The following is a 115343-nucleotide window of genomic DNA, read 5'->3' as shown; positions in this document are numbered from 1 at the left end:
TGGCCGCATTATTGATGCGGCCATTGCGGGTAGCGGCGATGGCATCGGCCAGCGGCACTGTCACCACACGAATATCCTCACCCTCTTCAGGCAAGCCATGGATACCGCCCATACCGCGGCTATCCACCCATGCACAATAAAGGCCGACCTGCTCATTGGTGCCACCGGGACTGACAAAATAATCCAGCATATGCATCACGCCCTGGATGTCGGCACCGGCTTCTTCTACCGCTTCGCGGCGCGCCACTTCTCGGTCGGACTCGCCCTCCTCCACCATGCCCGCCACCAGTTCGTACTGCCAGGCCTCGGCCTTGATACCCATGAAGGCGCCGGTGCGAAACTGCTCAATCAGCACCACCGTGTCGCGTACAGGATCATAAAGCAGCACGCAGACAGCACGGCCACGGTCAAACAGCTCACGGGTGATGGTGATGGACTCACCATTGAAGCAGCGATGGCGCAGTGTCAGCGTACGGAGTCTGAAGAAACCTTTGAACGAGAGTTCGTCCTTGAGAAGGGTGACGGCATCATCATGCTCGCCGGAAAAGCTGGGAATCAGAGCAGTCCCTGACATAGTGCGTCCTCAGTGTTACGCAGATACGACAGGTCCGGAGTGGCAGCCGTCTGCTTTTCAGAGCGTCCTCACGACCATCGCCGACAGGGCCAGACAAGGCTTCTTTTACCTTGCGGCCAGCGCATTGCGCATCGTGAACAGGCTCTCAGGAAAGCAGGCAGTATAGCCCCTCAGGCACGAAGTTGATAATGCGGGGGCAGGTGAATGCGGGACTCATGGATACAGCTCTGCTGCAGTGCCTTGGCCTCATGTTTGGCCTCGGCCGCCAGCTCGGCCACATCATGGTAGTTGGCGCAGACCATGGGATCGGGGTGAATCACCGCGATGGCGATGCCAAGCAAACCGAAGAAACTGTGGCTGCCATCCCGTCCCCGGCCGGGGATACCGCCTGCAGCGATATCCTGGGTGTCATAGAAATGGCCAATGCTGGTCTGGAATTCATCCAGCGCCTTCTGCAGTCGCCGCCGCCAGTCATTCTCCCTGAAGATAATAATGAAGTCGTCGCCGCCGATGTGGCCGACCAGATTGCTGCGACCGGCACAGTGGCGCACCATCAGCTCACCAACGAACTGGATGACCTGATCCCCCCGGGCAAAGCCGTAGTAGTCGTTGAAGGGTTTGAAGTTGTTGAGATCACAGTAGGCCACACGAAAGTCGGCCCCTGTCCTGAGAAGCCCGTCCACCTCCTGGTTCAGCACCACGTTGCCTGGCAATTGTGTCAGGGGGTTGGCATAACGGGCATGCTGAACCTGTAGCTCCGTCATCTTTCTCAACACATCACGGACACTTCCCAGTCCTGCATAGTAACCATCCTCGGTAATGATGAAACTGTCACCAATATCGACCTGTTCGGCCTCCGTCAGCGCCTGACTGACCTGCTCCAGCGGCAGGGTGGCATCCACAATCAGTGGCTGACGGTCCATAAAACGGCGCACCGGCTTATTCTCGTACAGGGCACGGCCATACTGCGTGGAGAAGGTCTCCAGCAGTGCCGCCCGCTTGACGATGCCCACCGGCATCCCTCTTTCTACCACTGGCAGAGCGGTCAGCTCGGGAGCGTCCTGAAACAGCTGGGCCACACTGCCCAGCAGCACATCCGGCAACACCGGCTGTATTGCCCGGCGTACGCCACCGGCCCGCTCACCACTGCGCATCACAGCCTGACGCTGCTGGCCGTCATAACGAATATGTTCGATCGCCAGCTGCAGCTCCGGCACCTGTTGCGGACGGCCAAACAGGAAGCCCTGCCCTACGGCGATCCCCATCTGCTGGATGGTACGCAGCTCATCCAGGGTTTCGATGCCCTCGGCAATCAGTTTGGAACCGACTCCCTCGGCGATACTGACGATGGCCTTGACGAATTCACGCTTGAGCGGATTGCGCTCCAGCTGATGGATGAAATGCTTGTCGAGCTTGACATAATCCGGGGTCATCTCCAGCCACAGACGCAGACCGGAATAGCCGCTGCCGATATCATCCAGTGCCACCTTGAAACCCATTCGGCGGTAATGATTGACCACCTGACGGGTCAGCGCGTAGTCGTGGAAGGGTTGCTGTTCAGACAGCTCGATTACGATGGACTCCGGCGCCAGCCCGAGTTTGTTGACCAGTGCCAGCGTCGTGCCACTGGGATAATCCGGGTTCAGCAGCAGATCGGCACTGACGTTCAGAAACAGGCGAGCATCGAGCTGCAGCTCAGCAAAGCGCTGAATCGACAGGTAGCGGCAGCACAGCTCCAGCTCCTGCAGCCGCCCACAGGCACGTGCAGTGGCGAACAGACGGTCAGGAAAAGCCAGCGGACTGTCCGATGGTCCACGGATCAGCGCCTCATAGCCATAGATTTCGCCTCTTTCCAGATCAACCAGAGGCTGGAAGTGAGGATAGAGCAGGCAGCCTTTCAGCAGCCTGTCCAGTTCCTCAGGTAACGCGTCATCAGTCATCTGTCACTTCTACTTTGGATGGCAATAGACCGGCAAGTGTATGAAAGCCAGATGACAACCAGATGACGTTTGTAACGTTGAGTTGTTAACAGAGTTTTTCCGCTGCCCATGAGTGCTGCCTGCCCTCCGGCGCCACTCAGAACAGTTATGCCCCATGCTCAGGCGCTCAGGCGCTCAGGCGCTCAGGCGCTCAGGCGCTCAGGCGCTCAGCAAGCAGTCTCGCCTGCTCGATACAGTCAGCCACCGCAATACCGTCACGCCAGTTGCTGCGACAATGCAGGCCCGGCAGGGCAGCCAGTGCCGTGTCTATCTGCTGCAGGCGCTGCAGATGACCCAGTTCATACTGGGGGATGGCCGCTGGCCAGCGTGTGACCCAGCACTTCTCCGCCTCCCCGCTGATACCCAGCAAGGGGCGAATATCCGCCAGCACCTGTGCTGCGATCTCATCATCGCGGCGTTGTGCGACCACCGGGTTCAGACGCCCGCCGATAAAAGACGTCAGCAATACCTTACCGGCCGGTGCCCGCTGCTCGAACAGACTGGAGGGAAACAGGGTGCCCAGGGTGTCGATGCCTTCACAACGGGGCATCAGCATGCCAAAGCCATCCAGCGGATGGGCAATCTGTGTCGCATCAAACCCCATGGAGACCGACACCACCTGGGGATAAACCATCTGCGCCAGCGCCTCACTGGCCGCCGGTGCCAGTGGCGCCAGCAGACGTGCGCTGACCGGAGCCGGCGTGGCGAGAATCACCTGCTGCGCCTGCCAGTGGCGTTCACCGGCAATGACCTGCCAGCCCTGCTCATCACGGCGCAGCAGATCGACCTGCACTCCGCAGTGCAGGCGGTTGCCCAGCGCACCAGCCAGTGCCTCAGTCAGCTGCTGCATGCCATGGCGAAAACTGACCATGGTGCCGCTGGGGCCGGTCTCCAGCTGGCGACTTTTACGTGCCTTCATCAGGGCGATGCCGCCTTTGATCAGAGAGCCATGCCGGGCTTCCAGTGCATATACTTTCGCCGTCGCCGCCTGCACCGACAGGCGCTCGGGATCACCGGCATAGACACCGGAAACAAAGGGATTGATGGCATAGTCGAGAAACTCCCGACCGAGGCGGCGGCGAACAAAGCTGGCGATACTTTCTTCATTCTTCGCCCTGCCGATAAAAGGCTCGGCACAGAGGCGCAGCTTGGCAGGCCAGCTGAACAGAGCGGTGGAAAGAAAAGCAGTGGGGCTGCCCGGCAGCGCCTGCAACTGACCATCGCGCACCACAAAGCGGCGTCGGGCCAGTGCACTGGGGGCAACCCGCTCGGTTTGCAGGCCAAGGCCTTCGATCAGCTGGCCGAGGCCCGGGGAACTGTCCAGGGTCGAATTCGGCCCGGCTTCGACCAGATAGCCCTCTTCACGCAGCGTGCGCAGATTGCCCCCGGCCCGCTCCCCGGCTTCCAGCACATGGACATCATGGCCCTGTTGTTGCATAAACCACGCCGCAGACAGACCGGAAATACCGCCGCCAATCACTAAAATACGTTGTGCAGGTTGTACCATTTATCCCTTGCTCCGTATGATTAGCAGGTTTTTGCAGGACCGTCCCAGACGTATCCGCGTCGGGGCAACAGACAGATGCCGGACGCTGCAGTATTCTGCCCATCAGAACGCATTCAGGATCCCCATGACCTGCGCCATATCAAGGGCAGGACGGATAGTGAATCATCAAACGTTTCTGCGGGCGACATTATAGGCCAGTACATCTTTACTGGGACAAGCCGGAGCACATCTTGAAAGAAAGCCTTCCCATTATTCTCGACATCGAAGCCTCCGGATTCGGCTCCGGCAGCTACCCTATTGAGGTGGGACTGGCCCTGGCGGATGGCAGCTGCGAAAGCGTGCTGATTCATCCTGAGCCGGAGTGGACCCACTGGAGCGAAGAGGCTGCCAGCATCCACCGGATCAAGCGCGAGATGTTACTGCGTGAAGGGCTGCCCGCCCGGGTTGTAGCACAACATCTCAACGCCCTGCTGGCCGGACAGACGGTCTATTCAGACGCCTGGGGCTTTGACAGCACCTGGCTATCACTGCTGTTCTACCATGCAGGCGTCAACCAGCACTTCAAACTCGACTCCCTGCGCCGGCTGCTGACAGAAAAGCAGGCCACCTACTGGGGCGCCATCAAGGATCAGGTCGTTCGCACCTTCAAACTGACCCGTCACCGTGCTGGTGATGATGCGCGGCTGCTGCAGCTGGCATTACGTCAGGTCAGCCAGCTCTGAACAGGCTCTGCCCCTACCCTCTGACGGCCTTTCTTCCTTCATTGCTCTTCCTGACTGTCTGACAACAGCCTGTCGCGCCCATCTGGATGGCCAATGGGCGCCTGCCAGTCTATCCTTGCCCGCCACATGCCCTGAACGACGCTGCGCTGATAACCCCGGCGGGCGGACAAGTACATAACAACAACACAAGGAAACCCTATGGATACCCTCAGCTATTGGCTGTTGCTGGTGGTGGTCGGCCTGATCGCCGGTGTGATCAACACCCTGGCCGGTGGTGGCTCCAACCTGACCCTTCCCGCCCTGATGGTGCTGGGCATGCCGCCGGAGGTGGCCAATGCCACCAACCGCGTGGGTGTCGCCCTGCAGTGTCTGGTCGGTAGTCTTGGCTTCAAGCGGCACAATCAGCTGCCGGTGGAAGAAATTCGTCCCATCCTCTGGCCCACCATCAGCGGGGGCCTGCTCGGCAGTATCATTGCCTCCTATGCGCCCAGCAGCTGGCTGAAGCCGATGCTGCTCGGCACCATGCTGACCATGGCCATCGTCATGCTGATCCGGCCGTCGGTCATCGCGCCGCCACCGGGTACACCGGCACGTACCATGAAGCAGACTCCCAGTGCCTGGTGGGTGTTGTTTCTGGCCGGTATCTACGGCGGCTTTGTGCAGGCAGGTGTCGGCTTTATCCTGATTGCAGCCCTGGCTGGCAGCCTGCGTTACGATCTGGTGCGCGCCAATGCAATGAAACTGGTGTGCAGCCTGGCCTTCACGCTGGTAGCACTGGTGGTGTTCGTTGTGCGCGGACAGGTGGACTGGGTACCGGGGCTGATCCTCGGTCTGGGCACCATGACGGGCGCTCATCTGGCCGTAAAAATGGCGATCAAAGCGCCCGCTTCAGTACTCAAGTGGTTCCTGTTTGTGATGACCCTGTGCGGCTGTGCCGCGGCTCTGTGGCTGTAGTAACCCGCCTCAGTTGCCATTGTGGAGATCAGTCGAGCCTGCACTGATCTCCACCCCGTTGCTCCTGATCGGCCCGCCTCCGGGGCCAGCCCGTGCTGTTACCTTTGACCACATAGCCTTTTGCATGGATAGCACCCCGCCGCGGATTCTGCTACGTTTTGAAACCTCTGGATCCAAGGTGTCCGTCCATGGCATCACCTGTCATACGTCGTCTGCTGCCTTTTCTCTGCCTGCTGGGTTGCCTGCTGCTGGCCGCTCAGAGTTTTGCTGCGCCCCTGACCAAGGTGCGTTTTCAGATGTCGTGGAAACACCAGTTTGAGTTTGCTGGTTACTATGCGGCCAGAGAACAGGGCTATTACGCCGATGAAGGGCTGGATGTCGACATCCGTGAACTGGAGTCCGGCGAGACCCCACTGCAGGAAGTGCTGAGCGGTCGTGCCCAGTTTGGCCATATCAACTCGGAGATCGTACTTAACCGTCTGCAGGGTGAACCGGTGGTGCTGGTCGCCAACTTCTTCAAGGTCTCCCCACTGGTGCTGGTCACCAGCCCCGATATCCTCAGCCCCAATGACCTGCGCGGCAAACGGGTGATGGCCTCAGCCAATGAGCTGCAGTCCGCCCCCTTCCTCGCCATGTTCAGCTATTTCAATGTCTCGCCACGGGATTTTCAGGTGGTGCCGCACAGCTGGAGCATCGACGATTTCAAGCAGGGCAAGGTGGATGCGGTGTCGGTGTTCTCCTCCAACGAGATGTACTTCCTGCGCCGTGACAAGGTGCCGCACAACGTGCTCAACCCGGCCAGTTACGGCGCTAATGCCTACGATTCCAACATTTTCACCAGCGAACAGGTGATGGCGGCCGACCCCACCCTCAGCGCCCGCTTCGTGCGTGCCTCCATCAAGGGCTGGCAGTACGCCTTTGCCCATAAGGAGGAAATGGTTGATCTGATTCTGAATCACTATTCCAAACGCAAATCCCGCGATGCCCTGCTGTTTGAGGCCAACGAGCTGGAACGACTGACCCTGCATGATGTCTTCCCCCTCGGTTCAGTAGATCCGCGCCGTATCGACAACCTCGCCGACCTTTACATCAGCAGCGGTCAGGCACCGGCCAACGCCAAGGACCGCCTGCTGGGTTTTGTGCAGACGCCTTTCAGCAATATCAGCCTGTCCGCCGAAGAGCAGCGCTATCTGCAGCAACATCCGGTGTTGCGCGTGGGCTACAGCACCCGTGCACCGTTCAGTATGTTCGGCAGCGGAGAAGCCCAGGGCTTTGATATTGACTACGTACAGCTGCTGGCCAAGGAGCTGGGCAGTCACCTGCAGTTCAGCGAGTTTGCCCCGGAAGACCTCAATCAGGCGCTGCAACAGCAGCGTATCGATATCGCCCTCAACAGTGGCCGGCTGCCGGAAGATGGCTCGCTGCAGCAACTGCCTGCCTACGCGTCCTTTACGCTGGGGCTGGTCACCCGCGCCAATATGGATCCCGTCAGCTCACTGGAGGCGCTGCAAAACAAACGTCTGGCCCTGCTCGACAGCGTTTACGATGCCGAACGTCTGGGTCGTTACTTCCCCGCCATCCACTTTGTCAGTTGCACTGATGTCAGCCACTGCCTGCAGCTGGTGTCTCGCGGTCAGGCCGATGCCGCACTGGGCGCCATGCCGATTCTGCAGTACGCCACCCAGCTGCATCTCTATCCCAATCTCAGCGCCGCCATCAGCCTGCACAGCCCGCTGCTGGAAGTGGAAAACGAGCAGCTGAGCCTTAAAAGTGATGCCGGTGTGCTGGCCAGCCTGCTGCAGAAGGCCGCCGACAACCTGATTCCGCAACAGCTGAACCAGCTGCAGAAGCGCTGGATCAGCAATCTCGGCAGCATCGACAAGGCCCTGTTTACCGACGCCGACCGTCAGTACATCCAGCAGCATAACCGGGTCAGCTACTGCTCACGCAGTGACTGGGCCCCCTACGACAGCCAGAACAATGGCAGTCATCAGGGCGTCAGTGCCGACTTACTGGCACTGTTCAGCAGCCGCCTGCATCTGGATTTTCAGTTCTACCCCACTGCCAGCTGGAGCGCGGCGCTGGCAGCCCTGCAGGATGGCAAGTGTGATCTGCTGCTGTCAGCCATCGATGATCCGGCCATGCAGGCCAGCGGCCTCAGGCTCACCGCCCCTTATCTGTCCATTCCGGTAGTGATTGCCACCCGCACCGAACAGCACTTTGTCGACAACCTCAGCAGTGTCGGCAATCAGCCTCTGGCCGTGCTGCGCAACAGCCCGACCATGCAGGCGCTGAGTCGCAGCCAGCCACAGTTGCGACTGTTCCCGGTCAGCTCCATGCAGGAAGGTCTGCGACTGGTGGAGAACAAGGAAGTGTTCGGTATGCTCGGTGGCACACTGGCCATTGCCCGCGCCATCCAGCAGGGCAATTTCGTCAATCTGAAAATTGCCGGGAGCAGCGATCAGCGTCTTGATCTGCACTTTGCCGTACGCAGTGGTGAAGACGCCCTGCTGGGTCTGCTGCAACGGGCCATTACCAGCCTCGACAGTGACAGCGGCCAGCAGGCCCGCAACCGTATTATTTCCAGCTGGAATCAGGTCCGTTTTGATCAGCGTATCGACTACCGGCGGGTCTGGCAGGTACTGGCGATCTTCACCCTGATTGCCCTGCTGCTGGCCTGGCGTCAGCACAGTCTGCACCGCAGTAATCGCCTGTTGCAGCAGGCGCACGATGAGCTGCGTCAGGCTAATGCCTCCATCGCGGTACAGAACCAGCGGCTGGAGCAGCTGTCCAGCACTGACGCCCTGACCGGTCTGTTCAACCGTATGAAGACTGACCAGCTGGCCAGCAGCGAAGCGCAGCTGGCAGAACTGAGCCAGCAGCCGCTGTCGGTGATTCTGCTGGATGTGGATCACTTCAAGATGGTCAATGACCGCTTTGGCCACCCCATGGGCGACAAGGTACTGAAGGAAATCGCCTCGGTCCTGCGCCGGCACAGCCGCGACGATGATCTGGTCGGGCGCTGGGGCGGAGAAGAATTTATCGTGCTGTGCCCGCACACCAGCGCAGAACACGCCATCGCACTGGCCGAGCGCCTGTGTCAGCTGATCGCCGCCCACAGCTATCCTCACCGGCAGCCGCAGACGGCCAGTTTCGGCATTGCCACCCGTCAGCCCGGCGAAGCCGTGACCACCACGCTGGCGCGGGCCGATCAGGCGTTGTATCAGGCCAAATCCCACGGTCGCAACCGGGTGGAATTTGCCACCCCGCCCTTTGCCCCCCAACCAGCGGTTTGACCTCTCCGCCTTACCGGTCGGGATTCCAGCCTGTCTGCGATCTGCTACGCGTCGGCCAGACGGCGTTGGCAAACAAGGCAGGCTCTGGTGAAGAGACCGCCTCGATATGGCGCTTCGGACTGACTGAACTATGCTCTTACTGGTCATATAAGAACGCATTCCGAAATGCACTCTCAGCCACTCGCAAGGAAGGACGCCATGCCCACCCGCATTCCCGTACTGATCGATACCGACGTCGATTTTGATGATTACATGGCCATGCTCTATTTACTGATGCATCCCGGCGTCAGCGTGCAGGGCATTACCGTGACCGGCAGCGGCGATGTGCACCTGAGCCACGGTGTACGCAACGTCAACGATATGCTGCTACTGCTGGATGACCCGGCCGTTCACGCGATCCCGGTGGCCGCCGGTGCCCGCGCGCCGATGATCTACAGCAATACCTTCCCCTACGATGCCCGCAAGGCCGCCGATGAGCACTACGAAGCCGAGTTCCCCGGCAGTAATCCCAAACCGGTAATCAGGGATGCGGTGAGCTTTCTCAAGGACTATCTGCGCACCTGCCGTCAGCCCGTTACCGTGCTCTGCATTGGCGGTGGCAGCAACTGGGGCAGGCTGTTTCAGCAGGCGGGCACCGACCCGGAGCTACGTCGCTGCTGCCAGCAGAAAATCAGCCGTATCGTGATGATGGGCGGCAACCTGCTCCCCCGCTATGTCGGCGAGGAGCGCGGGGCCGAGGGCAATATCCAGCCCACGCTGGGCGACCAGCCCTACTACACCAACAAAGTGGCGGAGTGGAATATCTTTATTGATCCGCTTGGCGCCCAGTACATCTTCGACAGTGGCATCCCCATCACGCTGGTTGCACTCAATGCCACTCAGCAGGTGCCCATTACCCAGGCACTGGTGGAACAACTGGCTGCCATCGACAACGCTCCCGCCCGCTTTCTGACACAGGTACTGAACAGCAGCACCATTGCCCCGGGTATCGGTAAGTATCTGGACTTCTGGGATCCACTGGCAGCAGAAGTGCTGGTCGATCCGGGCCTGGTGCAGAGCGAGCGCTTTACGCTGCGGGTCGAACAGCAGCTGGATGAAGAAGACGATCACTCCGGTGAGCTGATTCCTGATACCGATGGCGCCGTGATCGAGGTGGCCATGAGTGCCGACCGTGAACGGGTCTACGCCGAGTTTCTCAGGGTCATCAGCCAGTACACGGCATAACGGGAGATCACTATGCGGCCCACTCTCACTCCATCACGCTGGCTGTTGCTGACACTCAGCCTGAGCAGCCTACTCTGTCAGGCGGATAACAGCGCCGAACAACTGGCCTACCGCAATGCCGTCACACCACCACCGGCAGGCTGGAACGGGCCGGTGTTCCAGCTCAGCGACGCCTACCCGACCACGCCGCCGGCAACCTGTGACAGCCAGCACTGCCCCTGGCTGGGCTACCCGGCCAGCCTGTTCCAGACCCGTTTCGGCAAGGAAGGCGTGCCGCAATGGGATGCCACCTGGAACAGCTACATTCAGAGCATTCTCAGCTACGTCCGCGAAGGGCAGAGTGATGACCTCAACAATGCCCAGGGCTTCAACACTCAGGTGGATGGCAAGACCCGCTGGTACAGCGTGCCCTGGATGGCCTATGACCCGACCTCTGGCCGCGAGTTTATCCACGGTCTGACCAATGAACGCACCGCCGTACTCAGTGACTTCCACGGCAGCCGCCGCAATCTGCATGGCCTTGGCACCAGCCCGCATACGCTGGTCGGGGCCACTGACCCCCAGGCCCAGTTTGAGACCTGGGCGGTGGCCTACTACAACGATGTCGGTGCCTACTCGCTGGGGCAGGCCTGGGACCAGCAGGGCAACCCGCGCTTTGGCGACTATCAGGGGGTAGCTGCGCAGAGTGGTATGCCTTTCGCCACCGGCACGGTGGTGGTGAAGCTGCTGTTTTCCTCCGCCTCCCCCAAGGATGTGCCCTATCTGCACGGCAGCCCGCAGTGGCAGGCAGACCGCCATGTGGAGAAAGACAACCAGTTCTACTGTGAGCGCCAGCCACAGCTGGTGCATCTGGTGCAGATGGATGTCGCCGTGGTCAATCCGCAGTCTCCCACCCGCTGGGTGTTTGGCACCTTTGCCTATAACGGGGATCTGGGCGGCAAGAATGTCTGGGAAAATCTGAGCCCGGTCGGCCTGCAGTGGGGGATGGACCCCTGGACCTTCCCGGCCGTGCCCAAATCCGCCAGCATCCGCGCCCGGCAGAGTGTGCTGAACCGCGACAATCTCAATGTGCGGGCCGAGCATTTCGGCTGTGAAGGCAGGTTGGCGGGCCCGGTGGATAACAAGCTCAGCTCCTGTCTGTCCTGTCATGGCGGCGCCTATGCCAACAAGGCCGGCAACTCGTTCTTTGCCGGCGCCTTCAGCCCGCCCATCTTTGGCTTCGACGGGCTGTGCGAGCAGTACAGTCAGGACAACAGCAACTACTTCCAGACCCTGACCTTCCCCATGCAACCGGCAGGCGGCGAATACGGCCAGCTGCTCAATCTGGATACCTCATTGCAGTTGCAGATCGCTCTGCAGCAGTGGTCTTACTTCCAGCGTGACAAGGTTCCTCAGGCCTGCGTTGATCCCTCTTCCTAACAGGCCGTTGAAAAACGTGATCGAGGCCACCGAGACAAGGAAATACCCCGAGGGCACAAAAAACAGGCGAAAAAGCGGAGTTTAGTGAACTAAATGAGCATTTGACTCGCTCCGCTCGCCCCTCTGGGGCCGTGCTAAAGCACGTTCAGCCTTTGGCTGTGAGCCTGTTTTTGACGCGGTATTCGGCAACGCAGATCGTTTTTCAACAGCCTGCTAAACCTCAGCCCACGGTGCCTGCCATACGCAGGCACCGTGTTCAGAACATGCTTTCAGATCGTGAACAGGCTCTCAGCTCAGGCGGCTGCGCAGTCCATCCATCTCCTGATCGAACAGCGCATACAGGCGCTCCAGCACCTGCGTCGCCTGCTGAAAGTAATCCTTGGGACTGATACTGACCCGCTCGACCAGCAGCTGCTCATCAATCAACCGCAGAAAGGCCTGCACCTGAGCACGGTCATCCCCACTGGCGTTGACATGCTGGAGGCTCGACTCCAGTGCCAGCTGGATACGACCACGGAGGTAACTCAGCCGGATACGGGCAACGCTGCTGCAGCGACCCGCGGCGGCCACACCGGTGCCCAGTGCCCGGGCCTGCCCGATATTTTCAGCGGCCTGCAGCAGATCACGCCAGATGCGCCGCATCTGTTCACTATCAACCTGTGCCAGAGTGGTCAGACCAAACCACTCACCGGTGTCTTCCATCAGGTACAGCAGGTTGGTGATCAGCCGGTTGTGCTGCAGCAGGTTCTGCTCGGCTTCGAGCTGCCGGTAGCTGCCCTGCAACCGCTGCCAGTGATCGGCCATGCCCTGCCAGCGCTCATTGCCGGTCAGCCAGCTATCAATGGCGAGCAGCTCCTGAATATCGCGACGGATCGCCCCCTGCAGCTTTTCCAGCTCCCCCGCCAGCGACAGATCGCCATTGAGCAGCCCGGTACTGAAACCACGATGCTGCTGGAAGTGAGCCAGCAGCGTGCGCATCGCCTGAATCAGACGGACACCCGTCAGCAATTCCTGTTGCTGCTGACGTCGTTGTTGCCGCCAGAACCAGACCGCCAGGGCACTCAGCAGCCCCAGACCGATGCCGATCATTGCCCAGGTTGTCCAGCTCATGGTGGCGCGTTCCTCCCCGCAAGGTGTGTGAAATGGTGGATGTAAAGGTCACTGCTGTGATAGCGGCTGGCGCCCGCTGGCACCGGTCAGCTGATAGAGATGATGGGTAATCCGTGAGGTCTGTTCAGCCATGTCGCTATTGGCCGTGGACACGCTGGCCACCTCTTCGATATGGCGGGAAATGTCGCGGGTCGCGGCGCTTTGCTGCTCAAAGGCCACCACCACCGTATGAATCTGATCGGCAATGCTGTCGCTTTGCTCACGGATACGCAGCAGAGCCGATTCGGCCTCACTGGCCGACAGGACACAGCTGTCGCCACTGGCCAGGACCTGCTGCATTTGCTCGCGCACCCGCAGCATCTGCGTCTGTACCTGATCAATGCTGCTGGTGATGTGATTGGCACATTCGTGGCTGCGTTGTGCCAGTTGCCGAACCTCATCGGCGACGACCGCGAAACCCCGGCCCATTTCCCCGGCCCGGGCGGCTTCGATGGCGGCATTGAGCGCCAGCAGATTGGTCTGGGCGGCTATATCACGAATGGCCGCCGACAGCTCAGCCACGGTCGCCGTCTGCTGTTCCAGACTGCCCACTTCACCGGCGGCCTGACGGGCCAGGGTGGTGACCTGCTCCACTGCCTGCCGCGAAGCACCCAGCGCATTCATACCGGCCGCGGTCAGGCTGCGGGAAGCTTCGGACGCATCACGGGTATGGCTGATACGCTGATTGATGTCCTCGATGCTGTGGCTGATTTGCGTTACCGCCGCCGCACTGGAAGACGTGGCCTGCGACTGACGCTGAGTGTTATCGGCCAGCTGACTGGCGGCGCGGGACAGCTCCTGGGTGGAATAGCTGATCTCCGCCACACGTTCATGAGCCTCCTGCTGTCGCCGCTGCATCTCGCGCATGGCACTGCCCAGTGGCTGGGCCAGCGGTTGCAGTACGCCCTGCAGCAGCGGGGTCAGCCCGTCCTGCCGGGGTGCGGCGTCACTGGCCATCCGCCCGGCCCAGTGCTGCAACTGATCAAGATCACAGCTCAGGCTGTAGAGTCCGGCCAGCAGCAGTATCATGGCCAGCCCGATCAGGATCAGCCCGGGCCATACCTGCATCATCAGTATCAGGCCGATACCGGCCACCAGCAGCAGGATCGATACCATCAGCCCGATCCTGCCTCCCCTGCTCAGGCAGCTTTTTGACAACGGCACTCCTCCCTCACAGCGTGTTTACAGTCAGCTAAGCGTCAGCAAAGTCCATACCACGCCCCCTCTCAGCCGCCAGCACAGGAAAACCGCCTGAAAACGCCCCGCAGCTGCACCAACACTGGCGGGTTATCACGACTCATCAGGCTCATTTCTGCACACCAGCAGGCCGCGCGACGCACCACGACAGCGCACCCGACAGCACTCACCACAGGCCCGTGTTCTGCTCCCATAACCACAATTACACCCTGCATGACGTCAGCCCCGCCGCGCAGGTGGACGAATATCGCCCCCCTTCCTAAGCTTGCTAGACGCTACCCTTGAGAGGAGAACAGCCATGCTGGCTGCGCTTGTCAGACTGGCCGGGGGAATGCTGATCGCAGCGACCCTGCAGATCAGCCAGGCCGCGCCGACTCATACGCTGGTGGTTATCCCCAAACTGGTAGGCATCGGCTATTACGATGCGGTGAAACAGGGTATCGACCAGGCTGCTGCCGAACTGCCAGACCTGAAGGTGATCTGGGCCGGCCCCACGTTGGACCGGGTGGAGAAACAGATCGAACTGGTCGAGCACTACATTCCCAGTCACCCTGATGTGATCGCCGTGGCTGCTAACGATCCGGTCGCCATTGTACCTGTGCTGCAACAGGCGCAGGCGGCAGGCATTCATGTGATGAGCTGGGACGGAGATACGGATCTGCGCGAGTTTTTCGTCAATCTGGTCGACTATCAGGCCTTCGGCACCGCCATGGTCGATGCACTGGTAGAGCAGATGGGCCACAGCGGCGAAGTGGCCATTATCACCACCACCTTCTACGCCCCCAACCAGTCCAACTGGATTGCGGCTATCAAAAGCCACCTTTATGCCCACGACCCCGGGCTGAAAATTGTCGATATCCGCCCGGCAGGAGAAAGTTCGGAGGAGTCTTATCGCGTCACCCGCGACCTGCTCAATACCAACCCCCAGCTGAGGGGGCTGATCGCCCTTGGCTCACCGAATCTGCCCGGCGCTGCGCGGGCACTGGAAGAAGCGGGGCTGGCAGGCAAGGTCGCGCTGGTGGGCAACTCCACACCCAATCAGATGCGCCCTTATCTAAAACGCGGCGTAGTGCATAAGGTGTTGTTATGGAACGCGCCTGATCACGGCTACCTCACCGTATACAGTGCCTACAATCTGCTGCAGGGCAAGCTGCATGCCGGTCAGCCCTTTGCTGCCGGCCACCTTGGCCTGATGACCCCGCGCGCCGATGACACCAGCCTGCAGGTCAATCTGCCGGTATTGATATTTACCAGAGACAATGTCGATCAGTATGACTTCTGATGTATTGAAGCAGCGGCCGTCTGCAGGCGGATGCTGACCATGAAAATCATGACCCGTCTGAGTCTGCTGTCCCTGCTGATGGTGCTGCTGATGACCACCGCCGTGGTGATCGCGGGCAGCACCATGATCGACCGGCTGGTGCTGCACTTTCAGCAGCAGCTGCAGACGCTGGAGCTGCAGAATGCCAGTCAGGCCATTCTGCAGGACCTTAACCGCTCTGGTCTGCGTGCCGCCGTGCGACAGGCACAGCAGCAGCAGGCCAGGCTGCAGGGTCTGGAACACTTCAGCACAGCACAGCTGTTTATCGTCGACGGCGTCGGTCAGCGCGTGGTTTACCACCCTGCGCTGGACAGCGGTGCCGCACTGGAATCAGCACCGGTCAATACCATGTTCACTCAGCGCAGTGGGGTCTGGGTACATACATCGTCACTGCAGGATGATCAGGACCATGAAGAACAGTTCACGGCCTTTCAGCGCATCCCCACCCTCAACTGGCTGATTGGCATTTCCATCGACATGGCCGAACTGCGGCAGGTGAAATACACCTTTCTGCAGCTGGTCGGGCTGATCACGTTCGCCGTGCTGATCTCCAGCTTTATCGTCTTTCAGGTGTTTGGCCGCCAGTATTTAGGGCGAATTGGTCAGACGCTGGAAGGCATGCAGCAGATCGAGGCCGGCACCCTGTTTCAGCTGCCCGCCGCCAGCGCACAGGATGAGCTGGGCCTGCTGCAGCAGGGCATCAATCAGATGAGTGAGCGCATCCAGCAGCGCACCCGGGCACTGCAGGCCACCGCAGCGGCACTGCGTGAGCGTGAGGAGCGGCTGCGCTGGATCATCGACAGCAACATCATCGGGATATTCTTCTGGGAGCTTGACGGCAGCATCAGCGATGCCAACGATAACTTCCTCACCACCCTCGGCTACAGTCGTGCGGAATTACAGAACCATCAACTGAACTGGATGCAGCTGACACCGCCGGAATGCGACGGTGTCGACCAGCAGGCTCTGGAGGAATTCAGACAGCATGGCTACTGCCAGCCCTACCGCAAGCTGTTCTATCACTCCAGCGGAGAGACCGTTCCGGTGTTGATCGGCGGTGCCTTTCTGCATAACACCCAGCATCGTGGCTGGGCTTTTGTGGTCAACCTGTCTGAACAGCAACGGGCCGATGAAGAATCCCGCGCCCGCCGGCAGGCGGAAGCCGCCAGTGAAGCCAAGAGCCGCTTTCTTGCCAACATGAATCACGAGCTGCGCACACCACTGAATGCCATCCTCGGCTATGCGCAGATTCTGAAAAGCAGCACCTCCGCCGAGCAGCTCAGTCAGGGGCTGGATAACATCCTGTTCAGCGGTGAATATCTGCTGACGCTGATCAGCGATGCGCTGGATCTGTCCAAGGCCGAAGCGGGCAAACTCAACCTGATGCCCCGCACCATTAACCTGCCGCAGCTACTGAGCAAGGTGACGGAGCTGATCCGCGTCCGCATTGAACACAAGGATATTGATCTGCAGTGCGTCGTTGGTGACATTCCCAACCACGTCGCCGTCGATGATATTCGTCTGCAGCAGGTGCTGCTCAACCTGCTTGGCAATGCCATCAAGTTCACTGACCGTGGTTACGTCTGTCTGCGCGTCAGCCGCAGCCGCCCCGACCATGTGCGTTTTGAAGTCGCCGACTCCGGCATCGGTATTGCCGCAGAACATCTGCCGTTGCTGTTCAACGACTTCGAGCAGGTAGGCAACCAGCAGCAGCGCGGCGGCACTGGCCTCGGTCTGGCTATCAGCCGCCAGCTGGTGCAATTGATGGGGGGAGATATCGAGGTACAGAGCCAGGCTGGCCAGGGCAGTCTGTTCAGCTTTGAGTTACTGCTGCCGGACGTGCGCGCCACCGAAGTGCCTGCTCTCAGTCAGCAGACCGTGGTCGGCTATCTGGGTCTGCGGCGGCATATTCTGGTGGTGGACGATGTAGTGACCAATCGCGCCATCCTCACCCATATGCTGCACGCCATCGGCTTTACCACCAGTCAGGCCGCCGATGGGCTGGAAGCCATTCACCGGGCGGAACAGCACCGCCCGGATGCCATCCTGATGGACATCAGCATGCCGGTGCTGAATGGTCTGGAAGCCACCCAGCGGCTGCGTCAGCACCCTACCCTGTCAACGGTACCGGTGCTGATTGTCTCGGCTCATTCAGAGGAAGAGGCCAGCTGTCTGGCGGCAGGCGCCGTACGCCTGCTGGCCAAGCCGATCCGCCAGCGCACCCTGTGTCAGGCCCTCGGCGAAGTGCTGCAACTGCAGTGGATTTATCAGGACAAAGTCACCGCCGTCGCCAGCGGGGTGCCAGAGCAGAACCAGCCTGCGCCACCACCAGAACACACTGCCTAGCAGGCTGTTGAAAAACGTCATCGAGGCAGCCGAGACAAGGAAATACCCCGAGGGCACAAGAAACAGGAGAAAAAGCGGAGTTTAGTGAACTAAATGAGCATTTGACTCGCTCCGCTCGCCCCTCTGGGGCCGTGCTAAAGCACGTTCAGCCTTTGGCTGTGAGCCTGTTTTTGACGCGGTATTCGGCAACGCAGATAGATTTTCAACGACCTGCCAGGCTTAGCGATCAGAGCTTCAGGAATCTGCTAGCGCGTTAAAGCATCAGGCTCATCAGCAGGGCATCTTCCACCCCTTCACCTTCCTCTGCCGGGTAATAGCCCTTGCGACGGCCATCGAGCACAAAACCCAGTGACTCGTAGAGCGGAATGGCCGCCTGATTGCCTGCCCGCACCTCCAGCAACAGCCGCACCACCCCTTGCTGGCGCAGCTGCTCTATCCCCTGCTGCAGTAACTGACGGGCCAGTCCACGGCGCTGCCACTGCGGGTAAATAGCCATAGTCTGCAGTTCAGCTTCATCCAGCACCTGAGAAAACAGTGCATGCCCCGCCAGCTGCTGGTCGACTTCAATACCCAGCAGGCAATGCCCGCTACTGAGACTGTCGGCAAAGGCTGCGACAGACCAGGGATGGCGAAACGTCTGCGCCGCACCGGCAGCCACCTGTGGCAGAGCGAGGGCATCCAGTGCACGGATAACAATAGACATGGTGTTTGCTCTGACGTCAGTGAGTAGCGGTAAGCACATTCTGGGTGGCGAGATGCTGACGCAGCGCCTGCACGTGCTGCCAGGTTTCGGCCTTAAGCGAAGGAATATTGAGCAGAGCATGCAAGCCATGGCTGACAGCCACAGCGTCCCAGCCCTGTGCCGTATGCAGCTGACGCCAGTCACAGTGTTCAGGGTCCAGCTGCAGACAGTGACGGATCGCCTGCTCGCCCAGCACCAGCAGTGCCGGTTGCTGCTCCGGTCGGAGTTTATCCAGCCAGCGCTGCAGGGTGAGCTGGGCCACCGCTGCAGACTGATCTACCCCACGGGTACGGATCATCGGCCAGCGGAAGTAACTGATCTTGCCAAGGGTTTCGCGACGGCCCGACACCGCCGTCAGCAGATTCACCAGCAGCGTCAAGTGCTGCTCGCCCAGTGCGCGCATCTTCAGCGGCAACTCGGTCAGCACCACCCCGGCAGAGAACACCATGCAGGCCAGATGAAACTCCGGCACTTCAGCAGTATCGGTACTGGCCAGCGCGCGCTCCCGTACCGGGCTGGCGGGTGCAGGCTGTACAGCCTTAGCAACAGGTGCCGGTGCGGCAGTGGCAGGCACCAGTTCGGCACGCGCTGATTCTCTGCTCATTACCGGAGCCGGCGCACTCTCTTCCATCGGAGCCACGCCGGGCACGGCTGCCGGTGGCGGGGCCACCCCCTCTGCCATCGACGCGGCGGAACCGTCCCAGTCCCACGCGAAGTAGCATGAGGGCGCAGCGCCGGGCAGCACCGTACGCGGCACCCAGCTCTCAATGCCCATAGCCTCCAGATACGCCTGGCGCTGGCTTTCATCGATTGTGGGTTGCGGACGCATGGGGGCGGTCGTTGCCGTTTCCACTGTTGGCTTCTCTTCCATCTCTTGGGGCTGCTGTTCTGATGAACACAGGCAAAACGTGCTCACCAGAGGTGAACACGTCCTTACTTCATGACGCGCTACGCGTTCCTCATACCTGAGGGTGCGCTTTCTCGCGATTGGACAGCATGATGTTCAGCGCGTTGATATAGGCCCGGGCCGAGGCAATGACGATGTCGGTATCGGCACCGTTGCCGTTGATGATGCGTCCGCCTTTCTCCAGTCGTACCGTCACTTCACCCTGCGAGTCGGTGCCGGAGGTGATGGCATTGACGGAGTAAAGCTCCAGCGTGGCGCCTGACTCGGCAATATTCTCGATGGCCTTGAAGGTCGCATCCACCGGGCCTGAACCTTCGGCCGTGCTCTTCACTTCTTCGCCACTGGCAGTCATCAGGGCGACGGTGGCCACCGGCACCTCACCGGTTTGCGAGGTGACGCTCATGTAGGTCAGGCGGAAGGCTTCGTCCATGTCTTCAGCCGCACGCTGCTCGCTGACCAGCGCCTGCAGGTCTTCATCGAAAATATCGTGTTTCTTGTCAGCCAGCTCTTTGAAACGGCGGAAGGCTTCATTCAGCTCGGCATCGGTCGCGAAGCTGATGCCCAGCTCCTCAAGGCGTGAGCGGAAGGCATTGCGGCCGGAGTGCTTGCCCAGCACCATGCGGTTGGTGTGCCAGCCGACGCTCTGGGCCGTCATGATTTCATAGGTTTCACGGTGTTTGAGCACGCCATCCTGGTGAATGCCGGACTCATGGGCAAAGGCATTGGCACCCACAATGGCCTTGTTGGGCTGCACCGGGAAACCGGTAATGGTGGAAACCAGACGTGAAGCAGGGACGATCTGCTCGGTGACAATGCCCGTGGTCAGCTGCATGGCATCGTGACGGGTGCGCAGCGCCATGACGAATTCTTCCAGCGCCGCATTACCGGCCCGCTCGCCCAGACCATTGATGGTGCATTCCACCTGACGGGCGCCGTTGGCCACCGCAGAGATGGAGTTGGAGACAGCCAGACCCAGATCATTGTGACAGTGCACAGAGATGATGGCCTGATCACTGTTGGGCACGTTTTCAATCAGGCGGCGAATGGTATGGCCAAATTCTTCCGGCAGGGCATAGCCCACGGTATCAGGGATATTGATGGTGCGGGCACCTGCGGCAATGGCTGCCTCGACGATCCGGCACATGAAATCAAACTCGGTACGGCTGGCGTCCTCCAGCGAGAACTCCACATCGTCCATCAGGTTGCGCGCACGGCGGATGGCACGTACGGCGTTTTCCACCACCTGATCCGGCTCCATCTTCAGCTTGTATTTCATGTGGATGGGCGAGGTGGCGATGAAGGTGTGAATACGTCCGGCACTGGCGCCACGCAGGGCCTCACCGGCACGGTCAATGTCGGCATCCAGCGCACGGGCCAGCGAGCAGATCCGGCTTTCCCTGACCGCATCGGCCACGGCTTTCACGGCTTCAAAATCGCCCACGCTGGCCATGGCAAAGCCTGCTTCGATCACGTCTACCTGCATCTTTTCCAGCTGCTTGGCGATACGGACCTTCTCATCACGGGTCATGGAGGCACCCGGGCTCTGCTCCCCATCACGCAGGGTGGTATCGAAAATAATTACGCGGTTGGAATCGGTCATCACGGTATCTCCACCAGTACATGCAGGGCTGTCAGGCGCGGGCCATGCGTGCAGTCTTATTGTCTGTATGAGCGTGTTTATGCAGCTGTTGCCACCACTCCCGCAAGGGGCTGCCATTATGCCTCAAACCGCAGGCAGATGCTGGCTTTAAAGCCGGCGGAGGCTACTCCGGCTCACTGACCACCAGCGGCTGCCCGGGCAGAATCTCATGGCACGGCAGCTGCGGCCGGGTCAGCGGATTCTGGGTGCAGTGACGTGCCTCGGCCCGGTCGATCAGGCGCCACAGCAGGTGTTCATCACGCCCCGGCGGAATCCCCAGACGCACGCTCTGCAACAGTGCCACCGGCGTATATCCCACATCCTCCACCCGCAGCCGCTGCGGATGCTGAGCCTGCTGATCCCACTCCCTGACGGTCAGCCCCAGTGATTTACACACCAGTGTCTGCCCTTTGCACAACCGCGCCAGAGGACGCGGCAACCCCTTGCTGTCAGGGTTAAGCACCTGCATCTGCTGCAGACTGCTGGCCGGGCTCAGGCTGTCACTCCACGGCAGTGCTGACTTGATCAGCACACCGTTGCCCTCCCCTTCGGCACTGAAGTTGAGTGAGTCTTTCCCGCGGGCGTAATAGAGATAGAGCGTGCCCGGCGCCATAAACAGCGCCTTGCGTTTTTCGGTATAGCCGAGTGAAGCATGACTGCCACGGTCACGGCGGTCATAGGCTTCGGTCTCGATAATGCGCGCCGCTAACCATTGATCACCGACACGGTGGCGAATGATTTTGCCGATCAGCGCACGCGCCAGCAGGAGCGGGGGTTGGGCGAAAAAGGAGGCTGGGAGTATCATCAGTCACAGGTAACAAGAGACAGGGAAAAGAAAATGCACAGGTTCGACAAACCGGTTAACCGCCAGGGTACTTTCAGTTCCAAATGGGACAAATACCACGGCAGTGATGTATTACCGATGTGGGTCGCCGATACCGATTTTGTGGTGCCAGGCGCCATTATCGATGCCCTCAAGCAACGTGTCGACCACGGTGTTTTTGGCTATACCCAGCCACCCACGACCCTGACCGCACTGATCGTCGAGCGCATGCAGCGTCTGTATGACTGGCAGATCGACCCGGCATGGATCGTCTATCTGCCCGGGCTGGTACCGGGGCTGCATCTGGCCTGCCGCAGTCTGGTCGGACCGGGTGGCAATGTCTTCAGCCCCAGCCCGATCTATCCTCCTTTCGTCACCGCCCCGCTGTTGTCTGAACGCCAGCTGACCAAGGTCCCCATGCAGCTGCAGGAGCAGCGCTGGGTACTGGACTTTGCCCAGCTGGAAACCGAGCTGCAGCAAGCCGGCCCCGGTGCCCTGCTGCTGTTCTGCAACCCGCACAATCCCGGCGGCACGGTGTATACCCATGAGGAACTGCTGCAACTGGGCGATATCTGTGAGCGCTACGACTGCTACATCTGCAGCGATGAGATCCACTGTGATCTGCTGCTGGAACCCGGCCTGCAGCACATACCGCTGGCCAGTCTGAATGACACCATCGCCAGACGCACCATTACGCTGATGGCGCCCAGCAAGACCTTCAATATCGCCGGTCTCGGCTGCTCCTTTGCCATCATCAGTGATGATGCCCTGCGGCAGAAATTTAACCGCGCCCGCAAAGGCATCGTCCCCGATGTCAGCCTGCTGGCCTACACCGCAGCCGCAGCGGCCTATCAGGACGGTGATGACTGGCTGCACAGCCAGCTGGGCTACCTGCGCAAGAACCGTGACTATTGTGTCGAACGCATCAACGCTATCCCCGGCCTGACGCTGCAACCCATCGAAGCCACCTACCTGGCCTGGATCGATGCCAGTGGTCTCGGGGTCGAAAACCCACAGCAGTTCTTTGAACAGCACGGCGTGGGCATGTCACCCGGTGCGGACTTCGGCAACAAGCAGTTTGTCCGCCTGAACTTTGGCTGCACCATGCATGTGCTCAAGCAGGCACTGGATCGTATCGAGCAGGCAGTCAGCCAGCGATAACACGCGGCTGGCAGGTGGCTTGAATAAGCGACCTGCCAGCCACAAGCACAACCAGTCACTGCCATCATTCATTAGCCGGCTCAGTTAAGGACAACACTTATGAAGTTTCGCCTGCCCGCCATCGCCTCCCTGCTCTGCTCGTTGCTGTTCGGAACCGCCAGCACTGCAGTGCAGGCCGAGGGCGACCCCGTCTACGCGGCCAGCATGGTCAAGCGCGGCGCGCTGGTGGTGGATGTTCGCAGCGCCGAAGAATACGCACAGGGCCATGTGCCAGAGGCCAGCCATATTCCCTACGAAGAGGTCGTCGCCCGCTTTGCCGAACAGGGCATCAGCAAAGAGCAGACAGTAGTGCTTTACTGTGCATCAGGTCGTCGTGCAGAGATTGCCCGTCAGGCACTGGAACAGGCGGGCTATCTGCATGTCATAAACGGTGGCGGATTCCGCGAATTGCGACCACGCATTCCCAGTCGCTGACATCATTCCCGTTCGCTACCCAAGGGTATCGGGCGCTCTGAGAGGAAGGTACAGACGTGAGCAGAACAATAGCGGCAGTGGTGTTCACCAGCCTGCTGACGGGGCTGTGGATAACCACCCCGGTGCTAGCCTCGAACGCCACTGGGGATAACAGCGCCATGGCCGGCAACCGCCTGACCGGTCTGCAGCTGGCCAGCAGTGACAGCGCTAAAAGCAAGTATGACCACGACCGTGCCAAACGTGAGCACCGCCGTTGTCTGGTGATTCTCGAAGGCAACACAGCAGCCAGTGTGATCGCCAGTTACCAGGATCTGGTGGCGCAGATGCAGCAACAGGGCATTGATGCCGACAGCAGTGGCAAATACTACTGCGCCAGTGACGACTATGCCGGGGACGTCGCCCGGGATCTGGCCAACGCCGACTACATCCATATTGATTACGGCGGTAACTATCAGACACTGCATCAGCAGTCAGATAGCAGCGAGCCCTGATTCGTTTGCGCCGGGCACACTGATTCAGAATTCGCGCTGCTCCAGCTCCTTGCTGCGCAGCAGTTTGACACTGCGCAGAATATGTTCAGCTCTGGCCCGCCCGGCACGGTTGTACAGGTAACCATTGAGGCCATGGGGAAACGGCGGATGGTCATCATCACCTTCCTCCAGCGCCACACAACGTACCCTGATCTGCTCCAGCTCCGGGTCATAGTGAATGGGATAGCCGAGGAACAGCTCCCACTCCTCCCGCCGGGTGTAGCCATCCACCACGCCCTGTAGTAACGCTTCCACCTTCGCCCGCGAGGGTCGGTAAGAAGGCACGCCCATATGGGTGAAGACCCACAGACACAGCAGGATAACGATCAGGGTCAGACCAAACATGGCAATAAATGGCATAGTGCTGCTCGCTCCCGCTGCCCGGCTCAGGTGGTCCAGCGCTGCGCCTGCAGATGGCTGACCGCACGCTGAATAGGCTCCTGCAGCTCGGCTTCCATCTCATCCATGGCCTTCCAGTGCACCCGGCGCTTTTTCAGCTCCAGCCGCTTGAACGCCTCCTTGCGTGGAATATGTTCCGTGCGCTGCCATACCGTCTCCAGTACCTGCAGATCAGGATGCTGCAGCAATTCAGGGAAGGTATTGTCGAGCAGTCCCTTGAGTCGCAAGCAACCTTCTGTCAGCTCACATTGCCCGTCACGCATCGCCGAGGTGATCACCCGCACGCTCTCGATAACATAGGCGCGCTGCTCTTCCACCTGCTTCAGCAGCGCCTGTTCAGCTTCCTTCTGTGCCGCCACCCGCTGGCGGTCATCACGCCAGAGTTTGAGCACCACTGGCAGCAGTACCACGATCAGTACCAGCCCCAGCACGGTCAGAATTGTCGTTAACGTCATACTTACCTCAATGCTCCGTTCACGCCTGCTGCGCCAGCAGCCACTGCCGGCTGGCTTCAGCATCGTCCTGATGGGTGCCCCGACGCCCCGCCAGATAGTGCACGTTGAATACATGGAAATAGTGCGCCAGTACTTCAGCTGCGGGCTCGCCGGCCAGCTTCAGTAATTCGATGCCCACTTCCGCAGTACACAGATGGCTTTCCTCTGCTGCTTCACGCAGGCCGTAACCTGAGCTGCGCTCGGGAGTAAAACTGATCAGCGGCAGCGACTGCAGCCACTTGCTGTGACGAAACATCCTCCGCGCCTGACGCCAGGTGCCATCCAGCAGAATGAATACCGGTGTTTTCTCTGCCTGACGCTGGAACGGCAGCAGTCGTGCCTGATCCTCAGGTTCGTCAGCAGGAAACACCAGATAGGGTTGATAACGCTCATCCGCCAGACGTTCAAGCAATGCGGCCGGCGGATCAATACGGCTCCACTCGAATACTTCGGTGGTGGGCAGGACGTCAGCAATCAGTCGCCCGGTATTGGAAGGTTTGAACAGCTCATCATGATGCATGATCAGCCAGAACTCGCAGTCAGCCGCCACAGCGGCTTTATATGCACAAATACAGCCTTGCTCTGGCAACTGGCACGCCTGACAGCGACGCACATTGGCACCACGGGCATTAAAAGGCTTACGGGGCACATCGGCAGGCACCGATGCCGCAGGATGGTATTTGAGCATGATGGATAAGGTCGTCGGCAAACAAAGCCGCCTATGATAGTCGTGGCCGCCGACGGGGGCAATTTACGCCTCGGTCAGCGTCCCTGCGCCACGCTCATTCCGCCACAAGCACGTCCTGAGTTGCCCGTTGTGCCCTGGCAATGGCAGCCTCGACCGCCCCTCGCGCCTGCGGGCTGTTTTTCCAGCATGAGCTGCCCAGCATCGCAGCGACCTGTTCCAGTATCTGCTGGCTGTCACACCCGGCCAGCTGAGCCAGCGACGCGATCCCCAGCGCCTCAAAGCGCTGTATCACCGTGCCACCGACACCTTTAACCGCCAGCAGTACCTGCCGTTCTTCTGCACTGAAAGGCATTTCCTTCTCCTCGGTAGAGTCTGGTGCAGACTAGCCCAGACAAGCCCTGATATCTTCCGCCAGCTTGTGTGCCTGCGGTTCATCCAGTGTTGCAATGGTCAGACGTAACCCTGCCACGGCCTCATCCAGACAGAACGGTTCGCTGTTACGCACCAGCCAGCCCCGACGTGCCAGGGCATGAGCCAGAGGCTGCGCCTCTTGCTGCAAAGGTAACCACAGATTCAGCCCATCACAGCTGGCAGGCACCTGCAAACCGTGCTGCTGCAATGCCTGACGCAGCCACTGCTGCCTTTGCGCGTAATCGGCTTTTGCCCTGCTGATCTGCGGCTCAAACAGCGGTGAAGTCAGACTGGCCAGCACCACATCCTGTAAGAGATGGCTGATCCAGTTGGTACCACTGACCAGCCGCAGACGCAGTCTTCGCGAGGTCTGGGCATCGCTGCACACCAGCGCCAGCCGCATGTCCGGCCCCAGCACCTTGGACACCGAGCGAATCAGGGCCCAGCGCTCTGCCGAAGCAGGAATGACCGAGTGATAGGGCTGGCTGGATAACAGCGCAAAATGATCATCGACGATGATCAGTACATGGGGGTACTGCGCCAGCAAAGCCTGCAACTGTGCCGCCCGCCCGGCACTGAGGCTGCAGCCTGTCGGATTGTGTGCCCGTGGTGTCAGCACTACCGCCTGCGCGCCGGCTTCCAGCGCAGCAGCCAGCCCCGCAGGGCACATCCCTTCACTGTCGACAGCCACCCCCACAGGCACCAGCCCCACGACCCGCAACGTATTGATGCTGCTGAGAAAACAGGGGCTTTCCACCACCACCTTGTCACCGCCAACCAGCTCCGCCGCCAGCAACCGCTCGACCGCATCGACCGCCCCGTGAGTCAGATTGATCTCGCCTGCGGCTGGGCAATCCGGTTCCATCCAGCGGCGGCCGTACGCTTCCAGCTCGGCATTTACCGTGGGCTCACCGTACAGCCGGGGGCGGTATGGTCGCTGCGCCAGAGCGGCGGCCACATCCGGCAACCACTGGGGGTTGGGGTTGCCGCTGGCAACATCCATCAGGGGTGACCCCTGCACCCCGCCCTCGCGCTCCACCATGTTTTCCGTGTGACGAATCAGCGTCCCCAGCCGCCCCTGACTAACAGCAATGCCTGCCGCAACCAGACGCTTGTAGGCGGCAGCGACGGTATTGCGGTTGACCTCAAGCGCAACAGCCAGATCGCGGACGGGAGGGAGTGCGTCGCCCGGCTGTAAAGCCTTTGAACGCGTCATGAGCCGAATGCAGTCAAAGATTTCGGCAGCGGTTTTTCCAGCTATTTTCATTTTGTCCTATGACAATATATACTTCGCACTGTGACAAAACGCAGCATAGTGCGTTTACCTCTATCACGCCACTCCACAGCAAAGGGACTGAACGGTGAGTGAATCAAATATCGCTGAAGTTCTGGATACGCAGCCACAGCATGACCTGCACGGCCGCTATCCCAAGGCCCACAGCGTTGCCGACTTCCAACACAATCTGGCTACCGTGCAACAACGTATCGCCAGCGCCTGTGCCCGGGTTGGCCGCTCGCCGCAGGAAGTCAGGCTGCTGCCCGTCAGCAAGACCATGGACGAAGCCAGTATACGCCTCGCCTATGCCGCAGGATGTCGGCAATTAGGGGAAAACAAACCACAGGAAGCCCATCGTAAATGGCAGAACCTCTCTGAGCTGACTGACGTGCAGTGGTCTGTCATCGGCCATCTGCAGACTAACAAAGCCAAGCTGGTTGCCCGCTTTGCCAGCGAATTTCAGGCTCTCGACAGCCTGCGTCTGGCCGAAGCGCTGGACCGCCGCCTGCAGCTCGAAGGCCGCCAGCTGGATGTATTCGTACAGGTCAACACCTCGGGCGAAGCCAGTAAATATGGTCTGGCACCGGATGAGGTAGCCGACTTTCTTCAGGCACTGCCGCAGTTTTCCCATCTCAGAGTCAGAGGACTGATGACGCTGGCACTGCTGTCAGCAGAAGGCGAGCGCGTCAGAACCTGCTTCCGCCTGCTACATACCCTGCGTGACCAGCTGCAAGCAGATACCCCGCCCGGCGTAAGCCTTAACGAGCTGTCGATGGGCATGTCCGGCGACTTTGAAATTGCCATTGAAGAAGGCGCCACCGTGGTACGGGTAGGCCAAGCCATTTTCGGTGCCCGCGCGCTGCCAGACAGCTATTACTGGCCGGGAGGTGAGCAGTAAAACAGGGTCATGATCCGCTGGCTTTAAATCGTTACACCAACTGAGCACATAACTAAAACGAACGATTCAACTCCCCGTATCGCCGTCTTATTCAGGAGCGAGACGACCGCTACGACGGAATTGACCACCGCGCCTTGCCCGCCAACGCGCGTCAATTACAGCTAACAGGATGAACAACATGGAACAGTTCAGCATTTCTCAGGAAGATGCCGTGCAAAAGATGCTGCAGAAGCTGACCACCCTCTGGCGCACCCGTGCAGCGGTCAATCAGGATATTCCGGTCTATGCCGAGCTGGCATTCGATGCCAGCAAGCGTGATTTCAGTGAATCCCTGCTCCCCTTTCGTGATCATGATGCCTGGCTTCAAGCTCCTGAAGCCATCCGGTCTGCGTGCCTGTCCTATGCCTGGGGCATTTATAACCTCAAGACCATCTACATCGAATGTGATGTGGTGACACCGGCCTGCGAAGACATCATCAAGACGCCGCCCGCCAGCAACAACCGCGCCCTGTTGCAGGATGTCATGTCTGAGGCATTGCTGGATGAAGCGTTGCACACACGCATGTCCGTCATGGCCTGTAATTACATCTATGACCACCGCCAGCTGGTACCGCTGGATTTCACCGACTTCAATCTGGTGCAGTGGCGGCGCCAGCAACTGACGTCCTGCGGCGCCGAGTGGGAACGTCGCCTGACCCGTTTTGCCATCGCCTGCGCCAGTGAAACGCTGATCACCGACTATCTGAAAACCATGGCGGAAGATACCTCCATCCAGCCCATCTGCCATGAGGTCACCCGTACCCATGCAGTGGATGAGTGGAGCCACTCCAGCGTCTTCAGCTTCTCCGCGATGGACATTATTCGCGGCCTGAGCGAGAAGGAGCGGGAGTACTTCCGCCGCACGGTGCGTAAGACCGTAGAGATGTTTGCCAACAATGAGCTGGGCGCCTGGCAGGCAGTGTTTAACCTGATTGGCATGCCGCATGGCGCAGACATTCTCCACGACACCGGCGACAGCAATGAGGTCGGTGTGTATACCGACTCGGTTGAGCGTCTGATTGACCGTATCGGCCTGTCCGGTGCCGCCAGCACCCTGTCGCTCCCGAGCCATACAGCGGCGACTGGCCGACATGGCAAGGGGATGACGCTGTGATGCCGACCGTTCAAGCACGCTGCGAAAGCTCATCCCTGAAAACCGACGATGTCAGGCTGTTCAGGCTGAAGCTGGAGAACTCGCCAGTGCGGCAGGCGATATCGGCAGGTCAGCACATCACCCTCGTCTACCCGGATCTGCAGGGCCGTCCGCAACGGCGCCTGTATTCTGTGATCCGTACCACAGGAACAGACACGATAGAGATTGCCGTCCAGCGGACGGGCAAGCAGGGCCTGTCCGACAGCCTGCATGCCACCCTCAGGGCGGGGTCTGTACTGGCGGTAGAAGGCGTCAGCGGCAGCATCACCGTCGACCGCATCAAGGATGCACGTCAGGTACTGATGGTGGCCGCCGGGATCGGTATTACGCTGCCAATGGCCCTGCTCAATGCTCTGGCTGAGCGTGACGATGCCGGCCTGCCCGTCCCTGCTATCAGACTGATACTGTGCGCGCCCTATGTGGTGAGCATTCCCTTCCTGCATGAGTTGCTGCAGCTGAGCCTGACTCGTCGCTGGTTTCACTTCGATGCCTACATCACCCGCGAGCCGATCCTCAGCCACAGCCAGTTTCACTCTGGCCGGCCAACTGCGGCAGCGTTCGAGCTGGAACAGGCACCCGAGACGGTGATCGCCTGCGGCGGCTTTGCCTTTGCTCACGCCATCCGTGAGCACATCAGCCAGCGTTATCCCGACAGCCAGTTACTGCTGGAGGCCTTTACTGCGCCGACGCGCGATGAACCGTCCGCGCAGAGTGCTAAGGACAGCGGGATCACCCTGCAACTGACCCGCTCCGAGCAGCATGTCAGCGCCGACCCAAGCCTGTCGTTACTCGACAACCTGCAACTCCACGGCATCCCGATCAAAAACCAGTGCCGCTCCGGGATCTGTGGCAGCTGCCGGGTCCACGTCAGCGGCGAGGTGCATCGCGAGCCGGATTTCTGTCTGGACGAGCAGGACAAGGCACAGGGGTACGCTCTGGCCTGCTGCACCTTTCCGCGTGCCGGGCACATCATCGTTGATCCGGGCATCAGCCATTAATCAGCCATGCCACGGCCAATCGCCGTGGCTCAATACAGCCATACATTAGGGATTGATCTATGAAGTCTGTCGTTGCGTTGCGCCATCTGCAGTTTGAAGACCTCGGTACTCTGGAACCCCTGCTGCAGGAGCAGGGCTATCAGGTGACCTATGTGGACGCCACTCAGGCCAATCTGGCCCGTCTGGATGCCATCGGCCCCGACCTGCTGGTCATCCTCGGTGGGCCGGTGGGTGCCTTTGACGATGATACCTACCCCTTCATTGCCGAGGAGGCAGCACTGGTCAAGACCCGTCTGCAAAGCCGCCGGCCACTGCTGGGCATCTGTCTGGGTGCACAACTGATCGCACGGGTACTGGGCGCGACGGTCTCTCCCATGGGTTACAAGGAAATCGGCTTTGCTCCACTCAGCCTCACGACAGCCGGTCTCAACAGCCCGCTGGCGGCACTGGGCGACATCCCGGTACTGCACTGGCATGGCGATCAGTTTGAAATTCCGCAGGGGGCGACACGTCTGGCAGGCACTGAGTGTTGTCCCAATCAGGCCTTTGCCTATGGCCGCAACGTGCTGGGTTTGCAGTTCCATCTGGAAGCCGATCCCAGCCGCATCGAACAGTGGCTGGTCGGTCATGCCAACGAAATCGGTCAGGTGGGTATCGATCCACGCCAGCTGCGAGCCCAGGCACAGCCGTTGAAAGGCGCACTGGAGCGGGTAGCGCGTGAAGCCATGTCCGCCTGGCTGGAGCACACCGTCATTGACGCTCCCGAAGCGGTGCTGTGATGGCGACCTCTCCACACGCGACTGACACCGCCAGCAGGAGTGCCAGACCGCTGCCGCTGGATGTGGTGTCGGTACAGTCGCAGGTGGTCTACGGGCGCGTTGGCAACAACGTCGCCCTGCCCACCCTGCACAGCCACGGGCTGAACGCGACCAGTGTGCCGACGGTGCTGTTCAGCAACACCCCGCACTATCCCAGCGTGCATGGCGGCGCCGTCGCCAGCGACTGGTTCAACGGCTTTCTGCGCGACCTGATCGCCCGCGACGCCCTCGGTCAGCTGCAGGCAGTGCTCTGTGGCTATCTGGGCAGCCCGGCTCAGGCAACCCTGCTGGCCCGCTGGCTGGCAGACATTCGCCTGCTGCGACCTCAGGCTCTGGTCGTCATAGACCCGGTGCTGGGTGATCACGACTGCGGCAATTACGTCGCCCCCGGCATGGTCGAGGCCTACCGCCAGCATGTGCTGCAACAGGCCACCGGACTGACCCCCAACGGCTATGAACTGGCCTGTCTGACCGGGCTGCCCACCGCCACCTGGCCGCAGGTACAGACGGCCGCAAGACAGCTGCTGCAGACCAGTGGTGCACAGTGGATCGTGGTGACCAGTGCGGCTCCCGAGGAGTGGCAACCCGGCGAAATGTGGGTAGCCATCGTCACCCCGGACCGTGCCGAGGTGATCCGTCACCCGCGTCTCGACTGCTATCCCAAAGGCACGGGTGATCTGTTCTGCGCCAGCCTGACGGCGCGTCTGCTGCATCAGGTGCCGCTGCACGAAGCCGTCAGCCGGGCCTGCGATATCGTGCTTGGCGCCCTGCAGCTGACCGCCAGCCAGCAGTCTGCCGAATTACTTCTTCCCACCTACCCGTTATCAGGATGACAACATGAGCGTCTACCGCCTGGTGATTCACCGTCATGGCAAACTGCTGGGCCACTTCGAGTCCGGCACCCCCTGGGCAGAACAGGCCATCATGGAAGTGGCCGCACTGTTTCCCGACGCTGCCGGATTTCAGCTCAGCGCGCAGAAATCCATCGAGGAGCGCCGGCTGCTGGCCAGTGGCCCGGAAGGCGTGCAGATAATCCATGCCGAACATACCTTTACCCCGCTGGAGCTTGCTGCAGGGTCACCGACATGAGCCACTCTCATCTGATGCCTGCCTATGCCCGGCAGGCCGTTACCTTCTCCCACGGCGAGGGCGCCTGGCTGTGGGATGAACAGGGCAAGCGTTATCTGGATGCGGTGGCAGGCATCGCCGTCACCAATCTGGGCCACAGTCATCCGGCGATCACCGCTGCCATCAGCGAGCAGGCCGGGCAGTTGCTGCACTGTTCCAACCTCTATGGCATCCGCTGGCAGGAGCGGCTGGGCGAGCGGTTGTGTCAGCTCGCCGGCATGGACAGCGTGTTCTTCTGCAACTCAGGTTCAGAAGCCAATGAAACGGCGCTGAAACTGGCCCGCCTGCATGCCACCCGCAAACAGGTCAGAGCACCGCAGATTCTGGTCATGGAGAACAGTTTCCATGGCCGTACCCTGGCTACCCTCGCCGCCACCGGCAACCCTGCCGTACATCATGGTTTCTTCCCGCTGATGCCGGGTTTTATCCGTGTGCCCTATGACGATATCGCGGCCGTGCAGGCGGCAGCGCAGGAGCATCCCGGCATCGTTGCCGTGCTGGTCGAGCCGGTACAGGGGGAAGGCGGTGTGCGGGTGGCAGGCAGTGACTATCTGCAGGCACTGCGCACCCTTGCCGATGAGCAGGACTGGCTGCTGATGATCGATGAAGTACAGACCGGTATGGGCCGCACTGGCCGGTGGTTTGGTTTTCAGCACGCAGGCATCCAGCCCGATGTCATCACGCTGGCCAAGGGCCTGGGCAATGGCTTTCCCATCGGAGCCTGTCTGGCCAGTGGCAAGGCGCATGGTCTGATGATGCCCGGCCACCACGGTTCCACCTTCGGTGGTAATCCCCTGGCCTGCCGGGTGGGATGTAAAGTGGTGGAGCTGATGGAGCAGGACAGCATCATCCCTCAGGCGGAGCGCAGTGGTCAGCGGCTACTTGACACCCTGCAGGAGGTACTGATGGAGCTGCCCGGTGTGGTTGCAGTCAGAGGCCACGGGCTGCTGGTCGGCATTGAGCTGGACCGGCCCTGCAAAGAGCTGGTCGCCCGCGCACTCGGCGATGAGCAACTGCTGATTTCGGTCACCCGTGACAAGGTGATCCGTTTGTTGCCCGCGCTCAACTGCACCGCTGCCGAACTGGACGAGATCGCCTTGCGGGCCATTCGTCTGGTACAGGGCTGGTCACAGCGACAGTATGGCCTGATTGGCTCCATCGCCGAGGATGCCTGTCTGGCCTGAGCAAGCCGAGAACCTGTCGGCCCAGGCCAGCAGCAGTAAAGACAGTCCGACGGGTGCCTGGGCATGGGTGCCAATCAAGGCATCCTTGCCCGCGGTGTACCTTGGTATGCGGCTACTGGCCTGTGCTATTCAAACTCAGGTACCAGTGCCAGCAGGTCGGTGATACCAACATCAATACCGACCTGACTGAGCAGCGTGGTGACCTGCCCACGGTGATGAGTCTGGTGATTGTAGAAATGCTGAACCAGATAGCCGAACTGCTTTTCAAACAGCTGCTGTTTGCTGTTGCGGTAACGCAGCGGCGCCAGATAGTGGCTGTCATCCGCCTCCTGACTGAAGGCAATGATGAGGTTATCCCGCATGCGCCGTGCACCATAGAGCTCTTCAAGAGTGTCATAGAGTGCCGCATCCAGACTGCCGGGCGTCGGTATATCCAGCATGGGCTGCAGTGACTCCAGGGTCTGGCCATGTCTGGCAAAGCGCTGCAGCCACAGGGTGTCACCGACCAGAATGTGATTGAGAGTGCCGAGGATAGAACCAAAGAAAGCACCGCGATCCAGCATCAGCGAATAGTTATCAAGCTGAGCAGCGGCCTCATACAGCTGATCGTTCATCCACTGGTTGTAGTGGGCCATCAGTTCAAAGTGATGTTTGAGAGACATCGGGCTGTTCCTTGCCGGTAGGACATGTCACTGGAGTCTAGCAGCCTGCAAGGGTTAACGCAGTGCAGAGGTGGCAGCAAAGACGCGTGCTTCAGGTACGCGCCAGTACCAGCCCCTGTGGAATCAAGAGGTCGAACACATCCTGCTCCAGCCCCTGCAGCTGACCAAGATTGATCATGGCCAGCGCCGACAGGCAGATAAACTCCTCCTCACTGTCCCCTGCCCGCCCCAGCGCCCAATGATGATGTACGGCCAGTTGCCCCATCACACCGGCGTTAAACATCGCCGCATCAGCACTGAAAATACCCAGCAGCGCCCAGCACATCGCCAGCAGGCCGCGATAGCAGAACAGATACTGACGATCAGTCCGGCTGCTGCCGATGGCCTGTCGGAGCAGAGCACTCCCCTGACTACCCTGCCCCTCCAGCCACAGCAGCAGAACACTCAGTATGACTCCGGCCAGCCTGTTAAGACCAACCTGTCCGGCCTGCGCCTGCTGCAAGCAGATCAACTGTCGGGCCAGTGCCATATCCCCGGCCGCCAGAGCACAGACCACCAGCCGCAGGCAGTCGCATGCGGAGACGGACTGCGCCTGCTGCGTGGCCTGACTAAGTGCCTGCCGACCATAATGACAGGCACGCAGCCAGTAACTGCGCGCCATATCCCAGTCGCCGATCAGTGCATAACCGGTACCCAGCGCCTCAGCATCCAGCGAGGTGGCCAGCAGCATCACATGACCATCCTGCAAGGCGGCCCGATGTACTGTCAGCTGGTGCTGGGCATCACGCATCCAGCGGGTGACCTGACTCAGGGTCGGCGACAACCGCTGCCCCATTGCCGTCGTGGTATGACCTTGCCCAGCCGCCTCACCGGGTAACCAGCAACGCAGTAAGGCAGAAAGGGAAGAAGGAGCATCGGCCATGAAATCGGTATCCTGCAGCAGGCGCGGTGGTGAAGGTGTCACCAGACCTTAACAATACAGTCACATTGGTAACGCTGAACCGCATACAGTTCCAGCTCAGCTGGGTATCAGTCGCTTTCCAGAAGACAGATACCGCCCCTGTGCCATGCTGATTCGACAGACAGCCTGCTCACATCAAGGTGAGCAGGCAAGCAGTCGTTAACCGCTCGCGGATCAGGTGACCTTGGTACGCACCTGATAATCACTATGCTGCCACTGGCCTGTGGCCATGATGTCAGCCAGCACCTCCACCGCATCCCAGATATCCACGTAACGCAGGTACAGCGGGGTAAAGCCGAAGCGCAGAATGTCCGGTGCACGGAAGTCACCGATCACCCCACGGGCAATCAATGCCTGCATGATGGCGTAACCCTGCTCATGGCGCAGCGATACCTGACTGCCACGCTGGGCAGAATCCTTGCTGGAAACCAGGGTAAAACCCAGCCCCTGCAGGCGCTGCTCGACCAGTGCGATGAACAGCTCACCCATCTTCACCGACTTGGCACGCACCTTGGTCATATCCGCTGCCACCATCAGATCGACACCGACCTCCAGTACCGAAGCACCAATAACACTGGTAGTACCGCACAGAGTACGTTCAATGCCAGGGGCAGGCTCGTAGTCATCACGCATGGCGAACGGATTGGCATGGCCGAACCAGCCGCTCAGTGGCTGTTGCAGGGTCGCCTGATGGCGGCGAGCAACAAACAGAAACGCAGGCGCACCGGGGCCACCATTGAGGTACTTGTAGCCACAGCCAATGGCAAAGTCAGCGCCGACGCCGTTCAGATCCACCGGCACGGCACCGGTACTGTGGCTCAGATCCCACAGAATCAGTGCCCCTTTTTCATGGGCACGGGCAGTGAGCGCCGCCATATCGAACATGCTGCCGCTCTTGTAGTGCACATGGGTCAGAACCACGACCGCCGTATCTTCATCAATAGCCTCCAGCAGCTGCTTACGCTCGACGGTATGCAGCTGCACCCGGCCATCACTGAACTGCTCCACCCCCTGCAGGACATACAGGTCCGTCGGGAAGTTGCCCGGCTCGGAAATGATCTTGCTGCGCCCCGGTTGCATCCGCACCGCAGCGGCAGCCAGTTTGAACAGGTTGACGGAGGTGGAGTCACAGACGATGACTTCACCTTCATCAGCGCCCACCAGACGGGCAATCTTGTTACCCAGACGCTGGGGCAGGTCGATCCAGTGGTTGATATTCCAGCTGCGGATCAGGTCATTGCCCCACTCACGCCCTACTACATCCTGCGCTCGCGCCAGTGCCTGCTTAGGCATTACGCCCAGTGAGTTGCCATTCATGTAGATCAGGTTGTCAGGCAGGTGAAACTGTTCGCGGAATCCCGCCAGCTCGTCATCCTGATCCCAGCGCTGTAAAAGTTCGCGGTTCAGTTGCTCAGTCACGTTCAATACTCCTCAGTAAGGCTCGGACCGGAGACGCGTCCAGACCGCTCAGTTTTAAAGGGGGGGCAATCAGTTCGTAGTGGCCTGCTGGCACATCGTCCAGCACCAGACCTTCCAGAATCGCCATGCCATGGCGGCGTACCGTATGGTGCGCATCCAGTGTTTTTGACTGTTCAGGGTCAATAGAGGGGCTGTCGATACCGATCAGACGGGCACCACGAGCTGCCAGCAGTTCAATCGTGGCAGCGGCGATAGCAATAAAGTCGGAATGCCATTGCTGATGCGGAAACTGCTTGTAAGTACGCAGCAGTACGCGCTCGACATGCTCAGGCAGCTGCGCCTCGATATCTGCAGGCTCAACCAGCCCGCGGGCATGCCGCACATCCAGCAGCAGACAGGGACCGATGTAGGTATCCAGCGCCACCGCATCGATCGCCAGCCCCTGCGGATCATAGTGCAGCGGTGCATCGGCATGGCTGCCACTGTGGGTGGAGAAGCCCACCTTAGCAACATTCACCGGGCAGCCGCCTTCCAGTATCCAGGTACGGTCAGCCTGATACTCGGTATCCCCCGGCCACACCGGCAGACCTGTGCGCAGCGTCTGGGAAATATCCCAAATTCGTGACATGCAATGCCCTCGCCTCAGATGGCTGTGCGCACTGCCCACAGTTCCGGGAAGAACTGCAGATCCAGCGCCTTGACCAGATAGCTGACACCGCCGGTACCACCGGTGCCACGTTTGTAGCCGATGATGCGTTCAACGGTTTTCATGTGACTGAAGCGCCAGCGCTGGAAGTTGAACTCCATATCCACCAGCTTTTCCGCCAGCTCGTACAGATCCCAGTGCGCGGCGGTATTACGGTAGATTTCCAGCCAGATCGCCTCGACGTCGGCACTGGCCTGATAGGGCTGTGACCAGTCACGCTGGACATGGCTGTCAGGGATAGCAAAGCCACGTTTACGCAGCAGCTTCAGCACTTCGTCATAGATACTGGGTGCCTGCAGCACGTCGGTCAGATGCTGATAGTGACGGGCATGGCCCCGGTGCGCCTCGATCATGCTGGCATTCTTGTTGCCCAGCAGAAACTCCAGCTCACGGTACTGGTAGGACTGGAAGCCAGAGCTCTGCCCCAGCTCATCGCGGAAGCTGGCATAGTCGGCCGGCGTCATGGTCACCAGCACTTCCCAGGCGCTGATCAGCTGATCCTGAATACGTGCTACCCGGGTCAGCATCTTGAAGGCCGGGCGCAGATTATCGGCACGGATATGGGCCACGGCGCCGTAGGCTTCATGCAGACACAGTTTCATCCACAGCTCGGCAGCCTGATGGATGGTGATAAACAGCATCTCATCGTGCTGGGTGGAACGAGGGTGCTGGCAATTGAGCAGTGGCCCCAGGCTCAGGTACTGACCGTAGCTGATGTCCTGATCCCAGTGCACCTGTTCATCGGCCAGATCGACCATGGCGGCTTTCTGCTCGCCACTGGCACCTCCGCCCTGCCCATGCTCAGAGACAGGGCTGGAATGACTGTATGGGCAACCCATGTTGATGCTCCCGGTTCTGCACCGCCAGGGGCTAAGCCTGGAGGGCGTTGTTTTGTTGTTGTCAGATAGCGCGCCGAACACGAGCACCATCTTCCTGTGCTATTGAGAGGCGAGTTTACTGAGGGGGTTTCACTCTGTACATTTCATAAAACTGCGCATTTTTATGAATTTTTTTGGCAGGAACAGCGCCATGAGCATCAAACTCACCACCCGTCATATGCAGATGATTCAGGCGCTGTCAGAGTCAGGCAGCGTATCCGAGGCGGCAGAACAGATTGGTGTCACCCAGTCTGCCCTCAGTCATCGTATCCGCGAGGCGGAGCGACTGGTCGGCACCGCGCTGTTCTACCGGCATAACAAGAAGCTGGTGCCCACCAGCGCCGGTAACCGCCTGCTGCACTCGGCTCAGGTGATTCTCGGTGAGCTGGAACGGGCAGAGAACGACATCAGCAAACTGACGGTGGGGATCGAACATGTGATTCGCATCGGTCTTGAGAGCCACAGTGGCTGCCACTGGCTGCCGGGCTTTCTGCGCCAGTTCCAGCTCAGCCATCCCAGCGTCAGCATCGAGATTATCCCCGATGTCTCGCTGGCTCCCCTCAAGGCACTGCGTCAGGGCCATATTGATCTGACCCTGATTTCCGGCCGGGTCGCGGAAGGGTTTCGCACCCTGCCGCTGTTTACCGATGAGATGATGGCATTGCTGCCTGCGAACCACCTTCTGGGCCAGCACAGCTGGCTGAGCGTGGAGGACATCGTGGCCGAGCCCTACATCGCTTATCACACCACACCAGACAAGGGCCGGGAGTATGAACAGCTGTTCAGCCGCTATCAGCGCCTGCCCAGCCGGGTGATTCGAGCCGGGATGACCGAAGCCGTGGTGGAATTTGTGCGTGAAGGGCTCGGCATCACCATCATGCCCAGCTGGACCGCCGCCCCCTACCTCCGACAGGGAGGCTTGCAGCAGCGACGGGTTACCGAGCAGGGCCTGTTTATTGACTGGCAGGTGGTGATGCGCCACGACGAAGCCAGTAACAGCCCGGTGGTCACTTTTGCCCGGCAGATGAAGAAACTGCTGGCACGCCGCTGACGGGCACGGGCGGTGATCCATCGCCGGCGGGGCTCGTAAACAACCCGAACGCCATGAATGTAACGCCATGTCTGACTCTCTGCCGACCACAGGGCTGCTGTGGTTCCGACACGATCTGCGCCTGCACGATAACCCTGCCCTGTGGCAGCTGACTCAGCGTTGCCAGCAGCAGGCCTGCGTATATGTGGTCGATCCTCGCTGGCGTGATCCCGGCCCGTTTGGCTGTTGCCCGCTGGGCCCACATCGAGCCCGCTTTCTGCTCGACAGTCTGGAAGACCTGCATCAGCAACTGCAGCGGCGGGGGCATTCGCTCTGGCTGCTCTGCGCTGAGCCCGTCGGGGCACTCCGCCAGCTGTGCCAGCTCAGGCCGATGGATCTGCTCGGCTGCAATCATCACCCCGGCGTCTACGAACAGCAGCAGTACCGGCACCTGCTTGATCAATGGCCATCAGAGTGCCTCCTCGGTGACGCTGCCCATACCCTGTTCAGTCGCCAGCAACTGCCCTTTGCCCTGCCTGCCCTCCCCGTTTCCTTTACTCCCTTTCGCCAGCAGGTAGAGCAGCATCCGCTGCCCGATACCGTACTGCCCGAACCGGTGCGCTGGCCGGAACCACTGTCGCTCAGCCCACTGGCACACCCCTTCCGGCGTGAACAGCTGACGCGCTGGCTCAAGCTCGAAGAGAAGGAAGACCGCAACCCCTTTCAGGGCGGTGCCAGTGCCGCACAAGCCCAGCTGCACGATTATCTGCTCGGGCATCAGCAGGTCAGGCACTACAAGCAGACCCGCAATGAGCTGTGCGGATGGGGCAACTCCTCCAGACTGTCACCCTGGCTGGCCAACGGCTGCCTGTCCGCTCGTCAGGTGCTGGCAGCGCTGCACCAGCATGAAGAACGCTACGACAGGAATGATTCCACATACTGGCTGAGCTTTGAGTTACTGTGGCGGGAATATTTCCAGTGGGTACTGGAGAAGCACGGGGCGCGTCTGTTTGCCCCCTCCGGCCAGCAGGGTAAAGTACTGACGGGTCGCCATGAGCCTCAGCGCTTTCAGCAGTGGTGTCAGGGCCAGACAGACTATCCGCTGGTGAACGCCTGCATGAAGGAACTACTTCATACCAGCTGGCTGTCCAATCGCGGCCGGCAGCTGGTAGCCAGCTGTCTGGTCAACGAACTGCAACTGGACTGGCGCTATGGTGCGGCGTGGTTTGAGCAGCAGCTGCTGGACTTTGATGTCGCCAGCAACTGGGGTAACTGGCAGTATCTGGCCGGTGTCGGTAACGACCCACGTGGTCAGCGCCACTTCAATCTGACCAAACAGGAAGAGCTGTATGATCCGCTGCAGCACTATCAACAACGCTGGCTCGGCGGAGCCCTCGGCCCTGAATCTGAGTGATGAAGAATCTGCAGAAAGCATAAAGGCTGCCAGTGGCAGCCTTTATGCGTGAGACATGACAGGGAGGAAACGAGGCGTTACTCGCCCGACTTCCAGGCAGAGGTGATGGGATAACGGCGATCACGGCCAAAGCCGCGCTGGGTGATACGAGGTCCAATGGCTGCCTGACGGCGTTTGTATTCGTTAACATCCACCAGGCGAATCACGCGCTTGACGGTTTCCAGCTCAAAGCCCTGCGCGGCAATGGCATGGGCGCTGTAGTCCTTCTCGATATACAGCTCCAGAATGGCATCCAGCACTTCATAGGGGGGCAGGTTGTCTTCGTCCACCTGATCCGGTGCCAGCTCAGCTGATGGCGGACGGTCAATGACCCGCTGCGGAATCACCGCACCGAGGCGGTTGCGATACTCGGACAGCTTGAACACCAGCGTTTTCGGTACATCCTTGAGCACATCGAAGCCACCGGCCATGTCACCGTAGAGGGTGGCATAACCGACCGCCATTTCGCTCTTGTTACCGGTGGTCAGCACCAGATAGCCCAGCTTGTTGGACAGGGCCATCAGCAGTACACCACGGCAGCGCGCCTGCAGATTCTGCTCGGTAGTATCCACCACGGTATTGACAAACGAATCGGCCAGGGTGCCCATAAAGGCTTCAAACATGGGTTCGATAGACAGGATGCGGTAATCGACGCCCAGCGTGGTGGCTTCTGCCTGCGCATCTTCCAGACTCATGGAAGAGGTGTAACGGAACGGCATCATCACCGCCGATACCCGCTCCTTGCCCAGCGCGTCCACGGCAATGGCCAGCGTCAGGGCCGAGTCGATACCACCGGACAAGCCCAGTACCACACCCTTGAAGCCGTTCTTGTTGACGTAATCACGTACACCGGCCACCAGTGCCGAGTAAACGGAAGCCAGTTTGTCCGGCTGCGGTGCCAGCCTCTGCGCCACCGGCGTCAGGGCAGGCTCCAGCTGGAAATCGACCGGATACAGACCTTCTTCATAGCAGGGAGCGGACGCTACCAGCTGGCCTTCGCCGTCCACCACCATGGAGCCACCATCAAACACCAGCTCATCCTGACCGCCCACCAGATTGGTGTAGACAATCGGGCAGCCCGCCTGGCGGGCACGTTCAGCCAGCAGCTTGCGGCGTTCTTCCCATTTACCGATGTGGAACGGTGAGGCATTGAGGTTGATGATCAGCTCGGCACCGGCCTCACGAGCCTGCATCACCGGCTGTGGCTGCCACATATCTTCGCAGATGGTAATGGCCACCGGGCGGCCCTTGATCTCCACCACGCAGGGAAGATGGCCGGGGACAAAATAACGTTTCTCGTCGAATACCTGATAGTTGGGCAGGCTCTGCTTGCGGTAGATGCCCTGAACCTGTCCTTCTTCGATGTAGGCGGCCATGTTGTACAGGCCTTCCGGCTCACGCCAGGGGTAGCCGAGCATCACGCCGATACCGCGGACTTCTTCCTGCACCTGCTGCAGGGCTTTACTGACGCGCAGCTGCAAGCTGGGACGCAGCAGCAAATCCTCCGGCGGGTAGCCGGTCAGGGTCAGTTCGGGGAACACTATCAGGTCTGCCTGCAGCCGGTCACGGGCATCATTGGCAGCCGCAATCACCTTGGCAGTATTGCCGGGAATATCTCCCACCAGAAAATCGAGCTGCGCCATAACGATGCGCAAACCAGGCTTCATAGACCAGAATCCTTTGTTGCAACCGGGTTGAGGGGGCACCATTCTCCGGCAAAAGCCGATGGATGGCAAAGCACAATATGCTCGGAGAAAGCGTCTTTCTGCTACGCCTTTTTATCAATCCGCATCCACTGGCCAGCCATCCCCGCGGAAAACTCGTTCAACCTCGCTCCATCTGGCCCGGATGTACCACACTCCTGACCTTCTGCCGGCGCTGCCACCACCAGTACAGACGGATCAGCAGCAGTGCCGCAGTGATGCTGCCGTACAAAGCGGCTTCGAAATAGCTGGAGCGCACCTGCCAGAACAGATGCAGCCAGGCCAGCAGCACGGCCACATAGACGCTGTTATGCAGGCGCTGCCAGGATTTGCCCAGCCGCCGCATCATCGCTCTGGTGGACGTAACCCCCAGCACCACCAGGATCAGCAAAGCAGGTGCACCCACGGTAATGTAGGGGCGCTTGATCAGCTCTTCGCCCAGCCGGCTGAAGTCTGCTCCCAAAATAAAAAACAGGTACGCCAGCAGGTGCAGCACCGCGTAGAACAGCGCGAACAGCCCCAGCATACGCCGGTGCACCATCAGCCAGCCCCACTGCAGCAGCCGTCGTGCTGGCGACACGCACAGGGTGATCAGCAACAGGCGCAGCGCCCACAGCCCGGTCTGCCAGACGACCGTCTTGGCCGGGTCAGCGCCGAGGTGATTGGTAAAGGTTGCCCACAACAGCCAGCCGAAAGGCAGGCTGGCAAGGACAAAGATCAGCACGCGCCGGGCGCTTACAGGCAGGGTTTTCAAACCGTGCTCCTCTTCAGAACGCACTTGTCAGCGGGGCTGTGACGACATCAGTCACTCCCCGCAGCATGCTTAGCCGCTTCAGTAAAACTTGCGCAGGTCCAGACCGCTGTATAACGACGCCACTTCATCGGCATAGCCGTTAAACATCTGGGTAGGAACAATGTTGGGGCTGAACAGGGTAGAAGGCAGACGCCGCTCGGTGGCCTGGCTCCAGCGCGGGTGATCGACCTTGGGATTGACGTTGGCATAGAAGCCGTACTCATCCGGTGCAATCTCGCTCCAGGTGGTTTTGGGCTGCGTCTCGGTCAGCTCAATCCTGACAATCGATTTGATACTCTTGAAGCCATATTTCCATGGCACCACCAGTCTTAACGGCGCGCCATTCTGATTGGGCAGCGCCTTACCGTAGAGACCGACTGCCAGGATGGTCAGCGGATGCATCGCTTCATCCATACGCAGCCCTTCGATATACGGCCAGTCAATACTGCTGAAGTAACTCTTCTGCTCAGGGAACTGTTTGGCATCCTTGAGAGTAGTGAAGGCGACATACTTAGCCTTACTGGTAGGCTCAAAACGCTTAAGCAGGGAGGCCAGTGAAAAACCGATCCATGGAATGACCATCGACCAGGCCTCAACGCAGCGCAGGCGGTAGACCCGTTCCTCCAGCTCCATCCCTTTGAGCAGATCTTCCAGATGATAGCTACCGGGTTTGCCCACCTCTCCGGCGATTTCCACGTTCCACGGATAGGGGTTGAAGCCTTCGCTGTTAGCGGCGGGGTCTTCCTTCTGATAGCCAAATTCGTAGAAGTTGTTGTAGTGAGTGACGTTATAGAACGGCGTCAGCGACTCCTTGGCCACCACCACGTCGGGCTTAGCAGCCGCCAGTTGCTGGCGCAGCCAGTCCGGGCCGCGATCAACAGCGTCCTTATCGGTATGTGCCGGAGCGGCCCAGGCTGACGACAGCGCCATGCCGGCCCCTGCTCCCACCACCCCGCGCATAAAGTCACGACGCGCCCGATAAATAGGTTCGGGAGTTATTTCCGACGCAGGAATCTTCGAGGGAAACTTGATCAACATGGAATAGCCTCACTGTTGGTTATGCGGTCCTGTACTGCATGACGTCCTCGTCCCCTTTCCTGTCTCTGGATTGCTCATGCGGTAGCTGTGCCACAGATAAAAGTCTGTTTGCACTATTGGTCGGAGCTAGCGCGCATTTCTTACAGCCAAAGCTAAAATCCCTGCCCGTGGCCGCTCCCTGCCTACGCTCCGCTGCCATCAGGGCAGACCGTAAACAGGTGCTCAGCGGGTTGGACAGAAATAAGGATAATAAGTGCAGAAAAAATTCAGCAGAGCGCTGAATTTTTTGTTGGGGATAACCTGCACAACAGAAGTCGCGCAGGTATCTGTGGACAACTGTGCAGTGAGAGAGGTGGATATGCCGTCAAAGACCTGCAATCACCTCGCAGCGTGCAGGTCTTTGACAGCAGGCGTTATCAGGAACTGAGCAGGCTCAGCAGCAGCTCGCCATCCAGCTTGCTGGTGACCGCCTGATCACTCAGCACCTTGTCAGCCAGATCGCGTTTATCGTGGTGCAGTGCGACGATCTTCTCTTCGATGGTCTTTTCCGTCACCAGACGATAGACCGTGACCGGCTGAGTCTGGCCAAGACGATGAGCACGGTCACTGGCCTGATCTTCCACCGCCGGGTTCCACCAGGGATCGAGATGGATCACGGTATCCGCTTCGGTCAGGTTAAGACCGGTACCCCCTGCCTTGAGGCTGATCAGGAACAGATGGGTTTTACCGGCCTTGAACTCTTCCACTGCGGCCTGACGTGCCCGCGAGGTGCAGCTGCCATCAAGGTAGCTGTAACGCCAGCCAGCCTGCTGCAAACGCTCACGCAGGCGACTGAGCAGGCCGATAAACTGGCTGAACACCAGCACCCGGTGATCTCCGGCAAAGGCTTCTTCCAGCAGGTTCATCGCTTCATCCAGCTTGCTGCACGGGCCCTGATAGTCGTCGACAATCAGGCCGGGATGACAGCAAATCTGGCGCAGACGAATCAGGCCGGTCAGCGTCGCCATCAGCCCCGATTGCGTCTGAATCTGCTCCAGTGTCTGCTGCCGCGCCGCCTCGTACACCGCCCACTCTTCTTCACTGAGACTAATGCGGTGAGTGATTTCGGTCTTGCTCGGCAGCTCTTTCAGCACCTGACTCTTCATACGCCGCAGAATGAAAGGCGATACCAGCGCACGCAGGCGGGTCATGGCCTCATCATCACGGCTGGCATCGGAATACTTGCGCACGAAGGAGGCCTTGCTGCCCAGCAAGCCCGGGTTAATAAAGGCAAACAGGCTCCACAGCTCCAGCAGGTTGTTTTCTACCGGCGTACCACTCAGGGCAATGCGGCTTTCTGCCTGCAGCTGAAACAGCGTACGGGCACGCTGGGTATTGGCGTTCTTGATCTGCTGCGCTTCATCCAGCACCGCCGTGGCCCAGCTGATTTCTGCCAGCTCTTCCTCCAGACGGCTGACCAGCCCGTAGCTCAGCACCACCACCTGATTGGGGCCGGCACTGACGATACCTTCGCGGCGGTCTTCCAGCTGTTCCAGATCGATCATGTCCAGCTCAGGGGCAAAGCGGGCCGCTTCCTGAATCCAGTTGGGCACCACCGATTTGGGCGCGACTACCAGCGCAGGCCCAGCTTCACGACGCAGCCGCAGCAGTGTCAGCGCCTGTAGAGTTTTACCCAGCCCCATATCGTCCGCCAGACAGGCACCAAAGCCATGCAGGCACAGGTGGCTCATCCAGCGCACCCCATCGCGCTGATACTCACGCAGCGGCTCCAGCAGATCGGTGGGCAGCTCCGGCTCATCCAGCCATGACCGGGTGATGTCCTGCCAGTGCTGATCGGTCTGCACTCCCACACTCTGCAACAACTGCTGTAGCGGGTAGGCAATCTGCTGATCAAAGCGCTGTTCGTCACCGACCAGGGAATGCAGGGTGGTGAGGTACTGACGCAGCTGTTCGCTCATCAGCACCACATTGCCTTCATCCAGCGTCACATAACCCTGCCGGGCCTGTTGCAGCAGCAGACGCAGGGAAGCCACCTTCTGCTGATCCAGCTCGACATGGCCATCGATACCAAACCAGTCCTGCTGCTGACCGAGACTCAGGCGCAGGTCAGGCATATCAATCACACGCGCCTGTTGACTGCCACTACGCCACTGCACCAGCTCAGGTTCATGCTCCATCACCGGTTGCAGCGCCTGCAGCAGTGCCAGAGCCTCTTCGCCTTCGAGTTGCCAGAAGTTGTCTTCCTGCTTGCTCAGCCCCAGACGCTCGATCCATTCCTGACGCAACTGTGCTTCGCGCGGCAGGTCACGGTGATACCAGTGGGTATGGTCGTTACGGCTCTGCACCATGGCATTGCCCATGGCCAGAGGCAACGGATAGGGCCAGTCAGCCACCGGTTTGGTCACCAGTTGCAGCGCCAGTCCAGTGGACTGCCAGTCCAGCAGGAAACACGGCCGTGAAGGCCATTCGATCAGGCGAACATTGCCACGCAGTTGCGAATGATCGGAATACCAGGCCTGTTGCTGCCAGCGGTCAATGATCTCCTGCAGAGTGGGAATCGCCTGCTCGGGAATCGCTCCCGGAGCCGCGACCAGAGCACGCAGCAGCTTGTCGGCAGCTTCCGGCAGGATGTAGAACTGCCATATCCCTTCCCCCAGACGCTCCAGGGCCAGGCCGTTCTTCAGCAAGGCAGGCACCACTTCACAGTGCAATCCCTGCTCGGCACGCAGGAAACTGACCAGCGGTGTCTGCGGAATCAGTGACAGCGGCACACCTTCCACCGTGGATACCCGTGGATGGCGGCTCAAGGTCATCAGCAACGCCGGGGTCAGGCGAACCCGTTCGTAATAGTTCTGGGGGCGAATGCCGCACTGGGCGAGAATCAGGTAATCCTGCTCCTCCAGCATGCGGCCAAACTGTTCGGGATAGGACTGCAGCTGATCCAGCCGCACCTGTCGCCCCTTACTCCAGCTGCGCTTGCCCTGTTTCTGGATCTTGGCTGACAGCAGACCATGATCGAGATCCACGACCCACACCAGTCGCTCCTGCAGCGGCTCGGGGACTTCTTCCACCGACAGGGTATGCACCCGCTCCAGCCAGCCTTGCCAGGCATCCTGCTGGCTGCGCACGTTCATCAGCAGAATCGGATGACTGATCTCTTCGCCAGCCAGCGCCTGAGCCACGGCCCTGACCAGACTGTTCACTGGCGATTTGGCATCCAGCTGCAGTAATTGCTGATACTCGGGCTGCAGTTTCCACTCCTCGCTGAATCCCTCTGGCAGTGCCGATTGCAGTAGCAGCGCTTCCAGCAGCCATTGCAGTTTGAGCGGGAAGGCATCACGGCGGAAATACTCCCCAAACAGGCGCTCGGCCTCGGCGCTGGAGAAAAATGAATAGGGATTGCTGCTGGCCTTGCTCTGCAGCGAGGCCGAATAGGCTTTGATCCATTGGCGGGCATGCTGCAACTGACGTGGCAGCTCATCGGCAGCCAGCATTTCCAGCCAGCTGATCATGCCCAGATAACCTTGCTGTCTGGCCCACTGGCAGGCCTGTCGGGCCAGCTCAAGGCTGCGCTGCGGATCACTTACCCGCAGCAAGGCCATTTCCAGCAGGGTACGGTAGACCGGCAAGAAGCCCTGAGCATCCCTATCCTGCTGCTGCCACAGATAACGCGACTGAAACAGCGACTGCTCGGCAGACTGGAATTCCAGCTGGCCGAACCAATGATCCTCCAGATCCTTATCCTTGAGCTGGGTCAGGGCATAGTCGGCATCCCAGGCTGCCAGTAACGTCTCACTGAGGGTGTCCTGCAGGCCGTTGTCACGCATCTGGGCATCGACAGGCAAGACGTGGCCACCTTCCAGCACATCATTGAGGCAGAGAATGTTCAGCATCACCTTCTGCCAGTAAGGTGGCAGCAAATGCAGGTACTGCACCGCCACCGGCGTCTCACTGTATTTCTGTGCCAGCACCTGAGAAGCGCACTTGTCGAGGTCGGCCTCCATCCCCAGCCATGCCCGCAGCAGCTCGCGCAGGTCAGCATAGTCGTCATCATCATCGTGATGAGGAGCCAGCAGTGTCAGAGGCAGACGCTGTTCATGGAAGGCACGGAAAACGGTCCAAACACCATTCTCTTCCAGCAGGTATTCCTCACCATCGAAGTACAGCAGATCATCGTTGCTCATGGCATCGAGTTCACGATCAATATCCGCAGGACGTACTGTGGCGTCGAGGGATTGCCGGATATGCTGGCGGATGGCGTTGCCGGTGGTCTCCGGCAGCTCCAGGACTGCCTGAAAGATTTGAAGTTGCAGAGCAGCGAGATGCGCCATTGCAGAAAGCCTGTTCCCTAGGGAAAAAGCGAAGGATACCAGTTGTTTAGCCTTCACTGAAACTTTCAGCGCGGTTGCAAAACAAGGTGCCCGACGAAAGGTGGGGGATATCAGACAGAAGTGACAGCCTCTGCCTGCCGTACATTGCCGTCAGACAGAGGAGGATCACCGCAGGATCAGTTAAATTTGCGACGCAATTTGCGCAGATAGAGGGCAGGACCAGAAAACCCGTAGATCAGGAAGATCCCCCACAATACCGCTGCTGGCTGATAGGCAATGACCGCAAATACCAGTGCAATGATCATCAGGGTCATGACCGGCACCTTGCCTTTCAGATCAATGGTCTTGAACGAGTAGTAGCTGACATTACTGACCATCAGGATACCCGCTGCCGCTACCAGCAGGGCTGCCCAGAAACTGTAAGCAGTGGTCAGTACATGGTATTCGGAACCGACCCACACCATCCCGGTCACCAGCGCAGCCGCAGCAGGGCTGGGCAAACCAACGAAGTACTTCTTGTCGACCGAGCCAATCTGCACGTTGAAACGGGCCAGACGCAGTGCAGCACCAGCGACATAGATAAAAGCGGCGATCCAGCCCAGCTTGCCGAGATTGTCCAGCGTCCAGGTAAAGGCCACCAGAGCTGGCGCCACACCAAAGGACACCATATCAGCCAGACTGTCATACTCGGCACCAAAGGCGCTCTGAGTGTTGGTCATACGGGCCACGCGGCCATCCAGACTGTCCAGCACCATGGAAATAAAAATGGCGATACAGGCGGAAATGAAGTGCCCGTTCATGGCGGCAATGATGGCATAGAAGCCGGAAAACAGAGCGCTGGTGGTAAACAGGTTAGGTAACAGGTAGATGCTGCGATTAGGTTTGCGCGGCGGGGTTTCCTGAGACTTGTTATCCTGGGGAGTGTTCGATGCGTGCGGTTGTTCCACGTTGCTCTCCTGCGCTGGCTGCCCATCGGCGGATGAATTTGTGGCCTGCTGAGTGCGAATTGGCGTGACGTTATGCGTATGGTCAGATGGCGATGCGGCCATTGATTCCTTCCCCATTAATAGCGGTTTGCGGCTAATAATACGTCCCCCTCCTCAAAAGGGAAATGTTGGCTCCGGCTTCCCTTTGTTTCCAGCCGCCTTGCTCTGCCTCTGTCAGCACCTCCATGAGCGCCATTTTTTACCTTGACCTCATGGCAGCCACTGCACATGATGGACCGATGAAAACTCTTGCCTGCGCCATCCAGCTGACCACCACCACGACCGCCCCTCTGCGGGTCGTGCGCTAGCGGCTGATTTCCATACACTGCTACCCACCCCGCCAGTTCTGGACGGGGTCATTGGGGCGTCGTTCTGACTGGCACCACCAAGGAACGAACCATGCCCAACCAGATCTCGAAAGACTCCTCAAAAAGCGCCTTACTGATTATCGACATGCAGGTCGGCCTGTTTGATGCCCCTCAACCGCCTTATCAGCGCGAACAGTTACTCAGCAATATCAATCAGCTGATAGCAGCTGCCCGCCTGGCTCAGGCGCCTATTCTGGTGGCTATGCACACCGGCCCTCAGCACTCAGCCATTGCGGCAGGCAGCCCACTGTGGCAGCCCGTACCCGGCCTGGACCTCGACCTGCAACAAGATCAGCTGTTCAACAAGACCCGCCCCAGCTGCTTTGAGGGGACCGCTCTGGCACAGCAGCTGGCCGAGCAGGCCATAGACCGGCTGATCATATGCGGCATGAAGACCCAGTTCTGCGTCGACACCACTTGTCGCAGCGCCTGTGAACGGGGATTGGCGGTCGTTCTGGCGGCCGATGCCCACAGTTGCCCGGACGGCGAACTGCTGTCTGCCGCACAGATCATCCAGCACCACAATCAGACACTGGCCGGTGCCTTCGCCGACGTACAGCCCGCAGCCCGCATCCGTTTTGGCACGCCATCACAGCCATTGCAGTGTGGCGAACGAGCATAAAAACAAAAACCGCGAGCGTTGCCGCTCGCGGTTTCTGTTATTGCCTGGACTGGCGGCATCCTGTCATTAGCCGCCATCGCCCACTGCCGGATTAGTTGCGGGTTTTGTCAACCAGCTTGTTGGCAGCAATCCAGGGCATCATCGCACGCAGTTTCTCACCGATCTGTTCGATGGGGTGAGCAGCGTTGTTACGACGGTAAGCAGTCATTGAAGGATAGTTGGTCGCACCTTCAGTGATGAACATCTTGGCGTATTCACCGTTCTGGATACGCTTCAGCGCATTGCGCATGGCTTTGCGAGATTCATCGTTGATAACTTCAGGACCAGTCACGTACTCGCCGTACTCCGCATTGTTGGAGATGGAGTAGTTCATGTTGGCGATGCCGCCTTCGTACATCAGGTCAACGATCAGCTTCAGCTCGTGCAGGCACTCGAAGTAAGCCATTTCAGGGGCATAGCCCGCTTCAACCAGAGTTTCAAAACCGGCTTTAACCAGCTCAACCGCACCACCACACAGAACAGCCTGCTCACCGAACAGGTCGGTTTCAGTTTCGTCTTTGAATGTGGTTTCGATGATACCGGTACGGCCACCGCCTACGCCGCTGGCGTAAGACAGAGCGACTTCTTTGGCTTTGCCAGTGGAGTTCTGGTAAATCGCGATCAGGTCAGGGATACCGCCGCCTTTGACGAACTCAGAACGTACAGTGTGACCAGGTGCCTTGGGAGCGATCATGATAACGTCCAGATCAGCACGGGGAACAACCTGGTTGTAATGGATGGAGAAGCCGTGAGCGAAGGCCAGAGTCGCGCCTTTCTTCAGGTTGGGCTCTACTTCATCTTTGTACAGCTTGCCCTGGAACTCGTCAGGAGTCAGGATCATGACCAGATCAGCAGAAGCAACAGCATCAGCCACGTCAGCCACTTTCAGGCCAGCAGACTCAGCTTTGGCGCGGGTAGAAGAACCGGCGCGCAGACCCACTGTGACGTCCACACCAGAGTCTTTCAGGTTGCATGCGTGAGCATGGCCCTGTGAACCGTAACCGATGATGGAAACTTTCATGCCCTGGATGATGGACAGGTCACAGTCTTTATCGTAATAAACGTGCATTTTTTTCCCCTAATACTGGAAGCCCTCAGGCTCCCTCTTCACAGTCAACTTGAATTCAATATCCACCGTCGCGGCGGACCATTATCAGATACTTAAGGTTTTCTCGCCACGCGAAATACCCGACACCCCTGTGCGCACCACTTCCATGATGCTGGCATCGCCTACCGCCTTGATAAAGGCGTCCAGCTTATCGCTGGCACCGGCCAGCTGCACGGTATACAGGCTGGGGGTAACGTCAACGATCTGTCCACGGAAGATGTCGACGGTGCGCTTGATCTCATCACGCACCGGGCCGCTGGCTTTCAGCTTAATCAGCATCAGCTCGCGCTCAATGTGCTCACCTTCGGTCAGGTCAACCACCTTGACCACTTCGATCAGCTTGTTGAGCTGCTTGGTGATCTGCTCCAGCACTCGGTCGTTACCGATGGTGGTCACCGTCAGACGTGACAGGGTGCCGTCTTCGGTAGGGGCGACCGTCAGTGTCTCGATGTTGTAGTTACGCTGGGAGAACAGCCCGACCACACGCGACAGAGCACCGGCTTCGTTCTCCAACAGAACGGATATGATACGTCGCATGATCAGGTTCTCTCCGTCTTGCTCAGCCACATGTCTTTCATGGTGCCGCGTGGCACCTGCATGGGATACACGTGTTCAAAGGGATCAACGTATACGTTGATGAATACCAGTTTGTCCTTCATGGCAAAGGCCTTTTCCAGACCGGGCAGCAGCTCTTCCGGAGTACGGATAGTGACTGCTTCATGGCCATAGGAACGCAACAGGCCTTCAAAATCAGGCAGTGACTTCATATAGGACTGCGAGTGACGGGACTCGTAGTTCATATCCTGCCACTGACGCACCATACCGAGTGACTGGTTGTTCAGGCACAGAATCTTCACCGGTATGTCGTACTGGTTCGCCGTCGACAGCTCCTGAATGTTCATCTGGATACTGCCTTCGCCGGTGACACAGATGACTTCGTCTTCGGGAAAGTTCAGCTTCACCGCCAGAGCAGCAGGCAGACCAAAGCCCATGGTGCCCAGACCGCCTGAGTTGATCCACTGGTTAGGACGATCAAACTTGTAGTACTGCGCAGCGAACATCTGGTGCTGACCGACATCAGAAGTGACGTAAGCCTTACCTTTGGTGACCTTGTGCACGGCCTCGATAACGGCCTGAGGCTTCAGCAGTTCACTGTCGGCTGTTTCGTAACGTCCGGCATGCACTGTGCGCCACTGTTCAATGCTGGCCCACCACTCTTTCAGTGCGCCCTGATCCAGCTCGCTCAGGCGTGGCTTGAGCAGATGAATCATTTCATCCAGCACAGGTTGCACATGCCCCACGATCGGGATGTCGGCAAATACGGTCTTGGAGATAGAAGCCGGGTCCACATCGATATGGATGATCTTGGCTGTCGGGCAGAACTTCTCTACCGCGTTGGTAACACGATCATCAAAACGGGCACCGATGGCCACGATCAGATCCGAATGGTGCATTGCAGAGTTGGCTTCGTAGCTGCCATGCATCCCCAGCATACCGAGGAATTGCGGATCAGTACCGGGGAAGGCACCCAGACCCATCAGGGTATTGGTGACCGGGAAATTGAGCATGTGTGCCAGTTCGGTCAGCTGTTTCGAAGCCTGACCCAGCACCACACCGCCGCCACTGTAGATAACAGGCCGACGCGCGGTCAGCAGCAGGTCGACTGCTTTCTTGATCTGACCGGTATGGCCACGGTAGACCGGGCTGTAGGAGCGCAGTTTGACACTCTTCGGATATTCGTAGGGGAACTTTTCCGATGGCGCGGTCATGTCTTTGGGGATGTCGATCAGCACAGGACCGGGACGCCCTGTCTGCGCGATGTAGAAAGCCTTCTTCACCACCGCAGGAATGTCTTCGGCACGTTTGACTGACAGGTTGTGTTTCACCACCGGACGGGACACGCCAAGCATGTCGGTTTCCTGGAAGGCATCATCGCCAATCAGGTGACTCATGACCTGACCGCAGAGGATAACCATCGGAATGGAGTCCATATAAGCAGTGGCAATGCCTGTCACTGCGTTGGTAGCTCCTGGTCCAGAAGTCACAAGCACCACGCCAGCTTTTCCCGTCGCCCGGGCATAAGCATCGGCCATATGAGAGGCTGCTTGCTCATGGCGGACTAGGATGTGCTTCACGGCGTCTTGCTGGAATAGTGCATCATAAATGTGCAACACGGCCCCGCCAGGGTATCCGTAGACATATTCGACACCCTCATCAGCAAGGGCGCGAATAAGCATCTCAGCGCCGGAAAGTAATTCCACTTGTACCACCCTCAAAGATAGCTATAACTCACGTTTATACGCAGTATGAATAAAAGTTTGAATTCACAGGGTTTTCCGCACCGAAAAGGCGCGTAACGCTTACTCTGACCCAGAGCCTGGGGGATTGCAAGACGCCCAAGGTATGAACGCACAATGCCCTCGGGCCCTTTGCTGGTGTCAGAAAGGACGTCAAGAATTCAAAGGCCAGTTAGTTCGCCAACGGGTATAAGACGACTCAGGAATTGGGCCCAGACCATTTCATGGGTGGCGAAATTGATTTGAGGCCCAATAATAGACGTCGGCTAGGGTGATGCCGACACCTGAGGTGGGAGGTTCACTCCCAAGATTGGAGGCGCCATTTTTGCATGTGATGCTTAAGTGTGCAACCCGCATTTTGCATCTGCGAATCAGGTTGTTTTTGCGCACCAGCACGGTGCAGAAAACCACCTGAAAGGATGGCATTTTCAATGCATCTATACTGAATAGAGTGAACTGAGTTGTCATGTCGGCAAGGCAACAACGCGACATGGCGGGTCAGTATAGACCGAAGGTGGCAGGTCGCAGAGCGAGCGCCTGTGCTATAGTGGCGGGCAGTCAGGCTGTGCATGACAAGCTTTAACAACAAGGAGTCTGTATGTCTTCTGTAAGTGCTGATATTCGTAAACGTGACCGCATGATTGAAGAACTGCGCGGTTTCATCAAGAAAGTATTGATTGATCCCAGTATTGCTACCCAGTCTCTGGATATTGCTCGTGCGTTGATGAATGAAACCAATGCGGAACGCAAGATTGCCGACCGTATCTCCGCTACCACCAGCATCAAGATCCCCGCCGAACTCAGCGACGCAGACAAGATGTACCTTGATCTGCTGAAAGAAGTATTGCGCGACGAAAAAGCGCTGTATTGATCCCGCATCAAAGCGGTGTAAATACAAAAAGCAGGCAGGTGAAAACCTGACCTGCTTTTTTGTTGCTCACATTAAGCGGCGGCTGTCTGCTGACCCTTCAGGCATTACCTCAGCATGCTACAGCAGTGCGGCATAATCCGACTCGACCCGATCCAGCGTCAGATGGTTCAGGAAGTTAGAGAAACACATCCATGCCGACAGCGCGCTCATGTCCCGCAGTTGATCTGGCAGAAATACCGGCGCCTGCACCAGCCCCTCTTCGGCCAGCTGAGTCAGTACCTTGATATCCTCCAGATTGGTCTTGCCACAGAACAGCATCTGGATAGCGTTAAGATTCCCTTTCTGAACCGCCAGCTGCAAGAAGTTGTACAGCATGACGAAGCCCTTGGTGTAAGACAGATCTTTGGTAAACGGCTTACCGGTCGGTGTGCTGCCACGAAATACCCGGGTGGCATTGGTATAGCTGGTCTTCTCGCTGAATCCCTGTTTGACGAAAAACTGGTAGATGTCGATAAAGTCGGCACCATTTTCCACCAGATCTACCGCCTGAATACGGTTTGCCAGCTTGCGCAGCCGGGTCGGATAGGACACGAACGCAATCACCTCCATCAGAATGGCCAGCCCTTCCTGTGTGATGGTCGATGAGGGCGGCCCCTTGCTCAGGAAGGTACAGATGGACTGGCGCTGCCCATTCAGTGTCGTCCCCAGATGCACCATGCCTTCATGGACAAACAGGATATCGATATCACGCTGATTGAACATGGCATCGCGACGAATCTTCAGATAATCAGAACCTGCCGCAGCGTCAGCTACGATGTTGTCATCCAGCAGCACCCGCACCTGGGTGTCATTGAACTTGGCATTGAGCCGCTCATCCAGCTGTTTGGCGGCCTGCTCGGCATTGATGGTTTTGTCTTCATCCTGAATCACATCAGAGGCACTGAGCTTAGTCAGGGTGGCATCCATCATCCTGCCCAGATCAGCCAAGGTCGGATCACCGGCATGGAATACTTCCGATGCGGTGCCGTACAGCTCCTGGGAAATCCGCCCAAAAGCGGGCTTGCCGCGGTTTTCCAGCATGGTGCTGACCAGTCGGTACTCACGACAGATACGCCGCATGATGCGCCCCAACGGATTGAAATTCCCCAGTCGACGGGCAATGTCACGCTCAATCTCGTAGAACTCATCACGTTTGCTGTCAGGATCAAAGCTCAGCGGTCGACCCTGATAGTAGTCAATATCGACCAGCGGTAATTCCTTGCACTTGCTGGCAAAGAAGGCTGATTCGATACGGTCATCCCATTTGATGGCATCAAGGATGCGGATGGGTTCCTGTGCCTTGACGATACGATCGGACAACTGTCTAACCGTTTCGTGATAGGCCTTCATTTGCGCTTTCTTCATGGAGTACGCCACATCAGGACGAAATTGCTGGCATTATTGAGCAACTGCCAACCCACTGGCAACGAGCATTTACCCTCTGCCACAGTAGACGCCATGACAGCTTCCCAGGCTTATTGCAAGTTCCTCGCCAGTCTGAAGCGAACCTTTACAGCACTTTTACAGCCTGCCTGATTCGGCACCCCATATTAGAAGGTATAGTCATCGCCGGATGGATGCAGTGGTCGCCAGTGATGGGTGACCCGGCCTGTACAGGACGTGCAGATGACCGCCATCCGCATCTAATCGCAGGTAAAGCCCAATGAAAAAACCAATTCTCGCCCTGACTCTGGTTAGCTTTCTCGGCCTGAGCAGCCAACAGGTTCTGGCCGGACCACCCGGCCCCTGGGGCGGCCATCATGGCGGCGGCCCGGGTCCGATCATCGGTGACATTCTGGCAGGTCTGGTGGTCACAGGCATGGTGATGCATATCGTCAACGGTATCACCTACTATCAGGACCGCGATGTATGGTATCGCTATGACCGCCCCGAAGATCACTATGTCGTGGTAGCGCCCCCCAGCCAAACCGTTGTGATGGCTAATAATGACGGCGGCAGCGGCGTCCCCTTTGGCTCGGTGTATGAGTCATTACCACCCGGCGCAGTAGCCGTGATCATCAATGGTGTGCAGTATTTCGAGAAGGGTGGCACGCTGTTCCTGCCCAGCCAGCAGAATGGCCATCAGGTCTACGTCGTGGTCAAGCAATAACCCGCTGAGCGCGCGTTCACCCTCTTGTTTCAATACAGAAAAACAGGGGGCCGACTAAGTCGGCCCCCTGTTTTATATACGTCGGCTTATCCACCTGATGGCAGTTCACTGCTGCTGGCGACGCAAAACCTCTTCCAGCACCGGAATACGTGCCAACCCGGCACTGACCGCCAGCATGATCAGGGTATATCCCACCCGATACTGCCAGCCATGAAACACCAGCATGCCAATGGCCCAGGCTACCACCAGCATGGAGTAAGCCAGCTTTTTGGCTCTGCGCGGCATGGCGCGGTGCTCCTGCCAGCTACGAATCATAGGCCCGGTGAGCGAGTGATTGAGTAACGCCTGATGACAGCGTGGTGAGCCTTTGGCAAAACAAAAAGCCGCCGCCAGAATAAACATGGTGCCCGGCAACCCCGGCAGAATAATCCCCAGCACGCCCAGTGCCAGCGCAAGCCAGCCCAGTATCAGCCAGAGCAGTGCATGTAGTCTTGAGGGTCGCAACGTCAGTGTACTCATCGTGATCAGGCCTCCACCCTATCAACCCCCCTTTTTCACGGCAAGTTGCAAACAAGGATACTTCTGTCAGCACCAGGCCGGGGGTATTGCGGCAGTATCAGAGGAAAAGCCATTTTATAAAAATTGATTAATACTCAGTGACCGATAGCAAATAACAATAATCCTTTAATTCCCCCTCATCGCTACATTCTCTGTTACAGCTGCCGATATGAGTTGTTGGCTCCCGACAAGGCAGCCATTAAACTGAGCGGCTCCATTGTCGTCTCAGCACAACGCAAACAGGCTCAGAACATCCCATTCTCCGATGATCCACTGCCGCATGGCCGAACCGCTCAGGCAGCAGATTGCAGAAGGTGATGTGATGCTCTGTATGGCCACGGGAACAGATCGAAGGTGTCGGACACTCTACTGACCTTAGGCAGTAACAGGCGCGGAATGACGACCAAAGAACTGAGGCAACACAATGGATTTCCCTCGTCCGACCAGGAAGGTCCACAGTTCATGTTTGAGGCTTGTTTGCCATCGCGACTGCAACGACGCAGCACGCTGCTTGTACAGCTGATGGCACTGCTTTGCCTGCTGCTTAGCAGCCGGGCCAGCCTGGCATTTACCCCTGACACGACCAGTAACAGGATTGCACTGGCGCCTTATCTGCACTTCATTGCGGACCCCGAGGGCAAGCTCACTCTGGATGCGATTCGTCAGGCAACGGCGCAAAATCAGTTCGACAGCGATGGCGTACCTCCGCAACAGGGCTATGACACCCGCCCCTTGTGGATCACCTTCAGCCTTGCCAACCCGGATATGCAGATGCGAACATGGTGGCTGCATATTTCCCCACCCTACATCCAGACTGCAGAGCTGTATCTGATTGATGAGCATGGTCAGGTACAACACTTCCGTAACGGTGCTGGCGTAGCGATTGCTGATCGGCCCGAACCCAGCGCAGCCATACTGTTTCCACTGCCACTGGCTGCGCAGGGGCACTATCAGGTCTATGTGCGCCTGCAGTCATCAAACCAGCGCATGCAGCTGACACTGTGGCGCCCTAACGCCTATTCCCGCCATGAGGTACATCAGCAGTTCAGCTACGGCCTGTTCTTTGGTCTGTTACTGACCATGGCACTGTATAACCTCTATTTGTTCAGTATTACCCGCAATCGCGCGCAGGGCTGGTACAGCCTCTATGTCGTTGCGTTTGTACTGTATCAGGCAGCCATCAGCGGTTATGCCTACGAGTACCTGTGGCCCGCCCAGCCTTGGCTCGGCACCAAGAGCAACAACCTGTTTGGCGCCATTGCCATTCTGGCCATGCTGATGTTCAGCCATAGTTTCCTGCACCTGCGTCAGCTGGCCCCGCGCTTTCGCTATACCCTGCTGGCTGCAGCGGTCCTGCCGCTGATCGTCATCGCCGGTTTTATCCTGACACCGGGAGCTTTCTACCCGGCATGGATTCCGCAGCTGCTATCAGCCAGTGTGGTCGTGCTGGTGCCGCTCTGTATTACCGCCGGCGTGCTGGCCTGGCGCCGTGGTCTGCGCCTGGCCCGTTTGTACCTGCTGGCCTGGGCGTCTGCGGCAGCAGGCACACTGGTCTATATCGGTTTTCTACTGGGCTACCTGCCGGATAGCTGGCTGACCCAGCAAAGCATCCGCATTGGCGTGGTACTTGAAGTACTGGTACTGGCCGCTGCCCTGGGTGAACGCATTCGCACCCTGCAGGAAGAATGTGATCTGGCACAGCGCGATGCCGAGCAGGCACGGCAAACCCTGAAGGAGCGTCTGGAAGTCAAACTGGCCGAACGGACTCAGGCCATGCGCGATGCCAATGCCAGCCTGATGCGTGAATCCCATACCGATGCGCTGACCGGCTTGTTCAACCGCCGCCATCTTGACCAGTACTGGTCAATGCGTCGCACCTCGGTAGAGGCCGACACTCGCCCCAGTGTGCTGATTCTGCTCGATCTGGATCACTTCAAGCGCATCAACGACACGTTTGGTCACGACACAGGAGACCGTATTCTGCGCAAGCTGGGCAAACTACTGAGCAACCCGCCCGGCAACAAGCGCCTGCAGGCTATTCGCTGGGGAGGAGAAGAATTCCTGCTGATTGCAGAGAACACCTCGGTGGAAGAGGCACAGCTATTGTGTGCCGCCCTGCAGCAGCGCCTGCAGCCGTTGGGACAGCCCGATATTGAACACCTGACTGCCAGCATGGGGATCGCCCCCATCGGCCGCGATAGCAGTCTGGATGCAGTGCTGAAGGCTGCTGACATTGCCCTCTATCGCGCCAAGAGCAATGGCCGCAACCGTATTGAAGTGGCGTTACATCTGGAGCAGCTGAGCTGACAGCACGCTCAAGCCGTGTAAAGTCTGCCAAAACGACACAGCCCGGCGCACTGGCCGGGCTGTGTCGACGTCTGCTGTCAGCGTTTAGTGGCAACCGCAGTCTTCACTATGCTCATGGTCGTGATGAATATCAGCCTCATGGGTTTCCACTTCGATATCGATCACGTTGCAGGCGCCGGGACGCACCACCAGCATACCGAAATGACTGGGCTCTTCCTCATCGTCACCGCCATCGGGTACTTCCAGAGAAATCTGTGACTTGCCTTCATCAATCGGCTCAAAGTTGATAATCAGCGGCAAACCGTCGTCCCATTCGACGCGCAGCTCCGCCAGATTCAGTTCAATTTCTTCTCCTTCCGGAGTCATACCAAAAACGCGGGGCAATGAGGACATGATGTATTCCTGTTCTGTTGACGGCTAATCAGCCAATGCGTGTGAGAGGAGATAATGCCTGTAGGTGGTAACTTCAAGCTAAAACGTTCGCTGCCGGGTTAGAAAACCAGATTTCGTCCATGGAGCCGAAACCAAGCCCGGCGCCGGCGCCAGTCCGGGCAGTAGCGGCTGACCAGTTGCCAGAAAGCCGGCTGGTGATGAAAGTGCTGCAAATGGGCCAGCTCATGAATAAGTACATAGTCCATTTCCGCCTGCGGGGCCAGAATCAGCCCCCAGTGCAGCCGAATCAGACCGTCATGGGTACAGCAGCCGTAGCGACTGCGATAATGCTTAACCTCAATGGCCCGGGGCCGCAGCTGCATGCGCTCGCTCCACCACAGCAGGCGGGGTGGCAGCAACATTTTGGCCTGCTGCTGCAGCCAGGGCTGCAAATCCGCCAGCTGCTGATAATGGACCGGAATACGCAGCTCACCCTGCTCCTGCTGCCACTGCGGCTGACTGAGCTGCGGGTCGGTCATTATCTGACAGCGTTGTCCCAGCAGACTCAACTCAGCGGGCATAGTCGACTCCGCCGCAGGCGTCACCACGGGCTGCTGCAGATGCTGACGAATCCAGGCGGCCTGCTTGTGCAGCAGCGCCTGAATCTCACGGTCGGACGTATGCATCGGTGCCCGCACCACAATCTTGCCGTCCCGCACCTGCAGAGCAATGGTTTTACTACGCCGTGGGCTGCGAACAATATGGATATTGGGAGCATTCATCAGGCAGGTTGCCCTATGTGGCACGAGTCAGTCTGACGGCACAGGTTCATGATCACGGCCATCAGTGATGACACCAAGCAGCGGATCATGAACAGGCCTGAGGCTGAGTTCAGGGTGAAAATAACGTACTATGTCGGGCTGCGATTATAACTGACAGACCAAGATGACGACTCCTTCCTTTGAAATTTCTGTCGACAAGGCCGACATAACCGCGCTGGACTGGCTGGCGACGGCCAGCGCCCTGCCCAAAATGCGCCTGAAAGATGCCATGAGCAAGGGTGCGGTATGGCTGATCAGTAAAGGGCAGCCGGAAAAGCGCCTGCGCCGGGTACGCCATACGCCGAAAGTCGGCGATGTGCTGCGGCTCTACTATGATGCCGACCTGCTGGCACGCGAACCGCAACTACCGGTCCTGCTGGCTGACTTCAAGAAATACTCACTGTGGTACAAGCCCGCCGGGCTGCTTTCGCAGGGCACCGCCTATGCCGACCACTGCAGCCTGCTGCGTCAGGCCGAAGTGCAGACGGGCCGTGAATGCTGGCTGATTCACCGTCTTGATCGCGAAGCCCAGGGCCTGGTATTGCTGGCTCATCACAGCAAACTGGCAGCGCAGCTGTCGCAGCAGTTTCAGCAGCGGGATGTGGATAAGCGCTATCTGGTTAAAGTGGCAGGGGTTGTGGATAACACCGACTGGCATACGCTGGACCACCCGCTGGATGGCAAAGCTGCGCTGTCGCGTTTCCGCAGCCTGGGACTGGAGCAGGACCACAGCCTGCTGGAAGTCAGCATCGAAACCGGCCGCAAACATCAGATTCGCCGTCATCTGGCGGCCTTCGGTCACCCGGTGCTGGGCGACCCGCGCTACGGGCGCGATAACAGCTGGCCAGCCGGTATGCAACTGATCGCTGCCCGTCTGAGCTGGCAATGCCCACTGGCGCAGAAACGACGGATCTGGGATCTGACCCAGCACATGCCTGAGATCATGGCGGACTGGCCAGCCGAGGCGCTGAAGCAGCTTCGGCGCAACAATGAATAGGCTTCGCCCATGGTTACAGGCTCTGCCTCTGCAGGAATGCAGATAAAACGCGCGCTCCACGACAGCGCAGGTTGACGTTCAGAGAACCAGCCCCGTTATTCATCCAAGGATGGCCTGATGTACTACCCCAGAGAAGCACAGCGCGATTTTCACTATACCCGCAAGATGATCGCGCTGGTCCTGCTGCTGCCACTGTTCATGGTCCTGCTGTTTGCCAGAGAGGGCGCCCTGGCTTACGCCTGTATTAGCGTTGCCAGGGCAGACACCCAGGCCGTGATTTCCGGCATCAGCCCACACTATTCGACGCAAACCATCGACTACCATTTCACCCCGGCTGGGGGCGAGCTGACGCTGGGCACCTTCGTCACCCAGCAGGTCAATGATTACCACACAGGTCAGGATGTCGCGATCAGCTACTCACGCTGGCTGCCCACGTTCAGTGTGCGTACCGAGCTACTGGCCGACATGGCCATCAATCTCTATGTTGCCCTGGCGGCACTGGCCGCCATGCTCGCTTGTCTGCTGATGGCGGCCCATGCGGTCAGGAGCCTGCGCCGCCATCAGCTTGAAGATCGCTACTACTGAACACGATCTGCGCAGAGCGTGGAGGTGTTCTCACATTTCCATGACAAACACACGCAAACGGTGATCATCAGGATCTGCTGCAGTAAAGGTATAGCCAAAGTCCATGCTGGTCGGCTGCTGCAGAATACGCACACCCTGATCCCACCAGCGCATGCACAGTGCATCAACCTGCTCACGGCTGGCCTGAGGGAAAACCAGCTCAGTGCCACCGCCGCAGAGCAGTGCTGCAGGCTCAACACCCGATACCTTCCACAAGCCCAGTTTGAGGCCGCTTTCCAGCACAAACAGGGCAAAGGTGGGTGACACTTCGACCGGCTCGACAGCCAGCAGGCGGGTGTAGAACGACACGCTGGCTTCAGGATCAGCCACATAAAGAATGACAAAGTTAGGCTGACTGCTGATGGCTTGTGCTGCAGATGAAGACATGATGAAACCTCGCTGGGTGATTACTGAACAGACGATGGCCTGTCCGCTGCCCTGCATCCTAGGCGGGGTGACTGTCAGTTTTTGTCAGTAGCCGCATCGTTCCCCGCACAGCGCTGATAGTGCCCTTATCCCTGCCCGGCCTGCTGCTCAGTGTTCTGATCATCGGCAGTCTCATCTACACGGACCTGCTCGCGCTGCTGTGGTCTGTACAGATGCTCTGCCCGCCACTGTGCCAGCAGGTTGGCCCGACGCTGAGGGAAATGATCGTTCTGCAACTGCAGTGACAGGATGCGGTCTACCCGGAAATGGCGGAAATCCTGACGCAGTTCACACCAGGCCACCACCACCCGGACCTGCTCGAAATACCCCAGGGCAAAGGGCCAGAGTATGCGCTGGCTGGCCCGCCCCTGCGCATCCGCGTAGTCCACCAGCACCTTGCGCTCAGCCCGCATCGCCTGCCGCAACTCCGCCTGCCAGCGGTCATCCTGCTGCCGTGCCGGGATCAGCAGCGTGGTGGAATCAAGTAAGTGACGTGCCTCGGCCGGTAAGACTGCGGCTATTTTGGCCAGTGCATCGGTCGCCGCCTGCCCCAATGGCTTGTCGGTATGGCTGCCGACCCAGCGCGCCCCCAGCACCAGTGCCTCAATTTCCTCCTGCGAGAACATCAGCGGCGGCAGTACGAAATCCGGGCGTAGCACATAACCCAGACCCGCTTCCCCCTCGATGTGGGCCCCCTGCGCCTGCAGCGTGGCGATATCGCGGTACAGCGTGCGCACGCTGACTTCCAGCTCCTGCGCCAGCACCTGCGCCGTCACCGGATAGCGATGGCGACGCAGGATTTGCATCAGGGTAAACAAGCGCTGAGTACGGGCCACAATCATTTCCTGAGCAGACAGTGAGCAAGCACTGTATTAAAATCCAGTACTTCGTCAAGATCAGACCACAGCGGTCGCCACTATGTCCGTCGATAACGACTCAGCCGTTCCAGCTCAGCACCAGCGCAAGATCATTCACTTTGACTGTGACTGCTTCTATGCCGCCGTGGAGATGCGTGACCATCCGCCCTACCGCGATATTCCGCTGGCCATTGGCGGTCGCCCGGACAAGCGCGGGGTCATCGCCACCTGCAACTACCCGGCCCGCAAGTTTGGCGTGCGTTCGGCAATGCCGTCCTCCCACGCGCTGCGACTGTGTCCCAATCTCACCCTGATTCCCGGCAACATGACCAAGTACCGTGATGTCAGCAGGGCCTTTATGGCCATTCTGGCGGAGTTCAGTGATCACGTGGAGCCGCTGTCGCTGGATGAAGCCTTTATCGACGTCAGCAGCAGCGACGCCTTTCAGGGCAGCGCTACCCGCATTGCCAGCCATATCCGCGAACGGGTGCGCAATGAGCTGGGCATTACCGTCTCTGCCGGGGTGGCACCGAACAAGTTTCTGGCCAAAATTGCCAGCGACTGGCACAAGCCGGACGGCATGAAAGTCATCCCTCCCCATGAGGTGGAAAGCTTTGTGCTGCCATTGCCGGTGGAAAAAATCTGGGGCGTGGGGAAGGTGACGGCCGCCCGTATGCACGAGCTGGGGCTATTCACCTGTGCGGACGTGCAAGGCTGGTCCGCACAGCAGCTGCAGGAGCGCTTCGGCCGCTTCGGTCTGCAGTTGTATCGCCTCAGCCGCGGTGAAGATCAGCGCCCGGTGGAAGCACGTGAAGAGCGGTTATCCCTGAGTGTAGAACATACCTACGATCAGGATCTGCCGGACCTTGCCAGCTGCCTGGCGCAGTTACCGCGGCTGGAGGAAGAACTGCAGCAGCGACTGGCCCGCCGTCAGCTGCTGGAGCAGATTCAGGGGCGGGTGGTGAAGATGAAGTTCCACGACTTTCAGCAGACCACCGTAGAGCGCCACCTGCAGCGCCCCGACAGCGATTACGCCAGCCTGCTGACCGCCGCCTGGCAACGCGGTCTGCGGCCAGTACGCCTGATCGGCGTGGGTGTCAGACTCAAGGCGGCAGCAACCACCCAGCAACCGCAGCAGCTTAGTTTTGCCTGGTAACGGCCTGCCACCTTACCGCGTGGCCCCTGCTAACGCCGCAATGGCAACCACGCTGCCGCCTGCTCACTGGGCAGCGGTTCGGAGAACCAGAAGCCCTGCACCTCATCGCATTGCGCCGCCAGCAGAAAATCCCGCTGCTGCTGGCGCTCCACGCCTTCAGCAATCACCTTCAGGCCCAGACCATGGGCCAGATTGATCAGCGAGGTGGTGAGCTGCACGTCATTGTCATCAGCAGGCAGGCCACGGACAAAGCTGGCATCAATTTTCAGGTAATCCAGCGGCAGACGCTTGAGATAGCTCAGGCAGGAGTAACCGGTGCCAAAGTCATCGATAGCGATCCCCAGACCCAAGTTGCGCAGGGCATGCAGACGTTGCAGTGCCAGCGTCGACTTTTCCGGAATGAAACTGTTCTCAGTGATCTCAATTTCCAGCAGCTCCGGTGCCAGATGATAGTGATCCAGTGCCCGCTGAATACTGTGTACCAGACTGCCACCATGCAGATCAGCAACCGACAGATTGATCGCCACCGGCACCACTCGCCGCCCCTCCTTCTGCCAGGCACGCAACTGCCGGCATGCCTCGTTCAGCACCCACTGGGTAATGTTGGGCATCAGCCCCAGTTGCTGAGCCAGCGGCAGGAATTGCCCCGGTGAAATCATGCCCTGTACACAGGGCCAGCGAATCAGCGCCTCGAAGCCGGTCACCTCGTTGCTGTCGAGGCTGATGCGCGGCTGAAAGAACAGCCGGAATTCCCCCTGCCTCAGCGCCGCCCGCAGCTCGGACTCCATGTTCAGACGCGCGTGAGACTCCTCCTCCAGTGGCCGGCGGAACAGGTTGTAACTGTTACGGCCATCATCCTTGGAGCGATACATCGCGGTGTCTGCCCGCTTGAGCAGCAGCTCAACAGTCTCGCCATCATCGGGATAGCAGGCAATGCCAATACTGGTAGAGATATGCAACTCGTGCTCACCCACCTGCAGCGGCACAGACAACACTTTCAGCAGGCGACTGGCCAGCCCCTCCAGCTCGTAGTCGGACGCCACCTCAGGCACCAGCACGGTAAATTCATCGCCGCCCAGACGCGCTGCCGTATCGCCCTCCCGCAGACACCCCTGCAGCCGCTCGGCCACCAGCTTGAGTACCTGATCACCGACACTGTGGCCCAGGCTGTCATTGATGCGCTTGAACATGTCCAGATCGAGGAAGAACACCCCCAGCCGGTGCTGATGGCGATGGGCATTAGCAATCGCCCGTTCCAGCCGGTCCTGAAACAAACGACGGTTAGCCAGCCCGGTCAGCTCATCGAAGTAGGCCAGTCGCTTGATCTGCTCCTCCCGCTGCTTACGGTCGGAGATGTCACTGAAGATGGCGGCGTACTGCCTGACCTCGCCCAGCTCATCCGTGATGGCGGTGATGGTGATCCACTCCGGGAACACCTGACCGTTCTTGCGTTTATTCCAGATCTCACCCTGCCAGCTGCCCTTGCTGCGCAGGGTCGACCACATTTCATTGTAGAACGCCTGATCATGGCGGCCCGAGCTGAGCATGGAGGGCGATCGGCCAATGGCCTCTTCGGCGGAGTAGCCGGTGACAGCACTGAAACTGGGATTGACCGAACGGATGATGCCATCGGCATCGGTGACGATGATGGCATCCAGTGAAGCCTCGATCACTTTCTGAGCGAGGCGCAGATGCTCCATGGATTCACGCAGGGCCTGATTGCGCTGATCCAGTGCTGACTGCAGCCGATTGACGTAGGTGTATTCAATGCTGCTGAGAATATCGCCGTAAGACAGAATCGCCTTGACCTGTCCACTGGTGGTGGTGATGCCGACATGCCGGAAGCCACGGCTTTCCATCAGGTTGCGCGCCATCAGCAGCGGCGTCCCTGACGATACGGTTTCCACCTGACGCGGAATCAGCTCACCAATCGGCCGCTGAATCTCACCGTTCACCAGCAGGCGCACCCAGTCATGCTCAGTGGCAATACCCATGACGCCGTCATCAAACTCCACCAGCATGGCGTCGCGCAACTGGGAATACATCAGCCGGAAAGCATCGATGGCCGGTGTGGTCGCTGCCATCACCAGCGGCAGTCGGGTGATGGCACTGTCGACGTCACGCAGGGCCAGGTAATACTCCACACCCTGATGACGGATCAGGTCACTGAGGCTGAACAAGCCGATCGGTTGCTGCTGCTCATCCACCACCACCAGATGACGCACCCGCTCACGCTGCATCACCACCCCGGCCTCGCGCAGGGTGGCACTGCGTGGCAGGGTCTTGACCGGCGTACTCATATGCAGCCGGATGGGATCCTCCAGCACATCAGGCCGCTGACTGATATGGCTGGCATCGCGCTCGGTCCAGATGCCCAGCAACTGGCCCGCGTCCATGATCACCATGGCACTGCTGCGCGACTCGAACATGCGCCGGATCACCTGCTGCAGGTGCTGCTCAGGGCTACAGATCTGCAGCGGCGAATGCAACAGACGCCATACCTCAACACTGTACAACTCGGCTTCGGGCAGTTCCGTATCCATCTTCACTGAATATGTCTCCCTGCGACTGTTCATCATTGCCCCTCTGATGGTCTGGCTGACAGCCGGCCCCACAGCCGCTGGCCAAATGCCGGGCAGCTGGCTGTCGCCATAGCGCCGATGCCCTTCAGTACCGGTTCAATCATGCAGTCCATTTCTTGTTGATTATGTACTGTAGTAGGGAAAGAACCCGACCGCCTGACCAGCAGCGGTCGGGATAACAAAACCATCGCAGCCGTCGTTCATCCAACCGTTGCTGCTGACCATGGCAGAGACAGCACCGGCAGCGTTCCGCATCCGTATGATGAGCCATGTTCCCTGTATAGAAGGACACCGCATCGGGCTGGACAACATGCTGACTTTTTCTCGCCATTTGGCGCCCTGAAGGTCCCATCCTTACGTCACTGAGACTATACTTGGCACAGCAAAATACAGCTGGATGACGGTCAGCAGTGCGGGTCTGCCAGCACGCTGACAAAGACTTCGGCGACAGCGACCAACTGAATCCGATTAGCTTACAGCCTGCGACGGTCACAGAGCTTGTCCTGCATCATGGGAGCCGTCGTTATCATCACCCCTGGGGTCTAGCACAGGAATCACGTCATGCCCGTATTTGCATTTGATGGATTAATCCCGGTCGTCGACCCCAGCGCCTTCATTCACCCCAGCGCGGTGCTGATAGGCGATGTGTATATCGGCGGCAACTGCTACATCGGCCCGCTCACCTCCCTGCGGGGAGATCTGGGCACCGTGGAAATACGTTCCGGCAGCCACGTCCAGGACAACTGCGTACTGCACTCCACGGCAGGACGGCGAACGCTGGTGGAAGAGGATACTCATATCGCTGCTGGCGCTACCCTGTGTAACTGTCAGGTCGGACGTCGCGCTTTTGTGGGCATGGGGGCCGTCGTACTGGACGGCGCAGTCATTGCCGAGCAAAGCATGGTATCGCCCGGCTCCGTGGTCGAAGCCAATTTCAGCGGTCAGCCCAATCAGCTGCTGGCAGGCCATCCGGCGATTCCATGCGGCAGAGTGTCGCTGGCCACCCTGGAACTTCAGCAGCGTGCGGATCAGGACTACCGCCAGCTGGTGCAGCGTGCACGCCACACCATGCAGGAAGTAGAGCCGCTGCCAATGGCAACTTTGCGCCCGGTCAGGGTCAGAAATAGTTAAGGTGCGGTAACGTTGTTTAATTAACGTATGCTGTTGCGATAACCGCCGGTCTTCTGAGGACAACATATCAAGATGCTTCCATTTCGTCGGGCCGTCGCTGTTTTTTTCAGTATTGCCCTGAGCTTCCTGCTGCTGATGCTGGTGTTATTGCTGGGCTCACGCAGCATGATGCAGGATGAGTACCGGCAGTCAAAACAGACACTGCTGCAGGCGGCACTCAACAATGAAAAACGTGAGCTGACCCGCGCCCTGTACGACCACGCCTCCTGGGATGACGCGTATCGCCAGATGCAGCAGCCGGAGCTGGATCCGTCCTGGCTGGAGTCGACCTTCGGGGCAGACACCATCAGCTCCAACGACATGAGCGGGATTCTGATCCTGGCACCGGATTTCGCCGAGCGCTTCAACAATAGTCTGCAGCCGCTAACGGCCGAGCAGTTGCGGCAGGTACGGGACTTCGTACGCCAGCATCAGATCAGCTGTACCCCGGCGACGCAGATGAGCAACCTGCAAGAGTCAGCCAGCACTGACTTCCTCACGGCGGCCGGACAAACCCTGATGCTGTCGTCCGCCCCCATTGTGCCCAATACCTTCGAGGCCAGCTGCGAGCACCTCCATTATCTGGTGTTCTGGCGTCTGCTGGATAACAGCTATCTGGCCAGTCTGGCCAGCAACTACGATTTCAGCCAGCTGAGGCTGAGCAGTGGCACCGAGCCAGATGCCATCCAGAGCGTTCAGCTCAACGCATCGCAGCCCACCCGCCTGCTCTGGTCGGCTCCCGCCCCGCCATACCAGCATCTGTACAAGGCCTTGGGCCTGAGTATGGTACTGACCATCATCCTCGCGGTGCTGGCCCTGTTGTTTTATCGCAACCTCAAGCGCGGTCACCAGGACTTCTACAGCCTGTTTGAAAAAAACCGGGCCATTCAGCTGCTGGTCAATCCGCTCAATGGCCATATCGTTATGGCCAATCAGGCGGCTATGGCGTTCTATGCCTACCCCGGCAAAGACCTGATGCGTCTGACACTGGATGACTTGTCTGCTGGAGGTCTCAGCACCCTGCAGCTGATCGGTAGCGCCAACCCCTGTGAAGTGACGCAGAAGCTGTGGAATGGCACCACTCGCCGGGTGGAGATCAACTCTGGTCAGATCATTCTTGCCGGTGAGCCGCTGCTGTATCTGATCATTCACGACATTACCCAGACTCATCAGGCCGCCCGTGAGCTGGAACGCAGCGAAGCCCGGTTTCGGGCGATCTTCGAAGATGCCAGCCTCGGCATCCTGCAGCTCGACCGCTTTGGTCATATCCTTGATGCCAACCCTGCCTTTGCTCAGATGATCGGCTTCCCTGAAGAAAATCTCTCTCGCTGGCAGTGGATTGATCTGATTCACCACAAAGAGCGCGACGCAACCCGCCGCACCTATCAGGCGCTGATCGATGGCGTCGTCGACAAGCTCAGCCATCAGCAACGTTTTCTTAACGCCGGCGGCGAAATCATCTGGACCCAGATGAACATCAGCCCGGTACGCATCAATGGTGAAGACAGCACCTATGTGGCACTGGTGGAGAACGTCAACGAGCATATGCATCTGCAGCAGAAGCTGCAGGAAATGGCGGCCAAGGATCCGCTGACCGGCCTCTACAACCGCCGTTCCATGGAAGAGCAGGCAGCCCGCGAGCAGTCCTGGTCAAAACGTCACGGCCAGAGCCTGTGCGTGATGATTGCCGACATTGATCACTTCAAGCTGATCAATGACAGCTACGGCCATGCCAGCGGCGACATCGTGCTGAAGGAGTTTGCCGCGGTGTGTAATGCTCATTTGCGCGAAACCGATATCTTCTGCCGCTGGGGTGGTGAAGAGTTCGTCATCCTGCTGACCCAGACCGACATGCAGCAGGCCTGGGTGGTCGCCGAGCGCCTGCGAGAAGCAGTGGAAAAGATGCGGGTGCATTGCCAGGACCAGCATATTCGTCTGACCGTCAGCCTGGGCCTGAGTGACTGGAGCGCCGAGCGGGAGGACTTTATCTCTGCGCTGGAGCGCGCCGACACCGCGCTGTACGACGCCAAGCGCGGCGGCCGTAACCGCACGGTCATCGTCAACAGTGAAGCCCAGCACTCTGCTCACCCCTGAGGCCAGTAAGTACTCAGGACGTGAGTGTGTGCTATCGGCTGATCAGGGCTGTCTCAACAGCAGTGTCTGCCACAGGCAACGTCGAACGTCACAGATAACATCCGTCACAGATAACATCGAACAGCAGGAAGGCAAGAAGAAAAAGCCGGGCCGGTGAGGTGGCCCGGAATGCGGGAATGATCACAGAGCGAGACTGTCACCAGGACAGTCGTTACCGGCTTCCGGGGTAATCCCGAAAGCCGGATCAGGTGCTCGCTACGCCTTGGTTGTTCAGCATAGCGAATCAATAACGAGTGATATCAGGCAGGAAACTGCGTCGCAGCCAGTGCCGCTAACGAGGCATAACCTTTCTCAATGCCAGGCCACAGGCCAAATACCCGCGGCAGCAACTGCTGGTTGAAGAAACAGGCGGTCTGCACCTTCTGCTCAGCAAAACCTGCCTCCAGACGCTCAGCGCTGGCAGCTTCCAGCGCACAGGCCGCCGACTTCAGCAACAGCCAGCCACCGGTGACGTAGCCCTGCAGCATCATGAACGCCACACTGCCCGCCTGAACCGCAGCGGCATTGTCAGCACTGTTGTTCAATACCCAGTCACGGGCCTGCTGCGCCACCTGCAAGGCAGCGGCAAAGCTGTCTGCCTCAGCAGCGAGACGGGGATAGCGGCCACGGATCACCGCCACGTCTTCCTGCATTTCCAGATGCAAAGCACGCAACGCCTGACCGCCATCGCTCTGGCATTTACGCCCCACCAGATCCAGCGCCTGAATACCCGTGGTGCCTTCATAGATGGTCAGGATACGGGCATCGCGATAATGCTGGGCTGCGCCGGTTTCTTCGATAAAGCCCATCCCGCCGTGTACCTGCACGCCGAGGTAAGTCACTTCCTGCGCCAGCTCGGTAATCCAGCCCTTGACGATGGGCGTCAGCAGACTGGTACGCGCCTGATGTTCGGCCGCCAGCGGCCCGGAGCGACCAAAGTCCACTTCCGCCGAGGCGGTCAGTGCCAGTGCCCGCATGGCTTCGGTGGCGGCTTTCATGGTCAGCAGCATGCGTTGCACATCAGCATGCTGATTGATGCTGACACGGGTTTTACGATCCGCACCGACGCCCTGCACACGCTCAGCGGCATAGGCCAGTGCCTGCTGATAGGCCCGCTCAGCAATGCCCAGCCCCTGCAGACCTACACCCTGCCGGGCATGGTTCATCATGGTGAACATGCAGATGATGCCCTGATGGGGCTGGCCAACCAGATAACCGACCGCACCGCCGTTATCGCCATAGCTCATGACGCAGGTCGGGCTGCCGTGAATACCGAGCTTGTGCTCCAGCGCCACGGCCTGCAGATCGTTACGAATACTGTAGTTGTCTGCCTCATCCGGCAGGAACTTGGGCACCACAAACAGCGAAATACCCTTTACCCCGGCAGGGGCATCAGGCATGCGTGCCAGTACCAGATGGACGATATTGTCGGTGCAGTCATGCTCGCCCCAGGTGATAAAGATCTTCTGCCCGGTAATCAGATAATGGTCACCCTGCGGCACCGCACGCGCCTTGATGGCAGCCAGATCAGAACCGGCATCCGGTTCGGTCAGGTTCATGGTGCCGGTCCACTGACCACTGACCAGCGGTAACAGATAGCGTTGTTGCAGCTCGGCACTGGCGTGATGATGCAGGGCCTCGATAGCGCCCTGACTGAGCAGCGGATTGAGTGAGAATGCCAGATTGGCACTCTGCCAGATTTCGCTGACGGCGGTCCCCAGCACGTTGGGCAAGCCCTGCCCGCCAGCCTCGCTGTCCACCGACATGCCGACCCAGCCAGCATCAGCAAACTGGCGGTAGGCGTCACGAAATCCCGGTGCGGTTGTCACCTTCCCCTCAGTCAGGATTGAACCATGCCGGTCGCCCGCCTTGTTGAGCGGTGCCAGCACCTCGCTGGCGAAGCGCCCGGCCTCTTCCAGCACGGCATATACCAGCTCTGCCGACAGTTCTTCCTGACCCGGCAGGGCCGCCAGACGTTCAATGCCGACCAGTTCGTCGAGCACAAAACGCATATCCTGTTCAGGGTAGCGATAGTCTTTCATTATTGTTCTCTCGTCATACCTGACGCCCTGCTGACGTTTAAGGCTTCCTCGTCAGACTGCGCCGTTTTGATGCCTGTCAGGATCAGTCAGCGGCCCCTGCACGAACAATAACAATTCCTCTCGAAATGACTGACAAAAATGGCCATGCCAGCCGCGGGCCAGTGCCGTTACGCGTCCTGTAAAGGGTTATCCACGGGCAGAATCTAAGGTGTTTTTGAGGTGATTGCTACGCCTTCCGGCACGCTGACCGTGCTAGTCTCAGAGAGCTTGTACCCAGGCGGAACCCCAGCAGCTTTGGGCTCAGGCTTCATTTTGGATAGTCATAAACATAACAAGGTCCTGCTATGAAAAAACTCGCCATTGCCTCTGCACTGACACTGGCTGTCTGTGCTACTCCGCTGACAGCCATGGCGGAAACCATTGCGGTTTCCATGGCCTATTTCGATCAGAACTTCCTTACCCTGATTCGCACTGCGATTGCCGATGAAGCGGCCAAACAGGGCGTTACCGTGCATTTTGAAGATGCACAGGGCGATGTCGGTCGCCAGCTCAATCAGCTGGAGAGCTTTGTTGCTGAAGGCGTGGACGCAGTGATCATTGATCCGGTGGATTCGGCCTCGACCCCCAAGATGACCAAAATGGCGCAGGAAGCCGGTGTGCCTCTGGTGTACGTCAACCGCAAGCCCGGTGACAAACAACTGCAGCAGGGCACGGTCTTTGTCGGCTCCAACGAGCTGGAGTCCGGCACCATGCAGATGGAGGAGCTGGCACGGCTGGCCAACTATCAGGGCAATGTGGCGATCATGATCGGTAATCTGTCGGACGAAGGGGCGCTGATCCGAACCAAGGACGTGGAAGACGTCGTCGCCAGGTATCCGAAGATGAAAGTGGTGGAAAAGCAGGTAGCCAACTACGACCGTACCGAAGCCATGGACCTGATGACCAACTGGCTTACCACCGGCACGCCGATTGACATTGTGGCGGCCAATAACGACGAGATGGCCATTGGTGCCATCCTTGCCTTGCAGCAGTCAGGCAAAGACCCGCACAAGGTACTGATCGGCGGTATCGATGCCACACCCGATGGCCTGTCAGCCATGGCTAAAGATGGGCTGGATGTCACCGTGTTCCAGGATGCCAAAGGTCAGGGCCGTGGTGCGCTGAATGCGGCTCTCAGCATGGCGCGGGGCAACAAGCTCGACTCCTACCAGTGGATTCCGTTCGAGCTGGTGACCCCACAGAACAGTCAGCAGTATCAGTAAACTTCAGCGCGCTCTCGCACCCTCAGAGCGCTGGCTTGTCGAATTCCTGCCAGCGCACGCGCTGACGGTACTCGCCCGGCGTCATTCCGGTCCACTTCTTGAAGGAGCGGAAGAAGGCGCTGGGCTCATCAAAGCCCATCAGCAGGGCGATATCGTTGATACTCAGATGCGGTGAGTTCATGTAGTTGATCGCCGCCTCCTTACGACAGTCATCCTTGATTTTCTGGTAAGAGGTATTTTCCTCCATCAGCCGTCGGCGCAGGGTTGAAATCGACATATTCAGCTTGACTGCCACCTCTTCGGCACTGGGCAATTCCCGGCTGAAATCCTTGCCCAGAATAGCGATGATCTGCGACTTCAGGCTCTTTTCATCATCCACCATCACATGCAGCTGGAACGGTGCGGTCTTGAGAAAGCCACGCAGGGTTTCTTCGGTTTGCACCAGCGGCAGATCCAGATAAGTCGAAGAAAAGACCATCACGTTATCGTGCTGGCTGAACTTCACTTCAGCCTGAAACAGCTGGCGATAGTGATCCACATCGGCCGGTTCCGGGAAGCTGAAATACACCGCCTTCAGCTCCACCCGCCGCCCGACCAGCCAGCTGAGGAAGTGATGCCACACCGACAGTGAAGTGCGAATCACCAGGGGTGATTCTTCCTGTACCAGTTCACCCAGGGCGTTTTCCGGCAGTGAGGCCAGTGGCTGAAAGCTGAACTTGGCATAGCGGCCCCGACGCAGCAGCACCGGTTTGATGATGGAGCCGCGGCAGACTTCGTAGAAGTCACTGCAGCGGCGGATGGCCTTTTCCAGATTTTTGCAGTGGATGATGGCATAGCACATCATGCGGAACGTGCCATTGGGCACCTTGCCGCCACTGAGCATGCCGAAGGATTCGTCCTGCAGGACCCAGATCACCCGCTGATAGAGCTGGCCGAACTTGCGGGCAGATATTTCATTGCCGCTGTCGAGTTCTTCCCGGCTGATGTCGACTGACGCCAGAAGCGACTCCACATCGTAGCCCTGCTTGTCCACCTGACGCAGCAGATAACCGACAAAACCGGCAGGAATGGTGATACTGCGGTCGTTGGCAGCAGACTCACGCATCAGCGTCATTGATCAATCTCCGTTGCTCCCGGAATCTGCCAACTTGCCTGATTTTGATGCAGCGCAGCGCAGATATCACAACCGGGACTGGTTGTTGTTTTCCCGCTACTTTACACAGACAACACTATTGTCAGCAAAGGGGCAACCTGCCAGCGGGCGACCTGAATATTCGTTTACATTCACCACCACCGCTGCAGCCCGCGTGCTTGCTGGCACGGTGGAACGACTGACATTTTCCGCCAAATACTCACCGCATTTTTTTGTTAGCGTTTTTGGCCAAAATTGTCATTGCAGGGTCAGGGGAGCTAGTCAACACTTCGTCAGCATGAAACTGAATCTGTTTCATTACATTGCGAATGCCCTTCCACGGACAATTCGACATCCCAAGCAGGTGACGCCACATGACTACAAAAATAAAAAGGGTCCAGCGCTTCACACGCCGTCCTCTTTCGGCTGCGATTTCTGGACTTATCGGGCTGCTGGCTGCCAGCCAGGCTCATTCCTTCGAATTCAATATTGGTGAAATTCAGGGCAGACTGGACTCCAACATCTCCGTCGGCGCCAGCTGGCGTCTGGAAGATGCTGACCCCTATCTGATCTCCAAAGCCAACGGCGGTACCGGCCCGGGTGCAGGTAACGATGATGATGGCAACCTGAACTTCCACAAGGGAGAAACCTTCTCCAAGATCCTCAAGGGCGTCCACGATCTGGACCTGCGCTATCAGAACCTCGGCGCCTTCGTTCGTGGTAAGTACTGGTACGACATGGAGCTGGAAGACGGCAACCGCAGCCATGGCAACATTGGCAACGGCTATACCGCCAACACCCCTCTGAGCGATGACGGTTTCGACAACTACTCCAAGTTCGCTGGCGCGGCACTGCTGGATGCCTTCGTCTACGGTAACTTCGATCTGGGCACCCATCCGCTGGACGTCCGTCTCGGTCGTCAGGTGGTGAGCTGGGGTGAGAGCACCTTCCTGCAAGGTGGCGTCAACACCATCAACCCGGTTGATGCCAACACCTTCCGCCGCCCCGGTGCGGAAGTGAAGGAAGGCCTGCTGCCGGTCAACATGCTGTACGGTAACCTCGGCGTGACCGACAACCTCAGCATGGAAGCCTTCTATCAGCTGGAGTTTGAACACACCGTGGCCGATGGCTGCGGCACCATGTTCTCCGACAACGACTATGCCGCCGCAGGCTGTAACGGTATCCGTGTCTACAGCAGCAACTCGGCGCTGTCTGCCCTGCCCGGCTACAGCACCCTGCTGGCAGACGATTCTGCCTACTTCAGCTCAGGTCAGTTCGTGGTTCAGCGTGACCATGACGGCGTGCGCGAAGCCAGTGATGACGGTCAGTTCGGTGTCGCCTTCCGCTATCTGGCGGAGCAGATGAACAGCACCGAATTTGGGGTGTACTTCACCAACCTGCACAGCCGTCTGCCGGTCGTCAGTGCGGTAAAAACCGAAACCGACCCCAGCACCACGAACCTGAGCGCGGTACTGCAGGCGGCCACCGGGGGGATCTCCTCTCAGGCGCAGCTGCAGGCCACCATTTCTGCCCTGGCCTCAGCCGGTGCCAGCAATCCTTCCAGCCCGCTGTTCAGCACTTACAGCAGCCTGCTGTCAGTGGCTACCCTGCACACGCTGGATGCCGCAGCGGACAGCACCTACTTCACCTCCTACCCGGAGAATATCCAGACCCTGGGTCTGAGCTTCAACACCACCGTGGGTGAAGTCGCCCTGTCCGGTGAGTACAGCTACAAGCATGACGTACCGATGCAGATCAACGGCAGCGCGCTGCTGGCCTCCATCGCCACACTGGGCGGTGCAGGCATCAACGCCGGTATCGACAAGCGTGTCAGCTCGGCTGATTACGGTGATGTGATTCGTGGCTACGATCTGTTTGACGTGTCACAGGTACAGCTGACCGCCATCAAGACCATTGATCGCGTGCTCGGCGCCGATCAGCTGGCACTGGTGGGTGAAGTGGGCTTTATCCACGTCCACGGTCTGGATGACAGCGCTTCCGCCATCAAGTATGGCCGCAGCAGCGCCTACGGCTACACGCCCGGTGACAACGAAGGCTTCGTAACCCCCAACTCCTGGGGCTACGCCATGCGTGCTTCACTGTCTTACCCCGATGCCGTTGCCGGTATCAACCTGACCCCCTCGCTGTCATTCAAACATGACGTCGACGGTGTTTCGCCACAGCCCGGTGGCACCTTCAACGAAGGCGCCAAATCACTGGGTCTGGCCCTCAGTGCTGACTACCTGAACAAGTACTACGGCACCCTGTCATGGAACCGCTTCTACGGTGGTGACTACAACACCCTGAAGGATCGTGACTACGCCTCGATGAGCTTTGGCATGTCGTTCTGATCCGGACGTCCAACGTAAAGTCCACATGTAAAGACGGCCATGCTGCTACCATGGCCTCTCTGCCCACGCAGGTAACAGGACACCAAAATGAATAAGTATAAAAAGCCCCTTTTGCTCGGTAGCCTGCTGGCGCTGGCCATCAGCTGCCAGACTCAGGCTGCCGTATCGGCTGATCAGGCGGCCAAACTGGGAACCTCCCTGACCCCCATCGGTGCCGAAATGGCAGGCAATGCTGATGGCAGCATCCCCAAATGGGAAGGCGGACTGGCCGCCAGCAGCGGCGATCGCTTTGCTGACCCCTATGCCAGTGACAAGATTCTGCTGACCATTACCGCCGCCAATGTTGACCAGTACAAGGACAAGCTGTCCCCCGGTCAGGTGGCCATGTTCAAGAAGTACCCTGACTACAAGATGAACATCTACCCCAGCCACCGCAGCGCGGCACTGCCTCAGCGCATCTATGATGCCGCCAAAGCTAACGCCACATCGGTTCAGCTGACTGCGGGTGGTAACGGCGTCACTACTTTTAAAGAAGCGGTGCCCTTCCCCATTCCGCAGAACGGTCTGGAAGTTATCTGGAACCACATTACCCGCTATCGTGGCGGCACTCTGCAGCGCACCGTGATGCAGGCTGCGGTACAGGCCAATGGCGACTACAGCCCGGTCAAACTGGAAGAAAAGTTTGCCTGGCCTGCCTATATGGAAGATGGCGTACAGGATGGCGACAAGAACATCCTCAGTTACTTCACACAGGAAGTGCTGAGCCCTGCCCGTCTGGTGGGTAACGTCCTGCTGGTGTACGAAACACTGAACCAGGTAGACCAGCCCCGTCAGGCCTGGGTCTACAACGCCGGTCAACGCCGTGTGCGCCGTGCCCCGCAGGTGGCCTATGACGCGCCCGGAACCGCGACCGACGGTCAGCGTACTTCCGATAACCTCGACATGTACAACGGCGCGCCGGATCGCTATGACTGGAAACTGATCGGCAAGAAAGAGATGTACATCCCCTACAACAGCTTCAAGCTCGCCAGCCGCAGCCTGAAGTACGATGACATCGTCAAACCCGGTCACCTGAATACCGACCTGCCCCGCTACGAGCTGCACCGCGTCTGGGTAGTGGAAGCAACACTGAAGCCCAGCGAACGGCATATCTATGCCAAACGTGAATTCTTCATTGATGAAGATACCTGGCAGGCCGCCGTGGTAGATCACTACGATGGTCGCGATCAGCTGTGGCGCGTGGCCGAGGCCTATGAGTTCCAGTACCGCGATGCCCAGGTACCCTGGCTGACCGCTGAAGCCCTTTACGACCTGCAGTCAGGCCGTTATCTGATCGGCAGTCTGACCAACGAGGAAGGCAACGGTTTCAGCTTTGGTGAGAAGTTCCGTCATAACGACTTCACCCCCGATGCCATCCGTCGCATGGGTAAACGTTAAGTTGTCTGTACCGGCGTTAATGAATTACCTGCTTTGAAAGTCCCGTAAAATGGCGAATTGCCCCTCCCTGTGAGGGGCTTTTTTTGCTGCCTTCACTGCCCAGACCACCCTCCCTGTCACCGCCCGATAACTGGCATCTTCCGGTGTATTCCTGACGTGCGATTCTGTCAGCAGCCTGTTTACTTATAAGTACATGCCATTGCCGCTGCAGAGACCCCGCTCTGGGGTTAGCTGCGTCTTTACCATGTCAGTGCAGGGGAATAACAACGATGACAGCCCTAATGCAACGCTTCATGATCGCCACCCGCATCTGGTTTATTCTCGGTCTGGCCATTCTGGCCCTGCTCGCCAGCACCCTGATGAGCTATCTGAATATCCGCGATACCCTGCTGGCCGGTCGCATCCACTCCATCGACTTCGTGGTGCAGAGTGCCCTGTCGGAAGTCAGCCACTTTGCCGAGCTGGAGCAGACCGGCAAGCTCAGCCACGACGAGGCCCAGCGCCTCGCCGGTGAAGCCCTCAGTGCCATGCGCTTTGCCGACGGCAACTATATATTCGTCACCGAGCGCACCGGCATCATGCGCATCAACCCCACCCTGCCCAAAGACAAACTCGGCACCAACCTGATGAACATTCAGGATGAGAACGGCGTCAAGATTAATCAGGAGCTGTTCAAGGGCGTCGATCAGGGCGACATGGCGCAGGTTCGCTATCACTGGCCGCGCAGCAAAGGCGGTAAGCCGGTGGCCAAACTCGGTATTGCCCGCGAGTACAAACCCTGGGGCTGGCTGATCGGCTCCGGTATCTATATTGATGACCTTAACCGGGCGGCACTGGAGAAGCTGGAAGCCCTGGCGCTGCAATCCGGACTGATCATTCTGGTACTGATTGCTCTGGCTGCCATGGTGATCAGCAGTATCCGTCGCCCGTTACGCACGGCCATCGCCGCCATGCATGAACTGGCCGAGGGCGATGGTGATCTGACCAAGCAACTGCCTGCCGAAGGCAAGCACGAGCTGGCGCAACTGGCGGCCACCTTCAATCGCTTTGCTGCTGGTATCGCCGATATTGTGCGGGAAACCGGGCAGGTGGCGATGCGGCTGAATCAGTCGGCCGGTGAGCTGCAACAGGCGGCCAAACGAACCGACCACAGTATTCACCGCCAGTCCAGTGAAACCGGCACCCTCGCCACCGCCATGAACGAAATGGTCGCGACCGCTCAGGAAGTGGCCCGCCACGCCGAGGAAACCGCCAGCGCAACCAACGAGACGGACCGCCTGACCCAGGACAGCTATGAAGTGGTGGAAGTGATCGTGCGCAATATTGGTGAACTGGCCGGTGAGGTGGATGCCATCAGCCACACCATCCAGCGGGTAGCCAATGCCAGTACCGATATCGACAAAGTGCTGGAGGTGATTCGCGGTATCGCCGAACAGACCAACCTGCTGGCCCTCAACGCCGCTATCGAAGCCGCCCGCGCCGGTGAGGCCGGGCGGGGTTTTGCTGTGGTGGCCGACGAGGTGCGTACCCTGGCCCAGCGCACCCAGGACTCCACCGCTGAAATCCGCGTCATCATGGAAAATCTGCAGCACGGCTCGCGGGATGCCGCCGTGGCCATGCAGCGTGGTGTCAGCAAGGCACAGCAAACCAGCGAGTCGTCAGGACGGGCAGAAAGTGCGCTGCGCGCCATGAGCGATGCCATCGGCCGCATCCGCGACATGAGCGTACAGATCGCCACCGCTGCCGAAGAACAAAGCAGCACAGCAGAGAGCGTCAACCAGAGTGCCGTCACCATCAGTGATGCCTCGGCAGAAGTGAAAGAAGCCTCACATCAGACCGCCGCCACTGCCGATGATATTGCTTCTGCCATCAGCCATCTGCACGGGCTGATAAGTCGATTTAAAGCCTGACACTCTGAATTCGGTCTGCCTGAATTCGATCTGCCTGTAATCCGGCAGGTCGAATTCTCATTCAAATCGGTCATCCATTTCATTCAGCAAATAAGCCACTGCTAATAGCCAATACAAATTCCGCAACTCAGCGGAACTGATCTGATGTTCAGTAAACAAAGTTTAAAGAGCATTGGCATATATGGCAGAGGCAATATAAAAAATACGAATGCCTTCTGGTGTAGTGCGGCTTTTCAATTACTCGCATCTATTATTAGAAACAAAGGCATCAAAGAATGAATCTCATTTCCAATATAAATATTGGCCATCGGCTGCTGCTCGTATTTATCTTTTCTGTTGTCCTGCTCATTATCCAGACGGAGCTTTCGGTAATAAAAATCAATAAAGTCGATGCCGCTCTCGCCGAAATCAATGACATCAACATCCTCAAGCAGCGCTATGCCATTAACTTCAGAGGCAGTGTGCATGATCGGGCTATCGCACTGCGTGATCTGGTACTGCTGAAGGACGATAAGGATATTGAACCGGTATTAGGCTTAATTCACAGTCTGGAACAGGACTACCGAAAATCGGCCGCCCCGCTGGATGAAATGTTCAGCCGGGAAGCCAGCACCAACCCCAAAGAAATGGATGCCCTGAATAACATAAAAAGTATCGAACAAAAGACCATGCCAATTATTGGCAAGGTTATTACGCTCAGACAATCACATCAGTTTGATGAAGCCAGTACGCTGTTACTTTCAGCGGCACGACCCGCGCTGGTTGACTGGCTGAAAAGCATCAATGTCTTTATCGATCTGAAAGAGGCGCAGAATAAAGCCATTACTCAACAGGCCCGTACGGTTATTTCCAGCTTTTCTGCCATGACCTGGATATCTGCAGCGGTCATTGCAGGAATATTCATGCTGTGCGGCATCCTTATTGCCCGCAGTATTACGGCTCCCCTGAGTCAGGCCGTCACCTTTGCCCAGAGAATTGCCGCGGGTGACCTGACCAATCAGTTCCAGATTCGGGGTCGCGACGAAACCGCAGCCGCGCTTACCGCTCTGCAATCCATGCAGTCTTCGCTGCGCACAACAGTGGGTAGCATCAGCCATTCTGCCAGTGAACTCAGCCACTCCTCCGAGACACTGGCGCAGGCGACCCGGCAGGGTGCCACCTCCGTGGACTGTCAGAACCAGCAGCTGAAACAGGCTGCGACCGCCATCAACGAAATGAGTGCCTCCATAGAACATGTTGCTGAGAACGCCGAAGCCAGTGCCGATGCGGCCCGTGTGGCCATGACGTCCTCACAGGCCTCCACCGACAAGGTGCTGTCGACGGTGGATTCGCTGCGCACCATGCTGGAGGAGATCAACCGGACCGCAGTGCTGGTCAGGGATCTGGCCAGTAAAAGTATGGATATCGGCAAGGTGCTGGATGTCATTCGCTCCATCGCCGAGCAAACCAATCTGCTGGCACTCAATGCAGCCATTGAAGCCGCACGGGCTGGTGAGGCCGGGCGGGGTTTTGCGGTGGTCGCTGATGAGGTGCGTAGTCTGGCCAGCAAGACCCAGAGTTCAACTCACTCCATCGAGGAAATGGTCAACGCCATCCGCCACAGCGTGGAACTGGCCGTCGCCTCCATCGACACCTCCAGTCAGCGGGGCAATGAAACCAGCCAGCTGGCCACGGCTGCCGTCGATGCTCTGGGCAATGTTCAGCAGGACATTCAGCAGATGGCCGAGCGCAACCACAGCATTGCCTCGGCAGTGAAACAGCAGGCGCTGGTGACACGCGAAGTGGACCAGAATATTGCCAGTATTCAGGCTCTGTCCCAGCAGGTGGAGGCCATTGCCGACAGCACGCAAACGGCGGGCAATGATCTGCAGCGCATGTCGCTGACCCTGCTGGACAACGTCAAGCAGTTCAAGGTCTGACGCACTGCGCGCCAGACCGTCAGCTCAACACTGAACAGAGCAGAGCAGAGCAGAGCAGAGCACCTCAGTTTACTCATCGTGCAGATGACGTTCAGCTGCGCCGCTGTATTGCCAGATCAACTGGCGGGGGATCGGCCCCTTGTTGCGTCCACCCTGCCCGGCCTGCTCCCAGGCATGGGCAAGGATGCCGACGGAGCGCGACAGGCAGAACAGCCCCCGGGCCAGCGGTGCCGCGAACCCCAGTTCAGCGTAGATCACCGCCGTGGCGCCATCGATATTCATGGGAATGCGCTTGCCCTTACGCTCAGCCAGCACCTGTTCAATGCTGCGGCCAATGGCAGCAAACTGACCACTGACCTCGCCCCGGGCCGCCGCCTCATCCACCAGTGCCAGCAGACGCCCGGCCCGCGGATCCACCGGATGGAAACGATGACCAAAGCCGGGAATAAACTTGCCGTGCAGCTCGATAAACCGGTCCAGCTCAATCGCTGTCGCCTCTGCCAGTGGCGTACCCTCACCGTGGCGCAGAGCGATATCACTGTACAGCTGCATCGCTTGTTCACCGGCGCCACCGTGCACATCGCCCAGCACATTGACGGCGGAGGCCATGGCATTGTTGAGACTGACACCACAGGTCATGGCCATACGGGCAATGGCAATACTGGGTGCCTGCGGGCCATGATCCACCGCCGCCATCAGTGCCGCATCGAGTAACCGTCCCTGCCCCTGCGCAGGCAGCTCACCGCGCAGCATCAGCCAGATCATGTCGGTAAAGCTCAGGCGTCCGATCAGCTCTTCAATGGGATAACCGTGATAACGGATTTCGCCCGGAGCCATATCAATAATGTCAGTACGCCACCAGCCACGGACCTGATCTTCCAGGTTGTCTGCCATGTTTGCCTCGTCTCGTTCAGGTGCAGCACCCAGCGGCGCTGCAGGATTGGTATCTTGTGCAGCCACTCAGCAGGCGCCGGTTTGTCGCAGCGTTGCAATGGCGGCGCTGTCATAACCCAGCTCCTGCAATATCTGCTCGGTATGCTGACCCAGTGCAGGTGGCGGTGTCGCTACCGCAGGCGCCTGACCGTCCACCTTGAAGCCGGTGCGCAGCACACAGACGTCCTGCCCGACCCCGGGTACAGCGCTGAACTGTGCCAGCATGCCGCGATCTCGAATCTGCGGGTGGGCCAGCACCTGAGGTACCGAATACACCGGCCCGGCAGGCACGCCTGCCAGGTTCAGTGCCTGCCACCAGTGCTCGGTAGATGCGGTTTGCAAACGCCGCTCCAGCAGCTCAGTCAGTTGCAGACGATGCTGCAGCCGCGCCTGACGCTCGGCAAAGCGTGCGTCGGCCTTCAGCTCGGGGCAGCCCAGCACATCACATACTGCCTCAAACTGCTCCTGCTTATTGGCGGCAATGTTGAGCAGCCCATCAGCCGTACGGAAAGTGCCCGACGGGCTGGCGGTGACGTTGTCATTGCCCATGGGCTTGGGCTCGCGCCCGGCCACCAGAAAGTTCGATACCGCCCAGCCCATGGTGGCCATGGTCGCTTCCAGCATCGAGACATCGATAAAGGTTGCCTCACGCTGAGGGTTGGCCAGCTGGCTGGCAATGGCAAAAGCGGCCGTCAGACCGCCGACACTGTCGGCCACCGGATAGCCTACCCGATACGGTGCATTGTCTGGCGCACCGGTAATACTCATCACCCCGGCCATGCCCTGAATAATCTGATCATAGGCTGGCAGATCACGCAGGGGGCCATCCTGACCAAAACCCGAAATGGCACAATAAATCAGCCGTGGGTTGTGTTGCTTCAGCACCTCAAAGCCGACCCCCAGCCGCTCCATCACACCGGGCCGGAAGTTCTCCACCACCACATCGGCACTGGCTACCAGCTGCAGGAAAACGGCCTTACCTGCCTCACTCTTGAGGTTGAGGGTCAGCGAGCGCTTGCCGGGGTTCTGTGCCAGAAAGGACACCCCCATCAAGGCACGATTCAGCTCGGCACTGGCTCCCAGCTGCCGGGCCAGATCGCCTGAGCCGGGCACCTCGACCTTGATCACGTCAGCGCCCATATGGGCCAGCTGATGACAGGCAAAGGGCCCGGCCAGCACATTGGTCAGATCCAGAACACGAATATGTTTAAGGGGTGGATTCATCACACGTCTCCGGCTCTGCCAGCCATTCCACTGGCTGACAGCACCTTTACTGTCTGTGGTGGCGACACCACATAGGAACATTACTTGATCAGACCAATTTCCTTCGACAGGTCGGTGATCTGGCTGATCTGCTGTTTCACGAAACTGTCGAATTCGGAACCGACCTTATGGAAAGGCATCAGGCCGTTTTCAGCCATGGTCTGCTTCCAGGCCGGTGAGGCGTACAGACTGTCGAGGGTAGCCGTCCACCACTGGTACTCCTGATCCGATACACCACCGGGAATATAGAAGCCACGCCAGTTGGGCGCCACGGTGTCGATCCCCTGCTCGGCAGCCGTGGGCAGCGTGTCATAAGGGGCAGGCAGGCGTTTGTCTGACAGCACCGCCAGCACCCGCAGGTCGCCCGACTGCATAAAGCCCAGCACTTCCGATACATCACCGGTAAAGGCATCAATGTGGCCACCGAGTACCTGCGTCATGGCCTCGCCACCGCCGTTAAAGGCCAGATATTTAATTTTCGCCAGCCCGCTGACACCGGCTGCCTTAGCCGCCAGCAAGACTTTCAGGTGATCCCAGCCACCGGAGGCGCTGCCACCGGCAAACTTGACCGAGTTGGGGTCAGCCTGCAGCGCGGCCATCAGTTGCTTGAGATCCTGATAGGGCGAATTTTTACCCACGGCAATAACTCCGTAGTCCGCGCCCAGTGCCCCCACCCACTTGACCATCTCTGCGTTCATACCGGGGAATTGCCCCTGCGCCAGACGGGTAGTGGTCGCGGTACTGGCGGCCACCACCACATTCGGGTCGCTGTTGCGTTTGGAGACGATGTTGGCGTAAGCCACCCCGCCACTGGCACCGGGCATATTGACGGTCTGCACATTGCCTTTGACGTAACTGAGAGTGGACAGCAGCTGACCGACCGTGCGGCAGGTGAAATCCCAGCCACCGCCGGGGTTGGCCGGGGCGATACATTCAGGCGCTTTGGGCAGTTCAGCTGCCTGTGTGGCGGGTGCGGCCAGCGCCGAAGTCAGTAACAGCAGAGGGAGTGAGGTAAGCAAACGGGTACGGCGAGTCATTGTTGTTATCTCCACCAGAATCGACACAGCAGCCAGGCTGCTGAGAAAGGACAGACAAGGGTACAGGTGCCTCATCAAAGTTCTATTTAAGAGAATTAAATTCTCTCAGACAGAATATAGAGCGCAACAGAACAGAACGCAACATCGGATTGCTTCGGCAATGGCGTTCTGTCAGGCATAATTTTTCCGCAGAAATGTACGGGAACAGACCATGGCAAATGATCGAGTGGAGGCGGTTGAGCGCGCATTGACGCTGCTTGACTGCTTCAGTGAACAACGGCGCAGCCTGACGCTGGCAGAACTGGCCGAGCAAACGGGATTTTACAAAAGCACGATTTTGCGTCTGATGAAGTCGCTGGAAATGTTCGGGTATATCCAGCGTGACAGCAAAGGTCTGTTCAGTCTTGGCAGTGCCATTCGCCGCCTGAGCCATGCCTGTGATGCGGAAAACAGTCTGGAGCCGTTGATCCGCCCGGTGCTGGTGGCACTGCGTGACGCCAGCAATGAAAGCGCCTCGTTCTACGTGCGGGCCGGGGCACAGCGTATCTGCCTGTATCGGGAAAATGCCCAGCGGGAAATGCGCCATCATCTCGACGAGGGCATCCGTCTGCCTCTGGGTCAGGGCGCTGCCGGACGGATTTTGCGGGCCTACAGTGAGGAGCTGGCCGAAGATGAGGTCATCCGCCAGCAGGGATGGGCACGTTCACAGGGTGAACGCAGTGCAGAAGTGGGCGCCGTGGCGGTGCCACTATTCAGTCGCAGCGGCCAGTTTTTGGGCACTCTGGCGTTATCCGGGCTGATCACCCGCTTTGGTGAAGAGCAATGCCAGCAGTGGATTACCCTGCTCCGACAGGAAGCACGCAAACTGGCCAGTCAGATTGTCTAGCAGGTCGTTGAAAATCTGTCTGCGTTGCCGAATACCGCGTCAAAAACAGGCTCACAGCCAAAGGCTGAACGTGCTTTAGCACGGCCCCGAAGGGGCGAGCGGAGCGAGTCAAATGCTCATTTGGTCCACTAAACTCCGCTTTTTCGCCTGTTTCTTGTGCCCTCAGGGCATTTCCTTGTCTCGGCTGCCTCGATAACGTTTTTCAACAGCCTGCTAGCGGGGAGGTGACCGCACCACCTCTATTGACGCAGAGTGATGCTGTGGCAATGGGGCTCGTCCTGGGTAATCGCGATAGTGGCAGCCGAGACGGCCTGCTTGCCGCATTGCCAGGGGGCCGCCCCCGACAGATCAAAGATCAGCGTGGTTCCCATCTGGCTGACTTTGACCTGTTCATTGCTGTGCCCGGCGTAGCTGATGGTGGTCGTGTGCCCCTGCAGATTCCAGTTCACTTCGCCGTCATCCCGCTCAGCACTCAAACGGCAGGCAGCCACTTCGGCATCAAACGCCGTGGTCGAGCCACTGTAACGAAACCCCATCAGCCGGTCCGCTTCCATGCTCACTTCCAGCTGCTGGATAAAACCATCCACATCCTCCTCACACTTCCAGGTCTCGGCCCGGCTGATAGCGGCCTGCCATAGCAGACCACACAGCATTACCCGACCCCATCGACTGCTCCCCATGTCCTCTGTCCTGCCTGTTCGCCCTGAACGCGTTTACACTTTTACGGATGGTCACTCAGTGTTGAAAAACCTGCGACGGTCTACAGTGGCTGACCGATATGCAGCAATGGCGTCAGCGCCTCCTGCAGCGGTGCCGCACAGGCCAGCACGCGCATGGTGCCGGTTGTCGCAGGCTGACCGAGGTAGTTGTGCCAGCCACCGGCCTCTTCCACGATCAGCAGCCCAGCCAGCACATCCCAGGGGTTGATCTGCGCCTCGAAGAAGCCGTCCACCAACCCCTCGGCGGTGCGCGCCAGACAGAGTGCAGCCGAACCCAGCCGGCGCTGATCCATCTGACACTGGTAGAGATAATCAATGCGGGCAAGGTAATCCGGCAGCGCAGTACGGCGGCCAAAGCCCATATAGATCAGTACCGATGACAGCTCAATGGGCTCCTGACCGAGGCGCAGCGGCTGGTCGTTACAGAATGCCCCCTGACCACGCACAGCCTGATACAGCTGTTCCGTCATCGGCACATAAATCACCCCGATCTGCACTTCGCCCCCTTCGACATACGCAATCACCACGCCCCAGTCAGGCAGGCCTCGAAGAAAGTTGGTGGTGCCATCAATGGGGTCAATCACCCAGTAACCCTGCGACGATCCTTCCTGCCAGCCTTCCTCCTCACCGAGGATGCCGTCGTCGGGATAAGTCTCAGCCAGACGGCTGCGGATCAGGCTTTCGACGTTACGGTCAGCCTCGCTGACCCAGTCCTGTACGCCTTTGCTGTCGATGGTCAGCGCATCACGCTGGCGAAAATAATCCAGAGCCAGCGCCCCGGCTTCTCTTGCCCACTGACAGGCATGGGCGTGGCGCTGATTGATTGTATTCATAACATCCCCCTGGTGTCTGGTTCCGTGGCCGTGCCCACCGTTGTGGTTCCGGCACTCCCTGATGGCAAACTCCCCGCGAGCGGGCTGAAGGCTGTCTGGCTGATGTAATCAGGTGCCTACTGTACCAGCTGTAGCAGTACATGATCAGGCACACCGTTACCATTGCAGCGGCGGAACTGTCCCTGCTTGTCCAGACAGATGAATATCTCGTTGAAACGGTTGTTCTTGCCTGCCTGCACCAGCATGTCGTCGCGGCCAAGGCCAGGGTTCAGGGCGATAAACGCCTGTTTGATGGCCGCCGTACTGATCCGCCCGCCCGCAGCCAGTGGCTCCAGTGGTGGCCGCTGGATGCGTTGCCACAGCTGCTGTATTTCACTGAAGTAGTCAGCAGGAGCATCAAAAGCACAGGAGCCGTGTTTCTGCCATTCCCCCTGAATCAGCTGCACGCCGGGCATGATGCAGAGGTTGTCGCGCACCGTGCTGGCATCCACCTGCGTCGCCTGACAGTGACGCGGCTGGCTGCAGCGTGCACCCTTGCTGTCAAAGTTCTGTGGCCACAAGCCGTGCACCACCCAACGGAACTGGTTATCCCGGCACTGAAAGTCATTACTGCCACGCTGCCCTGCTGCACTGTCACAGAACGCGGGCGACCAGGACAACGCCAGCACATAGCCCGTCACCGGCGCATCGACCTGACAATCCACCTTCACCACACGGGTTTCAGGAATATGGGCCGGTACACGGCAGCTGTCAGCCTGAGCAGGGACACTGACCAGCGCCATGAGGCCCAGCATCAGCGCCGCCACCCATTCTCTGCCCCACCCCTGAACTGGCCTTGCAAGATGCCCGATATGCAGTTGTGCAGCCATCCTTCCTCTCCTGTCAGACATCGCTTTTTGCACTCCCTCTTTAGCGGCGAATATAGCATGGATACTGCCAGTTCCCGGCGGCACATTTGGTGAAAAAGCCTGGATCAGACTAACCTAAGGATTGCAGTCGCGATGGCGCAGGATCCCAGTTATGACCCCCACAGAAACCAGTCCGCCCTTTGATCTGGGAAGCGATGAACGTGCCGCTGACGGCTCAAGCCTGCTGCTCAGCATGCTGTCCATGCCCTACTGCTCTCCCGTACTGATTACCCAGCCTGCACACAATTTCCGCGTGGTCTACGCCAACGCGGCCAGCCTCAATTTTTTTGGCATGAGTGCAGAGCAGATCAGTGGCGACTGGTTTATGCGCGAATGGTCCGCCAGCCAGAGCCGCGACGACCGCGAAAAGACCCTGCAGGAGCTACGGCGTCAATTCCGGGCACAATTCACCATTCAGCATCAGGATGCCGACGGTCAGAGCAAACCCGTAGAAGTGACGCTATTTCTGTTCCTGCATCAGGGCGAGGAATATATCGCCAATTACTGTGTTGATATCAGCCAGCGGGTAGCTCAGCAGGGCTCGCTGCTGCAAATGGATGCCGAGGCGGCACGGGGAGAACGTGACCGCCAGTATCAGACCATCTTTGAACGCCTCGAAGACGCTTTCATGCTGCTGGATATCACCCCTCAGCGTCAGCTGCAGGTGCGCTGGCTCAACCCGGTAGCTGAGCGCCATCTGGCTTTTCACTCGCAGCATGCCGCCGGACGACTGCTGCGTGATCTGGTACCCGCCACCTTCCGCGACTCCTGGTGCCTTTACGAACAGCGCTGTCTGGAGCGCGGTGCGCCTCTGCACTTTGAGGATGCGCTGGATGAGAACGGCCTGACCCGTTATATCGATGTCAGCATGGTGCCGATCCGCAACGAGCTGCATGAAATGGTGTCGGTGGCGCTGATCGTCCGGGACATTACTGAGCGCAAGCGTGAAGAAGACGAGCGTTTCGACAAGGAACGGGTGTTCCGTGCGCTGGTTGATAACTCACCCGATGTCATTATCCGTTATGACACCCACTGCCGCCGGCTCTACGTCAACCGTCAGTACGAACAGGCCACCCGCACCCTGGCCAATGACAGTCTGGGTAAGTCTCCCATTCAGCATTCGGGCCTGGGCAGCAGCGCGCTGCAGTACCAGAACAATGTCCAGCGGGTGATCGATACCGGCCATGCCGGCACCATGGACCTCAGCGTCACCGACAGCAGCGGCCAGCAGCGTTACTACGAGCTGCGGCTGGTGCCGGAACTGGATCGCTATGACCAGCTTTGTGGTGTACTGGTGGTAGGCCGAGACTACACCGAGCGTCATCAGGCAGAAGAGCGCCTGCATGCCAGTGAACAGGCCTTCCGCACCCTGGTGGAAAACTCCCCCGATGCCATCATGCGCTATGACACCCAGTGCCGCCGTATTTACGTCAACCACGTCTACGAGCAGATCTGCGGTCTGGGAACCGGCGCGGTGCTCGGCAAGGTGCCCTCGGAGTTATCTGCTGCCGGTGTTGATGCCAGACAGCTGGAGCAAAAACTGCGCGAGGTCATTGCCGGCAAGCAACCGGATCATCTCGAACTCAGCATGCAGACTAATGAAGGCAAACTGCGCCATTTCGAACTGAAACTGACGCCGGAGCTGGGCCAGCGTGGTGATACGGTCAGTGTGCTGGCCGTCGCTCGTGACATTACCGAGCGCAAGGAGATCGAAGAAAAGCTCTATCGCAGCGAACTGACCTACCGCACGCTGGTGGAAAACTCCCCCGATATCATCTGTCGCTACGATACCCAGCGCCGTCTGGTGTACTGCAACCCGGCGCTGCTCAAACTGGTGAACATGCAGGCCAGCGACATCATGGGACTGACCGCCGCCGAAGCCCGGCTGAAAATTCTGCACTCACACGGCTATACCGATATTCCACGGGAGTCCAAGGTGGACGAGGCCATTGCCGAGGTGCTGGCCACCGGCAAGAGTACCGAGCTGGAAACAAAGATTCTCAACAGCCAGGGAGTACAGATCAGCACCCTGCTGCGACTGTCGGCCGAGTATGACCGTGACAACCAGCTGATCAGCGTACTGGCGGTAGCAAGGGACATCAGCGATATCCATGAATACCAGCAGCGTATCCATATGCTGGCCTTCTATGACCCGCTGACCGCCCTGCCTAACCGCAGTTTCTTTAACGACAAGGTCCGCCGCAGCCTGCTCAACGCTCGCCTCAAGGGCAAGCGGGCGGGTTTGATGATCATCGATCTCGACCACTTCAAAACCGTCAATGACAGCCTGGGTCACGGCCATGGCGACACCCTGCTGAAGATTATCAGCCAGCGCCTGCAGAACTGTCTGGATGCCAGTGCCACCCTGGCACGGCTGGGCGGTGATGAGTTTGGCGTGCTGTTGAGTAAGGTCGAAGACCGCCAGGATCTGCAGGCGCAGGCTCACTTTGCAATGACAGCGATCCGCGATCCGCTGCTGGTGGATGGCAAGGAAATCAGCGTATCGGCCAGTGTCGGTGCCTGTATCTATCCTGACGACGGCGACGATCTGGATGATCTGGTGCGCTTTGCCGACTCGGCCCTGTATATGGCCAAGGCCAGTGGCCGGAATACCCTGAAGTTCTACTCCAAAGAGCTGACCACCCAGGCCCGCGAGCGGCTGGAGCTGGAGAATGACCTGCGCCGCTGTCTGGAGCGGGACGAAATGCGTCTACTGTATCAGCCAAAGATTGATCTGCGCAGCGGCAAGATTCTCGGTGCCGAGGCGCTGATTCGCTGGCATCATCCACGGCGCGGGCTGCTGACCCCTGACCGTTTTATTCATCTTGCGGAAGATAACGGCACCATTGTCGATCTGGGTCGCTGGGTGATTGAAACCGCCTGTCAGGCAGCCTGCCGCTGGAACCGCCGCCCGGGGGAGCCGCTGAAGATAGCCGTCAACCTGTCAGGCCGTCAGTTCTTTGAGAGTGAACAGCCGCTGCTGGCAGTGATCGAACAGGCCCTGCTGCAGCATCAGTGTCCGGCCCTCTGGCTTGAAGTAGAAATTACCGAAGGCATTCTGCTGGAGGACCGCCCCGATGTAATGGAGCAGCTGCAGCAGATTCGTGCGCTGGGCCTGACCATTGCGGTGGATGACTTCGGCACAGGCTACTCTTCCCTCGGTTATCTGGCCCGCTTCCCCATCGATACGCTGAAAATCGACCGCTCCTTTGTCGATAAGCTGACCACCGCCAAAGAAAGCGCAGCACTGGTGCGCGCCATCATTTCCATGGCACGCAGTCTGGGGATGGAGCTGGTCGCAGAAGGGGTGGAAACCGAAGAGCAGGCCATCATGCTGGCCAGCATGGGCTGCCAGCAGGCACAGGGGTACTACTACGGCAAACCCATGAGCGAGGCGGACTTTATCCATATGCTGGATGATGAAGCCAGTGGCGGCGCAATGATCTAGTCAGACCCGGAATACAACAAGACCGCCATCACGGCGGTCTTGTTGTATTCGGCGATAAGCGCGTACCAGTCAGAACAGAGCGCTTACTCCGCAGGCTGCCAGGGGTGCAGATGGGCCTTGCGCATCTGGTCTTTCTCAGCAGGTGAAGCGCCCCAGTTGTTGTTATACACCTTGCCTTCCCAGTCACCGTAGGTGGGGTTTGGTAACACAATAAACTCGGCACCAAATTTAGCTTTGTTACTTTCGACCGCAACATCGCCTTCTTCCAGCGTCTTGGTATCGAAGGCCGCACTGAAGTCATTGAGGTTGTCACCCATCAGCAGCGCCACATCGTAGTCGGCTGCAATCTGCTGACGGCGTGGCTCCTTGTTGCTGCTGTCGGTGCGCAGCATCAGGTGAGCATCATCGACAAAGGGGAAGCCCAGCGCATTCATATTCTTGATGGTGCCGGCCTTACCCACTTCCTTGCGGTTGGTGACGTAGAACACTTCCCCACCGCGCTTCTTCACATAGTTGAGAAACTCCACGGCACCGGGCATGGCCTTGGCTTGTGCCGCATCCATCCATTTGTCCCAGGTTTTGCTGGAGTAACCGAAGTCCTTGCCTACCAGCCAGGCCTCGTAAGCGGAGTTGTCCAGTACCGTTTCATCGGCATCGACGATCACGGCGACTTTCTTGCCGCCGGGATGACCTGCCATATACATATCCAGCCGCAGTCTGGCCAGATTGAAAGCCTGATAAGACAGCGCCTTGAACTCGCCCGATGCCTGCATCCACAGGGTGGCCAGCACCAGCTGCTCATTCAGGTCTTTGGTGGTGTAGCTCGGCGCTGCCGGGGTATCTGCTGACCAGGAAGGCAGGCTGACGCTGCCCAATAACAGGGCAACCGATACCGCGGCGGTGCGCAGGGTGAGACGTGACATAGGTAAAGCTCCCAGTGGTATTTGATGAACTCCAGTCATGCCGAAGCAGGCTGAATTAGCAGCAAAAAATATTCCACACGGTCAGAAAAATGTCACAAAACCGTCACTACACCGCTATCCATCATCTCATTGCTGGCCGAAATGGCTGCACAGATTTAGGCTAGAACTGCAGCACCAGGGTTTTCAGTGGCGGCTGACCGTCCGTACTGGGGAAGTCTTCTTCCGGGCTGATCACCTCTACCGCCCGCACGGGACGGCCGAGTTTTTCCGCACAGCGCAACACCAGCGCACGCCAGCTGTCCATATCCACCTGTGCCACGTTATTGCAGCAGATCAGCTGACCATCGTCCCGAGTGGCGAGAATGGCCGGCTTCAGCAGGCTCTGATAATCGCGCAGCAGATCGACAGTACCAAAGGCACTGCTGGCATAACGCGGAGGATCGAGAAACACCAGATCAAACTGCCGGGCAGCCAGCCGCGGATAGCTGGGCAGGCGCTTGCCACGCCGTGCGGCAACCGGCAGGCCCGCCAGCTGACGGCAGGCAGGGAAAAAGTCACTCTGCACAAAACTGATCTGGCTGTCGGGGAAACCATTCAGCTCGGCGTTCTCCTTACCCACTGCCAGTGCTGACTGGGCAAAATCGACATTCACCACCTCGCGCGCACCGCCTTTGGCCGCACACAGGCCCACACCACAGGTGTAGGAGAACAGGTTGAGCACATCCTTGCCCTGACTGTTCTCCAGTACGTAACGCCGGGCATTACGCAAATCCAGAAACAGCAGCGGGTCCTGTCCCTGATGCCGCCCCCGAACCCGATAACGCACGCCCAGCTCCAATCCCTCATGATCCGCCAGCGCAGCGTCCACGGGTCGCAAAGCGGGGTCTTGCTGTGCGGTGTCGATACGGCTGTTATTGCCGGAACGGTCGTTATAGACCCACAGCACCGACTGCCCCAGCTGCTGCTCTGTCGCTGTCACGATCTGCTGATACTGCTCCACCCCGAGCGGCGTATGGAAACTCTGGATCAGATAGAGATCGCCATAGCGATCAACCGTGACGCCGGACAAACCTTCATTGGTACCGTGGAACAGGCGATAACAGGTGGTGTTTTCCGTCTGACAACGGCTGAACAGCGCCTGACGCTGTGCAAAAGCGAGCGCGATGCTTGCAGAGATGGGGTTCATGGCAGTGCCTGTAGAAATGATGCGCAAGTTTAGCAGCAAAGCAGGCCATCCTGTATGTGACCACGCCTGCACCACCTCACTGGCACGGAACAACAGCACGCCTGTGCGCCACTGATAGCACAACGTCCTCATGGACTGAGACCGCCAAACAGAGGAACCGAAATGGACAACTATCCGACCCAACGCCTCGAATATGCCCTGCGCCCCCTCGGCGCCGATCCTGCACAACTGGAGGCATTGCGTCAGGAAGGTCATCTGTTGTGGCCACTGAGCGCAGGCAGTGAATGCCTGCTGGTGCCCGGCGGAGAGGGTAACAGCGTGTTTATCATTCACTCCCTGACCCACATCGATCCGGAGCAGGATGGCCGTCTGCTGGCACTGGCGCTGCACCTGAATCTGTCGCCTGCCCACACCCTTAATGCCAGTATCGCGCTGGATATCGAGCAGCGACTGCTGTGCCTGCGCTACTGCCACAGCCTGATCAGCAGCGACGCCGAACCACTAGGGCAGGTACTGCAGCAGTTGCACCAGCTGTGTGCTCAGCTGCAGGACAGCATCCGTCGTTTTCGTCAGGATCAGCAGGCCGGCCTGAACCGTGCCCAGATCACAGCAGGTGCAGGTCTGAGCAAACGTCAGGAGCTGCAACCATGAAAACGCCCTCAGTCTCCCCAACGGCCAGCCCCCTGCACCCGGAGCTCAGCTCAGCGGTGGCCAAGAGCAAAGGGAAAAGCAGTGTGCTCACCAAGCTGGGGAAACTGTTCAGCGCATCATCGTCTAAACACAGCCCGGCAACCACCGCGACACATACCAGTCAGCTCGCTGCCTTTCCCGGTCATATCAGCACGCCACCCAGCCGCTATAACGATACGCCGGTCAAACAGGCACTGGCGCGCGAAATGACGCGCTTTGGTTATGGCGTGTCCGCCGAAGATACCTTCCGTGTCGCCCTGCAGCGCAAGGATGCTAACCCGGCGCTGGCAACAATGCCGGATGATGAGTTTCTAAGCCTGCGGCTGTATACCTCAACGATGTTTCGGGCGGTCAATCATCAGCTGCGCGACGGTAATCCCAGTGCAGATATGCAGCTGGTCGTCGGTGCCATGCAGAATGGCCTCCGACGGCTGGCGGAGAACCCGGACAATGTGGCGCAAACCACCCTCTACCGGGGCATCAATAAAAGTGTCAGCGACCAGTTTATTCACAACAACTTTCAGCTCCACGGCCTCTATCGTGACAAAACCTTTGTCAGCGCATCAGAGGATCCTTCGCTGGTTTCCGCCTCCTTTACCACCCTGACGGTGAAGAACAAAAAAGCCACGGACATACAGCAGCGCTATCAGAAAAGCCCCTTGCTGGAGATTGAAAGCCAGTCCGCCGTCAGAATAGCACCGCTGTCGATGAGCAAAGACGAGCAGGAAGCCCTGTTCCAGCCCAACACGCCCTTTCTGGTCACTGCCAGGGACAAGACCGACTCCGGTCGCTGGCATATCAAGCTGAAGGAAATGCCTGAATTACCTACCCCCGAGTAACAGGTACACCCAAATGCCTATTAATTCATTATCGTCCGCTCAACAGAGCTCCTATATACAAAGTCCCGCTGTACAACACACTGATAAAAGCAATTCAGCCTCTTTTTTGAAATCACTACTCTGTTGCTTTACACCGGGCAAAGCACATCAGACATCGTTAGACCCCATGGTAACAACCACTATCCAGCGTGATTATCCAAGCTCAATAAACAGTCAACGATTACATGGCTCACCAATGAAACACGCCATCAATCGTATTGTGGAACAAGAGATCAAACGTCTTGCCAGCCAGGGTATTGGCGACTTCAGTTCAGGCCTCACATCGGGGCCAGAGATGATTCACGATGCGCTGCAAAAGAAAGATACCACCCCCCAGGCAACCATGCTGACGGATGACGAATTTCTGGCTATTCATCTGTACTCCACCAATTTGTACCGCCCCATCAATCACCATCTTCGTTATGAGCCTAATCCAGAAGTCCAGCCTGTTGTTGATGCACTAAAGGATGGCTTAGCCAAACTGGCACAGCATCCCGACTATCAGGTGAACACCACTCTCTATCGCGGCATAGAGAAAAGAATGCCTGACAGTGAAATCATGCAGCGTTTTAACGCTGAAAAGCCTTATCGTGATCAGGCCATTATGAGCACGACTACCGATCCCAGCATTGCGAACAGCATGACTAGCCGGGTAAGCCTTCGCCTTCATTCGCATTCAGCCGTCAATATCAGTCCTCTTGCTCGCTTTCCACACGAAAAAGAAGCCTTAATCCTCCCTAATACACCGTTTCATGTTAGCCATATGGAAAAGCAACTCGATACCTGGCATATCGACCTAGAGGAAATACCACAGACCGTCGACAACGATAACCACGATAGTTGAGACCATCACGGCAAGGATGAGCAGCGAGGCAACGTTACATGATCAACCCTATTTCCACTGAAGCTCTGCCACTTGACTCCTCTTTACCGACCTCAGTGTCATCGTCTGCCCCTGCCAAACACCCCACTGACACCAGCCATCTAGAAAAGAATAAAACAGTGGAAAAAGCGCTGACCGAACACATCGCTGGCCATCCTGCTGCGCGTACTACGATGGCCGCACTGAGCCAGTCCATCGTGCAGCTGTTCATCGCCTGCCGCGGCGAGATCAAAGGCTGGGCTGATATTGTGCAAGCTGCCTCACGCCCCCACGACAGCAACCGCCGTGGCAGCGGTGTACTTAGCCCGCGCTTCGATGTGGTCGGCAGCGTCGGCTGGAACCCGGTGACCCTGCGTCGTACCTTACACAATGGCTCGCTGCGTGAGCAGGGCACACTGGCTCTGAACATGCTGTTGAGCGACACGTTCAAGGGCCTGCTCAATCAGCTGCTGGATCAGCCCGAACAGTCACAGCGACTCCAGCATCTGCTTGACCTCAGCTACCTGCAGGCTAACGGCAAAACGCTCTACCAGATGGAAGGCTGGGCGGGGAAAATGGCGGATAGCCGCACTGAAACAGGCAAAGCCCGGTATATGCCTGCACACCAGCTGACACTGGGCCAGATCAGCCAGCAGGAACTAGCCTATCACCGGCACAATCCCGTCAATCATCCTGGCCAGCAGACGCGTGTTGGATTCACTATCCCCCCTCCTGCGGACGAACAACTGCAGGTGCTGCGCGGCTATGGCAGGCATGTCTGGCAGGTGAATCCCGATAGTGAGTTTGCCCAAAAAGCGGCTGCCGCCGACAAGCCTACACTGGCCGGCCCCTCTGGCTCAGCGTCACGTATGCTGGCCGTCAGCCTGCTACTTGCCCCGGCTTGTCAGCAACAGCTCGGCATAGACGATCCTCAGGCACTGAAGGAGCTGATGCGCTATGCCGCCTATGGCTATTACGGTCAGGATGATCATCACTCCCTGCTGGAGGTCAACCTGGGCGTAGCATCCCATGGTCTTGCTGAACAATGGGACGACAGCCTCTATACCCAGCCCTTCAGCCAGCCCATCAGGGCCAAAGACTTTACTGTCGACAATCAGGCCCATCAGCATCTTTTTGCCCAGTTGCAGCAGGAGTAACGCGACAGCAAAACATCCCCCATCACAGACAAGGAGGCCTACATGGCACTGCCGCCCATCAATAATACTCACACCCCGTCAACCCAGACACCAACCCAGACGTTAGCTGGACTTGCCCTCCCTCAACCACTGGCCGCACTGGCTAAATGTTTTCTGGACTGTTTTAGGGGACAAACTGCTCTGCAGCAGCCTCCTGTTCTGGTCACTACCCAACAGCAACTATCGCATTATCCTCAACAGGTGAGCCCTAAAGCAGGCAGCAGCAAACTAGCTTCCGCCAGCAGAGGTGATACCCCCTCCCGCCTGACCGACACACCCGTGAAGCAGGCATTACACAGGGTGATTCGTGAAGAGCGCATGCGGCTGGCCTGTGCCGGTGAACTGAGCATGGCCAACCTGCCACGCGCCGAGCAGCTGATCAGAGAGTCGCTGGCGGTTAAAGATCGCACTGCCAGCGCGGCCAAACTCAGTGACGATGAATTTCTCGCGGTGCGGCTGTACACCACCAACCTGTATCCGGCCATCAACCACCACCTGCGTTACCAGCACAATGACAAGGTGGTCCCCGTCGTCGGGGCGTTACAGCAGGGTTTACAGAAACTGGCCGCCTCGGCGGAGCATCGGGCAGACGGCCAGCTGTACCGGGGTATCAGCAAGAACATGAGCGATGAAGAAGTACATCGCCGCTTTTCACCCGAGCGTCCGTACCGTGACAGTGCTTTTATGAGTACCTCACTGAATGCACAGAAAGCCTTTATTCCCGGTACCCGGGTCGAACTGACACTCTCCTCGTCTTCAGCGGTCAATATCAAAGCCTTTGCCCAGCATAAAGACGAAGAAGAGGCATTGATTCCACCCGATACGCCATTTCAGGTGCAGCAAATGGAAAAACATGAAGGGGTATGGCAGATCAGACTGAAGGAGATGCAGGAGCAGGAGCAGGAGCCGGCGCAGAACGTGCAGGCGACAGAGACAGGCAGCGCCGTGTCAGGCCATGATCAGATCAGCAGCTAAAAAAGCCCCCGACAGGCGGGGGCAACAAACACCAGTCAACTCAGGATAAGTCCATGGTCGGCGGAGGTTGCCGCCGCCATGGCCAACTCAACGAACAAAAGCAAGGGATGCTCAGGCAGAGATACAGCTCGATTCTCCGCCAGAGCAGGCGACCCGTCAGACTGCGGGACAGACCGGTCACCGACGCCCTTCCCCGCCTTTGTCCGCCTTGCCATTGCGGGCAGACAGAGGCCGGGAAGGGCGCCTTCGAGGCCTACGCTCATCCCGGTAACCCGGGAACAGCGAGCGATCAGAGCCGTTCGAAGATGGTGGAGATACCCTGGCCCATACCGATACACATGGTAGCCAGACCAAGGGTAGCATCCTGCTGCTGCATCACGTTCAGCAGGGTGGTAGAGATACGGGTGCCGGAGCAGCCGAAGGGGTGGCCAAGAGCAATGGCACCGCCATTGAGGTTGACCTTGTCGTCCATCTTGTCCAGCACCTTGAGGTCTTTCAGCACTGGCAGTGCCTGCGCGGCAAAGGCTTCGTTCAGCTCGATAATGTCGATGTCTTCCATACTCAGACCAGCACGTTTCAGCGCCTTCTTGGTCGCAGGCACCGGGCCGTAACCCATGATGGATGGGTCACAACCCGATACCGCCATGGCACGGATCACGGCGATGGGCTTCAGCCCCAGCTCCTGAGCCCGTTTGGCTGACATCAGGATCATCGCTGAAGCGCCGTCGGAAATGGCAGATGATGTCCCCGCGGTCACCGTTCCGACCTTGGGAATAAACGCCGGTGGCAGCTCCGCCAGTGATTCGGCGGTCACACCGTCACGGATCACTTCGTCACGGCTGATCAGGCTGCGGAAACCATTCTCGTCATGCCCTTCGATACCGATAATTTCACGGTCAAAACGCCCTTCCAGGGTAGCCGCCATGGCGCGCTGGTGAGAGCGGGCACCAAACGCATCCTGGGGTTCGCGGCCAATACCGTGCATCCGCGCCAGCATCTCGGCAGTGACGCCCATCATCATGGACGCCTTGGCGACGTGCTTGCTCATGGCCGGATTGATATCCAGACCGTGCAGCATGTTGACGTGCCCCATGTGCTCAACACCACCGACTACAAACACATCGCCGTTACCGGTCATGATGCCCTGCGCCGCGGTATGCAGTGCGGCCATGGATGAACCACACAGACGGCTGACGGTCTGCGCCGCCACACTGATGGGCAGCCCGGCCAGCAGCGACACCGAGCGGGCGACGTTGAAGCCCTGCTCCTTGGTCTGGTTGACGCAGCCCCAGATCAGGTCTTCCACATCGTTCTGGTCAACGCCGGGGTTACGGGCAAACAGCGCCTTGACCAGCTCACCGGACATATTCTCGGCGCGCACATTGCGGAACACGCCACCTTTGGATTTACCCATGGCGGTGCGGGCACAGTCGATCACCACCACATCATTGGGTTGAAGTTTGGACATTGTCATTATTCTGTTCTCCGTACCTGATCAGTGGCTGGCTGGGGTCGCTGCGGGGTAGTAGGTTTCACCCTGTTGTGCCATCTGCAGCATGCGCTCGGTGGGCTGATACAGCTTGCCGAGGTGAGCATAGCGGGACGCCAGCTCAACAAAGGCCGCCATGCCCATGGCGTCGATGTACTGCAGCGCACCACCACGGAATGGTGGGAAACCGATGCCGTAAATCAGGCCCATATCCGCCTCGGCGGCGCTGCTGACGATGCCGTCTTCCAGGCAGCGGGCGGTTTCGATACACATGGGGATCATCATGCGGGCGATGATGTCGTCCGCCTCAAAGGCTTTCTGCTCGCCGGTAATATCGCGCAGCAAGGCAAAAACAGCCTCATCCACTACTTTCTTCGGTTTGCCGCGCTTGTCTTCCTTGTAGACATAGAAGCCCTGGCTGTTCTTCTGACCATAACGGCCCAGTTCATACAGCTTCTCGATCACGGTGGTGCCTTCATGGGCCATGCGGTCGGGGAAGCCTGCTGCCATTACCTTGTCAGCGTGACAGGCGGTATCAATACCGACCACGTCGAGCAGATAAGCCGGGCCCATGGGCCAGCCGAAACCTTCCATGACCTTGTCGACCTGACGGAAATCGGCACCGTCGGCCATCAGTTTGGAGAAGCCGGCAAAATAGGGGAACAGGATGCGGTTCACCAGGAAGCCCGGGCAGTCATTGACCACGATGGGGGTTTTGCCCATGGCTCTGGCGTAGGCCACCGTAGTGGCTACAGCCTTCTCGCTGGTTTTCTCACCACGGATGACTTCCACCAGTGGCATGCGGTGCACCGGGTTGAAGAAGTGCATGCCGCAGAAGTTTTCCGGACGCTTCAGCGCCTGCGCCAGCAGGCTGATGGAGATGGTCGAGGTATTGGAGGTGAGGATGGCATCATCACGCACCACGCCTTCCACTTCGGCCAGCACCGCGCTCTTAACCTTGGGATTCTCTACCACGGCTTCCACTACCAGATCGACATGGCCGAATTCACCATAGGACAGCGCCGGGGTAATCTGGTTGAGGGTCCGCGCCATCTGTTCGGCAGTGATTTTCTCGCGCTCAACCTGCTTCAGCAGCAGCTTGTTGGCTTCGCTCAGGCCCAGCTCCAGTGCCTTTGGCGCGATGTCTTTCATGATGATCGGCGTGCCTTTCACCGCTGACTGATAAGCCACTCCGCCACCCATGATGCCGGCGCCCAGCACCGCTGCCTGTTTTACTGGCTGAGCGCTGGCTTCATAGGCTTTGGCCTGCTTCTTGAGGAACTGATCCTTGAGGAACAGCCCCACCAGAGCCGCCGTCACTGAGGTTTTGGCCAGTTTGGCAAAGCCCTTGGACTCGATGTCCAGCGCCTTGTCACGACCATGACGAGCGGCTTTCTGGATGGTAGCAATGACTTCCATCGGTGCCGGATAGTGTGGACCCGCCTTGGCACCGACCACACCCTTGGCGCTCTCGAACACCATCATCTTTTCAATTTCGGACAGCGGCAGTGCGTTCTGCTTTTCCTGACGGCGGGCGTTGTGACTGAACTCACCGGCAATGGCTTTCTGCAACAGGTCCAGTGCCGCATCACGCAGCTTGTCAGCGCTGACCACGGCATCGACAGCACCGTCTTTGAAGGCGGCATCAGCACGTTTTTCCGCACCGGTACAGATCCACTCGATGGCGTTGTCGGCCCCGATCAGACGTGGCAGACGCACGGTGCCACCCCAGCCGGGATAGATGCCCAGTTTGACTTCAGGCAGACCAACCCTGGCACTCTCGCTCATGACGCGGAAGTCACAGGACAGACACATCTCGAAGCCGCCACCGAGGGCAATACCATTGATGGCGACAACGGTGGGGCAAGGCAGATCTTCGACGCTATTGAAGATGGCGTTAAGGCCAGCGATGTGGCCTCTGATCTCGTCTTCGGACGCCGAGAACATCTGATTGAATTCGGTGATATCAGCACCGACGATAAACACGTCCTTGGCGCTGCTGAACAGTACACCCCTGATGCCTGCGGTCGCGGTCAGACCAGCGGCCACGTCCTTCAGCTCGTTGAGGGTGGTCTGGTTGAACTTGTTGACCGACTCCCCCGCCAGATTGAAGCACACCTCATAGATGCCATCGCCCAGAGCGGAGACCTGAATGGCCTGACCTGAAAACTCCATGGTGGTTCCTCTTATTTTTAGCCTTGGAAGGGAGGCGACAGACTCGCCGTCCCTGTGAACACTGCTGCGGGTATCAAGCGGTTCACGCTCTCTCGCTGTTGCCACAGTCTGGTAGCGGGCAAATCGGGAGATCGTAACAACGCGCTCAGACCTGCTTTTCCAGCTCCGGCAATGCAGTAAACAAATCTGCTACCAGCCCATAATCAGCCACCTGGAAAATCGGTGCCTCTTCGTCCTTGTTAATAGCGACGATGACTTTGGAATCCTTCATCCCGGCCAGATGCTGAATAGCGCCGGAAATACCGACCGCAACATACAGCTGAGGTGCGACGATCTTGCCGGTCTGGCCCACCTGAATATCGTTGGGAGCAAAGCCTGCATCCACGGCGGCACGGGACGCACCCACCGCCGCACCGAGCTTGTCGGCCAGCGATTCAATCACCGCGAAATTCTCCTTCGAGCCGACACCACGTCCACCGGAAACCACGATACCTGCGGCAGTCAGCTCAGGGCGGTCAGACACCACCACTTCATCACTGACATGGCGTGACAGGCCGGAGTCCTGCCCTGCGTCTACCGCTTCAATGGCGGCGTTGCTGCCCTCGGCAGCCACGGCGTCGAAAGCGGTGGTGCGCACGGTGATCACTTTCACCGGATCGAGGCTCTGCACGGTGGCGATGGCATTGCCAGCGTAAATCGGGCGTTTGAACGTATCGGCACTGACCACGGCGACGATGTCAGACAGCTGCGCCACATCCAGAAGCGCTGCCACCCGCGGCAAGACGTTCTTGCCGGTGGTGGTGGAGGGTGCCAGCACGTAGTCATGCCCGGCGGCCTGAGCCACAATCAGGGTCGCCATATTTTCCGCCAGCTGCCGGGCATAGGCGGGTGAGTCCGCCAGAATGACCTTGCTCACTCCTGCCGCTCTGGCCGCCTGTTCGGCAACCGCGCCGCAGTGCTGACCGGCGACCAGCACGGTAATGTCGTTACCCAGCTGCTGTGCCGCGCCCAGAGTATTGAGGGTCGCCGGTTTCAGGCTGTGGTTATCGTGTTCTGCTACAACCAGAATGCTCATCGTCTGCTCCTCACCCCAACACTTTGGCTTCGTTCTTCAGTTTGGCCACCAGCTCTTCCACCGACGCGACCTTGATACCGCCCTGACGCTCAGCAGGTGCTTCGACTTTCAACAGCTGTACATGGTTTTTGATCGTCACGCCGAGATCGGCCGGAGTCTTCACATCCAGCGGCTTTTTCTTGGCCTTCATGATGTTGGGCAGCGAGGCATAACGCGGCTCATTGAGACGCAGGTCCGTGGTCACCACGGCAGGCAGGTTGAGGTTGAGAGTTTGCAGGCCACCGTCGACTTCACGGGTGACGCTGACTTTGTCACCGTCCACCACCACGGCAGAGGCGAAAGTTGCCTGAGGCATACCGGTCAGCGCCGCCAGCATCTGACCTGTCTGGTTGTTGTCGGAGTCGATAGCCTGCTTGCCGAGAATGACCAGACCGGGCTGCTCCTGCTCGACCAGCTTAGCCAGCAGCTTGGCAATATTGAGGGAGTCCAGACCATTGGCGGCATCGACCTGAATGGCACGGTCAGCCCCCAGAGCCAGCGCAGTGCGCAGCTGTTCCTGACAGGCTTTATCGCCGACAGAAACCACCACGATCTCAGTGGCCACGCCCTGCTCTTTCAGGCGTACTGCTTCTTCGACAGCGATTTCACAGAATGGATTGAGGGCCATTTTGACGTTGGCCAGATCGACATCGGTCTGATCTGCCTTGACCCGCACTTTGACGTTGTAGTCAATGACACGTTTGACGGCGACTAAGACTTTCATAGAGCCCCTTCTTATTCTTTAGCGTCAGCAAAGTGAGCCGGTGTGATGCGATGCCCGCGTGGTACTGCACAGAACGCGGTTAACGTGATCGCTCCATACTAGTGCGGCAGTCGCAGGGAACAATAACAAAAATGGCCAGTGTCACTGACAAAAGGCATCATCCTGCAGCAAACAAGGTCGTCGACATAGCTGACAAACAGTCACTTAAATGCAAAAAACAGCGCCACTGGCCACTACCACCACTCTTCAGTGATGGCAGCATGGCGCAGTGCAGAACAAAACACAGGAGAAAATCGGGAAAAGCACGCCGCTGCTCAGCGCAGCATGAAATGACAATTTCGTTCAGCACTGATCAGGGAGAGGAGCCGGTAGCGATTCCGGCCAGGGCTATTCTGGCAGCGCTTATACAAGCAACACTAAGCAGACCGCGCTTATTCAGAGAGCACCCGCACCGTTACGGTCCGCCCCGCCAGCAGGCGCACCTTGGCGGCATCGTCCTTGTCCAGCGCAATACGTACCGGCACCCGCTGCGCCAGTCGCACCCAGCTGAAGGTGGGGTTGATGTTGGCCAGCAGGTTAGAGCTGCTGCTGCGCTCCCGGTCTTCGATACCGGCAGCGATGCTTTCTACCCTGCCGTTCAGGGTCAGGTGATCGCCCATGGGCACGATACTGACCTTGTCGCCGATATGGATGCGTTCCAGCTTGGTTTCTTCAAAATAGCCGTTGACGTAGTAGGAATCGGTATCCACCAGCGCGGCCACCGCCTTGCCGGCACTGACATAGTTACCCGGACGCAGGGAGAAGTTGGTGACGATGCCATTGACCGCTGCCTTGACCACGGTACGCGCCAGATTGAGCTGGGCCAGTGCCAGTTCAGCCTCTGCCTCGGCATATTGCGCCTGCGCCGACAGATTGGCCGTGCTGACCTGATCCTTCTGCTGACGGGCCACCACCTGATTACTCAGGCTGTCATAACGCGCCTGATCACGCCGTGCCTGGCCGAGCTGCGCCTCGGCACTTTTCAGTGCCGCTTCCGCCTGCTGTACCGCCAGCTGATAGCGTTTCTGGTCGAGCACAAAGAGGACGTCGCCGGCCTTCACTTCCTGGTTATCCTTCACCACCACCTGATCTACCAGACCAGCTACATCAGGCGCCACCTCCACCACGTCGGCACGGATGCGGCCATCGCGGGTCCAGGGCGACTGCATGTAGTAGCTCCACAACTGCCAGGCACAGAGACAGGCCAACGCTACCACTACCAGCGTCAGAATGACGCGGATCACCGCCATAACCGTATTCATAGGCTCACCCCTTGTCGTAATACCCGGTCTACCACCCACAACAGCACCACATAACGGCCCAGATCAAACAGCGCCGGATGCCAGACCCACTTATACACACTGGTTTTCGCCAGCCCCCAGCCAAGCAGGCGGTGGAGAATATAGGTCACCACCACCAGCACCAGCAGACTGGGCACAAACACACCATAGATATCCGACTCACCCGTCATGGCTTGTCCACCCCTCGTCAATCATTAGCAGCCCTGCGAACGGTGGCGTTTTACACCACCGTCGGCGCTGCCTGAGAATTCAGTTCCGCCTGCTGAATCAGTGCCAGGCAGCGCTTTACCCCCACCAGCATCAGCATCGCCTGCCGTCGGCTGGCGGTGACGGGCAGCTGCAGCAGCTGCTCCACCAGATGTTCAGCCAGACTGCCATCCAGCAGGCGCGGGTCGGCTTTGCGCCCTTCGCCCTTGGCAGCGTAATAATCATGGATATTGCCCTGCAGCCGCTGCAGCTGTCCCTGCATCAGCGGTGGCAGTTCAGGATGCAGTCGCTGCAGGATGGTCAGGCGGGTGCCGAGGGCGCTTTCACCCCAGATGGTCTGGGCCGACGCCGTCAGGCGTGGCGCGCTGGCCAGCCGGGCAGACAACAGCCCGATACGATCCAGCATGGTGCGGGTGAAGTGCTCAGCGGAATACAGATGTTCACCCCGTGCCGCCTCCGCCAGATCACGCCAGCTGTGACGCAGCAAGCGCCAGGCACTGTGCTCGGCGGTCATGGCGCTGATAAAGCTGATCACCAGCGCCGGTAGCAGGAAGCCCAGCACCATGGCAGCGGCAGAATTGGCCAGTGCCGCCATGTCCAGCGTTTCGTTATTGGTGATATTGAGCAGCATCGCCGTATTCACCAGAATCGGCAACGCGGTCAGGGTATTGGCCGGATTGAACAGCATCGAGCCGAACCACAGGTACACCGGCGCCAACGCCAGCACCAGCAGCGGGAAGCCATCAATAGCGGGAAATACCCCGCACACATAAATGAACACAAAGAACAGGCTGGCGACGGTATAGCGTACAAAGCTCAGCATCGCCGGCACCGGATTATCCATGGAAGCCAGAATGGACGAGCCTACCGCCGCCATCATGGCGAAGGTACCGCCCATGTTCCAGGCACTGACATACCAGAACGCACAGGCCAGACCCACGCTGATCACCGCCGCTATCCCGGAACGCATGGCCGCCCCGCGATCCCGGTGCAGATCAAAACGCCCCTTGCTGTCCCCCAGCGGATAGCGGTCCATATCGATATTGCCACTGCGAATATCCAGCCACATCTGACAGCACTGGGCATAGCGTTCGATAAAGGTCCGCAGCGCCGAAAGAGCACTCAGTTCCATGGCCGTCAGCCAGGGTGACTCACGCACACAGTCCTGCTCCACCACACGGATGCGCCGGATAAACTCAGCCGACCGGGTCAGATCACGGCGATGGCTGGACTCCAGCCACTGCAGAATATCGTCCAGCAGTTCACGCAGGGGTTGCGGCGCTTTCAGTTCCAGACTGCGCAGCTGATTAATGCGGTCGTTGATTTCCAGCAGCACCGGCAGCAGCAGCACCATCTGATGCTGCAGGGCCTGCAACGGGCGGGTCATACCGCGCAGGGAGGACGGCTCATAGTTGAGATGAATGGCCAGACCATGCAGCTCACTGATGGATGCAGCCAGACGTTTGACGTCTTCCACTACACTGATATCGCCCTTGTGCGGCGCCAGAATATCCCGTGCGGCCTTGCTCAGGGTAGCCAGCGCACCATCAATACGGCCGGCCAGCACCGGGCCGATATGGCGGGGAAAGATGAGGTGGCTGACCAGGGTCACGCAGACAATGCCGAGGATGATTTCCTCCATCCGCGCCACGGCGGTAATAAATACCTGCTGCGGGTTATCCACCACCGGAAAGGCGATGATGGCGGCCGTGTAGCCAGACAGCATGAAGAAATAGCTGCGCGGGGTGCGGTCCTGCAGCGAGACAAACAGGCAAAAGCCTACCCAGCAGGCCATGGCCAGCGACATCAGCTCCGGCGAGTTAACCAGTGAAGTCACAATCGCAATGGCCATAGCGCCGCCGGCGATGGTGCCGAGAATACGGAAGATGCCCTTGGAGGCTACCGCACCGGACAGCGGACTGGCGACGATATACACCGTGGCCATGGCCCACGCCGGGCGCTCAAGGCTCATCGCCAGAGAGATATACAAGGCCAGCATGGAGGCAATGAACATCTTGATGGCAAAGATCACGTTGTCTCTGGCGAAATGAGCAGACAGCAAGGCTTTCAGCATAAGCAGTCCCTGAATCAGCACCCTGCCCTGACGGGGCAGCCTCTGCACAGAGGCAAACCCGTCAGACCACGGCTGAAAGAAATAAGAAGCGGCTACACAATGACTATAGACGGCAGTCGAACAACTGCCCTGACACCGATACATTCATCGGCCATGAGGAGCAGGCTACGCCAGCATACCGTGGGAAGAGAGCCTCCTCACCACCGGACACCGCGCCTCCTGCAGACTCATCCAGATCCCTGCAGCAACCATGACGCAACAATTAAATTAATTGAAACACAGGTGACATAAGAGACGCGCGGCAAAGATACAGCAGGAGTGCATCATTGGCCAATATCCACTCGGGAACGCGCAGATGCTTATATGCAACACTCAACAATGAAGGAAATTACGCAACACTACGCAAGAAGATGAGGGAAATTGCAGCAGGCAGGCATAAGGAAGAAGCGCCAGATGAGCAGCCCACCTGGCGCTAAGTGACCATACAGACAGGTTACTCCCGGGCCTGCTGCAATGCCTCGATCCGCTCCTGCAAGCCAGGATGAGTGCTGAGCCAGACGGGCACCGCCCCTTCCTTTTTATCCGCCAGCAGCAGCCTGTACAGACTGGCCAGCGCCTCGGTGTTGTGATCCTGCGTCATCAGCACGCTGGCAGCAAAGGCATCGGCTTCGCGCTCATGGTCGCGGGAATAACTCATGGTCATCAGAAACACCCCGGCACCCGACAGCGTATCTGCCACGCCGCTGCCATCACCAATCATCATCGCTGCCGCCACCGAAAGAATCGAACTCTGTACCAGTCGCGTCATCATATGGTGGTGATAGAGATGCCCCAGCTCATGCAGCAAGACGCCCTGCAACTGTCGGTCATTGCGCGCCAGCGCCACCATCTGGTCGGTCAGTACCACTGTCCCATCAGGCAGGGCAAAAGCATTCGGCCCCTGCTCGAAAGAACGGAACACCAGCTTCGGTGGCACGCGGAACGCCATGTGCTGTTGCTGCAGCTCTGCCAGCAGTTGCGCGAACGCCTGCTGCAGCTGTTGTTGTCGCTGCACCGTCAGCTGGGTTGGAGTGAAGCCCGCATGATCCAGCACCACCTGCGTCTGCTTGCCCATCAGTTCGAGCACGCTGATGGGCATATGGGGCGCAATAGCCCGAGACAGCCAGGGCACCCCATAGCGATAGACCGCAAAGCCGCTAACGACGGTGACAATCATCGCCAGCAGAATCCAGCGCAGACTACCCTCTAGGCGCTGCAGCCAGGAACGGCCGCGTAACTGATGCAACAGCTGATTGAAGGCGGGCACATCCTGCGGAGTGAAAATCCAGCCATCACTGAACGTCAGGGTTCTGGGCAGCGAGCCCAGATCGTCCGACACCTGCACCGCATGCCAGCCACACTCCGTGCTCTTCACCTCACTATGCAGGGCCAGTGCGTGCTGATCGCAGTGCAGCTGCGCCGGATGCCGGGCAGCGGCCCCCGGCTCCAGCAGATGACCACTGACAACATGCATGATCAGAAGGCACCGACTTCAATATTGAAGGCATTGCTCAGCTCATCGGCAATAGCCACCTGCCCCTGTCCGGCGCTGCCATGCACCTGCTGCAGCGACAGATCACCCTGCACCGCCAGCGCTTCGCTGACATAGCGCACACTGCGTACACGAACCCACGGATAGGCCAGCCCCAGCGTGCAGACAGTCAGCAGCACGTTGGTCAGCACCAGACCGACAAAGCCCCAGACGGGCATCTGTGACGATAGTGCCAGATCCGCCACCCGGGTCTGTGACAGCACATAGTTATGCACCCGCGCACGGCTGTAGCTGCTGATGATCACTCCCACCAGCGCGAAGGCGACGTAACAGACGATCATCAGGGTATAGATACCGGCACCCGACTCAGCACCCCCGGTCGTCAGGCTGGACAGACTACTCAGGGAAAACACTCCGGTCACACCCAGCACGGCCAGTAGCACCGCTGCCAGCACCACAAACACCAGTGCTGCGGCCATTGCAATCCTGAGAAACTGCCCTTGCTGGATCTCGGCAGAAAAAGCCTGATTGCCGTACCAGTAGTTATTCATGATGTAACGGTGCAAAGCGGCAGTGACCCAGGCATAGGCCCATACCATGGTGGCCAGACCGGCAATACTGCCCAGCACGATAGCCAGTATCGGATTGGCACCGGCATAAGACAGCATACCTACGGCGCCGCCCACCAGAGCAACTGCCAGATAACCCAGCAGCGGATAGAAAAACATCACCTTATATGCCCCGGCATAGCTACCCTGAAAATCAAAGCAGACATTACGGAAACGCGACACACGGGCATCAAAGCGCAGATTACGTACCGCCAGTACGGGAATAAAGCAGGCAAAGATCAGAGCCACTCCCCCGGCGACCACAGGCTGCAGGTTATTGAGCAGGCTCCAGCAGGCCAGGGCGGCGACCGCGATAATACGCCCGATCAGAATCTGCATCGGCGTCGCCAGATACTCAAAATGATCACCCGCCAGCTGGGTGTTGCCATAGAAATAGCGTTTGCTGCGTACCTTGGCCCAGGCGGAGTAAATACCCAGCGTGATGATCGACAGCAGCACATTCACAATCCAGATACCGAAATACTCCTTACCGGTACCTTTGAAGCGGAAGCCATGGGTCGAGGGAGGGGTGAGAGTAGCGTCGTGATTGGTCACTTGAGGTTCCATCCGTGATTGACGAAGCCGACATTTAACCAAAAATAAACAAAAACTTACAAACTGTATTTTTATGAACCAAAGCTTTTTATTTTGTATGCCGTATCACATGAAGGATGCATACCACAGCACCGGTATTCATGCAGAAACCGGTGCTATGTGCGCAGATGAAGAGAGAGGAGTTACTTCGCCGAACGCTGGGCAAAGGCGGCAAAGGCGGCCTGAGCCTCGCGGGAGGACAGGCGCTGCTTGAACAGCTGCCCTTCGGACTCGATCACTGCGGACACGGTTTCGGCCTGCGCGCTTTTAAGCATCTGTTTGCTTAGCCGCACAGCCTGCGGCGGCAGCTGACTGATCTGCGCCAGCACAGCCTCTGCTGCCGGCAACAACTGCTCTGCTGACACCACCTGATTAACGATCCCCAGCTGTGCAGCCCGCTCGGCATCAATGCCATTGCCCAGCACCAGCAGCTCGAACGCCAGACGCTGGCCCAGCAGTTGCGGAATCAACAAACTGGTGCAGCCTTCTGGCACCAGCCCAAGACGCACAAAAGGCATCTGTAACCGCGCGCTGTCACTGGCCAGTACATAGTCACAGTGCAACAGCAGAGAGGTACCAATACCAATAGCGAGGCCGTTGACGGCAGCGACCACCGGCACCGGGCAGGCTGCCAGCGCCTGGAGAAAGTCCAGTGGGATGCGAATGTCGTCGGAGTCCCGGCTGGCCGCCGCTACGAAGTCGCCAATGTCATTGCCGCTGGTAAAGCTGTCAGCGCAACCGCTGATCAGCACCGCCCGCACGTCCTCATCGGCCGCCTGCAGCAGCGCGCTGGTCATGGCCTGATACATGGCAAACGTCAGCGCGTTCTTTTTATCCGGGCGATTGAGCTGGATGCGGATGATGCCTGCTTCCCGGCTGACACTGATCTGGTCGCTCATAGCGCTGCTCCTTCAGCGATGCCCTCGCCTGCCGCCACACCATAGCGCTGGCTCAGACGACTGAAGCGCTCGCCCGCCGCCTGATATTCATCCTGTAACCGCTGCACCAGCTCGGCCACGGTCGGCACATCGTGAATGTTGGCCACGCCCTGCCCGGCAGACCAGATGGTCTTCCAGGCCTTGGCACCGTCTTTGGGTGCCTGCAGCTCCTTGCCAAAATCGATGTCTTTCTTCGGCGCCAGATTGTCTGGATCAAGCCCGGCAGCCACCAGACTGGGGCGCAGGAAGTTGGCCGGAACGCCGGAGATTTCCTGGGTGTAGACAATGTCACCGGCGGCCGAGGCAACGATCATGTCTTTGTAATCGTCCGTCGCCTGACTTTCACGGGTATTGATAAAACGGGTGCCCATGTAGGCCATATCAGCGCCCAGCATCTGCGCTGTGGCAATATCCTGCCCGCTGGACAGGCAGCCTGACAGGATGACGGTTTTGTCGAAGAACTGGCGAATCTCACCCACCAGCGCGAAGGGGCTGAGGGTGCCCGCATGACCACCGGCTCCGGCACACACCGCAATCAGACCATCAACGCCTGCTGACGCTGCCTTTTTGGCATGACGCACATTAATCACATCATGGAACACCACACCGCCGTAGCCATGCACGGCGTCCACCAGCTCCGCCACCGCGCCCAGCGACGTGATGATCAGCGGCACCCGGTATTTGGCACACAGCGCCAGATCGGCCTGCAGACGCGGGTTGCTCTGATGCACGATGAGGTTGACGCCAAAGGGGGCGGCCTTGCGGCCCGTGCTGGCTTCAAACTCATCCAGCGCCGAGCGGATGGTCTGCAACCACTCCTCAAACCCTTCACTGCTGCGCTGATTGAGCGCCGGGAAGGTACCAATCACGCCCGCCTTACAGGCTTCGATCACCAGCTCAGGGCCAGAGACCAGAAACATCGGGGCTGAAATCAGCGGCAGGCTCAGGTGTTGAAATGCATCAGGCAGGGCCATTGGAAATCTCCATAGTCGCTTGTTGTTTTTGTCGTTCGGTGGACTGACGGGCAGTGCTTCCGTGCTAACGGAAGCGCATGGGCTGCCCTGTCCAGAAACGGGTTCACGAAGGTGCGAGCCTGCGCCGGGTAGCCAGCGCACTGCAGATCGTGTTGACGACAAGCGCGGAGCGCCGCTGGCGGCCTCGCCTGTCAGGTGTTCTGTTCAGCTTCGATAAAGCGGTGAGGGATAAAACGTCTTACAGCTTCGCCATTCTCCGACCAGCTGTAGCAGGTGTTGACCAGACCATTGCCGGATGACTTGCCATCACCACCTTCCTGCAGCTGCTGGCGTGCATGCCAGGTGGTCTGAAATGCCGTGGTCGCCATCGGCACCAGCAGTTCGCTGACATGGGTGCAGCCCTGCACGCCCCCTACCCGCTCTTTCATGACCCGGCTCCAGCCCTTGCCGATACGGGTGCCTACCAGCTGCTGATAGGAGTCACTGATATTCGGGCAGCCATCGAAGGGTGAAGAAGCTATCTCCACTTCAATGGCATGAATCAGCAGATCCAGATCCACTGTCATCCGCACCCGCATCAGGTGAAAGGGGTCACCGGCGGCAACGCGTCCGGCAGAACGGCCGGGGCTGGGGGTTTCATCGGTTTTGATGTCCTGCATCAAGCCTTCGATATCCCACAGACCGTCTTCACGCAAAAATCCCTGGCAACGAACATCACGGGTATGCATCAGTCGCCGCGGCGCGGCTTGCGACAACGCCATACGTTTTCTCCCAAAGCTACAGCCCGCCCCTTCTGCTCAAGCAGCATGGCCCCGGCTTCCAGAGGAAGGCCTGACGGGACTGACCGGGAGGTAAGGTGACGAGCGATGGACAATCAACTGGCGATACGTTGCTGATCGGAATCACGCAATGCTCGCCGCAGGATCTTGCCCACATTGGACTTGGGCAATTCATCCCGGAAGACTATCTGCTTAGGCACCTTATAGCGAGTAAGACGCTCTAAACAGAATGTTCTCAGCACTTCCTCGTTCAGGGTCGGATTGCGTCGCACCACAAATACCTTGATGGCCTCACCGCTCTTTTCATCCGGCATCCCCACCGCAGCACACTCGACTACATCAGGATGCTCCATCAGGGCATCTTCCACTTCATTGGGGTAAACGTTGAATCCGGACACGATGATCATGTCCTTGCGGCGATCAACGATGCGCAGAAAGCCGTCCTCCTGCCGCACCGCAATGTCGCCGGTGCGGATATACCCTTCCGCCGTCAGCACATTGGTGGTTTCTTCCGGCCGCTGCCAGTAGCCCTTCATCACCTGCGGACCACGTACGCACAGCTCACCGGGCATGCCCGGCAGCACATCGCGGCCATCGTTGTCGAGCAGGCGACAGTCAGTCCACTCTACCGGCAACCCGATGGTGCCCAGCTGGTTGTTGTCGGGCGGATTGAAGCTGACCACCGGTGAGGTTTCCGTCAGGCCATAGCCTTCCAGAATCGGGCAGCCGGTGATGCTCTGCCAGCGCTCCGCTACCGCATGGGACAGCGCCATGCCACCGGAGGACGTCAGTACCAGCTGGGAAAAGTCCAGCTGGCGAAATTCGGCGTTGTCACACAGCGCGACAAACAGGGTGTTAAGACCGACAAAGCCCTGGATATGCCACTTTTTCAGCTCTTTGATAAAGCCCGCAATATCACGCGGATTGGTGATCAGCAGGCTGTGGTGCCCCGCCGAACCGAGAGACATGCAGTGCATGGTAAAGGCGTAGATATGGTACAGCGGCAATGGCGCGACAAAGGTCATGGAACTGTCGGTCAGGACACTGCTAAGACGGGTCTTGACCTGACTCATGTTGGCAATCAGGTTGTCATGGGTCAGCATCGCGCCCTTGGCCACACCTGTAGTACCGCCTGTGTA

The 115343-nt window shown here is 58.7% G+C and carries 97 protein-coding genes (2 of these 97 running past the window's edge); 40 read left to right on the top strand and 57 right to left on the bottom strand.

Annotation, left to right across the window (positions count from 1 at the left end):
• The 3 genes from QCD60_RS15575 to hemG all read right to left on the bottom strand — a co-directional run.
• Positions 1-574: the 5' portion of an NUDIX domain-containing protein gene (locus tag QCD60_RS15575; RefSeq protein ID WP_279786832.1), read on the bottom strand. 83 nt of this gene lie to the left of the window's left edge; the window shows 574 of its 657 coding nt (coding positions 1-574); the start codon lies at positions 572-574; its stop codon lies beyond the left edge, outside the window.
• Between the two features lie 170 nt (positions 575-744).
• Positions 745-2514 carry a GGDEF domain-containing protein gene (locus QCD60_RS15570; protein ID WP_279786830.1) on the bottom strand — a complete coding sequence of 590 codons (1770 nt, stop codon included), beginning with the start codon at positions 2512-2514 and terminating at the stop codon, positions 745-747.
• A 190-nt stretch (positions 2515-2704) separates the two neighbouring features.
• Positions 2705-4060: a protoporphyrinogen oxidase gene (gene hemG / locus QCD60_RS15565; RefSeq protein ID WP_279786828.1), complete on the bottom strand. Its 1356-nt coding sequence runs from the start codon at positions 4058-4060 to the stop codon at positions 2705-2707.
• Positions 4061-4290: 230 nt separating this feature from the next.
• Here hemG and QCD60_RS15560 point away from each other — a divergent pair, with 230 nt between their 5' ends.
• The 5 genes from QCD60_RS15560 to QCD60_RS15540 all read left to right on the top strand — a co-directional run bounded on the left by QCD60_RS15560 (position 4291) and on the right by QCD60_RS15540 (position 11675).
• The gene (locus QCD60_RS15560) at positions 4291-4782 is read left to right on the top strand and encodes a hypothetical protein (protein WP_279786826.1); all 492 of its coding nucleotides are present in this window, start codon (positions 4291-4293) and stop codon (positions 4780-4782) included.
• A gap of 198 nt (positions 4783-4980) precedes the next feature.
• Positions 4981-5736 (top strand): sulfite exporter TauE/SafE family protein, encoded by a 756-nt coding sequence (locus tag QCD60_RS15555; RefSeq protein WP_279786824.1) that lies wholly within the window; start codon positions 4981-4983, stop codon positions 5734-5736.
• Positions 5737-5924: 188 nt separating this feature from the next.
• On the top strand, positions 5925-9032 hold the full coding sequence (locus tag QCD60_RS15550) for a transporter substrate-binding domain-containing protein (protein WP_279786822.1): 3108 nt from the start codon (positions 5925-5927) through the stop codon (positions 9030-9032).
• A gap of 198 nt (positions 9033-9230) precedes the next feature.
• Positions 9231-10256 (top strand): nucleoside hydrolase, encoded by a 1026-nt coding sequence (locus tag QCD60_RS15545; protein WP_279786820.1) that lies wholly within the window; start codon positions 9231-9233, stop codon positions 10254-10256.
• A 12-nt stretch (positions 10257-10268) separates the two neighbouring features.
• Complete coding sequence (locus QCD60_RS15540) at positions 10269-11675, top strand: hypothetical protein (protein ID WP_279786818.1); 1407 nt, start codon at positions 10269-10271, stop codon at positions 11673-11675.
• Positions 11676-11963: 288 nt separating this feature from the next.
• Here the strand turns inward: QCD60_RS15540 and QCD60_RS15535 are convergent, their stop codons facing one another.
• Both QCD60_RS15535 and QCD60_RS15530 read right to left on the bottom strand, forming a co-directional pair.
• Positions 11964-12785 carry a nitrate- and nitrite sensing domain-containing protein gene (locus tag QCD60_RS15535; RefSeq protein ID WP_279786816.1) on the bottom strand — a complete coding sequence of 274 codons (822 nt, stop codon included), beginning with the start codon at positions 12783-12785 and terminating at the stop codon, positions 11964-11966.
• 48 nt (positions 12786-12833) lie between these two features.
• Positions 12834-13940 (bottom strand): methyl-accepting chemotaxis protein, encoded by a 1107-nt coding sequence (locus tag QCD60_RS15530; protein WP_279786813.1) that lies wholly within the window; start codon positions 13938-13940, stop codon positions 12834-12836.
• A gap of 379 nt (positions 13941-14319) precedes the next feature.
• Between QCD60_RS15530 and QCD60_RS15525 the strand changes: the two genes are divergently transcribed.
• Positions 14320-15303, top strand: coding sequence for a substrate-binding domain-containing protein (locus QCD60_RS15525; RefSeq protein ID WP_279786811.1), 984 nt, complete (start codon positions 14320-14322; stop codon positions 15301-15303).
• 39 nt (positions 15304-15342) lie between these two features.
• Entirely contained in the window at positions 15343-17688 is a 2346-nt protein-coding gene (locus QCD60_RS15520; protein WP_279786809.1) for an ATP-binding protein, read from the top strand.
• Positions 17689-17941: 253 nt separating this feature from the next.
• Here the strand turns inward: QCD60_RS15520 and rimI are convergent, their stop codons facing one another.
• From rimI to QCD60_RS15500, 4 genes are all read right to left on the bottom strand, one after another.
• On the bottom strand, positions 17942-18391 hold the full coding sequence (rimI, locus tag QCD60_RS15515; RefSeq protein WP_279786807.1) for a ribosomal protein S18-alanine N-acetyltransferase: 450 nt from the start codon (positions 18389-18391) through the stop codon (positions 17942-17944).
• 16 nt (positions 18392-18407) lie between these two features.
• Complete coding sequence (locus QCD60_RS15510) at positions 18408-19301, bottom strand: hypothetical protein (RefSeq protein ID WP_279786805.1); 894 nt, start codon at positions 19299-19301, stop codon at positions 18408-18410.
• A gap of 88 nt (positions 19302-19389) precedes the next feature.
• Positions 19390-20937 carry a 2-isopropylmalate synthase gene (locus QCD60_RS15505; protein WP_279786803.1) on the bottom strand — a complete coding sequence of 516 codons (1548 nt, stop codon included), beginning with the start codon at positions 20935-20937 and terminating at the stop codon, positions 19390-19392.
• Positions 20938-21100: 163 nt separating this feature from the next.
• Complete coding sequence (locus tag QCD60_RS15500; RefSeq protein WP_279786801.1) at positions 21101-21781, bottom strand: DNA-3-methyladenine glycosylase; 681 nt, start codon at positions 21779-21781, stop codon at positions 21101-21103.
• A 33-nt stretch (positions 21782-21814) separates the two neighbouring features.
• Here QCD60_RS15500 and QCD60_RS15495 point away from each other — a divergent pair, with 33 nt between their 5' ends.
• From QCD60_RS15495 to QCD60_RS15485, 3 genes are all read left to right on the top strand, one after another.
• Positions 21815-22960 (top strand): PatB family C-S lyase, encoded by a 1146-nt coding sequence (locus QCD60_RS15495; protein ID WP_279786798.1) that lies wholly within the window; start codon positions 21815-21817, stop codon positions 22958-22960.
• Between the two features lie 99 nt (positions 22961-23059).
• Positions 23060-23434: a rhodanese-like domain-containing protein gene (locus QCD60_RS15490; RefSeq protein ID WP_279786796.1), complete on the top strand. Its 375-nt coding sequence runs from the start codon at positions 23060-23062 to the stop codon at positions 23432-23434.
• 56 nt (positions 23435-23490) lie between these two features.
• A complete protein-coding gene (locus QCD60_RS15485; RefSeq protein WP_279786794.1) occupies positions 23491-23925 on the top strand; it encodes a hypothetical protein in 435 nt (144 codons plus the stop codon).
• Positions 23926-23949: 24 nt separating this feature from the next.
• On the opposite strand, the gene QCD60_RS15480 is transcribed toward QCD60_RS15485, so the two are convergent.
• The 5 genes from QCD60_RS15480 to ptsJ all read right to left on the bottom strand — a co-directional run bounded on the left by QCD60_RS15480 (position 23950) and on the right by ptsJ (position 27223).
• Positions 23950-24324 carry a hypothetical protein gene (locus QCD60_RS15480; protein ID WP_104154442.1) on the bottom strand — a complete coding sequence of 125 codons (375 nt, stop codon included), beginning with the start codon at positions 24322-24324 and terminating at the stop codon, positions 23950-23952.
• 26 nt (positions 24325-24350) lie between these two features.
• The gene (locus QCD60_RS15475) at positions 24351-24818 is read right to left on the bottom strand and encodes a DUF2489 domain-containing protein (protein ID WP_165838433.1); all 468 of its coding nucleotides are present in this window, start codon (positions 24816-24818) and stop codon (positions 24351-24353) included.
• A 19-nt stretch (positions 24819-24837) separates the two neighbouring features.
• Positions 24838-25566, bottom strand: a complete 729-nt coding sequence (locus QCD60_RS15470) for a DTW domain-containing protein (protein WP_279786791.1) — start codon at positions 25564-25566, stop codon at positions 24838-24840.
• Between the two features lie 73 nt (positions 25567-25639).
• Positions 25640-25897, bottom strand: a complete 258-nt coding sequence (locus QCD60_RS15465; RefSeq protein ID WP_279786789.1) for a helix-hairpin-helix domain-containing protein — start codon at positions 25895-25897, stop codon at positions 25640-25642.
• 30 nt (positions 25898-25927) lie between these two features.
• A complete protein-coding gene (ptsJ, locus tag QCD60_RS15460) occupies positions 25928-27223 on the bottom strand; it encodes a transcriptional regulator PtsJ (RefSeq protein WP_279786786.1) in 1296 nt (431 codons plus the stop codon).
• Positions 27224-27317: 94 nt separating this feature from the next.
• On the opposite strand from ptsJ, the gene QCD60_RS15455 reads away from it, so the two are divergent.
• The 7 genes from QCD60_RS15455 (at position 27318) to QCD60_RS15425 (ending at position 33450) form a co-directional block, all read left to right on the top strand.
• Positions 27318-28130 (top strand): YggS family pyridoxal phosphate-dependent enzyme, encoded by an 813-nt coding sequence (locus QCD60_RS15455; RefSeq protein ID WP_279786784.1) that lies wholly within the window; start codon positions 27318-27320, stop codon positions 28128-28130.
• Between the two features lie 178 nt (positions 28131-28308).
• The gene (locus QCD60_RS15450; RefSeq protein ID WP_279786782.1) at positions 28309-29283 is read left to right on the top strand and encodes a diiron oxygenase; all 975 of its coding nucleotides are present in this window, start codon (positions 28309-28311) and stop codon (positions 29281-29283) included.
• Positions 29283-30320, top strand: a complete 1038-nt coding sequence (locus QCD60_RS15445; RefSeq protein WP_279786780.1) for a 2Fe-2S iron-sulfur cluster-binding protein — start codon at positions 29283-29285, stop codon at positions 30318-30320. Before QCD60_RS15450 ends, QCD60_RS15445 begins: the two co-directional genes overlap by 1 nt.
• 59 nt (positions 30321-30379) lie before the next feature.
• Positions 30380-31099: a glutamine amidotransferase gene (locus QCD60_RS15440; RefSeq protein WP_279786778.1), complete on the top strand. Its 720-nt coding sequence runs from the start codon at positions 30380-30382 to the stop codon at positions 31097-31099.
• A complete protein-coding gene (pdxK, locus tag QCD60_RS15435; protein ID WP_279786776.1) occupies positions 31099-31971 on the top strand; it encodes a pyridoxine/pyridoxal/pyridoxamine kinase in 873 nt (290 codons plus the stop codon). The genes QCD60_RS15440 and pdxK overlap by 1 nt, the downstream gene beginning before the upstream one ends.
• A gap of 4 nt (positions 31972-31975) precedes the next feature.
• Positions 31976-32227, top strand: coding sequence for a cytoplasmic protein (locus tag QCD60_RS15430; RefSeq protein ID WP_279786774.1), 252 nt, complete (start codon positions 31976-31978; stop codon positions 32225-32227).
• Positions 32224-33450: an aspartate aminotransferase family protein gene (locus tag QCD60_RS15425; protein WP_279786772.1), complete on the top strand. Its 1227-nt coding sequence runs from the start codon at positions 32224-32226 to the stop codon at positions 33448-33450. The genes QCD60_RS15430 and QCD60_RS15425 overlap by 4 nt, the downstream gene beginning before the upstream one ends.
• Positions 33451-33575: 125 nt before the next feature.
• Here the strand turns inward: QCD60_RS15425 and QCD60_RS15420 are convergent, their stop codons facing one another.
• The 5 genes from QCD60_RS15420 to kynA all read right to left on the bottom strand — a co-directional run bounded on the left by QCD60_RS15420 (position 33576) and on the right by kynA (position 37956).
• Complete coding sequence (locus QCD60_RS15420; RefSeq protein ID WP_279786770.1) at positions 33576-34112, bottom strand: DinB family protein; 537 nt, start codon at positions 34110-34112, stop codon at positions 33576-33578.
• 91 nt (positions 34113-34203) lie between these two features.
• Positions 34204-35034, bottom strand: coding sequence for a hypothetical protein (locus QCD60_RS15415; protein ID WP_279786768.1), 831 nt, complete (start codon positions 35032-35034; stop codon positions 34204-34206).
• A 213-nt stretch (positions 35035-35247) separates the two neighbouring features.
• Positions 35248-36492 carry a kynureninase gene (gene kynU, locus QCD60_RS15410; RefSeq protein WP_279786766.1) on the bottom strand — a complete coding sequence of 415 codons (1245 nt, stop codon included), beginning with the start codon at positions 36490-36492 and terminating at the stop codon, positions 35248-35250.
• The gene (gene kynB, locus QCD60_RS15405) at positions 36485-37120 is read right to left on the bottom strand and encodes an arylformamidase (protein ID WP_279786764.1); all 636 of its coding nucleotides are present in this window, start codon (positions 37118-37120) and stop codon (positions 36485-36487) included. The genes kynU and kynB overlap by 8 nt, the downstream gene beginning before the upstream one ends.
• Positions 37121-37134: 14 nt before the next feature.
• Complete coding sequence (kynA, locus tag QCD60_RS15400) at positions 37135-37956, bottom strand: tryptophan 2,3-dioxygenase (protein ID WP_279787929.1); 822 nt, start codon at positions 37954-37956, stop codon at positions 37135-37137.
• 271 nt (positions 37957-38227) lie between these two features.
• Here kynA and QCD60_RS15395 point away from each other — a divergent pair, with 271 nt between their 5' ends.
• Positions 38228-39127, top strand: coding sequence for a LysR family transcriptional regulator (locus QCD60_RS15395; RefSeq protein WP_279786762.1), 900 nt, complete (start codon positions 38228-38230; stop codon positions 39125-39127).
• Between the two features lie 67 nt (positions 39128-39194).
• Entirely contained in the window at positions 39195-40520 is a 1326-nt protein-coding gene (locus tag QCD60_RS15390) for a DASH family cryptochrome (protein ID WP_279786760.1), read from the top strand.
• A gap of 77 nt (positions 40521-40597) precedes the next feature.
• On the opposite strand, the gene QCD60_RS15385 is transcribed toward QCD60_RS15390, so the two are convergent.
• From QCD60_RS15385 to pssA, 5 genes are all read right to left on the bottom strand, one after another.
• Complete coding sequence (locus tag QCD60_RS15385; RefSeq protein ID WP_279786758.1) at positions 40598-42226, bottom strand: NAD+ synthase; 1629 nt, start codon at positions 42224-42226, stop codon at positions 40598-40600.
• 157 nt (positions 42227-42383) lie between these two features.
• Positions 42384-43016, bottom strand: coding sequence for a sulfoxide reductase heme-binding subunit YedZ (locus QCD60_RS15380; protein ID WP_279786756.1), 633 nt, complete (start codon positions 43014-43016; stop codon positions 42384-42386).
• Between the two features lie 78 nt (positions 43017-43094).
• Positions 43095-44093: a protein-methionine-sulfoxide reductase catalytic subunit MsrP gene (msrP, locus tag QCD60_RS15375; RefSeq protein ID WP_279786753.1), complete on the bottom strand. Its 999-nt coding sequence runs from the start codon at positions 44091-44093 to the stop codon at positions 43095-43097.
• Positions 44094-44509: 416 nt separating this feature from the next.
• Entirely contained in the window at positions 44510-48424 is a 3915-nt protein-coding gene (locus QCD60_RS15370; RefSeq protein ID WP_279786751.1) for a DEAD/DEAH box helicase, read from the bottom strand.
• Positions 48425-48600: 176 nt separating this feature from the next.
• Entirely contained in the window at positions 48601-49293 is a 693-nt protein-coding gene (gene pssA / locus QCD60_RS15365) for a CDP-diacylglycerol--serine O-phosphatidyltransferase (RefSeq protein WP_347950226.1), read from the bottom strand.
• A gap of 516 nt (positions 49294-49809) precedes the next feature.
• Here pssA and QCD60_RS15360 point away from each other — a divergent pair.
• A complete protein-coding gene (locus QCD60_RS15360) occupies positions 49810-50400 on the top strand; it encodes a cysteine hydrolase family protein (protein ID WP_279786749.1) in 591 nt (196 codons plus the stop codon).
• Positions 50401-50491: 91 nt separating this feature from the next.
• Here QCD60_RS15360 and ilvC read toward each other — a convergent pair whose 3' ends face one another.
• The 3 genes from ilvC to QCD60_RS15345 form a co-directional block, all read right to left on the bottom strand.
• Positions 50492-51508: a ketol-acid reductoisomerase gene (gene ilvC, locus QCD60_RS15355; RefSeq protein ID WP_279786747.1), complete on the bottom strand. Its 1017-nt coding sequence runs from the start codon at positions 51506-51508 to the stop codon at positions 50492-50494.
• Positions 51509-51592: 84 nt separating this feature from the next.
• On the bottom strand, positions 51593-52084 hold the full coding sequence (gene ilvN, locus QCD60_RS15350; RefSeq protein WP_104154464.1) for an acetolactate synthase small subunit: 492 nt from the start codon (positions 52082-52084) through the stop codon (positions 51593-51595).
• A 2-nt stretch (positions 52085-52086) separates the two neighbouring features.
• Positions 52087-53808, bottom strand: a complete 1722-nt coding sequence (locus QCD60_RS15345) for an acetolactate synthase 3 large subunit (RefSeq protein ID WP_104154465.1) — start codon at positions 53806-53808, stop codon at positions 52087-52089.
• A gap of 634 nt (positions 53809-54442) precedes the next feature.
• On the opposite strand from QCD60_RS15345, the gene QCD60_RS15340 reads away from it, so the two are divergent.
• Positions 54443-54715 carry a hypothetical protein gene (locus QCD60_RS15340; protein WP_104154466.1) on the top strand — a complete coding sequence of 91 codons (273 nt, stop codon included), beginning with the start codon at positions 54443-54445 and terminating at the stop codon, positions 54713-54715.
• A gap of 117 nt (positions 54716-54832) precedes the next feature.
• Here the strand turns inward: QCD60_RS15340 and QCD60_RS15335 are convergent, their stop codons facing one another.
• Complete coding sequence (locus QCD60_RS15335) at positions 54833-56119, bottom strand: flavohemoglobin expression-modulating QEGLA motif protein (RefSeq protein ID WP_207780488.1); 1287 nt, start codon at positions 56117-56119, stop codon at positions 54833-54835.
• Positions 56120-56417: 298 nt separating this feature from the next.
• On the opposite strand from QCD60_RS15335, the gene QCD60_RS15330 reads away from it, so the two are divergent.
• A complete protein-coding gene (locus QCD60_RS15330) occupies positions 56418-56864 on the top strand; it encodes a DUF6515 family protein (protein WP_279786740.1) in 447 nt (148 codons plus the stop codon).
• A 105-nt stretch (positions 56865-56969) separates the two neighbouring features.
• On the opposite strand, the gene QCD60_RS15325 is transcribed toward QCD60_RS15330, so the two are convergent.
• The gene (locus tag QCD60_RS15325; protein ID WP_104154468.1) at positions 56970-57383 is read right to left on the bottom strand and encodes a YbaN family protein; all 414 of its coding nucleotides are present in this window, start codon (positions 57381-57383) and stop codon (positions 56970-56972) included.
• Positions 57384-57884: 501 nt separating this feature from the next.
• Between QCD60_RS15325 and QCD60_RS15320 the strand changes: the two genes are divergently transcribed.
• Positions 57885-59729, top strand: a complete 1845-nt coding sequence (locus QCD60_RS15320) for a sensor domain-containing diguanylate cyclase (RefSeq protein WP_279786737.1) — start codon at positions 57885-57887, stop codon at positions 59727-59729.
• An 84-nt stretch (positions 59730-59813) separates the two neighbouring features.
• On the opposite strand, the gene QCD60_RS15315 is transcribed toward QCD60_RS15320, so the two are convergent.
• Together QCD60_RS15315 and QCD60_RS15310 are read right to left on the bottom strand one after the other, a co-directional pair.
• Positions 59814-60122: a hypothetical protein gene (locus tag QCD60_RS15315; RefSeq protein WP_104154470.1), complete on the bottom strand. Its 309-nt coding sequence runs from the start codon at positions 60120-60122 to the stop codon at positions 59814-59816.
• Between the two features lie 98 nt (positions 60123-60220).
• On the bottom strand, positions 60221-60883 hold the full coding sequence (locus QCD60_RS15310) for a SprT family zinc-dependent metalloprotease (protein WP_279786734.1): 663 nt from the start codon (positions 60881-60883) through the stop codon (positions 60221-60223).
• A 163-nt stretch (positions 60884-61046) separates the two neighbouring features.
• On the opposite strand from QCD60_RS15310, the gene QCD60_RS15305 reads away from it, so the two are divergent.
• Entirely contained in the window at positions 61047-61919 is an 873-nt protein-coding gene (locus QCD60_RS15305) for an RluA family pseudouridine synthase (RefSeq protein ID WP_279786732.1), read from the top strand.
• Positions 61920-62036: 117 nt separating this feature from the next.
• On the top strand, positions 62037-62504 hold the full coding sequence (locus tag QCD60_RS15300; RefSeq protein WP_279786730.1) for a hypothetical protein: 468 nt from the start codon (positions 62037-62039) through the stop codon (positions 62502-62504).
• Between the two features lie 30 nt (positions 62505-62534).
• On the opposite strand, the gene QCD60_RS15295 is transcribed toward QCD60_RS15300, so the two are convergent.
• Positions 62535-62930, bottom strand: a complete 396-nt coding sequence (locus tag QCD60_RS15295) for a VOC family protein (RefSeq protein ID WP_279786728.1) — start codon at positions 62928-62930, stop codon at positions 62535-62537.
• 125 nt (positions 62931-63055) lie between these two features.
• Positions 63056-63805 carry a YafY family protein gene (locus QCD60_RS15290; RefSeq protein ID WP_279786726.1) on the bottom strand — a complete coding sequence of 250 codons (750 nt, stop codon included), beginning with the start codon at positions 63803-63805 and terminating at the stop codon, positions 63056-63058.
• Positions 63806-63887: 82 nt separating this feature from the next.
• Between QCD60_RS15290 and dinB the strand changes: the two genes are divergently transcribed.
• Complete coding sequence (gene dinB, locus QCD60_RS15285) at positions 63888-64982, top strand: DNA polymerase IV (RefSeq protein ID WP_279786724.1); 1095 nt, start codon at positions 63888-63890, stop codon at positions 64980-64982.
• A 29-nt stretch (positions 64983-65011) separates the two neighbouring features.
• Here dinB and QCD60_RS15280 read toward each other — a convergent pair whose 3' ends face one another.
• Positions 65012-67525, bottom strand: coding sequence for an EAL domain-containing protein (locus QCD60_RS15280; protein ID WP_279787928.1), 2514 nt, complete (start codon positions 67523-67525; stop codon positions 65012-65014).
• A gap of 600 nt (positions 67526-68125) precedes the next feature.
• Here QCD60_RS15280 and QCD60_RS15275 point away from each other — a divergent pair.
• Both QCD60_RS15275 and QCD60_RS15270 read left to right on the top strand, forming a co-directional pair.
• On the top strand, positions 68126-68695 hold the full coding sequence (locus QCD60_RS15275) for a phenylacetic acid degradation protein PaaY (protein ID WP_104154477.1): 570 nt from the start codon (positions 68126-68128) through the stop codon (positions 68693-68695).
• A gap of 72 nt (positions 68696-68767) precedes the next feature.
• Positions 68768-70828 carry a diguanylate cyclase gene (locus QCD60_RS15270; protein ID WP_279786720.1) on the top strand — a complete coding sequence of 687 codons (2061 nt, stop codon included), beginning with the start codon at positions 68768-68770 and terminating at the stop codon, positions 70826-70828.
• 299 nt (positions 70829-71127) lie between these two features.
• On the opposite strand, the gene QCD60_RS15265 is transcribed toward QCD60_RS15270, so the two are convergent.
• A complete protein-coding gene (locus tag QCD60_RS15265) occupies positions 71128-72909 on the bottom strand; it encodes an acyl-CoA dehydrogenase (RefSeq protein ID WP_279786718.1) in 1782 nt (593 codons plus the stop codon).
• 344 nt (positions 72910-73253) lie between these two features.
• On the opposite strand from QCD60_RS15265, the gene QCD60_RS15260 reads away from it, so the two are divergent.
• The gene (locus QCD60_RS15260) at positions 73254-74171 is read left to right on the top strand and encodes a sugar ABC transporter substrate-binding protein (protein WP_279786716.1); all 918 of its coding nucleotides are present in this window, start codon (positions 73254-73256) and stop codon (positions 74169-74171) included.
• Positions 74172-74193: 22 nt separating this feature from the next.
• On the opposite strand, the gene QCD60_RS15255 is transcribed toward QCD60_RS15260, so the two are convergent.
• The gene (locus QCD60_RS15255; protein WP_279786714.1) at positions 74194-75285 is read right to left on the bottom strand and encodes an AraC family transcriptional regulator; all 1092 of its coding nucleotides are present in this window, start codon (positions 75283-75285) and stop codon (positions 74194-74196) included.
• Positions 75286-75677: 392 nt separating this feature from the next.
• Here QCD60_RS15255 and QCD60_RS15250 point away from each other — a divergent pair, with 392 nt between their 5' ends.
• From QCD60_RS15250 to QCD60_RS15235, 4 genes are all read left to right on the top strand, one after another.
• Positions 75678-77654, top strand: coding sequence for a DUF1302 domain-containing protein (locus QCD60_RS15250; protein ID WP_279786712.1), 1977 nt, complete (start codon positions 75678-75680; stop codon positions 77652-77654).
• An 87-nt stretch (positions 77655-77741) separates the two neighbouring features.
• On the top strand, positions 77742-79091 hold the full coding sequence (locus QCD60_RS15245) for a DUF1329 domain-containing protein (RefSeq protein WP_279786710.1): 1350 nt from the start codon (positions 77742-77744) through the stop codon (positions 79089-79091).
• Between the two features lie 269 nt (positions 79092-79360).
• The gene (locus QCD60_RS15240; RefSeq protein WP_279786708.1) at positions 79361-81001 is read left to right on the top strand and encodes a methyl-accepting chemotaxis protein; all 1641 of its coding nucleotides are present in this window, start codon (positions 79361-79363) and stop codon (positions 80999-81001) included.
• A 275-nt stretch (positions 81002-81276) separates the two neighbouring features.
• Positions 81277-82920, top strand: a complete 1644-nt coding sequence (locus tag QCD60_RS15235) for a methyl-accepting chemotaxis protein (RefSeq protein ID WP_279786706.1) — start codon at positions 81277-81279, stop codon at positions 82918-82920.
• A gap of 69 nt (positions 82921-82989) precedes the next feature.
• Here the strand turns inward: QCD60_RS15235 and QCD60_RS15230 are convergent, their stop codons facing one another.
• The 3 genes from QCD60_RS15230 to QCD60_RS15220 form a co-directional block, all read right to left on the bottom strand.
• Positions 82990-83814: a citryl-CoA lyase gene (locus QCD60_RS15230; protein ID WP_279786704.1), complete on the bottom strand. Its 825-nt coding sequence runs from the start codon at positions 83812-83814 to the stop codon at positions 82990-82992.
• Between the two features lie 66 nt (positions 83815-83880).
• Complete coding sequence (locus QCD60_RS15225) at positions 83881-85077, bottom strand: CaiB/BaiF CoA-transferase family protein (protein ID WP_279786702.1); 1197 nt, start codon at positions 85075-85077, stop codon at positions 83881-83883.
• 80 nt (positions 85078-85157) lie between these two features.
• On the bottom strand, positions 85158-86153 hold the full coding sequence (locus QCD60_RS15220) for a tripartite tricarboxylate transporter substrate binding protein (protein WP_279786700.1): 996 nt from the start codon (positions 86151-86153) through the stop codon (positions 85158-85160).
• A gap of 211 nt (positions 86154-86364) precedes the next feature.
• Here QCD60_RS15220 and QCD60_RS15215 point away from each other — a divergent pair, with 211 nt between their 5' ends.
• Positions 86365-87039, top strand: a complete 675-nt coding sequence (locus tag QCD60_RS15215) for an IclR family transcriptional regulator (RefSeq protein ID WP_279786698.1) — start codon at positions 86365-86367, stop codon at positions 87037-87039.
• A 239-nt stretch (positions 87040-87278) separates the two neighbouring features.
• On the opposite strand, the gene QCD60_RS15210 is transcribed toward QCD60_RS15215, so the two are convergent.
• The 3 genes from QCD60_RS15210 to QCD60_RS15200 form a co-directional block, all read right to left on the bottom strand.
• Positions 87279-87719 (bottom strand): hypothetical protein, encoded by a 441-nt coding sequence (locus tag QCD60_RS15210; protein ID WP_279786696.1) that lies wholly within the window; start codon positions 87717-87719, stop codon positions 87279-87281.
• Between the two features lie 80 nt (positions 87720-87799).
• Positions 87800-88591: an inositol monophosphatase gene (locus QCD60_RS15205; RefSeq protein ID WP_279786695.1), complete on the bottom strand. Its 792-nt coding sequence runs from the start codon at positions 88589-88591 to the stop codon at positions 87800-87802.
• A 116-nt stretch (positions 88592-88707) separates the two neighbouring features.
• A complete protein-coding gene (locus QCD60_RS15200; RefSeq protein ID WP_279786693.1) occupies positions 88708-89460 on the bottom strand; it encodes a hypothetical protein in 753 nt (250 codons plus the stop codon).
• A gap of 151 nt (positions 89461-89611) precedes the next feature.
• On the opposite strand from QCD60_RS15200, the gene QCD60_RS15195 reads away from it, so the two are divergent.
• Positions 89612-92947 carry an EAL domain-containing protein gene (locus QCD60_RS15195; RefSeq protein ID WP_279786691.1) on the top strand — a complete coding sequence of 1112 codons (3336 nt, stop codon included), beginning with the start codon at positions 89612-89614 and terminating at the stop codon, positions 92945-92947.
• 83 nt (positions 92948-93030) lie between these two features.
• Here QCD60_RS15195 and QCD60_RS15190 read toward each other — a convergent pair whose 3' ends face one another.
• Both QCD60_RS15190 and QCD60_RS15185 read right to left on the bottom strand, forming a co-directional pair.
• On the bottom strand, positions 93031-93870 hold the full coding sequence (locus QCD60_RS15190) for a 5'-nucleotidase, lipoprotein e(P4) family (RefSeq protein WP_279786689.1): 840 nt from the start codon (positions 93868-93870) through the stop codon (positions 93031-93033).
• A gap of 160 nt (positions 93871-94030) precedes the next feature.
• Positions 94031-95056: a class I SAM-dependent methyltransferase gene (locus tag QCD60_RS15185; RefSeq protein WP_279786687.1), complete on the bottom strand. Its 1026-nt coding sequence runs from the start codon at positions 95054-95056 to the stop codon at positions 94031-94033.
• A 162-nt stretch (positions 95057-95218) separates the two neighbouring features.
• Here QCD60_RS15185 and QCD60_RS15180 point away from each other — a divergent pair, with 162 nt between their 5' ends.
• Genes QCD60_RS15180 through QCD60_RS15160 form a run of 5 tightly spaced genes read left to right on the top strand, consistent with a single transcriptional unit; the run spans position 95219 to position 99657 of the window.
• Positions 95219-95707: a CesT family type III secretion system chaperone gene (locus QCD60_RS15180; protein WP_279786685.1), complete on the top strand. Its 489-nt coding sequence runs from the start codon at positions 95219-95221 to the stop codon at positions 95705-95707.
• On the top strand, positions 95704-96585 hold the full coding sequence (locus QCD60_RS15175) for an ADP-ribosyltransferase domain-containing protein (RefSeq protein WP_279786683.1): 882 nt from the start codon (positions 95704-95706) through the stop codon (positions 96583-96585). Before QCD60_RS15180 ends, QCD60_RS15175 begins: the two co-directional genes overlap by 4 nt.
• 13 nt (positions 96586-96598) lie before the next feature.
• Entirely contained in the window at positions 96599-97468 is an 870-nt protein-coding gene (locus tag QCD60_RS15170; RefSeq protein WP_347950209.1) for an ADP-ribosyltransferase domain-containing protein, read from the top strand.
• Between the two features lie 38 nt (positions 97469-97506).
• A complete protein-coding gene (locus QCD60_RS15165; RefSeq protein WP_279786681.1) occupies positions 97507-98643 on the top strand; it encodes a type III effector in 1137 nt (378 codons plus the stop codon).
• A gap of 42 nt (positions 98644-98685) precedes the next feature.
• Positions 98686-99657 carry an ADP-ribosyltransferase domain-containing protein gene (locus QCD60_RS15160; protein ID WP_279786679.1) on the top strand — a complete coding sequence of 324 codons (972 nt, stop codon included), beginning with the start codon at positions 98686-98688 and terminating at the stop codon, positions 99655-99657.
• A 289-nt stretch (positions 99658-99946) separates the two neighbouring features.
• Here QCD60_RS15160 and fadA read toward each other — a convergent pair whose 3' ends face one another.
• The 13 genes from fadA to QCD60_RS15095 all read right to left on the bottom strand — a co-directional run.
• On the bottom strand, positions 99947-101125 hold the full coding sequence (gene fadA, locus QCD60_RS15155; protein WP_279786677.1) for an acetyl-CoA C-acyltransferase FadA: 1179 nt from the start codon (positions 101123-101125) through the stop codon (positions 99947-99949).
• A 27-nt stretch (positions 101126-101152) separates the two neighbouring features.
• Positions 101153-103321 (bottom strand): fatty acid oxidation complex subunit alpha FadB, encoded by a 2169-nt coding sequence (fadB, locus tag QCD60_RS15150; protein WP_279786675.1) that lies wholly within the window; start codon positions 103319-103321, stop codon positions 101153-101155.
• Positions 103322-103466: 145 nt separating this feature from the next.
• Positions 103467-104396, bottom strand: a complete 930-nt coding sequence (locus QCD60_RS15145) for an FAD-binding protein (protein WP_279786673.1) — start codon at positions 104394-104396, stop codon at positions 103467-103469.
• 10 nt (positions 104397-104406) lie between these two features.
• Positions 104407-105159, bottom strand: a complete 753-nt coding sequence (locus QCD60_RS15140) for an electron transfer flavoprotein subunit beta/FixA family protein (RefSeq protein ID WP_104154328.1) — start codon at positions 105157-105159, stop codon at positions 104407-104409.
• Positions 105160-105590: 431 nt separating this feature from the next.
• A complete protein-coding gene (locus QCD60_RS15135) occupies positions 105591-106460 on the bottom strand; it encodes an HlyD family secretion protein (RefSeq protein WP_110185699.1) in 870 nt (289 codons plus the stop codon).
• Positions 106457-106669: a DUF1656 domain-containing protein gene (locus QCD60_RS15130; protein ID WP_104154331.1), complete on the bottom strand. Its 213-nt coding sequence runs from the start codon at positions 106667-106669 to the stop codon at positions 106457-106459. The genes QCD60_RS15135 and QCD60_RS15130 overlap by 4 nt, the downstream gene beginning before the upstream one ends.
• Before the next feature lie 50 nt (positions 106670-106719).
• A complete protein-coding gene (locus tag QCD60_RS15125; protein WP_279786668.1) occupies positions 106720-108780 on the bottom strand; it encodes an FUSC family protein in 2061 nt (686 codons plus the stop codon).
• Between the two features lie 493 nt (positions 108781-109273).
• Positions 109274-110293 carry a M48 family metallopeptidase gene (locus tag QCD60_RS15120; RefSeq protein WP_279786666.1) on the bottom strand — a complete coding sequence of 340 codons (1020 nt, stop codon included), beginning with the start codon at positions 110291-110293 and terminating at the stop codon, positions 109274-109276.
• Between the two features lie 2 nt (positions 110294-110295).
• Complete coding sequence (locus tag QCD60_RS15115) at positions 110296-111474, bottom strand: YjgN family protein (RefSeq protein WP_279786664.1); 1179 nt, start codon at positions 111472-111474, stop codon at positions 110296-110298.
• Positions 111475-111656: 182 nt separating this feature from the next.
• Positions 111657-112412, bottom strand: coding sequence for an enoyl-CoA hydratase-related protein (locus tag QCD60_RS15110; RefSeq protein ID WP_279786662.1), 756 nt, complete (start codon positions 112410-112412; stop codon positions 111657-111659).
• Positions 112409-113425 (bottom strand): nitronate monooxygenase family protein, encoded by a 1017-nt coding sequence (locus QCD60_RS15105; RefSeq protein ID WP_279786660.1) that lies wholly within the window; start codon positions 113423-113425, stop codon positions 112409-112411. Before QCD60_RS15105 ends, QCD60_RS15110 begins: the two co-directional genes overlap by 4 nt.
• Before the next feature lie 191 nt (positions 113426-113616).
• A complete protein-coding gene (locus QCD60_RS15100; RefSeq protein ID WP_279786658.1) occupies positions 113617-114186 on the bottom strand; it encodes a DUF2889 domain-containing protein in 570 nt (189 codons plus the stop codon).
• 113 nt (positions 114187-114299) lie between these two features.
• On the bottom strand, positions 114300-115343 hold the 3' portion of the coding sequence (locus tag QCD60_RS15095) for an AMP-binding protein (RefSeq protein ID WP_279786656.1). Its footprint extends 633 nt past the window's final position; 1044 of the gene's 1677 nt are visible here — the last part of the coding sequence; its start codon lies beyond the right edge, outside the window; the stop codon is at positions 114300-114302.

Source organism: Pokkaliibacter sp. MBI-7, assembly GCF_029846635.1.
Lineage (GTDB): Bacteria > Pseudomonadota > Gammaproteobacteria > Pseudomonadales > Balneatricaceae > Pokkaliibacter.
This window is presented reverse-complemented; position numbering and strand designations above follow the sequence as displayed.

What these genes read in the sequence shown, in the direction of transcription:
- QCD60_RS15525 (WP_279786811.1), top strand. Translation starts at nt 14,320, where the DNA reads ATGCTGGCTGCGCTTGTCAGACTGGCCGGGGGAATGCTGATCGCAGCG.
- QCD60_RS15170 (WP_347950209.1), top strand. Translation starts at nt 96,599, where the DNA reads ATGCCTATTAATTCATTATCGTCCGCTCAACAGAGCTCCTATATACAA.
- QCD60_RS15140 (WP_104154328.1), bottom strand. Translation starts at nt 105,159, where the DNA reads ATGAAAGTCTTAGTCGCCGTCAAACGTGTCATTGACTACAACGTCAAA.
- QCD60_RS15430 (WP_279786774.1), top strand. Translation starts at nt 31,976, where the DNA reads ATGAGCGTCTACCGCCTGGTGATTCACCGTCATGGCAAACTGCTGGGC.
- QCD60_RS15395 (WP_279786762.1), top strand. Translation starts at nt 38,228, where the DNA reads ATGAGCATCAAACTCACCACCCGTCATATGCAGATGATTCAGGCGCTG.
- QCD60_RS15145 (WP_279786673.1), bottom strand. Translation starts at nt 104,396, where the DNA reads ATGAGCATTCTGGTTGTAGCAGAACACGATAACCACAGCCTGAAACCG.
- QCD60_RS15390 (WP_279786760.1), top strand. Translation starts at nt 39,195, where the DNA reads ATGTCTGACTCTCTGCCGACCACAGGGCTGCTGTGGTTCCGACACGAT.
- QCD60_RS15340 (WP_104154466.1), top strand. Translation starts at nt 54,443, where the DNA reads ATGTCTTCTGTAAGTGCTGATATTCGTAAACGTGACCGCATGATTGAA.
- QCD60_RS15125 (WP_279786668.1), bottom strand. Translation starts at nt 108,780, where the DNA reads ATGCTGAAAGCCTTGCTGTCTGCTCATTTCGCCAGAGACAACGTGATC.
- QCD60_RS15450 (WP_279786782.1), top strand. Translation starts at nt 28,309, where the DNA reads ATGGAACAGTTCAGCATTTCTCAGGAAGATGCCGTGCAAAAGATGCTG.
- QCD60_RS15135 (WP_110185699.1), bottom strand. Translation starts at nt 106,460, where the DNA reads ATGAATACGGTTATGGCGGTGATCCGCGTCATTCTGACGCTGGTAGTG.
- QCD60_RS15260 (WP_279786716.1), top strand. Translation starts at nt 73,254, where the DNA reads ATGAAAAAACTCGCCATTGCCTCTGCACTGACACTGGCTGTCTGTGCT.
- QCD60_RS15270 (WP_279786720.1), top strand. Translation starts at nt 68,768, where the DNA reads ATGCTTCCATTTCGTCGGGCCGTCGCTGTTTTTTTCAGTATTGCCCTG.
- QCD60_RS15310 (WP_279786734.1), bottom strand. Translation starts at nt 60,883, where the DNA reads ATGAATGCTCCCAATATCCATATTGTTCGCAGCCCACGGCGTAGTAAA.
- QCD60_RS15530 (WP_279786813.1), bottom strand. Translation starts at nt 13,940, where the DNA reads ATGGTATCGATCCTGCTGCTGGTGGCCGGTATCGGCCTGATACTGATG.
- QCD60_RS15180 (WP_279786685.1), top strand. Translation starts at nt 95,219, where the DNA reads ATGGACAACTATCCGACCCAACGCCTCGAATATGCCCTGCGCCCCCTC.
- QCD60_RS15205 (WP_279786695.1), bottom strand. Translation starts at nt 88,591, where the DNA reads ATGAATACAATCAATCAGCGCCACGCCCATGCCTGTCAGTGGGCAAGA.
- kynA (WP_279787929.1), bottom strand. Translation starts at nt 37,956, where the DNA reads ATGGTCGATCTGGCCGATGAACAGGTGCACTGGGATCAGGACATCAGC.
- QCD60_RS15265 (WP_279786718.1), bottom strand. Translation starts at nt 72,909, where the DNA reads ATGAAAGACTATCGCTACCCTGAACAGGATATGCGTTTTGTGCTCGAC.
- QCD60_RS15120 (WP_279786666.1), bottom strand. Translation starts at nt 110,293, where the DNA reads ATGCATGTTGTCAGTGGTCATCTGCTGGAGCCGGGGGCCGCTGCCCGG.
- QCD60_RS15335 (WP_207780488.1), bottom strand. Translation starts at nt 56,119, where the DNA reads ATGAAGAAAGCGCAAATGAAGGCCTATCACGAAACGGTTAGACAGTTG.
- QCD60_RS15370 (WP_279786751.1), bottom strand. Translation starts at nt 48,424, where the DNA reads ATGGCGCATCTCGCTGCTCTGCAACTTCAAATCTTTCAGGCAGTCCTG.
- QCD60_RS15445 (WP_279786780.1), top strand. Translation starts at nt 29,283, where the DNA reads ATGCCGACCGTTCAAGCACGCTGCGAAAGCTCATCCCTGAAAACCGAC.
- QCD60_RS15255 (WP_279786714.1), bottom strand. Translation starts at nt 75,285, where the DNA reads ATGACGCTGATGCGTGAGTCTGCTGCCAACGACCGCAGTATCACCATT.
- QCD60_RS15215 (WP_279786698.1), top strand. Translation starts at nt 86,365, where the DNA reads ATGGCAAATGATCGAGTGGAGGCGGTTGAGCGCGCATTGACGCTGCTT.
- QCD60_RS15295 (WP_279786728.1), bottom strand. Translation starts at nt 62,930, where the DNA reads ATGTCTTCATCTGCAGCACAAGCCATCAGCAGTCAGCCTAACTTTGTC.
- QCD60_RS15245 (WP_279786710.1), top strand. Translation starts at nt 77,742, where the DNA reads ATGAATAAGTATAAAAAGCCCCTTTTGCTCGGTAGCCTGCTGGCGCTG.
- QCD60_RS15165 (WP_279786681.1), top strand. Translation starts at nt 97,507, where the DNA reads ATGATCAACCCTATTTCCACTGAAGCTCTGCCACTTGACTCCTCTTTA.
- QCD60_RS15490 (WP_279786796.1), top strand. Translation starts at nt 23,060, where the DNA reads ATGAAGTTTCGCCTGCCCGCCATCGCCTCCCTGCTCTGCTCGTTGCTG.
- QCD60_RS15225 (WP_279786702.1), bottom strand. Translation starts at nt 85,077, where the DNA reads ATGAATCCACCCCTTAAACATATTCGTGTTCTGGATCTGACCAATGTG.
- kynB (WP_279786764.1), bottom strand. Translation starts at nt 37,120, where the DNA reads ATGTCACGAATTTGGGATATTTCCCAGACGCTGCGCACAGGTCTGCCG.
- pdxK (WP_279786776.1), top strand. Translation starts at nt 31,099, where the DNA reads ATGGCGACCTCTCCACACGCGACTGACACCGCCAGCAGGAGTGCCAGA.
- QCD60_RS15535 (WP_279786816.1), bottom strand. Translation starts at nt 12,785, where the DNA reads ATGAGCTGGACAACCTGGGCAATGATCGGCATCGGTCTGGGGCTGCTG.
- QCD60_RS15440 (WP_279786778.1), top strand. Translation starts at nt 30,380, where the DNA reads ATGAAGTCTGTCGTTGCGTTGCGCCATCTGCAGTTTGAAGACCTCGGT.
- QCD60_RS15280 (WP_279787928.1), bottom strand. Translation starts at nt 67,525, where the DNA reads ATGGATACGGAACTGCCCGAAGCCGAGTTGTACAGTGTTGAGGTATGG.
- QCD60_RS15130 (WP_104154331.1), bottom strand. Translation starts at nt 106,669, where the DNA reads ATGACGGGTGAGTCGGATATCTATGGTGTGTTTGTGCCCAGTCTGCTG.
- ilvC (WP_279786747.1), bottom strand. Translation starts at nt 51,508, where the DNA reads ATGCACGTTTATTACGATAAAGACTGTGACCTGTCCATCATCCAGGGC.
- QCD60_RS15425 (WP_279786772.1), top strand. Translation starts at nt 32,224, where the DNA reads ATGAGCCACTCTCATCTGATGCCTGCCTATGCCCGGCAGGCCGTTACC.
- QCD60_RS15495 (WP_279786798.1), top strand. Translation starts at nt 21,815, where the DNA reads ATGCACAGGTTCGACAAACCGGTTAACCGCCAGGGTACTTTCAGTTCC.
- QCD60_RS15275 (WP_104154477.1), top strand. Translation starts at nt 68,126, where the DNA reads ATGCCCGTATTTGCATTTGATGGATTAATCCCGGTCGTCGACCCCAGC.
- QCD60_RS15240 (WP_279786708.1), top strand. Translation starts at nt 79,361, where the DNA reads ATGACAGCCCTAATGCAACGCTTCATGATCGCCACCCGCATCTGGTTT.
- QCD60_RS15480 (WP_104154442.1), bottom strand. Translation starts at nt 24,324, where the DNA reads ATGCCATTTATTGCCATGTTTGGTCTGACCCTGATCGTTATCCTGCTG.
- rimI (WP_279786807.1), bottom strand. Translation starts at nt 18,391, where the DNA reads ATGTCTATTGTTATCCGTGCACTGGATGCCCTCGCTCTGCCACAGGTG.
- QCD60_RS15105 (WP_279786660.1), bottom strand. Translation starts at nt 113,425, where the DNA reads ATGGCCCTGCCTGATGCATTTCAACACCTGAGCCTGCCGCTGATTTCA.
- QCD60_RS15235 (WP_279786706.1), top strand. Translation starts at nt 81,277, where the DNA reads ATGAATCTCATTTCCAATATAAATATTGGCCATCGGCTGCTGCTCGTA.
- fadB (WP_279786675.1), bottom strand. Translation starts at nt 103,321, where the DNA reads ATGGAGTTTTCAGGTCAGGCCATTCAGGTCTCCGCTCTGGGCGATGGC.
- QCD60_RS15100 (WP_279786658.1), bottom strand. Translation starts at nt 114,186, where the DNA reads ATGGCGTTGTCGCAAGCCGCGCCGCGGCGACTGATGCATACCCGTGAT.
- QCD60_RS15200 (WP_279786693.1), bottom strand. Translation starts at nt 89,460, where the DNA reads ATGGCTGCACAACTGCATATCGGGCATCTTGCAAGGCCAGTTCAGGGG.
- QCD60_RS15540 (WP_279786818.1), top strand. Translation starts at nt 10,269, where the DNA reads ATGCGGCCCACTCTCACTCCATCACGCTGGCTGTTGCTGACACTCAGC.
- ilvN (WP_104154464.1), bottom strand. Translation starts at nt 52,084, where the DNA reads ATGCGACGTATCATATCCGTTCTGTTGGAGAACGAAGCCGGTGCTCTG.
- QCD60_RS15160 (WP_279786679.1), top strand. Translation starts at nt 98,686, where the DNA reads ATGGCACTGCCGCCCATCAATAATACTCACACCCCGTCAACCCAGACA.
- QCD60_RS15465 (WP_279786789.1), bottom strand. Translation starts at nt 25,897, where the DNA reads ATGCCTTTCAGTGCAGAAGAACGGCAGGTACTGCTGGCGGTTAAAGGT.
- QCD60_RS15505 (WP_279786803.1), bottom strand. Translation starts at nt 20,937, where the DNA reads ATGACCGATTCCAACCGCGTAATTATTTTCGATACCACCCTGCGTGAT.
- QCD60_RS15300 (WP_279786730.1), top strand. Translation starts at nt 62,037, where the DNA reads ATGTACTACCCCAGAGAAGCACAGCGCGATTTTCACTATACCCGCAAG.
- QCD60_RS15250 (WP_279786712.1), top strand. Translation starts at nt 75,678, where the DNA reads ATGACTACAAAAATAAAAAGGGTCCAGCGCTTCACACGCCGTCCTCTT.
- QCD60_RS15185 (WP_279786687.1), bottom strand. Translation starts at nt 95,056, where the DNA reads ATGAACCCCATCTCTGCAAGCATCGCGCTCGCTTTTGCACAGCGTCAG.
- fadA (WP_279786677.1), bottom strand. Translation starts at nt 101,125, where the DNA reads ATGTCCAAACTTCAACCCAATGATGTGGTGGTGATCGACTGTGCCCGC.
- QCD60_RS15195 (WP_279786691.1), top strand. Translation starts at nt 89,612, where the DNA reads ATGACCCCCACAGAAACCAGTCCGCCCTTTGATCTGGGAAGCGATGAA.
- QCD60_RS15555 (WP_279786824.1), top strand. Translation starts at nt 4,981, where the DNA reads ATGGATACCCTCAGCTATTGGCTGTTGCTGGTGGTGGTCGGCCTGATC.
- QCD60_RS15415 (WP_279786768.1), bottom strand. Translation starts at nt 35,034, where the DNA reads ATGGCCGATGCTCCTTCTTCCCTTTCTGCCTTACTGCGTTGCTGGTTA.
- QCD60_RS15510 (WP_279786805.1), bottom strand. Translation starts at nt 19,301, where the DNA reads ATGGAAGAGAAGCCAACAGTGGAAACGGCAACGACCGCCCCCATGCGT.
- QCD60_RS15315 (WP_104154470.1), bottom strand. Translation starts at nt 60,122, where the DNA reads ATGTCCTCATTGCCCCGCGTTTTTGGTATGACTCCGGAAGGAGAAGAA.
- QCD60_RS15475 (WP_165838433.1), bottom strand. Translation starts at nt 24,818, where the DNA reads ATGACGTTAACGACAATTCTGACCGTGCTGGGGCTGGTACTGATCGTG.
- QCD60_RS15545 (WP_279786820.1), top strand. Translation starts at nt 9,231, where the DNA reads ATGCCCACCCGCATTCCCGTACTGATCGATACCGACGTCGATTTTGAT.
- hemG (WP_279786828.1), bottom strand. Translation starts at nt 4,060, where the DNA reads ATGGTACAACCTGCACAACGTATTTTAGTGATTGGCGGCGGTATTTCC.
- QCD60_RS15110 (WP_279786662.1), bottom strand. Translation starts at nt 112,412, where the DNA reads ATGAGCGACCAGATCAGTGTCAGCCGGGAAGCAGGCATCATCCGCATC.
- ptsJ (WP_279786786.1), bottom strand. Translation starts at nt 27,223, where the DNA reads ATGAAAATAGCTGGAAAAACCGCTGCCGAAATCTTTGACTGCATTCGG.
- QCD60_RS15210 (WP_279786696.1), bottom strand. Translation starts at nt 87,719, where the DNA reads ATGGGGAGCAGTCGATGGGGTCGGGTAATGCTGTGTGGTCTGCTATGG.
- QCD60_RS15220 (WP_279786700.1), bottom strand. Translation starts at nt 86,153, where the DNA reads ATGACTCGCCGTACCCGTTTGCTTACCTCACTCCCTCTGCTGTTACTG.
- QCD60_RS15570 (WP_279786830.1), bottom strand. Translation starts at nt 2,514, where the DNA reads ATGACTGATGACGCGTTACCTGAGGAACTGGACAGGCTGCTGAAAGGC.
- QCD60_RS15305 (WP_279786732.1), top strand. Translation starts at nt 61,047, where the DNA reads ATGACGACTCCTTCCTTTGAAATTTCTGTCGACAAGGCCGACATAACC.
- msrP (WP_279786753.1), bottom strand. Translation starts at nt 44,093, where the DNA reads ATGTTGATCAAGTTTCCCTCGAAGATTCCTGCGTCGGAAATAACTCCC.
- dinB (WP_279786724.1), top strand. Translation starts at nt 63,888, where the DNA reads ATGTCCGTCGATAACGACTCAGCCGTTCCAGCTCAGCACCAGCGCAAG.
- QCD60_RS15360 (WP_279786749.1), top strand. Translation starts at nt 49,810, where the DNA reads ATGCCCAACCAGATCTCGAAAGACTCCTCAAAAAGCGCCTTACTGATT.
- QCD60_RS15230 (WP_279786704.1), bottom strand. Translation starts at nt 83,814, where the DNA reads ATGGCAGACAACCTGGAAGATCAGGTCCGTGGCTGGTGGCGTACTGAC.
- QCD60_RS15320 (WP_279786737.1), top strand. Translation starts at nt 57,885, where the DNA reads ATGTTTGAGGCTTGTTTGCCATCGCGACTGCAACGACGCAGCACGCTG.
- QCD60_RS15330 (WP_279786740.1), top strand. Translation starts at nt 56,418, where the DNA reads ATGAAAAAACCAATTCTCGCCCTGACTCTGGTTAGCTTTCTCGGCCTG.
- QCD60_RS15175 (WP_279786683.1), top strand. Translation starts at nt 95,704, where the DNA reads ATGAAAACGCCCTCAGTCTCCCCAACGGCCAGCCCCCTGCACCCGGAG.
- QCD60_RS15550 (WP_279786822.1), top strand. Translation starts at nt 5,925, where the DNA reads ATGGCATCACCTGTCATACGTCGTCTGCTGCCTTTTCTCTGCCTGCTG.
- QCD60_RS15190 (WP_279786689.1), bottom strand. Translation starts at nt 93,870, where the DNA reads ATGTCACGTCTCACCCTGCGCACCGCCGCGGTATCGGTTGCCCTGTTA.
- QCD60_RS15385 (WP_279786758.1), bottom strand. Translation starts at nt 42,226, where the DNA reads ATGAAGCCTGGTTTGCGCATCGTTATGGCGCAGCTCGATTTTCTGGTG.
- QCD60_RS15420 (WP_279786770.1), bottom strand. Translation starts at nt 34,112, where the DNA reads ATGTCTCTCAAACATCACTTTGAACTGATGGCCCACTACAACCAGTGG.
- QCD60_RS15500 (WP_279786801.1), bottom strand. Translation starts at nt 21,781, where the DNA reads ATGATACTCCCAGCCTCCTTTTTCGCCCAACCCCCGCTCCTGCTGGCG.
- QCD60_RS15520 (WP_279786809.1), top strand. Translation starts at nt 15,343, where the DNA reads ATGAAAATCATGACCCGTCTGAGTCTGCTGTCCCTGCTGATGGTGCTG.
- QCD60_RS15325 (WP_104154468.1), bottom strand. Translation starts at nt 57,383, where the DNA reads ATGAGTACACTGACGTTGCGACCCTCAAGACTACATGCACTGCTCTGG.